Genomic DNA, 105,936 nt, shown 5'->3' with positions numbered 1-105,936 from the left:
TCAAAGCGCTGGCACATTCATGTCCAGCGCCCGTTCCGCCGCCGCTTCCGGCGTTTCCGGTTCGCGCTGCAGGCTTTCGGGCTTCTCCGTGTCGGGATCGCCGGTCATCCACAGCAGAATGTCGTAGTAGGCGCGGATATTGCCGACGTATGTCACCGCTTCATGGCCGCGTGCATACCCGTAGCGGGTCTGGCTGTGATAACGCTTCTGGGTCAGCCAAGGCAGGGCATCGCGCAGGTTGATCCAGCTATCCGGATCACGGTCGCGCTGGCGCAGCAGCTCACGGGCATCGAGTACATGGCCCAGGCCCAGGTTGTAGGCAGCCAGGGCGGTCCAGGTGCGATCCGGCTCCTCGATGCCATCGGCCAGGCGTTCGCGTAGGTCCCGGATGTATCGGGCGCCCCCCTCGATGCTCTGCGCCGGATCCGTGCGGTCGGCCACGCCGAGTTCTTCCGCGGTCTGCTCGGTGAGCATCATCAGCCCTCGCACGCCGGTCGGGCTGACCGCTTCCGGGTCCCAGTGGGATTCCTGATAGCCCACCGCCGCCAGCAGGCGCCAGTCCAGGCCGTTTTCGTCGGCGGCCGTCTCGAACGCGGGCCGCCAGCGGTCGAGCCGCTCCTCGGCAATGCGGGCGAAGGTCTGGCCGCCGACAAAGCCAAGCCGCTTGGCATGGCCGAAGTGTCGGTCCCGCAGTATGGTCATGGCCGCATCGCCGCGCATGCCGGCCAGGAAGGCTATTGCCCGGTTGTAGAGGGCATCGTGTTCCCGGGCGGGAAATACCCAGGCACGCGATGCGGTGAGGGGCAGGGTGAAGGCGGTGCGCAGGCGCGGGTAGTAGCGCTGATTGAGCTGTACCAGCCGGGCGTCGGCGACGGTTGCACGGATGTCCCCCTCGGCCACCCGCGCCAGCAGTTCCTCGGCGTTGGCCGATTCGTCCACCCGGAAGTTCAGCGTCGGATGCGCCTGCCGCAACCAGTTGGTGACCGCATCGTCCCGGGCGACGGTCAGCTTGCCGTCCAGCGAGGCAAGATCGTCGGGCGTCGGATCGTCGGCCTGATAGACCACCGTGGGTTGCAGGTCCAGATAGCCCGGTGTCAGCCGGTAATCCCGATGCAGCGCTGCGGTGGCAGTGAGGCCGACCGCGAAATGGCTGTTGCCCTGGCGCACCGCGCGGGTGAGGGCAGCGCGGGTATCGACGACCTGCATCTCGAGTTCCACCCCGAGTTGATCGGCGAACGCCCGGGCCAGGTCGTATTCGAACCCGGTAGGGCCGGCCGGCCCCAGATAGTAAGTAGTGGCGGAGTTCACGGTCGCGACCCGGAGCATGCCCGTGGCCTGGATTTCCGCCATGGGCGAAACCGGCGGCTGACAGGTCGCCAGCAGCGCCAGTGCCAGCAGTATCGTCACCCAGCGCAGCGAAACCCGATACCGCTGCGCTGGCAGCCGATGGACGGCGGCGTCACTCATGGAATGCATATTGTCGCTTGGGGCCGCGTTCCATTCCCTGTAAACTTCGCCCGTCGGGTGGCTGATGCATCGCACCGACAGCTTTCCGGAGAGGTACCGAAGTGGTCATAACGGCACCGACTCGAAATCGGTTGGGGGCTTACGCCCCACGTGGGTTCGAATCCCACCCTCTCCGCCAGATTCCCCACTGCTCGGCAATCCGGACGCTGGTCGACCGGCATACCGGTTCCGGTGTGGATGCGCGAGTGGTAGCGGCGTGTCCTGACCGCCGAATTCCTGTGATGCCGGCATGGCCGCATCTTAACGCAGCAATCGCCGGGAGACGCTGACCAGCATGGCGGACAAGCAACGCCTTTATCGGGTGACCTTCTTCAATCAGGGCCATATCTACGAGGTCTACGCCAAATCCGTGTCGCAGGGCGGGTTGTACGGTTTCGTGGAGATCGAGCAACTCGTATTCGGCGAACGCAGCGAACTGGTGGTCGACCCGGCCGAGGAAAAGCTCGCCAGCGAATTCGCCGATGTGATCCGCTCCTATATTCCCATGCATGCGGTGGTGCGCATCGACGAGGTACGCAAGCGCGGCGCGGCCAAGGTGACGGACGCCGGCGGCAGTGACGGCAAGGTCATGCCGTTTCCGGTCTACACCGGCCGGAATTGACCGAGGCAATGACGCACGAGCAAGCCCCCGGACCGGCGTGATGCGATTCGCGTTTCTGGGCAGCGGTAGCCGGGGCAACGCGCTGGTGGTGGAATCCGGGGGGACCCGAGTTCTGGTTGACTGCGGCTTTTCCGCCGCGGACATGCAGCGACGCCTGGCCCGGCTGTCGCTGGACCCGGCCTCGCTGGATGCGATCCTGATTACGCACGAGCACGGCGATCATGTACGCGGCCTGGCCCGGTTCGCCGGCCGGCACGGCCTGCCGGTATGGATGACGCCGGGCACTCGGCAGGCCTGCGCGCCGGGTCCGGAGCTTTCCGTGCGCTGCTTTTCACCGCACGAAGCGTTTGCCATCGATGATCTGAGTATCACGCCGTTTCCGGTACCCCACGATGCCCGCGAACCCTGTCAGTTCGTGCTCTCCGATGGCCATCGGCGGCTGGGGGTGCTGTCGGACATCGGCCGGTCGACGCCGCATGTGCAAACCATGGTTGATGCCTGTGATGCGCTGTTGCTGGAATGCAATCACGATCCGGCACTGCTGGCGGCGGGCCCCTATCCGGCCTCGGTGCGGGCGCGGGTATCGGGGGATCAGGGGCACCTGAGCAACGGCCAGGCAGCCGCGCTGCTCGGCACGATAGGCCGCGACCGGCTCCAGCATGTGGTCGCCACGCATATCAGCAGCAACAACAATACGGCGGACCACGCCCGTCAGGCCCTGGCCGACGTGCTTGGCTGCACCCGGGACTGGGTGGCCGCCGCGGATCAGCAAGAGGGATTGTCTTGGCGCAGCATCGTCGCACTCTGATTCTGGCCGGGCAGGCCGCGTTTTCCGCGTTTCGTCTCGAGGCGCAGCGGCATCGGTTGCGGGCAGCCGGAGTGTCGGTGCGCGGGCTGGCCGCGCGCCATCTCTATGTGGCGTCGGTCGATGCCGGCTGGACCGACGATCACACCACCCGTCTGCGAACCCTGTTGCCGGCGGGCCTGGCGGACTGGCCGGCAGAGGCGCCGCCTGGGCCGGTCGTGGTGCCGCGGCTTGGCACGGTGTCGCCGTGGTCGAGCAAGGCGGAGGACATTGCCCGCAATTGCGGTCTGCCGCATCTGCAGCGGCTGGAACGGGGCGTGGCCTGGGCGATCGACGCCGACGATCAGGATATGTCGCGCGAGGCCCTCTGGCGCGAACTGCATGACCCGATGACCGAGAGCGTGCTGACGGACGCCTCGGCACTACCGGACCTGTTCGAGACGCCACCCGCCGGGACGTTGCGGCGCGTGGACCTCGGCGAGGATCCGCTGGCCGCGCTTACGTCGGCCAATCGGGACTGGGGACTGGCCCTGTCGCCGGACGAGATCGATTACCTGGCCCGCGAGTATGCGCGGCTGGATCGCTCGCCTACCGATGCCGAGCTGGTCATGTTTGCCCAGATCAACTCCGAGCACTGCCGCCACAAGATATTCAACGCCGACTGGACCATCGATGGCCAGGCGATGCCGGCGAGCCTGTTCCGGATGATCCAGGCCAGTCACGCTGCCAGTCCGGACGGGGTGTTATCCGCCTACAAGGACAACGCGGCGGTGGTGACCGGCGCGACAGCACTGCGCTTCTTCGCCGGCGCGGATCGCAGCTATCGCGGCGAAACCGAGCCGGTCCACCTGGTCATGAAGGTGGAAACCCACAATCACCCGACCGCCATCGCGCCCGATCCGGGAGCCGCTACCGGCTGCGGCGGCGAGATCCGGGACGAGGCGGCCACTGGCCGTGGCGCCCGTACCAAGGCCGGTCTGTGCGGTTTTTCGGTGTCGAACCTGCGCCTGCCGGGTTACGAACAGCCCTGGGAGATTGATCACGGTCGCCCGCAGCGGGTGGCCAGCGCGCGGCAGATCATGCTGGAGGCTCCGATCGGTGCCGCCCGCTACAACAACGAGTTCGGGCGTCCGAATCTGACCGGCTATTTCCGCACCTTCGAACAGGAGGGGCCGGATGGCCTGCGCGGCTATCACAAGCCAATCATGATGGCCGGCGGCATGGGCAACATCCGTGGTAGCCATGTCGAAAAACAGTCGGTATCCGTGGACGCGCGCCTGATCGTGCTGGGCGGGCCGGCCATGCGCATCGGCCTGGGCGGTGGCGCGGCGTCCTCCATGGCCAGCGGCCGATCCTCCGAGGCGCTGGATTTCGCGTCCGTCCAGCGCGCCAACCCCGAGATGGAGCGGCGCTGTCAGGAAGTCATCGATGGCTGCTGGGCGATGGGTGATAGCAATCCGATTGCCTCAATCCATGATGTCGGCGCCGGTGGCCTGTCGAACGCGCTGCCCGAGATCATCGATGCCGACGGTCGCGGGGCCAGTATCCGGCTGCGGGACATCCACAGCGCGGATGCCAGCCTGTCGCCGATGGAAATCTGGTGCAACGAGGCGCAGGAGCGCTATGTGCTGGCCGTCGCGGCCGATAGCCTGTCCGTATTCGAGGCCCTGTGTCGGCGCGAGCGCTGCCCGATGGCGGTGGTGGGCGAGGCGATCGCCGAGCCCCATCTGCAAGTCCGCGACAACGCGGCCGATGCCCCGGTGGACATGCCCATGCCGGTACTGCTCGGCAAGACGCCGAAAATGCATCGCGAGGGGCGCCGCCCGGCGTCGGTCGCCGGGCGGCCGTTGCCCGAGGGTGTCAATTTGCAGGAGGCGGCCTACCGGGTCCTCCGTCTGCCCACGGTGGCCGACAAGTCCTTCCTGATCACCATCGGCGATCGCAGCATCGGCGGGCAGGTGGCGCGTGAACAGATGGTTGGCCCCTGGCAAGTGCCGGTGGCTGATTGCGCGGTGACCACCACCGGCTTTACCGGCACCAGCGGCGAGGCCATGGCGATGGGCGAGCGCGCGCCGCTGGCGGTGCTGGACGCGCCTGCCTCGGGCCGCATGGCAGTCGCCGAGGCCCTGACCAATCTGGCTACCGCCCGCATCGAGCGTCTGTCCGACGTGCGCCTGTCCGCCAACTGGATGGCCGCCTGCGGTGACGCCGAAGAGGACGCCCGTCTGTTCGATACCGTGCGTGCCGTGGGCGAGCAGCTCTGCCCGGCACTGGGCATCGCCATCCCGGTGGGCAAGGATTCGCTGTCCATGCGTACGATCTGGGAACAGGACGGCCAGTCCCGCGACATGCGGGCCCCGGTGTCGCTGATCGTGTCGGCGTTCGCCCCGGTGCTCGATGCCGGCGCGACCCTGACCCCGCAACTGCGGCCGCTGCCAGACAGCCGGCTGATTCTGCTGGCCCCCAATGGCGAGCAGGCCCGGCTGGGCGGTTCTGCCCTGGCCCAGGTGTACGGGGTCGAGGCGGGGCCGCCGCCGGACGTGGACAACCCGGCCACCCTGCGCGCCCTGTTCGACACAGTGCAGTCGCTCAACGCGGCGGGGCGGATTCTGGCCTATCACGACCGCAGCGACGGCGGCCTCTGGGCCACGCTCTGCGAAATGGCGTTCGCCGGCCGGACCGGCCTGGAGGTGGACCTTGGCCAGCTGGCAGGCGGGCCGCTGGCGGCGCTGTTCAACGAAGAGCCGGGGGCGGTGATCCAGGTGGCGTCGGCGGATGCCGCGCCGATTCTCGGGCAATGCCGCGAGGCCGGTCTCGCGGCCACCGACCTGGGCGTGGTGGCCGTGGATCGGGGTATTCGCATCCACGGGGACGGCGACTGCCTGCTGGATGAGGACCGTATCGACCTGCATCGCGCCTGGTCGGAAACCAGTTATCGCCTCAAGGCGCTGCGCGACGATCCCGACTGCGCCCGCGAAGAATACGATGCCCTGCTGGATGCCGATGACCCGGGCCTGCCCGTGGCGCCGGGTTTCGACCCGGCCGAGGATCCGGCAGCGCCGTATCTGAATCTCACCCGGCCGCGGGTTGCCATCCTGCGGGAGCAGGGTGTGAATGGTCATCTGGAAATGGCCTGGGCGTTCCATGCTGCCGGTTTCGAGGCCGTCGACGTGCACATGAGCGAACTGCTGGCCGGCAGCGCGTCGCTGCGGGACTTCCAGGGGCTGGCGGCCTGCGGCGGGTTTTCCTACGGCGACGTGCTCGGCGCGGGGCGGGGCTGGGCCGGCACCATTCTGAACAACCCGGCCCTGCGCGAGGCGTTCGCGGCCTTCTTTGCCGACGAGCGGCATTTCGCCCTCGGCGTTTGCAACGGTTGCCAGATGCTGTCCCACCTGGCCGACCTGATTCCCGGAACCGACGATTGGCCGCGGTTTCTGGAGAATCGCTCGGCGCAGTTCGAAGCCCGCACAGTGGCAGTGGAAGTGCTGCCCTCACGGTCGGTGTTGCTGGACGGCATGGCCGGTGCCCGCGTGCCCATCGCGGTGGCACACGGGGAAGGCCGGGTGGCTTATGCCGACGACGCGGCCGCGCAGCGGCTGACGGCGGCGGGGCAGCTAAGCCTGCGTTACGTGGATAACGCCGGCGGGCCAGCGGCACGCTATCCCGCTAACCCCAATGGCTCGCCCGGCGGGGCCACCGGTTTCTGCAACGCGGATGGCCGGGTGCTGATTCTGATGCCGCATCCGGAACGGGTGACGCGGGCGGTCACGCAGTCCTGGCGGCCTGCGGCATGGACGGGCGAGCGCGCCCCCTGGGCCCGACTGTTTGCCAATGCCCGCCGCTTCTGCGATTAGCCGAAGCGGCGGCGCTGGCGCCTGCGTCAGATGGCCCGACCACCCGCGCGCGCCTTGAGCAGATTCACGGTATCCAGAAGGATGCGCGCCGCTTCCTGCTGGTAGGCGTCGGGCTCTTCCTCTTCCTCGCTCTCGCCGGTGGGGTTTTCCGGGGTGGCGACGTCATCCTCGCTGTCCTGGAACGCCTGGTAGTCCTCGAACGGCTCTTCGCCGTTGGCGCGCCGTTTGGCGTTGACCAGTTCCAGGCTTCGCTCGCGGAATTCGGCCTGCTGTTCGCGCCGTTCCTCGAGCTGCAGCGATAGTGACTCGCGCTCGCTGCGTTCGCGCAGTAGATCGATGCGCTTGACCTGGTACTGGAAGTCGCTGTCGTCGGTGATGCGCTTCTCGTGCCGATCACGCAGTTCGGGGAGAATCTTCTTGAGCGTGTCCAGTTGCGGGTGCGATACCGAGTCGATCTTGTCCCAGGGCAGGGCGTTGGGCAGGGCCGATTCGCCGATCTCCTCGGTGTTGAACGGCGAGGGGAAGCCGATGTCCGGCTCCACCCCGCGCGCCTGGGTGCTGGCACCGGTCACGCGATAGAACTTGGCCTGGGTCAGCTTGACCCGGCCCTTGGACAGCGGCATCAGGGCCTGCACCGTGCCCTTGCCGAAGGTGCGCTGGCCGAGAATGACGCCGCGGCCGTAGTCCTGAATGGCGCCGGCGAAGATCTCCGAGGCGGAGGCGCTCAGCCGGTTGACCATCACCGCAAGCGGGCCCGGGTAGACCGGATCGCCGTTGGCGCCCAGCACCTGGGTGTTGCCGCTGGCATCGCGGATCTGCACCGAGGGTGACGAGGGCATAAACAGGCCCACCAGCTTGGTGACTTCGCGCAGGGCGCCGCCGCCGTTGCCGCGCAGGTCCAGCACCACGCCGTCGACGTCGGCTTCGCGCAATTCCTTCAGCAGCGCCTCGACATCGTCGGCGGTGCCCTTGTAGAAGGAGGGCAGCGTAATCAGTCCGATCTGCCGGGTTTCGCCATTGTCCTCCAGCGGCACGATACGGCTTTTCGCCGCCTGGTCCTTCAGCTCGATCTCGTCGCGCACCAGCGAGATGGTGCGGGTCTGGGAATTGTCCTTCGGCAGTATCTGCAGCCGGACCGTGCTGCCCTTCTCGCCGCGGATCAGCTGCACCGTGCGGTCCAGGCGCATGCCAACGACGTCCACCAGATCACCCTCCTTCCCCTGGCCGACGGCGATGATGCGGTCGGTGGGGCTGAGCTTGCCACTCTTGGCCGCGGGACCACCGGGAATCAGTCGCACCAGCTCGGTGTAGCCGTTGCGGTCGCGCAGCTGGGCGCCGATGCCCTGCAGCGACAGATTCATGCCGATGTCGAATTCCTCCGACCGGCTGGGAGAGAAGTAATCCGTGTGCGGGTCGTAGCGGTGGGTATAGGCCCCCATGTAGGCGGAAATCACGTCGATCGGCTCGGCCGCCAGCAGTTGTTCCCGCTCGCTTTCGTAGCGGCGGGTCATGCGGTCCTGGATGTCCGCCGGGTCGACGTCGTTGAGATGCAGGTTGATGACCTGGTTTTCGAGATTGTGGCGCCACAGCTCGCGGCGGGCCTCGTCATCCGCCGGCCAGGGGGCGTCTTCGCGTTCGATGGTCACGCTTTCCGCGTCCGTCAGATCGAGATTCTCCACGCCCTTGTCGAGCAGGCCCAGTATCCACTGATTCACCTCCAGTCGGCGCTGCTGGTAGGTGTTGAAGATGTCGAAGGCCGCGCCGAGTTCGCCGTCGCGCAGGTCGTCATCCAGTTGGTCGCCGAATTCCCGCTTGAAGCGTTCGATGTCGCTGGCCAGGAACACGCTGTGGGTACCATCGAGGTCCTCGATGTAGTCGAGGAGCATGTCGCGCGAGAAATCGTCGTCCAGCGCCACCGGGTTGTAGTGCTCGTCCTGCAGCCGCTGGACCACCTGCTTGTCGATCTGCACCTGGGCATCGCCGGGCTGCAGCGGCTGGAACTCGCCGGTGGTGTCCGCCTCCGGGGCGACGCTGCCGGCCTGACAGGCCTGCAGCAGCAGTATTGCGGACGCGAACGGAACGACGAATCTGGACATGTCACACCTTTTATTGGAAACACCCGGACGCATACGCGCGCGACGCCGAAAACTACGCGTCCGGGGAAAATCGTTGCCTGTTACGACAACCGATTGTGCCTTTTTTTCCCGGTGTGGAGTAAATCGGCTGGTTCCGATGCCAGTTCGGATCGGTTGGGACGGGGTTGCCGTGGCGTGATCCGGCCACCGGCGGTGCTAGCCGGCCGGGTCCGGGTCGTCGCGCGCGCCGGCGAGCATCTCGGTAGTGATGATGCTGAGCGCCTCTCGCCAGGCGAATTCGGTGGCGCGGTCGAAGTCCGACCCCATGTGGGTGGCCAGGCTCCATAACAGGGCCTCGCACACAACGGGGTAGTACGTCGTGCGGGCGCCGTAGTCACGGTGCCGGCGGCCCAGTTCCCGCAGCGATGGCCGTATCTGCTCCAGCTGGGACAGGCGGGAGACGGCGATATTGAGCGTGATCAGGAGTTTGCGCTTCTGGCGGCCGAGGTCTGCGGGGAAAAGATCCCGCAGGGCGGGGGCCTGCTCGAACAGGTGGTCGTAGAAGTCGCGGATAACCTGTTCCCGGGCCGGGGCGGCACGATGCCAGCTATCGCGAATGAGTTCGTGCTGCGCGGGGGTCATGCGGGACAGGGTGCGGTCATCATCCTCCGGTATCGGCCTGCCCGGGCGGGTCTGAAGGCGGTTCCCAGCGGTATCGGGCCAGATCGATCCGTCCGCCGATCATGGCAATGCCTTCCTCGGCGAGCCGGCGATGCTGGGCCAGGCCGGCGGTGGAATCGGTGGGCAGCGAGATGCGGCCCTGGGCATTGACGATGCGGTGCCAGGGCACATCCGCCGGGCAATTGTGCAGGGCGTAACCGACCAGGCGGGCCTGCCGTGGCAGACCCGCCAGGGCCGCAATCTGGCCGTAGGTCGCGACGCAGCCGGCCGGCACCCGGCGGACGACCGCGAGCAGCCGCTGTCGGGTGTTGCCGGCCGTCACCGCCAGCTTACTGGGCGGGGTCGCTCACGCCGCCGCCGTAGCGGCGTTCCATCTTCTCGATCAGTGCATCCAGACCCCCGGCCCGGATCTGGGCGTTGAACTGACCGCGGTAGTTGGTCACGAACGACAGATTGCCGATGCTGCCGTCATAGATCTTCCACTGGCAGTCGACCAGGTGCATGTCCATGTCCACCGGAATGCGGTCGCCTTCCTCGGTAATGACCACGGCCTGGAAGGTGATGTCGGTGGCGTCCTCGGGTGCATCCACCGGCTGGAATTCGATCTGCTCGTCGTCGAATCCATACAGCGCATTGCCGTAGGTCTGGATGATCATCTGCTTGAAGGCCTGGGCGAAACGGTCGATCTGCTCGTCCGAGGCATCCTCCGCGTGCTTGCCCAGCACCAGTTCCGACATGCGCTCCAGATCAACCAGCGGCACCAGCTCCCGCTCGATCATCGCGTACAGCGCCTGGGGATTCTTCTTGAACTCGTCGCGACGCTCGGTGAGCTCGTCCAGCAACGTATTCACGGTCTGTTCGCCCAGCTCGGCGGGCGGGGTCGGCTCGCAGGCCTCTTCCTGGGCCATCAGCGGCGTACTGACCAGGGCCAGGGCTGATACCAGCGCCGCCAGTGGACGGATGAAAGTTCGCATGAGATGTCTCCTTGCCCGTAGTAGGTGAATGCAGCTTATGAGCGCGTTACTGAACCGTACCTGAATATGGCGCACCCGCCCGGCGTGCGCGGCACCGGCGGGCTCCTGATTTAGCCCATCGCCGGGGCTGGCGCAAGCCGGTGTTCGTTCGCCGCGGGCCGCGGCAGGCGGAGTCGCCGACAGATCGCGGGCGCCAGATCCGCGGCAACCCGGTCCAGGCTGATCGGGCCGGCCAGGTCGGCGATCCGGGTCATGGCCAGTCCCTGGTAACCGCAGGGATTGATGCGCCCGAATGGCTCGAGATCCAGGTCCACATTCAGCGCCAGGCCGTGATAGCAGCGGCCACGGCGCACCCGCAGCCCCAGCGAGGCGATCTTGGCGTCGCCGGCGGCCGGCACATAGACACCGGGCGCATCCCGCCGGGCCCGGGCCGTGATGCCGTAACCGTCCAGCGTGTCGATCACGGCCAGTTCGAGCGCCTCGACCAGCGACCGGATGCCCATGCCTAGCCGGCGGACATCCGCCAGGACATAGCCCATCAGCTGTCCGGGGCCGTGGTAGGTGACCTGGCCGCCGCGGTCGCTGGGCACGATCGGGATGTTGCCGGACGCCAGCACATGCTCTGGCCGCCCGTTGGTGCCCTGGGTGAATACCGGTTCATGAGCCAGGAACCAGAACTCGTCCGGGGTATCCGGGCCGGCCGCGTCGGTGAATGCCTGCATGTCACGCCAGACGGGTTCGTAGGCCAACGGCGCGTCCAGCATGGTGCGAATGCACGGCGCGGGTGCCGACGGTGACTTGGCTGGCGTTGGGGACAAGGTCATCACCCAAGTTTAACGCAGAGCTTCTGCCTGACACCCGACTGGCCGCCCCGATGTCGGTGGCTTTCTACAATGCCATCAACACCGCGTCGCAGGCGGTGAGATCTTCGTAGATCGCATCCAGCTGGGCACGGTCGCGGGCGAGCACGTCGACGGTGATCGCCACGTAGTTGCCCTTGCGGCTCGGATTGCGGGTCAGGTCGTCCTGGCTGAGCTCGGGCACATGGGGCTTGAGCAGATCGAATATCTGCTGCTCGAAGTGGCCATCGTGCGCGCCGAAGACCTTGATCGGAAACCGGCAGGGAAATTCGAGCAGGGAATCGTCAGTCATGGGTGTCAGCCTGCAGCAGCGCCCGCAGTCTTGTCCACAGCGCGCCGGGTCGGCCGTGACCGACCGGTTCGCCGTCCAGCCGGGTCACCGGGAAAATTTCGCGGGTGGAGCTGGTCAGCCAGATTTCGTCCGCCGCGCGCAATTCGCCGGTCTCGACCCGTCGTTGCGCGACCGGAATGTCATTGGCTGCCGCCAGGGAAAGGACCCGGGCGCGGGTGATGCCCGGCAGAATGGCGGCCTCGAGCGGCGGCGTGGCCAGCGTGCCCCCGCTCACCACGAACACGTTGCTGGAGGCGCCCTCGGTGAGCCGGCCATCGCGCACCAGAATGGCTTCGTTGGCGTCGTTGGCATGGGCGTCGCCGGCCAGCAGCACGTTGGCCAGCAGGGCGGTGGACTTGATATCGCACCGGGCCCAGCGTGTGTCGTCGCGCACCACCGCGGCAATGCCCTGCTCGAGCAGGGATTCCGCAATCGGGGACCGCGTCTGGCAGAACCCCACGACGGTGGCCGGACCGGTGGCGCTGGCAGGCCGGTGGTCCCGCCGCGACGGTGCGCCCCGTGTGACCTGTAGATAGACCGCCATGTCGCCACCGCCGTTGCGCGCGATCAGATCGTTGACCAGGTCACTCCAGCCGTCCGGCGCCAGCGGATCGGCCAGCCCGATGCTGCGCAGGCTCCGGTCCAGTCGATGGATGTGATCGGCCAAGGCATAGGCCCGGCCGGTGTAGACCGGGATGACCTCGTATACCGCGTCCCCGAACAGGAAGCCCCGATCCAGGACCGGGACCTGCGCGTCGGCCAGCGGCAGGAAGCGGCCGTTGAGATACGCCGTATCCATGGTCAGCCGGCTACTCGAATAGTAGCCAGAACTCGTCGATCAGGCTCTGGAAGAAGCCGCCGGCGCCGACGTCGGCGCCGGCATAGAGCGGACGCTTGTGCAGCGGCTCGCCGTTGAAGGTGATGTTGAGCGTGCCCAGTTCCCGGCCCTTTTCCACCGGCGCCACCAGGTTGCGGGTGACCTCGGCGGTAGTGGCCAGCTTGTCGCGACCGCCGCGTGGCGCGGTCACGTAGACCGGACCACCGGCATCCACCGGCAGCAGGTCACGGTCACCCTTCCACACCCGGATTTCGGTGATCGGCTTGTCGGCGTCGAATAGCTTGTAGGTTTCGTAGAAGCGGAAGCCGTAGTTGAGCAGGGCCGAACTGGCCGACTTGCGGGCGTTGTTGCTGCTGGTGCCGGTGACCACCGATATCAGCCGCATGCCCTCGCGCTCGGCCGACGCGGCCAGGCAGTAACCGGCGGATTCGGTGTGCCCGGTCTTGACCCCGTCCACCGAGGGGTCGGTCCACAGCAGCGAGTTGCGGTTGTACTGCTTGATGTCGTTCCAGGTGAATTCCTTCTGCTGGTAGAAACGCTCGTACAGATCCGGAAAGTCGCGAATCATGGCACCGGCCAGGGTGGCGATGTCCCGGGCGCTCATGTAGTGGTTCTCGGCCGGCCAGCCGGTGACGTTCACGAAGTGACTGTTTGTCAGCCCCAGATCGCTGGCGTACTGGTTCATGTAGCCGGCGAAGCTTTCCTCCGACCCCGCCACGTGCTCGGCCAGGGCCAGGGTGGCGTCGTTGCCGGAAATGATGATCATGCCCTGCAGCAGATCCGCCACGGGAATCTGCTTGCCGACTTCGATGAACATCTTGGAGCCGCCCATGCGCCATGCCTGCTCGCTGACGGTGACCTGATCATCCAGCGCCAGATTGCCGCTCTTGATCTCGTCGAACAGGATGTAGGCCGTCATCAGCTTGGTGATGCTGGCCGGTTCTACCGGCTGGTCCGGATTGGCGCTGGCCAGCAACTGGCCGCTGTCGTGGTCCAGCAGTATGTAAGCCTTGGCCGGCACGCTCGGCGGTTCCGGCAGCGACAGCGCCTGGGCAGGTGCCCCCAGCAACCCGAGCAACAGGGTGAGGGCTATGAACAAGGTGCGACGGCGATAGATCATGACGGGGTCGGTCTCTCTGGTTTGCAGCGGTGTGCGGATGCGGCGGCGCTAGGCTAGTCGCGCAGCGTATTGGACTGGATGCCCTGGTCGGCCAGCCGCTGGCGGGCGTCGGCCAGGCCCTGGGCGTCGGGATAGGGGCCGATCCGGACCCGGTAAAGGGGCGGATCGCTGGCGGTCGGGGACACGAATACCCGGTCCAGGCCCATTTCCTCCAGGCGCTTGGCCAGGCCGCGCGCGTTACGGGCGTTGGAGAAGGCGCCGGTCTGCAGGTACAGCGCCGGGTTTGCCGGGTTGTCCGAGCGCGCGGTGCCGGTGGCGATGGTTTCCACCTTGACCTTCGCGGTGCCGTTGTCGAGAAACCCCAGCTGGGCGGCAGCGGCATACGAGAGGTCGATGATGCGGTCGCTGTGGAAGGGTCCCCGGTCGTTGATGCGAACGATGATCTCCTTGCCGTTCTCCAGGTTTGTCACCCGGGCGTAGCTGGGCAGCGGCAGCTCCTTGTGGGCCGCTGTCAACTCGTACATGTCGTATGGTTCACCGCTGGAGGTACTGCGGCCGTGGAACTTGCGGCCGTACCAGGAGGCCGTACCGGTCTCGCGGTATCCCCTGGCCGAGGTCAGGACGCGATAACGCTGACCCATGACGTCGTAGCTGTCGGGATTGCCGAGACGGCTTAGCGGTTCCGCCCTGGGCTCGGGTTGCGGGACCTTGGTGACATCCACCGGTGGCTCGTTCGCCGGCGGGCCGTCGGTGGTAATGGGCGCCTCATCGGAGGCGCTGTCCGGTGCGCCATCGTCGCCGGGCGTGCTGGCGCAACCGGCCAGCCACAGGGCGCCCAGAATCAATACAGGGAAACGCATCGCGGTCATGCCGAAGGTGCCTTGCGGGAACGGGCGGCGGCGATGGCGTCGGCCAGCTGGCACACGGCCATCGCGTAAAGCCGGCTGTGGTTGTAAGTGGTGATCACGAAGAAGTTGTTCAGCCCCACCCAGAATTCGGGACCGTGGTTGCCGGCCAGTTCCACCAGTCCGACCGGGGTGTCGTCGGCTGGCGGGTCCACGGCAACACGCAGGCCGGCCGCGGTCAGGTCCCGGTACTCGTAGCGGGTCTTGCGCTTGCTGCGGGTCAGGCCGGACAGGTCGCCCCCCTCGGTGCGACCGGGCAGGGCGACGCGCCCGTCCCGCTGCCAGCCATGCTCGGCCAGATAGTTGGCCACGCTGGCGATGATATCGGCCGGGCTGTTCCAGAGATCGCGCCGCCCGTCGCCGTCGCCGTCCACCGCGTAGTGGCGGTAGCTGCTGGGAATGAACTGTGGCATGCCCATGGCGCCAGCATAGGAGCCCAGCGCGGTGTCGATGTCGATTTTCTCCTCACGGGCCAGCACCAGAAACTGGCCGAGCTCGCGACGAAAGAAGTCGGCCCGGGGTGGGTAGTCGAATCCGAGCGTGGCCAACGCATCCAGTACCCGGTCGCGGCCGATAAAGCCGCCATAACGGGTTTCCACGCCGATGATGGCCGCGATGATCGGGCCCGGCACCCCGTATTCCTGCTCCACCCGCGACACGATGTCGGCATGGTCGCGCAGGAAGGCGGCGCCGGCATCGATGCGCGGCTGGTCGAGGAATATCTGGCGGTACTCGTGCCAGCGCAGCACCCGCTCCGCGGGTTTGCGCATGGTCTCGATGATGTGCGGCCGGGATTCGGCTTCGGCCAGCCGGGATCGCACCCAGGCCGGGTCCAGCCCGTGTTCGCGTTCCAGTTCGCTCACCAGGTCTCCGGCGCGCGGATGGTCGCGATAGTCGGCCCATGCCGGCGCGATCGCGGCGGTCAGGATGAGGACGGCCAGCAGGCCGGGCACGCGCAACGCCAGAGTCATGAACTGAGCAGTTTCCGATGGGTATTGATGGACATGAGTATGCCGAATCCCATCAGCAGCACCACCATCGAGGTGCCGCCGAAACTCAGCAGTGGCAGGGGCACCCCCACCACCGGCAGCAAGCCGATCACCATGCCCATGTTGACGAATACATAAATGAAGAATGTCAGGCTGATACTGCCCGCCATCAGGCGCTGGAACGTATCCTGGCTGCGTACCGCGATGCGCAGGCCCCGCGCCACCAGGAAGCCGTACAGCGCCAGCAGCGCAATCACGCCGAGCAGGCCGGCTTCCTCCGCGAACACCGCGAAGATGAAATCCGTATCCGACTCCGGCAGGAAGTTCAGGTGCGACTGGCTGCCGTTGAGCCAGCCCTTGCCGAACAGGCCGCCGGAACCGATGGCGATCTTGCTCTGGGTAATATGATAACCCGCCCCGGCCGGGTCGCGCGCCGGACTCAGAAAGGTGAGGACCCGTTCCTGCTGGTACTCATGCATGTTGAACCAGACCAGCGGTGCGGCGGCGGCGGCCATCAGCAGCAGCAGGGCCAGAACCCGCCAGCGCAGCCCCGCCAGGAAAACCACGAAGCCGCCGGCCATCACGATCAGCAGCGCGGTGCCCAGATCCGGCTGGATGGCCACCAGCCCGACCGGCACCGCCACGATCGCCGCCGAGGCGATCACGCCTTCCCAGCCGGTGGGCAGGGCCCGCTCATGCAGAAAGGCGGCAGTTGCCAGCGGCACCGCGATCTTCATGATCTCGGACGGCTGGAAACGCACCACGCCCAGATCCAGCCAGCGTTGCGCGCCCATGGCGGCATCGCCCAGAAGCAGGACCAGCAGCAACAGGATCAGTCCGAGCAGATAGGTCCAGGGCGCCACCGTGCGATACCAGTCCGGCGGGATCTGGGCCACCACGATCATGGCGGCAAAGCCGATGCCGAGCCGGATACTCTGGGAGATAACCACCGACATTTGTTCGCCCGACGCGCTGTAGAGGACGAACAGGCCCAGCCCCCCGCAGGCCATCAGCGCCAGTAGCAATTGCAGGTCCAGTCGCCAGCGGACCAGCCAGTCCGTCAGTGACGGCGGTTGTTCGTGTTCCTCGGCCGCGGTGTTCATCGGGCGGTATCGCTCCGGACCAGTCTGGGGCCCTCCAGCGCGGCATCGATCACCTGCCGGGCGATCGGGCCGGCGGTGCTGCTGCCGCCGCCGCCGTGCTCTGCCACCACTGCCACCGCGATCTCGGGATTGTCAGCCGGGGCATAGGCGACGAACAGGGCGTGGTCGCGGAAGCGATGCTCGATCTCCTCGTATTCGGGCGCTTCCTCGTCCTGCGCCAGTGCCGCTACCTGGGCGGTGCCGGATTTGCCCGCCATGCGATAGCTCAATCCCTGATCGACGTACACGTTGGCCGTGCCCCGACGCGCGTGAATCACCGACTCCATGGCGCTGGACACGACCGACCAGTCATTCTCGTCGGCCAGCCGGATTGGTTCCGCTGCCGGCGGTTCGTAGGTCTCGCGACTGGCGTTGCTGTCACGCCGGCTGGCCATGAGTACATGGGGTTGTTTGGCCTTGCCGCGGGTGGCCAGTTCGGCGGTCATGTGGGCCAGTTGCAGGGGTGTGGCGCTCATGAAACCCTGACCGATCACGGTGTTAAGCGTTTCGCCGGGAAACCAGGGCTGCTGACGGGTGCCGTTCTTCCATTCGCGCGATGGCATCAGGCCCGAATTCTCGCGAGGCAGGTCGATACCGGTTCTCTCGCCCAGGCCGAACAGGGTGGCGTAGCGGTGCATGGCGTCGATGCCCAGGTCCATGCCCAGCTTGTAGAAATACACGTCACTGGAGCGGAAGATGGCCTCCTCCAGGTTCAGCCAGCCGTGACCCTCGCGCTTCCAGTCCCGCCAGCGGCGGTCACTGCCAGGAAGCTGGATATAGCCGGGGCACCAGACCCGCCGGCCGGGATCGATGCTGTTGCGGTCGAGTGCCGCCAGGGCCATCACCGGCTTGATGGTCGAACCTGGTGGGTACTGCCCCTGCAGGCTGCGGTTGAACAGCGGCCGGAACGGATGATCCAGCAGCTTTTGATAATTCTTGCGGCTGATGCCGTCCACGAACAGCCCTGGCTCGAAGCTCGGCTTGCTGACCATGGCGAGTACGCCGCCGGTGTCGGGGTCCAGTGCCACCACCGATCCGGCGTGGTTGCCCAGCGCCTGGTATGCCACCCGCTGAATGTGGGCGTCCACTGTCAGATAGAGGCTCTGGCCCGGCTGCGGCGGGGTGAAGGAGAGCTCCCGTAGCGCGCGGCCCATGGCATTGGTTTCCAGCAGTCGCGAACCCGGCCGCCCGTGGAGCTTGTCCTCGTGGCTGGCTTCCACCCCGGTCCGGCCGATGTGGGTGCTGCCGCGGTAGCGCTTGTCGTCGATGACCCGCTGGTCGGCCTCGGTGATGCCGCCGACATAGCCGATCAGATGCGCGGCCACCTCGCCCATCGGATAGTGGCGGGTCAGGCCGGCGCGGATTTCCAGTCCCGGGAAATCCCGGCGGTTGACCTCGAATCGGGCGACTTCGCGCTGGCTAAGATTCAGGCGAATAGGGATGCCCCGGAAGCGGGGCTGCTTGCGCATGCGCTCGTAGAAACGCTGACGATCGCGCTCGCTGATGGTGACGAATTCGGCGAGCCGGTCCAGGGTGGCCTCGATATCGGCCACCTGTTCGGGAATTATCTCCAGCCGATAGGCCGGCAGGTTATCGGCCAGGACGATGCCGTTACGGTCGTAGATCAGGCCGCGCACGGGGGGCACAACCTGCACCCGGGTGCGATTGTTGTCCGAGCGCAGGGTGTAGTAGCCGTGTTCGACCACCTGCAGATAGGCCAGCCGGGTAATCAGCCCGCCCACCATGACTGCCATGATGACGCCGGCCACGACGGTTCGCCAGAGGAACAGATGGCGTTCCGCGCCGTGGTCCTTGATCGGGGTATCCGACGACATGAATCAGTGCCCGACCCCGGTTGCCGGTAGTCGACAGGTCATCAACTATCGACCTCCACCAGCGCGAAGCGTTCCAGAATCAGCGACCACAACGGCCAGACCACGGCGGTGCTGACCACCGGCAGCCATCGCCACCAGAGGTCCACCTGCCGCCCGTTGATGCCGTCGATCCAGAACAGGGTGAAGGCGTAGGCGATCAGGGCCGGCAGCAGCGCCACACCCTGCTGGATCAGCGGCAGGGTCCAGAGCAGATCGCGCATCTTGAACACGATGAAGGCCGCCAGTGCCAGCGCCAGTGCGTGCTGACCCAGCGGCGTGGTGTAGCCAGCGTCCAGCAACAGGCCGGCGAACCAGGCGGCGAGCACGCCCACGCGATGGGGCTGATGCAGGACCCAGAACAGGATGGTGGCGGGAAACAGGGCCGGCCGTGCGATCGCCGCCCAGGGCGGCAGGGGCAGAAACGTCAGCACCAAGGCCACCACTAGGCTGCCCAGCATGAGCAGCAGACTGGATCGCAGAGTGGCGGTCATTGTTCGTCGGCGTTGGGGTCGGCGTCCGCTTCGTCCTTTGCAGCGGCGTCCGGGGCTGATGTTTCATCCTCGGTGCCACCGCCGGTGGCGGCCGGTTCATCCGCCTCGGCGTCCTCCTGATGGCGCCAGACCAGCAGCACTTCCCGACCCCGGTTGAGCTTGGCGATGGGGTCCGCGGCGATGGTGAGAAACTCGTTGCCGGCTTCGTGGCTGATACGCCGCACCCGGGCCACCGGATAGCCCGGCGGGTAACGGCCGCCCAGGCCCGAGGTAACCAGCAGGTCCCCCTCCTGCACGTCGGCATTGCTGGGCAGGAATGGCAGCAGGAGCGTGTCCGCCTGCCCGGTGCCCTGGGCGATGGTCTGCAGGCCGGTGCGGTTGAACTCCACCGGAATACCGTGGTTGGCATCGGTGATCATGATCGCCGTCGCTCCCATCGGATTGGCCTCCGTGACCTGTCCCATGATGCCGTTGGCGTCCACCAGCGCCTGCCCCTCGAACACGCCGTCGAGCGTGCCCTTGTTGAGTTTGACGTGGTGGCGGTAGGGGTCCGGGCTCAGGGACATGATCTCGGCAATCAGCACTTCCTCGCGCAGCGATTTGGATGAGGCCAGCAGGCCGCGGATGCGCTCGTTCTCGGCCTGCAGCGATGCCAGTTTCTGCAGTCGCCGCTCCATCAGCAGCACCCGACGTTCCAGGGATTCGTTGCGGGCCGCCAGTTGCCCGCGGTCCAGATAGGCCGACACGGTGTCTGCCAGGTCGTAGGGCATCTCGGCCAGCGACTGGACCGGCTGGATCACCGTGGCCAGGCCGGCGCGCACCGGAGACAAATCCTCCCGGCTGTGATCAAGGATCATCAGTACCACCGAGACCACCAGCACCAGGATGATCCGTGCGCTGGGCGGCGGGCCGCGCAGGAACAGCCGATTCTCGTCTTCGTCCAGGCCGCGCACCGGGGTCAGGCCGCCCGTCGGGGGTGGCGCGAGGCATGCCGCATCGATAGCGCCCGCCGCCGGCGCTCATGGTCAGGGCCGTTCACGTTGCAGACCTGACGCAGGAACACCTGAGCAATCACTCCAGCGCGAACATCTGTCCGGTCTTGCGGTCGATCATCTCCAGCAGGATGCCGCCGCCACGGGCCACGCAGGTCAGCGGATCGTCGGCAATGATCACCGGCAGGCCGGTTTCCTCGCTGATCAGCTTGTCGATGTCGGTAAGCAGGGCGCCGCCGCCAGTGAGCACGATGCCGCGCTCGGCCACATCCGAGCCGAGTTCCGGCGGGGTGGCCTCCAGCGCCGTCTTGACCGCGCCGACGATGCCGGATAGCGGTTCCTGCAGCGCGTCGAGCACCTCGTTGGAGTTCAGTGTGAACGAGCGGGGTACACCCGCGGACAGATGCCGGCCGACCACCTCGATCTCCTTGACCTCGTGGCCGGGGAAGGCGGTGCCGATCTGATGCTTGATCGATTCGGCCGTGGCCTCGCCGATCAGCATGTTGTACTGCCGGCGCACGTAATTGACGATGGCTTCGTCGAAGCGGTCGCCGCCCATGCGCACGGATTCCGCGTAAACGATGCCGTTGAGCGAAATCACTGCGACCTCCGAGGTGCCGCCGCCGATATCCAGCACCATGGAACCCCGCGCCTCGCCCACCGGTATGCCGGCGCCGATGGCTGCGGCCACCGGTTCTTCCACCAGATACACCTTGCGCGCTCCGGCGTTGGAGGCCGATTCGCGAATCGCGCGTCGTTCCACCTGGGTAGAACCGTAGGGCACGCACACCAGCACCCGTGTAATCGGGCGCAGCAGCCGCTTCTTGTGGACCTTGCGGATGAAGTGCTGGAGCATCTTCTCCGTGACGGTGAAATCGGCGATCACCCCGTCCTTGAGCGGGCGAATGGTGGTGATATGGCTGGGGGTGCGCCCCAGCATGCGCTTGGCGTCGTGGCCGACGGCCTCGATCCGCTTGCCGCCGCGGGCATCCTGACGGACAGCGACCACCGAAGGTTCATTCAGGACGATGCCCTGGTCGCGGGCGTAGACAAGCGTGTTGGCGGTGCCCAGGTCGATCGAGAGATCGTTGACGAATAGGCCCCGGAAGTTATCGAACATATTGCTGGGAGTCCCTGTTGCCCGAGGGGAGCGCGGCGGCGATCCAATGCAAAAACCGCGGCCCGGTGACGCTGACCGGTGGCGCGGTGAGAATGCCGGCTATGCTAGCCGAGCCTTGAATCACGGGCAAGCAAGGCGAAAGCGGGGCTTTCCGGAATCCGTGCTGATGCCATGCCGCGATTAAGCCGCGACGGTGAATATGCTAATTTGTCGCGCCGCGAGACCGCCGAGCGCCGGCAGTCCGAGCCCTTCAACAACCCTCGGAAACGTCGTGAGCCTGAAACCCGAACAAGTGCGCAAGGTTGCCTTTCTGGCCCGCCTGCGGCTCGATGAGGACCGGGTGCCAGAGTATGCCAACGAACTCTCCGGCATTCTCGGCCTGGTCGACCAGCTCGAACGGGCCGACACGGACGGTGTCGAGCCGATGGCGCATCCGCTGGATCTGGCCGCCCGCCTGCGCGTCGACGCGGTCAGTGAGGGTGATCAGCGTGACGCCTTTCAGGCGATCGCTCCGGCCACCGAGGGTGGCCTTTACCTGGTACCGCGGGTGATCGAATGAGCAGATTGCGCGAACTGGCCGCGCGGCTGGCCGCCCGCGAGGTCTCAGCGGTCGAACTGACACGCGAGGCGTTGGCCCGTATTGAACGGCACGACGGCGACCTGAATGCGCTGGTCACCGTCTGCGCCGACCGTGCCCTGGCGCAGGCCGAAGCCGCCGACGCCACGCTGGCCGCCGGCGCCGGCCCATTGACCGGCATACCGCTGATCCACAAGGATATTTTCTGCACATCCGGGGTGCGTACCAGCTGCGGCTCGCGCATGCTAGACAACTTCGTGCCGCCGTACGACGCCACCGCGGTCGAGCATCTGGACGCTGCCGGGATGATCACGCTGGGTAAGGCCAACATGGACGAGTTCGCCATGGGCTCGTCCAACGAGACCAGCTTTTACGGCCCGGTTCGCAATCCCTGGAACACGGACTACGTGCCCGGCGGTTCCTCGGGCGGGTCGGCCGCGGCGGTGGCCGCAGGGCTGGCCCCGGCCGCCACCGGCACCGATACCGGCGGCTCCATCCGCCAGCCGGCGGCGCTGTGCGGCATCACCGGCTTCAAGCCCACCTACGGCCGCGTCTCCCGCTGGGGCATGATCGCGTTCGCCTCCAGTCTGGATCAGGCGGGCTGCTTCGCCCGTTCGGCCGAGGACTGCGCGCTGCTGCTCCAGGCCATGGCTGGTTTCGACGAACGCGACTCCACCGCCGTCGACCGGCCGGTGCCCGACTATGCCGCCGCCCTGACCGGCGACATCAAGGGCATGAAGGTGGGTGTGCCGTCCGAATACTTCGCCGAGGGCCTGGAAGCCCGCACCCGCGCCGCGGTGGAGGCCGGCATCCAGGAACTGGAAGGGCGCGGGGCGGAGATCGTGGAAATCAGCCTGCCGCACACGGATCAGGCGGTGCCCACGTACTACGTGGTGGCGCCCGCGGAGGCCTCGTCCAACCTGTCGCGCTTCGACGGGGTGCGCTACGGCTACCGCTGCGACGACCCGGCCGATCTGGAAGACCTCTACCTGCGTTCCCGCGGCGAAGGCTTCGGCCGCGAGGTGCAGCGCCGGATCATGGTAGGCACCTACGCGCTGTCCGCCGGCTACTACGACGCTTATTACCTGAAGGCCCAGAAAGTCCGCCGACTGATCGCGGACGATTTCCGCCGCGCCTTCGAGCAGGTGGACGTCATTGCCAGTCCCACCACCCAGGGACCGGCCTTCCGCCTGGGCGAGAAGCTGGACGATCCGGTCACCATGTACCTGAACGACATCTACACCATCCCGGCGAATCTCGCCGGCCTGCCCGGTATTTCCGCGCCTTGCGGGTTCGTGAACGACCTGCCGGTGGGCATGCAGTTGCTGGCGCCCTGGTTCGAGGAAGGCCGTCTGCTCAATGCCGCCCACGCCTACCAGCAGGCCACCGACTGGCACACGCGCCGGCCGGAGGGCTTCGAGGCATGAACTGGGAAGCCGTTATCGGGCTGGAAATCCACATCCAGCTCAGCACGCAGAGCAAGATTTTCTCCGGCGCGTCCACCGCCTACGGTGCCGACCCCAATCGCCAGGCCTGCGCCATCGATCTGGGCATGCCCGGCGTGCTGCCGGTGATCAACCAGGAAGTCATCCGGCGGGCGGTGATGTTCGGCCTGGCGATCAACGCCGAGATCGCCCCGCGCTCGGTGTTCGCGCGCAAGCACTACTTCTACCCCGACCTGCCCAAGGGCTACCAGATCAGCCAGTACGAGCTTCCGATCGTGGCCAACGGCCGCCTTGAGATCGTGGCGGAGGAGGGTGCCGAGCCACGCACCATCGGCATCACCCGCGCCCATCTGGAAGAGGATGCCGGCAAGTCCCTGCACGAGGGCTTCGAGAGCATGACCGGCATCGACCTCAACCGCGCCGGCACCCCGCTGGTCGAGTGTGTGTCCGAGCCGGATATCCGCACGCCCGCCGAGGCCGCCGCCTACGCCCGCAAGATGCACGCCCTGGTGCGCTATCTCGACATCTGCGACGGCAACATGCAGGAAGGCTCGTTCCGGGTGGACGCCAATGTCTCGGTACGGCCGCGAGGCACCGAGGCATTCGGCACCCGCACCGAAACCAAGAACGTCAACTCCTTCCGCAACCTGGAAAAGGCGATTGCCTTCGAGATCGAGCGGCAGATCGAGGTGCTGGAGGATGGCGGCGAGATCGTGCAGGAAACCCGCTTGTTCGATGCGGATCGTGGAGAAACCCGCTCCATGCGCAGCAAGGAAGAGGCCCACGACTACCGCTACTTCCCGGACCCGGACCTGCTGCCGGTCGAGATCGACGACGCCTTCGTTGAAGCCGCCCGCAGCCGTCTGCCCGAACTGCCGGACGCCAAAGCCGCGCGCTTTGCGGCCGACTACGGTCTGTCAGCGGCCGATGCCAGCCAGCTAACCGCCACCCGCGAGCAGGCCAACTACTTCGAGGCCGTGGTGGCCGCGTCCGAAGGCGCCGGCGGCAAACTGGCCGCCAACTGGGTGCTCAGTGAACTCGCTGGCGCGCTGAACCGGGACGGGGTGGATCTGACCGAAGCCCCCTTGAGCGCCGAGGCCCTGGGCGGGCTGATCGCCCGTATCCACGACAACACCATCTCCGGCAAGATCGCCAAGGACGTGTTCGACTCGCTCTGGAAGGGCGAGGGCCACACCGCGGACGAGGTCATCGAGGCGCGGGGTCTCAAGCAGATCACCGACACCGGCGCCATCGAGGCGTTCGTCGACGAGGTTATCGCCAGCAATCCCGATCAGGTCGAGCAGTACAAGGCCGGCAAGACCAAGGTGGTCGGCTTCCTGGTCGGCCAGGTCATGAAGGCCTCCCAGGGCAAGGCCAATCCCAAGGAAGTCAACAAGCTGATGACGGCCAAGCTGAACGAGTCCTGAGGCGCGTCAGGCGGTAGCTGCCTGCGATCTCACATCCGGCCGGGCCAGTGCTTCCAGCGACAGTTATTCATCCGGATCGGCCTGGTTGATCTCGCCGGTGTCGGCCGCAGCGGGCGCCGCATGTCGGCGTACCATAAGTGCCGTGTGACTCTTGCCAACCGGTGCCGCGCTCATCATGCATCTTCAAGCCGTCATGCTGGATCGGCTGCCGCTGGACCGGGGCGATCTGGACTTCGCACCGATCCGGGCGGCGGTCGATCAACTGGTCTGCCACGATGCGACCGCGCCGGGCGAGATCACGGACCGTCTGGCCGGCTTCGACGTGGTGCTGGTCAACAAGGTTCAGCTGGACCGCGAGGCGCTGGCAGCGGCCGACCGGCTCAAGCTGGTCTTGGTGATGGCAACCGGCACCAATAACGTGGATACCGATGCCTGCCGGGATCTGGGCATCAGCGTCTGCAATTGTCGCGGCTACGCCACGCCGGCGGTGGTGCAGCATGTGACCGCGCTGCTGACCGCGTTGGCGACCCGCTGGCATGACTATGACGCCGCGATTCGCCGCGGCGACTGGCAGCGGTCGGGGACCTTCTGTCTGCTGGGTTATCCGATTGCCGAACTGGCGGGTCGGCGGCTTGGCATTGTTGGCCACGGTGAGCTGGGGCGCGGCGTGGCCCGGGTGGCCGAGGCCCTGGGCATGGAGGTGCTGCTGGCCGATCGTCCTTACGCCCGCAAAATCCGGCCCGGGCGATTGTCCTTCGACGCGATGCTGGCACAGGCGGATGCGCTGACGCTGCACTGCCCGCTGACCGATGCCACGCGCCACCTGATCGACGCCGACGCCCTGGCGCGGATGCCCGATCATGCCCTGCTAATCAACACCGCCCGCGGCGGGCTGGTGGATGAGGCGGCGCTGGCGGACGCGCTGCGGGCCGGGGAGATCGGCGGCGCCGGGATCGATGTGTTCTCGCGGGAGCCGCCCCCGGCCGATCATCCCCTGCTGGCCGAGAACATCCCCAATCTGATCATCACCCCACACAGCGCCTGGGGCAGTCTGGAGGCCCGTCGCCGGCTGGTAGGGCAGCTGGCGGAGAATCTGCTGGCTTTCCGGGACGGGGCGCCCATCCGGCTGGTGTGAGCGACCGCCTCCCGGCCGGATACGTTAGGCTCCACGGCGATGGTTTTATCACGTGGATTGGCATGGCAGGTATGAATCGATCGTCCCGTTTAGCCCAGGGGCTCGCGTGGATGGCGCTCGCGGGCGTAATGAGCGGTTGCGCCGCGTTGCGGACCTATCAGGCGGAATCGCCGGGGGTGCGGGTGGCCGACATTCAGGTAGCGAAGTTCTCGTTTACCGAACAGGTACTCGACGTCACCCTGGATGTATCCAATCCCAATGCCTACGCGCTCGCGATTGCCGGTATCGACTACGAGTTGCTGGTGGACGGGCAGGCCCTGGCCGATGGCGCCACCAGTGATGGATTCACGCTGCCGGCCAGTGGGTCGACCCAGGTGCAGATCAGCGTGGCGGGCGACCTGCTGGACGGCATGTCGCGCTATCAGGAATGGCAGAAGCAGGGCCGGAAGGTGGTGGCGTATGTCCTGGCGGGAGGTCTGCGCGTCAGCGGGGTGCCGGTGAGCCTGCCGTTCAGTTACTCGGACAAGATATCGCTGACACCGCCCTGATCGCTGCAATGCGCTAGCATCAGGTCGGTTTCAATACGGGATACGAGCATGCAGAGCAGGATTAGCGCCGCGATTCTCGGCATTTTCGTGGCCGCCGGGCTGGCGCTGGCGGGCTGGTTCGTGGCCGATGCGGCCCGGGCCCTGCGCGCGGCGGACCGCGTGGTGGAGGTCAAGGGCCTGGCCGAACGCGAAGTGGCGGCCGATCTCGCGCTGTGGTCGCTGGCCTACACCACCACCGCCGATGATCTGGAAGGCCTGCATCGGGCCCTGGATGCCGATGCCGAGGCGATTGCGGCGTTTCTGACCGAGCGCGGTTTCGATGCGGATGCCATCACCCGGGGGCCGCCGAACATCACCGACCGGGATGCCTTTTCCAACAACAACGCCGACGACCGCTACCAGGCCCAGGCAGTGACGCTGGTGCGTACCGGCCGAGTGGATGCGGTCAAGGCCGCGCAGCAGGAAACCAATGCGTTGATCGCGGCTGGGGTCACACTCAATCGCAATTACGAGTATCCCACCGAGTACCTGTTTACGCAGCTCAACGAGATCAAGCCGGACATGATCGCGGAGGCCACGAAAAGCGCCCGCGAGGCCGCCGAGCAGTTCGCGGAGGATTCCGGCAGCGAAGTGGGCGGCATTCGCCGGGCCCGCCAGGGCTATTTCTCAATCGAGGACCGTGACCGTCTGTCGCCCCAAGTGAAGCGCGTCCGGGTGGTGACTACGGTGGAGTATTTCCTGACCGATTGATTCGCTTGCACTGACGGCCGGTGCCGCCTACCGTCAGCCGCCGGAACCCACCGAGACGGGGTGACTACCCATGCCGCAGAAACTGCTTTCCTTCGCCACGGGCGGCCGCGGCACCATGGACATCACCGGCGACGTGGCCGCGGTGGTGGCCGACGCCGGGGTTGCCACCGGCCTGTGCCATGTCTTCTGCCGTCACACCAGCGCGTCGCTGATGATCTGCGAGAACGCCGATCCGGACGTCCGGGCCGATCTGGAACGATGGCTGGCCGATGCAGTGCCCGATGGCGATCCGCGCTACGTGCACCAGAGCGAGGGACCGGACGACATGCCGGCGCACATCCGCAGCATTCTGACCGGCATGTCGTTGATGCTGCCGGTCACCGACGGCCGGTTGAACCTGGGCACCTGGCAGGGGGTGTACCTCTACGAGCACCGTGCCGGCCGGCATGACCGGCAGATCGTGGTGACCGTGACGCGCGATCAGGCGGGCTGACATCCGGGCAGGCCGCGTTTCATCCATCGTGCCCGGGCAGCCACTCGGTGCTGCCCCGGATTTCGGTGCGTTCGCCCTCGACATCCACCGGAATAGACCACTCGCCGACCACGCCGGGCTTGCTCCGGTCCGCGGGCGGGTCGCCCTTGTGGAAGGCGCGTGGGTCACGCCAGCCGAATCCGCCCGTTGTTGACGCGACGGCCCATTTCGCGCCGTCGCCGCCGCTGTCTTCATGACCGATGGGCGAGTCGGACGGCGCGGCGATGCGCCAGGTCGGGCTGCGGCGATTCACCAGCACCTTGCCGGGGATATAGCGCACGAAGGGCTCGCCCTCGATTCCCAGGACGGTAAAGCTGGCGTTGCCGCGGTTGGCGATGAATACACCCGGCACCAGGCCCGCCAGCGGGTAGACGCTGACATCCGCCGCGGGCGCCTGGTCCGATGCAAGGCGGGTGCGGTACAGGCCATTGGGCGCGTCGCGGTAGAGGAAATAGCCGGAGATGATGTGTTCTTCGCCGCGAAAACGCACCGGAATGGCCCAGCGCTGGACCAGCACCTCGTCCTCGTATTCGCGCAGCGTCGGCACCGTCATGCCGTCCACCTGCAGGCGTGAATCGAACCAGGCCCAGGCCGGCCCGTTGTCCACCCGCTGCCAGCGCGGTTCGCCGGCAGCGCTGGCGGGTGGTGGTCGGTCCTCGGCATAGCGGCTGCGGTGAAAGGCCGAACTGGCCAGGTTGGCGGTGGTTTCGTGCGGGCCGATGCGCAGGAATGGCTGATCGCCGTGATCGAGAATCTCGAGGGTGTCGCCGGTCAGGTTATGCACGGCGATACGGGGCGAGGCCGTCTGCTGCAGTTGTACCAGCAAACCATCCAGCGCAGGCGGGAGCCGATCCAGCGAAGGGCGGATCTGCCAGACGCGGGCATCCGCATCCGCCGCATGGGTGACCGGGCTGGCCAGCAGGAGGGCGGCTGCGCCCAGGCAGCTAAGGAGTCGGCTTGTAATGTTTCGCGTCATCCGGCTTTAGTGCCGGAAATGACGCATCCCCGTCAATAGCATGGCAATGCCGGCCTCGTCCGCGGCGGCGATCACTTCATCGTCTCGGATGGAACCACCGGGCTGGATGACGGCCTTGATGCCGGCCCTGGCGGCCGCGTCGATGCCGTCGCGAAAGGGAAAGAAGGCGTCGGAAGCCATCACCGCGCCCGGGACTTCCAGCCCCGCTTCCCCGGCCTTGATGCCCGCGATGCGGGCGGAATCCACGCGGCTCATCTGCCCCGCGCCGATGCCCACGGTCTGACCGTTGCGCGCGTAGACGATGGCGTTGGACTTGACGTATTTGGCCACGCGCCAGGCAAACAGCAGGTCGGCGTGCTCCTGCTCGGTGGGTGCGCGGGCGGTGGCGGTCTGCAGGCTGGTTTCGTCCAGCAGCGGGATGTCGTCGTCCTGGACCAGCAGGCCGCCGCTGATCGGCTTGAAGGTGAGCGCCGCCGCCGCGGTGCCGGGCCAGCCCGTTTGCAGCACGCGCACATTCTTCTTGCCGGCCAGGGCCTGGCGGGCGGCCTGATTGACCGCCGGCGCGATGATCACCTCGGCGAACTGGTTGTCGACGATGGCCTGCGCGGCCGGCCCGTCGAGCTCGCCGTTGAAGGCGATGATGCCGCCGAAGGCCGATACCGGGTCGGTGGCGAAGGCGCGCCGGTAGGCGTCCTCCTGGTCGCGCCCGGTGGCCACGCCGCAGGGATTGGCGTGCTTGACGATCACGCAGGCCGGGGCGTCGCCGTCGAACGCACGAATGCAGGCGAGGGCGGCATCGGCATCGGCCAGGTTGTTGTAGGACAGGGCCTTGCCCTGGAGTTGTTCGGCGCCGGCCAGACTACCGGCTGCCGGCCTCGCATCGTGATAGAACGCGGCCGCCTGATGCGGATTCTCGCCGTAGCGCAGGATTGCCTTCCGCTGATACTGACGATTGAAGGTGGCCGGAAAGGGCTCGCGTCCGCCATCGGGCGAGATGCGGCCGAGATAGTCGGCGATGGCGTCATCGTAGCCGGCGGTGTGGGCGAAGGCCTTGCCGGCCAGCGCCACTCGCTGGTCCGTCGGAATACCGCCGTCATGGGCGCGTATGGCGTCGAGCAGGGCGGGGTAGTCGTCCGGGTCCACCGCTACGGTGACGAAGGCGTGGTTCTTGGCGGCCGCGCGTATCAGCGTCGGGCCGCCGATGTCGATGTTCTCGATCGCGTCCGCGAAGGGGCAGTCCGGCCGGGCGATGGTGTCGGCAAACGGATAGAGGTTGACCACCACCAGGTCGATCGGCTCGATGCCGTGTTCGGCCATGACCGCGCCGTCCACGTCCCGGCGGCCGAGAATGCCTCCGTGGATGCGGGGATGCAGGGTCTTGACCCGCCCGTCCATGAGCTCCGGGGCGCCGGTATGCTCGCTGACGTCGGTGACCGGCAGATCGGCCTCGCGCAGCGCCCGGGCGGTGCCGCCGGTGGAAAGCAGGTGGACGTTCTGTTCGACCAGGCCGGTGGCCAGCGCGACCAGGCCACGCTTGTCGGAAACACTCAGTAATGCGCGACGCACGGGCCCGGCATCGGCCATGTTCAAACTCCTTCGGAACCGGTGCGCTGGACTAGCGGTCCAGCGCGTACTGTTTCAGTTTCTTGCGCAGCGTGCCGCGGTTGATCCCCAGTACCTCGGCGGCCCGGGACTGATTGCCGGCGCTGTATTCCAGCACTGACGACAGCAGCGGCTTTTCCACCTGCTCCAGCACCATCCGATACAGGTCGCTGGGCGGCTGGCAGCCATTGAGGGCGCGGAAGTACTCATCCAAGCTGTCGCTGACGTGATGACTCAGCGGGATCGGTTGGTTCGGGCGACGGTCAGTCATCGGCGATTCGGCACACGCGCGTCAGCGGTAAGCGGCCAACCACTATAACCGCAAGCTGGAAACAGGCAAACCCGTGGAACCCGTAACGCATGCCCTAGGACGGGAAGAAGCGGATCGGGTAGTTGCCGCGCCATACCGGCACGCCGTCCTGGGCGCCGAAGTTGATCAGGCGAACACGATTGAGAATCTTGTCTTCGAGCTCCGGATTGTCCAGGTCGCTCGACACGATCGACGCCGACGTCACCTCGCCCGAGGGCTGGATTTCGAGTTCCAGCACCACGGTGCCGCGCATGCCGGGGTTGGTGCGCAGCCCGCGCTGATAGATCGAGAACAGCGAACTCTTGTTGCGATCGAATACCACCTGGATGGATTCCACCGATCGCACCGCCTGGCCGCCGCCACCGCTGCGGCCGCTGCCGCCGCCAACAGCCTGACCGCCGCCCGGCGGTCCCTCGACCCGGGTGGTGCTGCGGCCGGCCAGCTCGGTGCCGCCGCCAAGCTCGCCGGGCGATCCCACCTGGGACTGGATACCGGTACTGCCTTCACCCAGATTGTTGGTGATCAACCGGCGGGTATTGGTGTTGGCCGCCGCGCCGGCGGACAAGTCGCGCTGCGAGCGCACGGACTGCGTCGCCTGATTGTCGCGCACGTCCTGCAATTGGTCGGCAAACGCCATCACGCCCGATTCTCGCGCCCTGGGCTGCGGGCTGGGTTCGGCCACCTCGGGCTCGGGCTGCGGCTGGGGTTCGGGCTCCGGTACCGGTTCGGGTTCCGGCTCTGGTACGGGCTCGGGTTCCGGCGGTGGCTCTTCCTGTTGAACGGGCTCCGGCGGGGGAGGCGGCGGCGGCTCTTCCTGCTGCTCGATTACCAGTTCGGCCAGGCGCGGCGGCAGTTCGTCTTCCTGCTCCTCCTCGGGCAACTCGAACAGCGGCAGCAGCGGCATCAGCAGCGACAGCAGCAGGATCGGTAGCAGGATACCGAACAGGATGCCGGAGAACCGGCGGTCGGCGCGGTCATCCGCGCTCCACGGCAGCTGTGGACCAAGGGCGATCGCACTCATCCCTGCGGTTCCTGTAGGACGGCCAGCGATACCCGGCCGAATTCGGCCGCGGTACCGGTGAGCATGACTTTGCGGATCAGGCGATAGGGCAGTTCCTTGTGTGCCATCACGGTGATCTGGCCGCGGCCGACGGGGGCCTCGCCTTCCTCGGCTTCTTCGGGGTCATCGAGTGCGCTGCGCTGCAGGGCCTCGGCCAGTGCCGGAATGGTGGCCTCGTCCCCGGCCATCGCGCTCTCGTGATCGATGATCTCGCGTCCGTTCACCATGATCCGGTCGCGGGTGAGCATTACCACGATGGTGTCCTCTGCCTGCTTCTCCGCGGTGGATTCGGGCAGGTCCAGATCCTTCGGGCTGGGCAGCGTCTGCACATCGGAGGCATTCACCAGCAGGAAGAACACCAGGATGGTGAAGATATCCATCAGCGACACAAGGTTCATCGTTGGCCGCCGGTTCTGGCGGCTGTGATGGCGCTCCATGCGGCGAGCGCGGCGCGAGGTTCTCATGGCGCATCTCCCAGCGCGATTTCCGGGAACAGTTCGGTCGACACCGACTTGCCGGGGTTATCCGGATCCGGCTGCTTGGCGATGCGCACGGCATCCATCACGTTCACCAGGATGTCGTATTCGGTATCCGGCTCCAGCAGCACGCTGGCCTCGGTGACCTCGGGGTTTTCCGCCTTGATCGCCTGCATGATGTCCGAGAGCCGGTCGTAGTCGAAGCTGTCGTCATCGGTCTGCTCGATGGTAGCCACGCGCCGGCGGCCATCGCCGACGATCAGGGCGGTGTCGCGCACGATCACCTCCAGCCGCAATTTGTCCTCCTGCTCGGTCTGCTCACTGGCGCTGGGCAGATTGAGCTCCAGGATCGCCAGTTTGGTGAACACCGCGGTGATCAGCAGGAACGGCACCAGGATCACCATCAGGTTGAGGAACGCGGTGATATTGAGCTCGCCGACGTCCTTGTCACGCCGGCGGGAGGAAAAGCGGCGACGCATCAAACTGTCTGCCCGTCCTGCTGACGCTGGGCCGGTACCGTGTTGAGGAACTTCACCGAGGCCATTTCCAGGCTATCCACCACGTGGGTGGTCTTGGTAGACAACAGGGCATGAATGAGCAGCAGCGGGATCGCCACCATCAGCCCGAAGGCAGTGGTGTTCATGGCCACCGAGATGCTGGCGGACAGCAGGTCGGCCTTTTCGGCCGGGTCGGCATTGGCCACTGCGGTGAAGGCCTGGATCAGACCGATGATGGTGCCCAGCAGGCCGAGCAGCGTGGCGATGTTGGCAAACGTCGCCAGGTAATGGGTGCGGCGCTCCAGGTTCGGTACCGTCTCCATCAGCGACTCCTCCATGGCCATCTCCACGTCCTCGCGACGGTGGCTGGTGCGCAGGCGCGACAGACCGTAGTTGAGGATGGTGCCGATCTCGGCCTTGGAATCCGCGGTGGCGGACTGGGCGCGGTCGTAATCACCGCTGGCCAGGATCGGGCTCAGGCGATCCCATTCCTTGCGGTTGCGGATTTCGGTGCGGCGAAGATGCCACCAGCGCTCCAGTGCAATCGCCAGACCCAGTCCCAGAATGAACACGATCGGGAACATGAATGGCCCGCCGTTCTGGAAAAAGCTGACGATGGTGTTGTAGGCCTCCATTGAACAATCTCCTTGATTTGTATGCGCCCCGGTCCGGCGCCCGGTGCCGGTGCGGGCCTGTGGGACCGACGCGGGCCCTGATTACTGCCCTTGTGCCTGTTCGTAGTAGTCCAGCCGACGCTGGAATTCGTCGGGATCGATCGGTTCCAGCGGCTCCTCGACCAGGCGGGTGGGCTCGCTGGTCAGGTCGCCCACGCTGCCCTTCTTCCAGGGAACGATGGTCAGGCCCTTGGGCAGTTCCTGGGAACCGAAGATGTTGCTGCCGCCCTCCGGCCCGGCGGCCGGCTGTCCTTCCGGTTGCGCCAGTGCCACGCCGCTGACGGCCAGCATCAGCCCGGCGGCTAGAGTCGTTGCTTGATGTCGGCGATCCATAGCGCCACCTCGTCGTCTGGCTGTTCGGAGAGCGCCTGAAAGCGCTCGTAGTGTGTCAGAGCCTGCTGCGGCCGACGCAGATACACGTCATAGAGAATGCCGAGATTCAGATTCGCGTAACGGTTCTCGGGCTCCGCATTCAGCGCCGCCTTGTAGGCCTGCTCCGCCTTCTGGAACTGGCCATCGCGCCGGTACAGCACGCCCAGGCGGATCAGCGCCTCGGTCAGGCCGGGCTCGAGTTCCACTGCCTTTTCGAAGGCCGCGCGTGCTTCGTCGTCGCGCGACTGCAGCATGCGCGCCGTTCCCAGGTTGGCGTGGGCCTCGGCCAGACCCGGCACCTCGCGGGCCAGCGCGTCGAACACCTCGGCCGCGCGCTCGGCATTACCGGCGCGCAGGGCGCTGGCGCCGCTCTCGAAGCGGGCTGCCTGGTCGCTGGACATCCCGGTCGTTCGGGCCGGCTTGCTGGCGGTACCGTCCTGGTCGGGCCCGGGACCGGGGGCCACGGCACAGCCGGCGGCCAGCATCGCCACCCCGGCGACCAGCGCCAGGTGCTTACTCAACCGTAACAATGCCATCGCTCATGCGCTCCGTCTTGGCGTACCGGGCGGGTAGCAGTTCAGCCAGTTGCGCCAGGCTCTTGCGTACCCATTCGTCGTAAATACCGTTGTCGATGCGCTCGACATTGGCCTCGTGAATGCCGATGGCATCCTCCTCGAAGGGGAAGGCCTGCTCTTCCAGCAGGATTTCATATTGCGCCTTTTCATTGCCGGACAGTTCCGACGGGCGCGGTGATTCCAGCAACGCCTGCCCGAAATCGTAATACAAATCGCCGGTGTGGTACGTGGCAGCGGTGGTTACCTCGGCAATGCCGTAGTCCGCGGCCCGCCCGTAGGCGTCGAGTGCCGCCTGGAGCCGGTCCTTCTTGGCCGGCAGGCTCTGCTCCAGCGGCAGGTCTAGGCGAGTGGAATCGAACGCGGCGCGCTTGTCGCCGGCCAGTTTGAGCGAGGCCCGGGCGGCCAGCGTGCGGGTGCGTTCGGTGGCGGCGCCCGCGTTGGCGGCATGGCTGTCGATCAGGCGCTGGCGCCAGTCGTCCGCCCGCGCCGGGTCGCCCGAGTCCTGGTACAGATCGACCAGTGCATGCTGAGCCTCGATGGTGGTTTCGAAGTCCGGGTCGTGCTCGGTCAGGAGCGCCTCGTAGCCGGCGATGGCAGCACCGGTGGAGCCGGCCTCGGCGCTGAGCTGCGCGGTCTGCATCGCGGCGTCAAGCCGTTGGTCGGGCGCCAGCTGGGCCTGCTGGCTGATGCGGGCGAACTCGTCGGCAGCCGCCAGCTTGTTGCCGTCTTCCAGATGCAGCTCCGCCAGCTTGCGGGTGGCGTCGTCGGCCAGCTCGTTGCCTGGATATTCGCTGCGGAACGATTCCAGCAGGCCGATAGCCGCGCCGGTGTTCTCGGCGCGGATCTGGGCGGCGGCAGCGTCATACAGCGCGGTGGCACGCACATCTTCGGCCACACCGGCGGGCACGAGGTCGCGCAGCCGCAGGAATTCCTCGGCGGCCGCTTCATCCTCACCGGCTTCCACCAGGACTTCGCCCTGCTTGTAGAGCACCGTGGCCAGCTGTTGCTCCCAGTTTTCGCCGTCCTGCGGGGTGGCGTTGTTCAGCAGCCAGCGAAGCGCGGTTTCCGCGTCGGCATAGGCTTCGGTGTCCTGCGCGGCAGCGGCCCGTATGCGCCAGGCATTGGCCAGCTGCGTGTTGGTGGGCGGCGGCTGGTGGTCGATCAACTGCTGCGCCAGTTCGTCGGCGGTGGCCAGTTCCCCGGCGCGATAACGGTCCTCGGCCAGGCGTGCCAGGGCGTTGACGGCGTTTTCCTCGGCCGGGTATTCCGCCGCGAAACGCTGGGTGGATTCCAGTACCTGCGGATCGGTTGCGGCGGCATCGCCAGCGGCTTCACGCCAGGCCAGGATCGCCGCGTAGCCGGCTTCCGCGGCCTTTTCATTGGGGGCCATGTCGTAGGCAACCTGCTCGTACATGGTGGCGGCGTCGGCGAAGCGGTCCGCCTCGTACAGCACTTCCCCGCGCAGGAACGCCAGTTCCGGCGCACGCGGTGTTTCCGGGAAGATGGACAGGTAACGGTCGTACCACTCGGCGGCGGCGTCGTAGTCCACGGTCAGCCCGGTTTCCTGGGCACCCGCGTGCAGGGAGCCGGTGATGCTGTCCAGATATTCCTGCAGTCGATCGCGGACCTCGTCCACCGTGAGCGGGTCCTCGCCGTACCAGGACTGCTTGTCGATGCCGTAGCGCGTCACGTAGGCCTGTTTGGCCTCCAGGGCCGGCTTGTCGAAGCCGCCGGCCTCGAGGGCCTCGATGGACGCTACTTCCAGCGCCTTGGCCTGGGGGTGTTCCGGATTGCGGCGGGCGAAGGCCAGCGCCGTTTCTGACGCGTCGGTGTAGCGTTCCTTTTCCAGGTAGTAGTCCATCAGCCGCTGCGTCAGCAGATATTCGTAGGGCTGGGCCTGTTGCTGATCGACGAAGTCGGCGGGCGTGTATTCCGCGCCCAGCAGCGCGAAGTTGAGCGTCATGTTGCGCAGCGCGTCACGGGCGACTTCGGCGCTGGCCTCGGGAATGTCCGCCACCGCCAGGGTGCCGTCCTCGGCAATACCGCCGGTGCCGACCAGCTGCCGGATCACCTCGAGTTCGTCGGACAGCGCATCCTGGTGGCGCGCCAGCTTGTAGTAGGACCAGCCGCGCTTGTAGAGCGCCTGGATGTAGAAGTTGGCATCCTCGCCGCGCTCGACCAGCCAGGTGTAGTCCTCGGCGGCCACCCGGTAACTGCCGTTGACGAACCGGGTTTCGGCGCGGCGGAAGTAGGCCTCCGGAATCAGCTTGAAATCGGGATAGTTGTCGATCAGCCGGGTCAGGGCGGTGATGCCGGCGGCGGTATCACCGGCCAGGTCGGCGGCGTGCGCCGCGCGGTACAGCAAATCGGCTTCCCGCTCGCGGTAGCTCTGCACCGCGACCAGTCGCTGGTAGATGTTGAGCGCCCGGCGGGCAGGTTCCCGCGGATCGCTCGACTGGCTGGCGATGGCCAGCTCGGTGTCGGCCAGGCGACGCAGAATGGGGTTGCGCTCGCTGGGATCCTGCGTGAGTTTCAGCAGTTCACGATAGTTCTCGCGCATCTCCTCGAGACCGGCTTCACGCGGCTCCGAGGGGGTGATCTCGATCTGGCGTTCCTCCAGGCTCTTGAGGGTGGCGGGTGCTTCGTCCTGGGCCTGGGCCAGTGCGGTGGTCAGGCCTACCACGACCCCCAGGCCGAGACTGTGAAACCAGCGTGTCATGGTGCACCCCCCTCCGAGGCCCCGGCAGCAGCCGTGTCGAATAATGCGGCCCGTCCGCGCCGGATCTGGGCCAGATATGCGTCGAGAAACGCCTTGCGGCGACTCAGGATACGGTGAGTTTGCCCGCGCAGGAAGTCGGCATGCCGGTTCAGCGTCGCGGTCAGCTGTGATCGGGTGGTCTGAATGCGCTCGGCCGCAGCGCGTAGACGGTCGCGGCGTTGTGCCAGGCGGGGCGGCAGGGTATCGGACGTCAGCACTTCACGGAACACGGCCCGCTGAACCGGCTGTTCCAGTTCGGCGACCTGTTGCTGCCAGCGGTCGAGGCGGTCGAAGTTCATGCTGAGATCGTTCATGTCCGTAATGATGGTCTGGACGTCCTGCCGGGCGAGAATGTCCGCCAGCGGCACCGGCAGCGCTGCGGCCTCCACATCCAGTGACTGCAGCAGGCGCACCTCGGGAGCGGTATCGGCCGACCGGCGTGGCTCTGCAACCGCGCCGGACCTGGACAGCCGGTCCAGCAGGTCCCGGGTGGCCTGGCGCCGGGGCAGGAGCCGGTCCAGCGCTTCGGCATAGGCGGTTTCCGCCCGCTGACTGGCCGCCAGCTGCTGGAAGGCGTGGCCGGTCGCCATCAGCGCTTCCTGCACCGCGACGTCATCGGCATTGCGGCCGCCCAGTTCCAGCCATGGCCGTAGCGCCCGGCGGTAGCGTTCTTCCGCGGTTTCGCCGCCGTCTTCCCACTGGAATTCGTCACGGTCGCGGAACATGCGCGGACGGCCGCAGGATTCGCGCGGCATCCGGCGCAGTACCGGCAGAGAGTCGGGTAGCAGGCGAGCGGGGTCCTCGAGGCAGCGGATGCGCCGCAACAGCAGCAGGTCCTGGGGTTCGCCGTCGGGGGCCAGTTCCGACCAGCCGAGGCCGAGCAGGGCCTTGTCCGAGAACGGGCCGTCAAGACGGATACGCTTGAACAGGCCGCGCGCGGTGGCACCCTGGCCGAGTTCCAGAAAGCCGAATGCCAGGACCAGGTTCGCCTTGTCGCGTAGTGCCCGTGCGCTTGCCGTATCCGCATCCATGCGTCCGATTTCGTTGAGTTCGCCGGCACCTTCCTCGTTCCGGCCGGCGCGTACCAGCGCCACGCCGAGATTGTAGCGCGCAACGAGGTCGTCATCGTGGTCATCGATCCAGCGGCGCAGCGTCGCCGCCGCTTCCTCGGATTGGCCGGCCGCCAGCTGGAGTTGTCCGCGCAGCCCGCCAAGCCGGTCGGTGATGTCGTCCGGGATCATGATCACCACCCGGTCCAGGGCGGTCAGGGCCTGCTCGGGCGCGCCGCGTTGCTGCCAGGCCCTGGCAAGCTCGAACCACAGCCGGGTGCGTTCGGTGGCCGGCGGCTGGTCATCCAGCGCCTGTAACGTCTGCTGCGCCTGTTCGAGCAGGCCCGCGGCCAGCAGCGACCGCGCATGCGTCAGGCCCCCGGCCGCGCGAGTGCCCCGATACCGGAGCAGTGCCTCGTGCGGTGTACCCGTCCGCTGAAGATACTGGGCATGGGCGCCATGGAGTTCTTCCGCCGGGGCCGCCCGCAGGGCTTCGGCGGCGCCGACGGGTGCGACGGCGCAGGCCACACACAGGCCAAGGGCCGCGGGACCCGATACGGTCATGGCAGATCGTCGTAGCTGCGTGCGATCAGTCCCGGTCCGCCGTTGTTGCGACCGGCGTTGTCCACGGTGACCTCGGGCGCCAGCCGCAGTTCGAGCAGTCTCGGCCCCTCGGGCTTGTCGACGGTGAAGCGCTGCTCCCGGCGATAGGGCTGACCGTCCCATTGCCCTTCGAAGCGCACCCGAACTCGGTGCGGGCCGGGGTCGATGCCGGCGATGAACAGTTGCTGGGCGCCCTGATCCGAAAGCGCCGATCGTTCCTGGTCGCTGTAGCGATGGCGCGCGACCACCGTGCCGTCCACGCTGAGTTCCACCGCATCGAGCGTGAAATCGGTCATTGCCGGATCCACGGTGAAGAACACGGTCCAGCGGCGCGGGGCGGGATAATTGATGTCCTGTTCGAGATCGGTCAGCTCCGCCTCGAGATCGAGCATTTCCAGCTTGAGGTTCTGGGTGGCTTGATCGAGCGCCCGCAGTTCGCTGTCGGCATCCGGTTCGGCGGCAGTGGCGGCAGCCATCGTCAGGGCCAGGATGACCCCGATGAACGGGCGGACAGGGAGATTCATAAAGGCGCTTTTGCGGGACTCTTCGCTTGAAGTCATCGGCGAACTCGGTCGAAGTCTTGAGCGTCGCCGCGTGAGTCCCGAGTATAGACAACCGTTGCCGAAACTGTCATGGCGTGTCGGGATTGCCCGCCCTGTAGAGTGCGGCCAGCCCCTGCCGGGCGTGTGCAAGATAACGGTTGAGTTGCTCGGTCACGATGTCGCGGCGCTGTTGCTGGTGATGTTCGACCGCCCGCGCGAGCCGCTGTTCCAGCGCCGCATGACGGGCCGCCAGCGCCCGCACCCGTTGCGCCAGGCGCTGCATGCGCGCCTCGGCCGGGGGGGTATTGATTGGTGGCGGGGCGGTCCGGGCGGATGCCAGACCCATGGTCATGAGCCCGCGCGGCAGCACGGAAGGTGCCGGTTCACGGCCGGCATCGGCGCGCCATGCGAGCAGCCCCGCCGCCAGATCCTGCGCCGGCGCCGAGTCGGACAAACGTGACAGTTGTTCCGATAGTCGGCCACCACGCACGCCGAGGTGCCGATGCATGCGCCGCAGATTGTTCGCGATCGCGGCCAGGGCGCGCCGGGTGGTGGTAGGCCCGCCGGTCTTTGCGCCACTCGCCGCGTCGGCCGCCGTGGTTTCCAGCCGACCGATGGCGCCCTGGAAGGCTTGTTCGGCGCCGGCGGCGTCGCCCGCCCGCCACAATGCATGGGGCAGGGCGGCCAGGGCCTCGGCGACCACGGGATCGCCGGGGTCACCGCCGCGGATTGCCGCCTGCCACGCCACCGCCGCGCGCCGGTATTGCGAGGATTCCGTGGCCTGCAGCTCGGCCGAATCCATCAGGCGCTCGTCGTCCTCGAACTGACGACGACGGCAGCTCCGGCGGCTGATCTGGTGCAGGGGTTCGGCGTCGGCCCAGAGCTCCGCATCCTCCGGCGGGCAGACCTGCAGCTGGCGCGCCAGGATCGACTGCGTGAGAGCGCCGGCGCTGATCTCCGACCAGCCGAGCCCGAGCATCGCCTTGCGGCTCAGGGGCCGATCCAGACGCACGCGAAGAAAGGCCTGGCGTGCCTGGCTGCCGCGATCCCGGTCCAGCAGCCAGAATCCCAGCAGGACGTTGGCCTGGTCGGCCAGCAGCTTGCCGGCGGGATCGGGGCCGCTGTAAGTGCCCAGTGCCTGCAGGATGCCGAGGCCCCGTTCCGGTTCGTCGGTCTGCAGCCAGGCCATACCGAGATGGTATCGGGCCAGCCGAGGCAGTGGCTGGATGTCGCGCTGACCCGCCAGCGCCAGGGCGGCCGGGTCGCCGCGCGCGAGGTGCAACTGGGCCCGGGCAAGCAGTCGGGCGCGGGCCAACGCGGCCTCGGGGTCCAGCTGCAGCCGCATGCGGGTGAGGGCGACGATCGCGGCTTCCGGGTCGCCGGTGGCAAGTCTGGCGCGAGCCAACGTCAGGTGCGCGGCGTCCGCGCCGCGAAAGTGTTCCAGAATGGCGCCGGCCGCCATGGTCAGGCCGGCCCCGGCGTAGAGTTGCGCGGCCAGGGGGTCCTCGTCGGACTGTCGGGCCCGCAACCGTGACAGCGCGGAAAGCGGCCGGTCGGTTGCGGCCTGAAAGCGCGCATCGGCCCGGTGCAGCCGCTCGGCCTGCCCGGCCGCCGGCCCTGCCGCGGTGAGGGCAGCCGCGACCAGCAGCACTCTGACTCGGCCCTGCAGCGCCCTCATGGCCGGCGGGTGTTCAGGGGCTCAGCAGCGCGGTCAGCCCGGCCTGCGCCTGTTGCAGGTAGGCGGCCAGCATTCGGTCAGTGGCCTCTCGCTGGGTCTGTCGGGCGGTCGCGGCGGTGTCGGCGAGACGGCGGGTGAGTCCCGACAACTCGGCTTCCTGCCGGTCCAGCGCGCCGGTCAACCGTGCTCGCCGCGCGCCGTTGTCGGTGATCGCCTGGTCGTGGGCGTCGAGCGCGTCCAGTCCGAGCTTGAGTTGCCCCCGTTCCACCGCGCTCGGCGAGCGTGGCGGCAGCGACCAGTCGTCGCCGCGCCGGAGCTCGGCCAGAACCTGACCGAGCCGGTCCAGCGCCTGTTGCCGCCCCGCACCCGGGGTGTCGAGGCGCCCGGCGCGATCCGTCTGTTCATTCAGATCCTGCCGCATGGCCTTCAGACGCTGCTCCTGGCGCTGGAACCGAGCCGCCAGCGGATCGGGAAGCGACGCATTGTCGGCAGTCAGTTCGGCCCGGGCCTGCGTGAGGGTCTCGATTGCCTCGCGGTAGGCGCGTTCCGCACTGTCGGCATCGCCGGATTCGGCCAGAACATGGGGCAGGACCGCGGTCGCCTCGGCGACCACCGGATCGGTGGGGGGTCCCTTCCGCGCGGCGGTCTGCCAGGCCACGAGCGCCCGTTCCCGCTGGGTGCTGTCACCCATGCGCAGGCGAATGAAGTTGACCATGCGCCGACTCTCGTCGTACTTGCGGGTCCGGCATTCCCAGCGCCTGTCCTGGTCGCGGCTGGCGTCGTCCTTCCACAGCTGGGCACTGCCCGGGCGGCAGCTGCGGGCATCGGTACTGGTTTTCACCTGGGGCAGTTCGAGCATGCCCAGTTGCGCCCAGCCGAGGCCGAGCATGCCCCTGGCGGTGAGGGCGGTGTCGGTATCCATGCGCAGGAACACGTCTCTTGCGCTGCTGGGGCGGTCGCGTTCCAGCAGCCAGTAGCCCAGCGCGAGATTGGCTTGATTGGCCAGCAGGCGGCGCTCGGCCTCCTCCCCGCCGTAGCGGCCGAGTTCGTCCAGCATTTCGGCGGCGGCCTCGTCGGCGCCGATGGCCATCCAGGCGGCCGCCAGGTTGTATTGCTCCAGCGGGGCGAGGTCGCGCTCTTCGCGTTGTCGATAGATCACGTCGATGGCATCCCGTGGCCGGTCCGCGCGGAGCATGGCCAGGGCGAGCAGATGCGATTCGTCGGGGGACAGGTCATCAGCGTCCGCGAGCGTGGCGATGACCTGTTCCGGGCGGTCACGGGTGAGTTGCGCCCGGGCCAGCGCGGTCCGGGTTTCCTGTCGTGTGGCCGTGTCGTCGACGTCGGCGAGATGCTCGCCCGCACTGCCGGTCAGGTCGAGTGCCAGTAGGGCGCTTGCGGCCGACGCTGCCGGGGTGGCGACGTCGCGCCAGGCGGCTATCGCCTGCGCCGGTTGCCCGGTGTCGGCGAGCCAGCGGCCGTGATCCCGGCGCAGATCCTCCGCCGGCGATGCAGCGGCAGTGCCGGTCATGGCCAGAATCGAACAGAAAAGCAGCAGTCGCTGTGCCATGGGGCGCGGGTCTCAGTGCCTGACAGCGTCAAGGCGGACCCAGCCATCACGGGCGGCACCGCCCACGAAGTCGAAGTCCGCGGCATAGGCCGCCTGGACGGCGTCGGCCTGCTCGGCGAGCAGGCCGGACAGGCTTAGGCCACCACCGGAATGAACGAGCGACGCCAGTGTTGGCGCCAGTTCGATCAGCGGCGAGGCCAGGATGTTGGCCAGCACCAGATCTGCCGGCTCCGCGGCTTCCACCGGGCCCGTCTTGACCCGTTGCTCGAGCTGATTGGCGCGGGCGTTGTCCCGGGTAGCGACCAGCGACTGCGGGTCGATGTCCACCGCTTGCACGTCGGTGGCGCCGAGCCGGGCGGCGGCCAGGGCCAGCACGCCGGAGCCGCAGCCGTAGTCAAGCACGCGGCGGCCCGCGGGTGGGTGGGCATCCAGCCACTCCAGACACAGCGCGGTGGTGGGGTGGGTACCAGTGCCGAATGCGAGGCCGGGGTCCAGCCGGATCACTACCTGATCCACCGAATCCGGGTCGGCTTCGACCTCGGCGTGGTGCGGACAGACCCACAGCCGCCGGCCGAAACGCATGGGACGGTAATCCTGCATCCAGGCCCGCACCCAGTCGCGGTCTTCGATCAGGGCGGGGCGGCAGTCGATCGACCGCGGCGCCAGGGCGTCACGCAGTGCCGCGGCGAGCTCGGCGGGATCGCGGTCGCCGGGGAACAGGCCGGTGACGGCCGCTTGCGTCCAGGCCGGCGACTGGCCGGGGGCGGTTTCCACCAGCATTTCGTCGCCCGAGCCGCTGACGGTGACGGCGACCGCACCTTCTGCTTCCAGGACCGCCTCCAGCAGGGCCGGGCTGGCCCCGCTGGCCTCGATCTGCAGCCATGCGGGCGCTGACCCGATCACGACCCGCGCAGCAGCTGTTCGAGATAGTGGATGTGCACGCCGCCGTCGATGTGGGCGCGCTCGCCGAGAATGCGCTGATGCAGCGCTATATTGGTGTGGATGCCCTCCACCACCATCTCGGTCAGGGCGTTGCGCATCCGGGCGCTGGCTGCGACACGGTTCTCGCCGTGGGCGATCAGCTTGCCGATCATGGAGTCGTAATGCGGCGGCACCGTGTACCCGCCGTAGGCGTGCGAGTCGACCCGGATGCCGGGGCCGCCGGGGGCGTGATACTTCTCGATCCGCCCCGGGGCCGGCACGAAGGTTTCCGGGTGCTCGGCATTGATCCGGCATTCGATCGCGTGGCCGGTGAAGCGGATGTCCTCCTGAGACCAGCGCAGTTTCTGGCCGTCGGCGATGCGCAGCTGTTCGGCTACCAGATCCACCCCGGTGACCATTTCGGTCACCGGATGCTCCACCTGGATGCGGGTGTTCATCTCGATGAAATGGAATTCGCCGTTCTCGTACAGGAACTCGAAGGTACCCGCCCCGCGATAGCCGATACGCTGGCAGGCTGCCACGCACAGTTCACCGATGCGCTCGCGTTCCTCCGGCGTGATGCCGGGGGCCGGGCTTTCCTCGATCACCTTCTGGTTGCGTCGCTGCACCGAACAGTCACGTTCGCCCAGATGGATGACATTGCCGTGATGGTCAGCCAGCACCTGGATTTCGATATGCCGCGGGGTTTCCAGGTATTTTTCCATGTAGACCAGCGGATTGCCGAAGGCGCTCGCCGCCTCTCGCCGGGCCATGTCGATCGCCCCGGCGAGCGCGGATTGTTCGTAGACCACGTGCATGCCGCGGCCGCCGCCGCCGCCCACGGCCTTCACGATGACCGGGTAGCCGATCTCCTTGGCAATCCGGCGATTCTCGGCGTCGTCATCGGCCAGCGGGCCGCCCGAGCCGGGCACGCAGGGCACGCCGGCGGTCTGCATTTCCTGGATGGCGGAGGTCTTGTCCCCCATCAGCCGGATGGTTTCGGCCGTGGGGCCGATGAAGATGAAGCCCGAGCGCTCGGCCGATTCCGCGAAATCCGCGTTCTCGGACAGGAACCCGTACCCGGGATGGATGCCGGTGGCACCGGTGACCTCGGCGGTGCTCATCAGCGCCGCCATGTTCAGGTAGCTCTGGGCGGCCGGCGCCGGGCCGATGCACACGGCCTCTTCGGCCAGCAGCACATGCTTCTGCTCCCGGTCGGCGGTGGAGTAGGCGGCGACCACGTCGATGCCCAGTTCGCGGCAGGCCCGCAGGATGCGCAGCGCGATTTCGCCGCGGTTGGCAATCAGAACCTTGTCCAGCATGGCGGGCTCAGCCGATCACGAACAGGGGCTGGTCGAACTCCACGGGCTGCCCGTTTTCGACCAGGATGGCGGTGATTTCGCCGCTTGCATCGGCTTCGATCTGGTTGAGCATCTTCATCGCTTCGATGATGCACAGCGTCTGATCGGAGGCCACGCGGTCGCCCACCTCCACGTAGGCGTCGGCGTCCGGCGAGGGGGCTCGATAGAACGTACCCACCATCGGAGCGCGCACGATGTGGCCATCCGGCGTGTCATCGGCCGGGGTGGATTCGGCCGCCGCGGCCTGGCCGGCCGGTTCCGGTGCGGCGGGCGGCGGCGCGGCCGCGGGAGGTGCGCTGGTGGGCATGCTGCCGGCCGGCGGATAACGGCCGATGCGCACGGATTCCTCGCCCTCGCTGATCTCGAGCTCGGCAATGCCCGAGGATTCGACCAGCTCGATGAGCTTCTTGAGCTTGCGTATGTCCACGCTGGTTCCCCTGTTTGTTGTGGTCAGGCGCGGTCGGCGGCGAGCCGCGCCAGTGCCGCCTGCATGGCCAGGTCGTAACCCTGGGCGCCCAGCCCGCTGATCACGCCGACGGCGATATCGGAAAAATAGGAGTGGTGCCGGAATGCTTCCCGCGCCCAGATGTTCGACAGATGAATCTCGATGAAGGGCGTATCCACCGCCAGCAGCGCGTCGCGCAGCGCGACGCTGGTGTGCGTGAACGCCGCCGGGTTGAACAGGATCATGTCCACCCCTTCTTCAGCGCCCTGATGGATACGCTCGATCAGCGCGGCTTCCGCGTTCGATTGCAGGCAGGCGAAGTCGGTGCCGGCCTCGGCCGCCTGCTGCTGCAGGCGCTGCTCGATATCACCCAGCGTCTGCATGCCGTAGAGGCCGGGCTCGCGTTGCCCCAGCCGGTTGAGGTTGGGACCGTTGAGCAGGAGAATCTTGGCCACGCATGCGCCCTGATCGAAGTTGCATTGATTGTGCCGCAATCGATCGGCGATGTACACAGCCAGCCTTTTTAGCGCCAGATCGCGCCCGTTCGAGGCAAGATTGCGCTTGCCGGGCCCTGAATCAGGGCTGTTTCAGCAACGGGGCCAGCATCCGGTCGAGGTCCTCGCGGGTGATTTCGCCGACCGCTCGGGCTTCGATGCGCCCGCGGCGATCCACCACCAGCGTCACCGGCAGGCCCTGACCGGCGCGCAGTTGATCCTGCACCCGCATGACCGCGCTGGTGTCGGCCAGGACCGGGTAGTTGATCTCGTACTCCTGCGCGAAGCGGGCCGCGGTGTCGGCGTCATCCATGGCCAGGCCGATGATCTGCACGTCGTGGTCAGTCAGGTCGCGCTGTGCGGCGATCAGCATGGGCACTTCCTCGCGGCAGGGCTTGCACCAGGTGGCCCAGAAGTTGACCACCCGGATCTTGCCGGCCCAGCTTTCCAGGGTTTTCGGTTCGCCGTCGAGATCCGCGATCGCCACGTCCGGCAGTTCCAGCGGCGGCGTCATCAGTAGCCAGGCGATCAACCCGCCCCCTGCCAGCAGCAGGGCCAGGCCGACCAGCCAACTGGCGGTGCGGCGGCTCACGGCGAGACCGCGTCGCGCAGGCGCCGGACGAAGCCGGCGGTATCGGTTTCGCCAATCAGCCGGTAGTCGCGGCGTTCCTCGCCGTCGGCGCCGATGAACAGGATGGTGGGTGGCCCGACGACCCCGAATTCCCGCATCAGGGCGCGTTGTCCGCTGGTGTAATCGGTCACGTCGAGTTGCAGCGCCGCCACCCCGTCCAGCGCATTGCCGACCTCGGGCTGGTTGAACACGCGGTGTTCCATGTTGACGCATTCCACGCACCAGTCGGCGTAAAAGTCGACCACCGCGGGCTGGCCGTCGTTGGCAGCCTGCGCCATCGCCTGCCGCAGGGCGTCGCTGCTTTGAAGGCGGGTGAATGGACTGGCGTCGGGATTGGCAGCAGAAGCCGTGGACCCGCCGCCGGTGAACGGCGCCAGCGGCCGCAGCGGGTCGCCTGCGCCACCGCTGGCGCCCACGATCAGCACCGCGGCGTAGATCAGCGCCAGCAAGCCGGCGCCCTGGCGCAGGCTGTGGGCGCCGGCGGCGCCACCGAAGGCACCCAGGTGTGCCCCATAGCCGGCAAATAGCCCGGCCCAAAGCACCAGTTCGATCGGGCCCGGCACAATGCGCCCCAGCAGCCAGATGGCCACGCCCAGCAGGATGACGCCGAACAGCGCGTTGATATGCTGCATCCACTGTCCGGCACGCGGCAGCACGCCACCGCCCACCGTGCCGAGCACGATCAGCGGCAGACCCATGCCCAGGCCCAGGCAGAACAGGGCCAGGCCGCCCAGCAGCGCGTCACCGCTGGTGCTGATGTAGAGCAGGGCCCCGGCCAGCGGCGGGGCCAGGCAGGGACCCACGATCAGTGCTGAAACGAAGCCCATGAGACCGGCGCCGGCGAGGCCGCCGCGATCGCGCCCCACCGCGGACAGGCGAGCCTGCAGCCCGGCCGGTAGCTGTAGTTGGTAGAAGCCGAACATGGCCAGCGACAGTGCCAGGAACACCAGCGCGAACGGGGCCACCACCCAGGGCGATTGCAGCGCCGCCTGGAGGTTGAGGCCGCTGAGTGCCGCGATTACGCCGAATACCGTGTACGCGGCCGCCATGGCCAGCACATAGGCCGATGACAGCAGCAATCCCCGCCAGGGCCCGACCGCGCCGGACTGGCCGACGATGATGCCCGACAGGATCGGAATCATCGGCAGCACGCAGGGGGTGAAGGCCAGCAGCAGGCCGAGGCCGAGGAACGTGGCCAGGGTCCACAGCCGCCCGTCGCCGCTCAGGGTATCGGCCAGCCGGTCCTGTTCCGCGCGGAAACCGGTCGATGGCGGGTCCGGGGAGGGCGATGCGGTGCTGCCGTCGGCGAGTGCAATTTCACGGGTTTCCGGCGGGTAGCAGAGGCCGGCGTCGGCGCAGCCCTGGTAGGTGACCGCCACGCGGGCATCGTCGCCGATGTCTCCCTCGATCGGAATTTCCACCGACAGTGAGCGGCGGTAGGTTTCCACTTCGCCGAAGAACTCGTCTTCATGGACCTCGCCGTCCGGAATCTCCGGATCGCCCAGGCGCAGATCGTTATCGCCGACCGGTTCGAAGGCGAGGGCGTGACGGTACAGGTAGTAGTCCTCGGCGATCTGCCAATGCAGGGTCAGCTTGTTCTCGGCGGGCTCGGCATCCAGCACGAAAGCTTCGTCCACCGGGAGGAAGTCGCGATTGCTGTTCTGCAGCAGCCCCGACTGACCGAATGCGAGGGCGCTGATCGTCAGCAGAAGCAGCGCCAGGCCGGCTCTCGATACCTTCATGTGGGTTCCGTGGTCTCCTTGACCCATTGCAGATAGCCGTCCAGTCCGTTCGCGGCTCGGACCGCGAGGATCTCGGGGAGTTCGTCCGGATGCAGTGCCAGCACCCGGGTTTTCAGCGACTCGAAGCGGTCCGCCGTGGTCTTGATCAGCAGCAGAAGTTCTTCGTCCACCTCTACCTGACCCTGCCAGCGGTAAACCGATTGCAGACCGGGTACGACATTGACGCAGGCCGCCAGTTGTTCCTCCACCAGGGTGCGCGAAATCTTGTTGGCTACGGCCGGCGCCGGACAGGTGACGTGGACGATATAAACCGTCGTATCGCGGGTTTCGGTCACGGATGAAACCTGTTGCCGTTGAAAGGGTAGCCGCGGATGGTAGGAAGACCTGGTCCCTTTGTCACTAAAGATATAACCATGACATTGGTTGAAAAGCGCGGCATATGCCCTTAAACCAGCGGTCCGGGCAGCAACATACAACCGATGGAGTAATCCCATGGCACTGCGACTTGGCGACACCGCGCCGGATTTCGAAGCCGATACCACCGAAGGCCGCATCCGTTTTCACGACTGGATCGGGGATTCCTGGGTGGTTTTCTATTCTCACCCCGCCGATTTCACGCCGGTCTGCACCACCGAACTTGGCGAGACGGCGCGCCTGAAGGCCGAGTTCGACAAGCGCAACGCCAAGGCGATCGTGCTGTCGGTGGACTCGGTGGAAGACCATCGCGCCTGGTCGGGTGACATCGAGGAAACCCAGGGCAGCGCGGTGAACTTCCCGATCATCGCCGATCCGGATCGCAAGGTTTCCGAACTCTACGACATGATCCATCCGGGGGCGGGCGACACCTCCACGGTGCGGTCGGTGTTCGTCATCGACCCGAACAAGAAGGTTCGCATGACCATGACCTACCCGAAGAGCGCTGGCCGCAACTTCGCTGAAATCCTGCGGGTGATCGATTCGATCCAGCTGACCGACGGCCACAAGGTGGCTACGCCGGTGAACTGGCAGGCCGGCGAGGACGTGATCATTCTGCCAACGCTGTCAGACGACGAGGCGCGCGAGCACTTTCCCGATGGCTGGAAGGAACTCAAGCCCTACCTGCGCGTGACCCGGCAGCCGGGCTGATCACGGTCGGTCTCGTGCCTGCATGACGGGGCGCCCGAGGCGGGCGCCCCTTTTTTGTGGGCGCTCATGAAGCGGGCATAATAGCCCGCTTTCCCCACGCTACCGGGAGTTTCCAGATGGGCCAGAGTGACGAGCGCAAGCGCCGCAGCAGCGTGATCACGCAGGGGCTGGCGCGCGCGCCCAATCGCGGCATGCTGCGCGCAATGGGCTATTCCGACGCCGACTTCGACAAGCCGATCGTCGGGGTGGCCAACGGCTACTCGACCATCACCCCCTGCAATGTCGGGCTCAATGCGCTGACCGACCGCACCGTCGAGGCGCTGGAAACTGGCGGGGCCAAGGCCCAGACCTTCGGCACCATCACCGTGTCCGACGGCATTTCCATGGGCACGCCGGGCATGAAGTATTCGCTGGTATCGCGCGAGGTGATCGCTGATTCCATCGAGACCGCCTGCCAGGCCGAGAGCATGGATGGCGTGGTGGCCCTGGGCGGCTGCGACAAGAACATGCCGGGCGCCATGATCGCCATGGCCCGCATGAACATCCCCGCCATCTTCGTCTATGGCGGCACCATCAAGCCGGGCAAGCTGGATGGGGAGGACCTCAACCTGGTGTCGATCTTCGAGGCGGTGGGCCAGTTCTCGGCCGGCACCATCGACAACGAGCGGTTGCGGGCGGTGGAATGCAATGCCTGCCCCGGCGCCGGCTCCTGTGGCGGCATGTATACGGCCAACACCATGTCCAGCGCGTTCGAGACCATGGGCATGAGCCTGCCGTATTCCTCCACCATGGCGGCGGAGGACGACGAGAAGGGCGAGAGTGCCGCCGCGTCGGCCCGCGTCCTGGTTCAGGCAATCGAACAGGATATTCGGCCGCGCGACCTGCTCACCCGGAAGGCGTTCGAGAATGCCATCGCGGTCATCATGGCGCTGGGCGGTTCCACCAATGCGGTGCTGCACCTGCTGGCGATCGCCCACGCGGCGGAAGTCGAACTGAGCATCGACGATTTCGAACGCATCCGCGGACGGGTGCCGGTGCTGTGCGATCTCAAGCCCTCGGGCCGCTACCTCACCGTGGACTTGCACGCCGCGGGCGGCGTGCCGCAGGTGATGAAGATGCTGCTCCATGCCGGATTGCTGCACGGAGACTGCCGGACCATCACCGGCGCGACTCTGGCCGAGGTACTGGCCGAGGTACCGAACGAGCCGCCGGCCGGGCAGGGCGTGATCCGGCCGATGAACGACCCGGTCTATGCGGCCGGCCACCTCGCCATTCTGAAGGGCAACCTGGCCGAGGAAGGCGCCGTGGCCAAGATCACCGGCCTGAAGAAGGCCGCGATCACCGGCCCGGCGCGGGTGTTTGATTCCGAGGAAGAGGCGATGGGCGCCATCCTGGAGGATCGCATCCGGGCCGGCGACGTGGTGGTGATTCGCTACGAAGGGCCGAAAGGCGGACCGGGCATGCGGGAAATGCTGTCGCCCACGTCGGCGCTGATCGGCCGCGGGCTGGGCGACAAGGTCGGCCTGATCACGGATGGCCGCTTCTCCGGCGGCACCTACGGCATGGTGGTGGGCCACGTGGCGCCTGAGGCCGCCGTGGGCGGGGGCATTGCGCTGGTCGAGGAGGGCGACACCATCACCATCGACGCCGACCGCCGGCTGCTTCGGCTCGAGGTCGACGATGTCGAGTTCGAGCGCCGTCGCGCGGCCTGGCAGGCACCGGCACCGCGGGTGACCCGTGGCGTGCTGGCCAAGTATGCGCGGCTGGTGTCGACCGCCAGCCGGGGTGCTGTTACCGACTGATTCGCCGTCGGATTTATTGGCTGGTCCGCCAACGAAAAGGCCCGGCCCGCGAAACGCGGACCGGGCCTGATCAACCCACCGGTGATCGACTACTCGTCGATGACGTGCAGTTCCACGCGGCGGTTTTCGGCACGACCGGCCGGGTTGTCACTGCCGTCCGGCTGGGTGTTCGGCGCCACCGGGCGCGTCTCACCGAAGCCGCGAGTCACCATGCGGCTGGCAGCGATGCCGTTGTCCACCAGGTAGGCTTTCACCGAATCGGCCCGGTCCTGAGACAACTCGAGGTTGTACTCGTTGGAACCGATGCTGTCGGTGTGGCCTTCGATGCGAACATCAATGCCGTCCGCTGACGTGAGCGCATTGACCACGTTATCGAGCCGGCTTTCCGCACCAGCGGTGAGCTTCGCCGAGTTGAATTCGAACTTCACGCCCTTCAGCACGATCGGCGCGTCCTTTTCCACCGGGCAGCCGACTGAGTCCACTTCCGTGCCGGCCGGTGTTCCCGGGCACTCATCGTTGGCGTCGATCACGCCGTCGCCGTCGGAATCCTTCGGCTCGGGTTCGGCCTGCGCCACCTTGTCGCCGCATTCTTCGCGCGGCTCTTCCTTGGGCGCGTTCGGCGTATACCAGCATTCACCGTCCGCATTCACCCAGACTTCACCGTCCGGATTGGTCCAGTAGGCGCCATCGCCGCCCGAGTGGTTGTCTGCCAGCGCGCTGGTTGCCGGCAACCCCATCAAGGCCCCCGAGCAGGCAACCGCCGCGAATCCCTTGACCAGTGTCCAATTCCCCATGAGTCCTCCACCATTTTTTTGTGCGAGCAACATGACCTTATCGGCAAACGAAGCCGGAGACAATTGGAGATTTCATGCCTGCCCCGAAACGGGGCAGGCTCTGCCGCATTAGCTCTCAGGAAGCCTTGCGCTCGGCCGCGGTGCCGTCCAGGCGGAAGAATGCGCGTGCGGTCGCGCTGGTGCTGCGGGCCAGCGCCTCGGGCATGGCCCCCCGGGCTTCGGCCAGCCGCGCGAGTACGTGGGGCAGATGCATGGGCTCGTTGCGCCGGGTACGCGGTTTCGGGTGAATGCTGCGGGGCATCAGATAGGGGGCGTCGGTCTCGATCATCAGCCGCTCGGCGGGCACGCTATCGACGATATCCAGCAGATGATGGCCGCGGCGCTCGTCGCAGATCCAGCCGGTAATGCCGATATGACAGTCCAGGTCGAGACATTCGAACAGGGCGCGGCGGTCGGCGGTGAAGCAGTGCACCACGCAATCGCCCAGCGCGTCGCGGTGTTCCCGCAGCACCGAAATGAAGCGGTCGTGAGCGTCCCGCTGGTGCAGAAAAACGGGCAGACCGGTGGCCGCCGCGATCTCGAGCTGCCGGGCAAACACGCGTTCCTGGGTGGCTCGCGGGCACAGGTCACGGAAGAAATCCAGTCCGGTTTCGCCCACCGCCACGATCCGGCCGTCGCGCGCGGCTGCGGTAATCTGCGCATACAGATCGGAGTCGGCCTGATCGGCATGATGCGGGTGCAGCCCGGCGGTGGCATGCAGCCGACCCGGGTAGGCGCGCGCCAGCTCGGCGGCACGGCCATTGCTGGTGGCATCCGAGCCGGTGACCACGATCTGTGACACGCCCGCCTCGCGGGCCCGGTCGAGCACCGCGTCCAGGTCAGCGTCAAAGCTTTCGTGCGCCAGATTGGCGCCGATGTCGATCAGGTCGTCCATGCCGTCGGCATCCCGTCGGTAGTGGAGGGCAGGGGACCGGCAGGTGTGGCGGCGGCCCGCCCGGAATCAGGGGCCCTGGCAGGCCGGCGGGCGGTCCGGGCCGTCGCAGTTGATGTCGTTGGCGGGGGCGCCGGCACCGCCGGGTTCCCGATCGCCTTCGTCGATGGCGCCGTCCACCACCAGAAACAGCAGAACCGCGCCGCTGGCTGCCAGCGCGACGGTGCCGATGTTGTTCTTGAGGTAGTCGACCACGCCGCCGGATTCGTCATCCTGGCGCAGGATCAGCTCGCGCGAGACGATCGGCGCACCGCCCAGCCGGATGTGGTCGAAGCCGTTACCGTCCAGCTGCCATTCCACCAGTGCGGCATCCCGCCCCTGTTGCGCCACCCGCCAGTCGTGGTCTAGGCGCAGCCCGTACTTGAGGCCGGCGGCGTCGGTGTTGGCGGGGCTGTCGAAGCCGAAGCTCAGATACAGCGATGCATTTGTGCCGTAATCGAACTCGGCGGCCGCGCCGCCGGATGCGCCGAGACAGACCGCCCCGATAGCCACAATCCGTTTCCACATGGTGTTCCCCTCCCCCTCGAACCGGTCATGCACCGGTAACTGTTTTATTCACTTGGGTATCGAGGTTAGCGGCGCGCTGAACCTCTGGCAAGACGCATTGTCGGACCGCGATCGGCACCCGGCTGCGGGCCCCGGGGCAGGCGATGGCCCCGGTAGGCCTCGCAGCTTGCGGTGACTTGCTACAATCTCGCGCCTTTTCCGTTTGGCTGTCTGGTGGGCTATGGGGCTTATGTCGTCGCGCGTATCTCTTGCCGTGTTGCTGGTTTTCGTGGTCACCGCCGCCTCGGCGGCGGATCGCTATGTCAGCGACGAACTTTCCATCAATCTGCGGCGCGGGCCGGGCAACGACTACCGCATTACGCAGCTGCTGGACGCCGGCGAACCGGTGACGGTCATCGAGACCGGCGACGGCTGGACCCATGTCCGCACGGAAGGCGGCTCGGACGGCTGGGTGCTGACCCGTTTCCTGTCGAACGAGCCGGCCGCCCGCACCCAGCTTGCGGAGATGCGCGAGCGGGTGGCGGAACTGGAGCAGAGCAATGCCTCGCTGCGGGAGGAGTTGTCGGAGGCACTGGAGGGCTCTTCCGAACTGGGCTCGCTGAAGGAAGAGCTGATCGCCGAGAACAAGTCGCTCAAGCAGGAACTCAGCCAGATCAAGGAAGCGTCCGCCAACGCCATCCGGATCAATCGCGAGAACCAGGAATTCCGCGAGCAGATCCTGTCGATGGAAAGCGAGGTCGAGCGCCTGCGCCACGAGAATCAGGCCCTGCAGAGCCGGCGTGACGGCATGAAGGTGGGTGCCATCATCCTCCTGGCAGGTGTACTGCTCGGGCTGGTGCTGCCGCTGTTCCGGCGGCGTTCCCGCAATAGCTGGGATTCGATCTAGCGCGGCCTTCCCCAACGGCCGCATCCGCGCCGTCAATCGAGATCATCGATGGAACATCAGCTCGGCCATACCCTGGTTCTGATCGTCTTTCTGGGCGTGTTCTCCCAGTGGGCGGCGTGGTGGCTGCGCATGCCCGCCATCGTGCTGTTTCTGGTGTCCGGCGTGCTCGCCGGGCCCGTGCTGGGGCTGGTGGATCCCAGCGCCGACTTCGGGGATATCCTGCGGCCGGTGGTCGGGCTGGCGGTGGCGGTGATCCTGTTTGAGGGCGGGCTGAGCCTGCACTGGCACGAATTCCGCGAAGCCGCGGCCGGGGTGAAACGGCTGATCACCGTGGGCGCGGCCCTGACCTGGACCTTCGCCAGCACGGCGGCCTATTTCATCGGTGGCCTGTCGCTGCCGGTGTCGCTGGTATTCGGGGCGATCCTGATTGTCACCGGGCCCACCGTAATCATTCCCATGCTGCGTCAGGCCGGCCTGAACCGCCGGACGGCGTCGTACCTGAAGTGGGAAGGCATCATCAACGACCCCATCGGCGCGCTGCTGGCGGTGCTGGTATTCCAGTATTTCGTGGTCACCGGCGACACCAGCAACGGCGCCCAGGTGTTCGTCGATCTGGGCTGGGCCCTGCTGGTGTCACTGGTCATGGGCGCCGGCACCGGCTACGCGCTGGGCTGGGCGTTCAACCGCACGCTGGTGCCGGAATACCTCAAGGCACCGGCCACCTTCGCGCTGGTGCTGGTGATTTACACCCTCGCCAACATGGTGTTTGCCGAGGCCGGCCTGCTGGCGGTCACGGTCATGGGCATGGTGATGGGCAACATGCAGATCGCCGGCATGGTCGAACTGCGGCGGTTCAAGGAATACATCACCATCCTGATGGTGGCCGTGGTGTTCGTCGTGCTCACGGCCGATCTCGATCCCCAGGTGCTGTCGCATCTGGACTGGCACGCCGCCGCCCTGGTGCTGGCGGTGATGTTCGTGGTGCGGCCGGCGGCCGTGCTGCTGTCCACCATGTTCTCCGGCATGGATTGGCGCGACCGGGTGCTGCTGGCCTGGATCGCCCCGCGCGGCATCGTGGCAGCGGCGGTGGCCGGTGTGTTCGGGCCGTTCATGGTCGAGGCCGGCTACGACGGGGCCGAGCTGCTGCTGCCGCTGATCTTCGCAGTGGTGTTCTCCACCGTGATCCTGCACGGTTTTACCCTCGGCCGGCTGTCCCGCTGGCTGCGATTGTCCGCCGACCCCCATGGGGTGCTGATCGTCGGCGCCTCGCCCTGGACCACGGAACTGGCCCGGGCGCTGACCAACGAACTGAATGTATCGACCCTGCTGGTGGATTCCAGCTGGCACCGGCTTCGTCAGGCCCGGCTGGCCGGCGTGCGGGTGCTGTACGGGGAAGTGCTGTCGGATCAGATCCAGCAATCCCTGGAGTTGAACGAAATCGCCTGTCTGCTTGCGGCCACCAGCAACGATGCCTACAACGCGCTGGTTTGCAATGCTTTCTCGAAAAACCTGGAGCACGACCGCGTGTTCCAGCTGCCGATGTACGCCGCCGACCAGAGCAACGAGGCCAAGCTGGTGGCCCAGCCGCTGCGGGGCCGGCCGGCGTTTCACGAGAACGCCCAGTACGAGGAGCTGTGGCGCCGGCACTTCCAGAACTGGCAGTTCTTCAAGGCCAAGCTCAGCGACACCTACGGCTACGAGGATTTCCGGCGCGACCTGCCGCCGGAAGCTTTCGTGATCGCGGTGCTCTACCAGGACGGCATCCTGCTGTTCCGGCCGGCGTACCGGAACGGCCACCGCCCGTCGGCGGGCGATACCATCGTCTACTACGCGCCGCGCCGTTCGCAGACCACGCGGCCGGATGACACGGAAGACGCTGACGATGCGGATGCCGGCGATAAGCCCGACGCCTGAATGATGGCCTGGCCCGACCGCAATCAGCGCCGGGAGGTCAGCCTGCCGGGGCCGGCGGGAAATCTGGCCGCGACTGTCGAAACCGCTGCCGAGGCGTCGCAAGGCAGCGCCGTTATCTGCCACCCGCACCCGCTGCATGGCGGCACGCGCCAGAACAAGGTGGTCACCACCCTCGGCCGGGCTGCCCGGGCGGCCGGATTCGATACGCTGCGATTCGATTTTCGCGGTGTGGGCGACAGCGAGGGTGAGCATGACCACGGCGTTGGCGAACAGGACGATTGCCGGGCCGCCATCGCCCATGCCCGGGAGGCATCCGGCGGGTTGCCGATCGTACTGATGGGATTTTCCTTTGGCGCGGCTACGGCGTTGCGGGTTGCGGGCGCCGACGGTGCCAAGGCGCTGGTCACGGTCGGGCTGCCGGCCGGCTATTTCGAGGACAAACTGCCGACGCCGGATTGCCCCTGGCTGGCGGTGCACGGCAGTGCGGACGAGATCGCCGATCCGGAAGCGGCACGCGCGGCGCTGACCGGGTTGATGACACCGCCGCAGATGCACTGGATGCCCGAGGCCGGCCACTTCTTTCACGGCCGTCTGGGCGAGCTTAAACAGGTGGTCAGCGACTTCCTGCTGGCGGAGCCGGTGTGAGTGCCCTGCGGTGGCTGGTCCCGACCCTGCTCTGGCTGGTAGTTGGGCCGGCGATGGCAGACCGGGTCGATCTCGGCCGCTTCTCTCGCGGCGAGACCGATGGCTGGCAGACCCGCGGCTTCGACGATATCCCCGCCAGCGACTACGAACTGGTGGAAAAGGACGGGCGCCGGGTGTTGCGCGGGCAATGCGATGATAGCGCCTCCGTATTCGGCACCGAACAGCGCATCGACCTCGAGCGCACGCCGTATCTGCACTGGTCCTGGCAGATCGATGACGTGTACGCCGATCTGGATGAGCGCACCCGGGCCGGGGATGATTTCCCCGCCCGAGTGTACGCGGTAATCGACGGTGGCTGGCGCATCTGGCGCACCCGCGCCATCAACTACGTCTGGGCCAGCCGGGAACCGGTCGGGGCCGCCTGGCCCAACCCGTTCAAGGAACAGGCCATGATGGTCGTGGTCGAAAGCGGGACCGGCGGCTGGCAGCACGAAGTACGCGATGTCCGGGCCGATTTTCGCGAACACTTCGATCGCGATACCGACCACATCGACGGCATTGCCCTGATGGTGGACTGCGACAACCACGGCGGCCGCGGTCGCGCCTGGTTCGGCGACATTTACCTCAGCGACAGCCCGACAAGGACACACTAGACGTGAATCTGCTGGAACAACTCAAGGCCACGCTGGCCGATCCCGCCACCCGGGATACCGACCCCGAGCACACACGCGAGCTGGCCGCGGCAGTATTGCTGCTGGAAATGGAACACGCCGATCACGACCATGATCCCCGTGAACAGGACGAGATCCGGCGGCTGCTGCGCGAGACCTTTCATCTGACCGACGACGAAGTCGCCGATCTGCTGCAAGCGGCGCGGCCGGCGCAGCAGGAAGCGATCTCCCTGCACCGGTTCATCCAGGTGCTCAACGATGGCATGGACCTGGCCGACAAGCGCCGGGTGCTGGAAATGCTCTGGCGCGTGGCCTATGCCGACGCCCATCTGGACGCGCACGAGGAGCATCTGCTGCGGCATCTGGCCGAGTTGCTGCATCTGCCGCACCGGGAATTCATTCAGGCCAAGCTGGCAGTCCAGGGCGACGCCACCTGACAGCCGTCGGGTCCGGGCGTGTGGCCCGCCTGACTACCGCCGCAGCCGGTAAAGCGCGATTTCACCCAGCAGGTTGGGCAGCAGGCGCATGCCCCAAGTGCTGCGGTGGGCGTGATTGACCATGTGACGCCGCGTAATGTTGATGCCGAGCATGCGGCACAGCCGCTCGAAATCCCGAACCGTGCACAGGTGGATATTGGGGGTGTCGTACCACTCGTCCGGCATTGCCCGGGATATCGGCATCACCCCGCGCAGGGCGATCGACAGGCGCGGTTTCCAGTGGCCGAAGTTGGGGAAGGTCACCACGCTTTCACGCCCGATGCGCAGCATTTCCGCCAGCAGCAGATCGGGGCGCCGCACTTCCTGCAGGGCCGCGGTCATCAGTACCACATCGAAGCTGTCGTCCTCGAACTGGGACAGGCCGTCGTCCAGGTCCAGCTGCAGGACGTTGACGCCCGCCGCCACCGAGGCGATGACGTTATCCGGATTGATCTCCAGCCCGTAACCGGTCACGCCCTGGGTGGCCATCAGCCGTGCCAGCAGGGTGCCGTCGCCGCAGCCGAGATCGAGCACCCGCGCGCCCGGCTCGATCCAGCGGCTGATGATGTCCAGGTCGGCGCGCAGCTCGCCGGTTTCCGATACGGCTGGGTCCGTACTCATACGCCGGCCTCCTCGGCCACCCGGTCGAGGTACCCGTTCAGGGTACGAACGTAGTGGGGCATGGTCAGCAGGAAGTCATCGTGGCCGACATCGGACGTGATCTCGGCGTAACTGACGTGCTTGCCGGCATCAACCAGGGCATCCACGATCTCCCGCGACCGGGCCGGTGAAAAACGCCAGTCCGAGGTGAAGGAAATCACCAGGAAGCGGGCCAGCGCCGGGGCGAAGGCCTGGGCCAGCTTGCCGTCGGCCCGGGCGGCCGGGTCGAAGTAGTCCAGGGCCTTGGTCATCAGCAAATAGGTGTTGGCGTCGAATCGGTCCACGAACGACTGACCCTGATAGCGCAGATAGGACTCCACCTGGAACTCGACATCGAATCCGTAGTTGATCCGGCCGCCGCGCAGATCGCGGCCGAACTTGGCGCGCATGGCCTCGTCGGAAAGATAGGTGATGTGGCCGAGCATCCGGGCCAGCATCAGACCACGTCGCGGCACCACGCCGTGCTCGTAGTAGCGGCCGCCGTGGAACTCCGGATCGGTGACGATAGCCTGTCGGGCGATCTCGTTGAAGGCGATGTTCTGCGCCGATAGTCGCGGCGCCGCGGCGATCACCAGCGCGTGGCGCAGCGCGTCGGGGTAGTCGATCGACCACTGCATCACCTGCATGGCACCGAGGCTGCCGCCGGCCACTGCGGCCCAGCAATCGATGCCCAGGTGTTGTTGCAGCAGGCGTTGCGAGCGCACCCAGTCGGCCACCGTTACCACCGGGAAATCGGGGCCGTAGGGCCGGCCGGTGGCGGGGTTGTGGTCGCCCGGGCCGGTCGATCCCTGGTAACCGCCCAGATTGGCCGGGCAGACCACGAAGAAGCGGTCGGTATCGAAGGGCTTGCCGGGGCCGATGCACTTGTCCCACCAGCCGGGCTTGTCATCGTCCGGGCCGTGGTAGCCGGCGGCATGGTGATTGCCGGATAGCGCATGGCACACGAGGATGGCGTTGCTGCGAGCCGCGTTGAGTTCGCCGTAGGTTTCGTAGACCAGCTCGTAGGGGCCGAAGCTCTTGCCGCAGTCCAGGGGCAGGGGCTCCGCCACCTGCAGGGACTGCGGCGTGACAATGCCGACCGAATTGGAGGACCGGGCGCGTGCCATTCGGTGGGTTACCGGAACAGACCCGGCAGCGGCAGCAGCCGGCTGATCACCTGCAGCCCGATGATTACCACCAGCGGCGAGATGTCGAGCCCGCCGATCGGCGGCACGTACTGGCGCACCGGTCGCAGCAGCGGCTCGTTCACGCTCCACAGCACCGCCGTGGCCGGGGTGTGGTGCCCCGGCGTCAGCCAGCTGGCCAGGGCCTGGATCAGGATGGTGAAGGTGAACAGGTTGCACACCATGACCAGGGTCTTGAGCAGCGCCCACCAGGCGATTGCGACCGGCTGCGCGGCGATTGCCTCCGGATACAGCCAGATATCCACCTGGATGTTGATGGCGCACAGCAGCACCGCCAGGGCCAGCGCCGCCAGGTCGATGTTGCGCCAGCGGGGAATCACCCGAGCCAGCACGCCGACCGGGGGATTGGTGACCTGCCATACGAACTGCGAGATCGGATTGTGGAAATCGGCGCGCGCGATCTGCAGCAGCATCCGCAGCAGCAGCACGATGATGTACAGCGCGAACAGCGTGTCCACCAGGAACATCAGGGCATTGTTGGCATTGCCGGTGGCCATGGGGCTCCCTTGGGCTATTGGTCGGCGATTTGCGCGGCCAGCTCGCGCGAGCGGCCGGCGGCGGCCCGCATGGCCTCCGCCACGAGCAGATCGAAACCGCCTTCGTCGAGAATGGTCAGCGCCCGCTCGGTGGTGCCGCCGGGCGAGGTGACGTTGGTTCGCAGGGTGGTGGGTGAATCGCCGGACTCCACGGCCATGCGGGCGGCACCCAGGGCGGTCTGTCGCACCAGCCGGGCAGCGGTTTCCCGATCCAGGCCGAGTTCCTCGGCGGCCGCCTGCATCGCCTCCATGAAGGCGAAGAAGTAGGCCGGACCGCTGCCGGAGGTGGCGGTGACCGCGTCGAGATCGTCCTCGCGGTCCACCCATAGCGTTTCCCCGGCACCGGCCAGTACGGTTTCGGCGGCCTCGCGCTGGTTGGCATTAACGTGTTCACCGGCGAACAGGGCGGTGACGCCGGCCCCGATCAGCGCCGGGGTGTTGGGCATGCTGCGAACCAGGGGCAGATCGGCGTCCAGCCACCGGGCGAGTGCCGCCAGCGGTACCCCGGCGGCAATGGAAATCACCAGCGGCCGCACCTGTCCGGCCAGCGGCGCCAACTCGCCGACCACGGTGGCCATGATCTGCGGCTTGACCGCCAGTACCCAGATGCTGGCCTGCGGCAACAATTCCGCCGGCGCCGCCGCGGTCCGGACACCGAAACGTTCGGTCAGCGCCGCGCGCTTGTCCGCATCCGGTTCGATCACCGCCACGTCAGCGCCGGGGTGACCGCTGGCCAATAGCCCGCCGATCAGGCTTGTTGCCATGTTTCCACCGCCGATGAACGCGATTGTATCGGGCATACCAGATCGTGAATCAGGACCAGCGCGGCATGATACTGGATGGCCTGCCAGCCTGCCCACACTGCCCGCCGGGCCTGCCTGTTACGATAGCGTTTGCGCCCAATGACGCCCTGACATGGTAACCGACCTGACCGCTGATTCCGTCCGTCCCGAAGCCCAGGCCGTGGACGTGGGTGACGCCGAGTATCTGCGGCGCATCGCCGCGGCCCGGGTGTATGACGTGGCCATCGAGACGCCGCTTGAGCGTGCCGTTCAGTTGTCCGATCGGCTGGGCAACAACGTCCTGCTCAAGCGCGAGGACCTGCAGCCGGTCCACTCCTTCAAGCTGCGCGGGGCCTATAACAAGATTGCGGGCCTGAGCGACGAGCAGCGCGCCCGCGGCGTGATCTGTGCGTCGGCCGGCAACCACGCCCAGGGGGTGGCGTTGTCCGGACAGAAGCTGGGCATCCGCGCGGTGATCGTCATGCCGCGGACCACGCCGTCGATCAAGGTCGCAGCGGTGCGCTCGTTCGGCGGGGAGATCATCCTCCACGGCGACAGCTTCGACGAGGCCGCGGCGCATGCCAATGAACTGGCCGTTCGCGACTCGCTGACCTACGTGCATCCCTACGATGATCCCGAGGTCATCGCCGGCCAGGGCACCATCGGCATGGAGATCCTGCAACAGCATCCGGATGACCTCCACGCCATTTTCTGCTGCGTGGGCGGCGGCGGCCTGATCGCCGGTGTCAGCGCCTACGTGAAAAGCGTGCGGCCGGATATCCGGGTGATCGGGGTGGAACCCGATGACGCCCCCAGCATGACCCGCGCGCTGGAAGCCGGCGAGCGCATCACCCTGGATCACGTGGGGCTGTTCGCCGACGGCGCGGCAGTGCGCTGCGCCGGGGAAGAGCCCTTTCGCGTGGCCCAGCGCTGTGTCGATGCCATGATCACCGTGTCCGCCGACGAGATCTCGGCCGCGGTGCGCGATATTTTCGAGGATACCCGCGCCCTGGCCGAACCGGCCGGCGGCCTGGCCCTGGCCGGCCTGAAGAAATACGTGGCCGAGACCGGGGTCAGCGGTCAGTCGCTGGCAGCGGTCCTGAGTGGTGCCAACGTCAACTTCGATCGCCTGCGCTACATCGCCGAACGGGCCGAACTGGGCGAGCATCGCGAGGCGTTGCTGGCCGTCACCATCCCCGAGCGCCCCGGCGCGTTTCGCGCCTTCTGCCAGGCGCTCGGGGTGCGCGGTATCACCGAATTCAACTACCGCTACTCGGGGCCGGGCGAGGCGCACATCTTCGCCGGCGTCAAGCTCACCGACGGTCCGGCCGAACGCGACCGGATCATCCAGCTACTGGAAGCCGAGGGTTACGCGGTAACCGACCTCAGTGCCAACGAAATGGCCAAGCTGCATGTGCGCTACATGGTTGGCGGGCGGACGTCCGGCGTGGCGGATGAAATGCTGTTCCGGTTCGAGTTTCCGGAACGTCCGGGGGCGCTGCTGAACTTCCTCGACAACGTCGGGGATCGCTGGAACATCTCCCTGTTTCATTACCGCAACCACGGTCACGCCTACGGCCAGGTGCTGGCCGCCATGCAGGTGCCATCGGGCGAGCGCGACGCCTGTCGCGCATCCCTGGACAAACTGGGCTACGAGTACGAGGAAGAGAGCGACAACCCGGCCTACGGCTTTTTCCTGGCCGGCGACTGATCCGGCGCGCGGGCGCCTATTCCAGCGACAGGATGTAGCGCCAGTGCGCCTCGTCCACCGGCATCACCGATAACCGATTGCCGCGGCGGATCAGCGCGAACCCGTCCAGCGCTTCCGGGTGTTCCTTGAGCTCCTTGAGGCTTATCGTGCGTTTCAGGGCTCGCTCGAACCCCACGTCCACGTGGTACCAGCGCGGCTTGTCGGGATCGGACTTCGGGTCGTAGTGGCTGTCGTCCGGGTCGAACGCGGTGGGGTCGGGGTAGGCCTCGCGGGCGATGGTGGCGATGCCGACAATCCCCGGTTCGGCGCAGTTGGAATGGTAAAAGAAGACCTTGTCGCCCTTTTTCATGTCGTCGCGCATGAAGTTGCGGGCCTGGTAGTTGCGTACACCGTCCCAGGGCTCGGTCTGGTCGGGCCGGTTGCGCAGATCCTCGAGACTGAATTCCTCGGGCTCGGACTTCATCAACCAGTAGCGCATGGCTAGAGACTCCTCGGCGAATTCGGCGCCCGATTCTACCGCGGCCGGATCACCCCGGATTCGGTGACGATGGCGTCGAGCGGCACGTCCCACTCGGCGGCGGCCAGCGCGTCCACCCGCTGCACATCGAAGGCCAGGCCGATCAGCCGCGGCTTGCGCCAGTGGCGGTGCCGCAGAAAGGCGAAGCTGCGGTCATAGAAGCCGCCGCCCATGCCCAGCCGGTTGCCGGCCGGGTCGAAGCCGACCAGCGGGGTGATCACCACATCCATGGCCTGCGCCGGGTAGTCGGTACCCACGGGTTCCGGAATACCGAAGTGGTTGGCGCGCCACATCGGCGCATGCCACGGGCGGAAAACCAGCATCTGATTGCGGACAACCGGGGCAAAGTACCGGCGGCCGGGGTCGGCAAGCGGTGCGGGGTCGATCTCGGCGCCCACGCCACGGTAGATTGCGATGGATCGGGCGCGGGTGAACTCGGGCAGGCGGCACAGCCGTGCCAGGGCGCGATCGGTGGCCCGCTGTCGCTGGCGTGGTTCGAGCCGCCGTCGGGCGGCCTGCAACGACCGCCGCAGGCGCTGACGCGCGTCGGGATCGTGGCTGTCTGGAAAAGTCGGCATCTCCCGCCTGTGCCGTCGGTGGCCTGTGACCTTGAGACAAACGCTCAAGTGGGGCCAACCACGTCGCCTTAGGCTTTCCGCTGCGAGGCGGACCTGCTCACCAGCGATGCTTCATGACCCCGGGTTTAATACTTAGGCTCAAGGGGTACCCGGCAACCGTCGAACACGGCAGGAGAGCCGAACGACATGCTACTCGCCGCTACCGGTTGTCATCAAGCGCGGATTCGATGCGCAGCTGCAACTGGGAGAGCCGGTCGCTGGCTTCGTCGTCGACGGGGGCGCGCTTGCGGCGCTGTTCCATGTCGAGCAGATCCCGCGCCATGTTGAGTGCGGTCATTACCGCGATGCGCTCCATCCCCAGGGTCTTGCCCTTTTTCTGGACGGTGGTCATCCGGCGGGAGAGATATTCGGCGGACGCCAGCAGCGCTTCACGCTCGCCCTCGGGACAGGCGACCTGGTAGTCGCGCCCGAGGATGCGCACGGTGAGCTGGGTCTGATCGCGGGAGGCGGATGTCATGAGTCGGACACCTCGGCCTCGGCTTCGGCCTCCAGCGCCTTGAGCCGCTCGGCCAGGGACCGCAGGCGCTGGCTGGTCTGCTCGCGCAGCGCCTGGTGACGGTTCTCGAGCTCACGATGACGGGCCTGGAGTTTCTCGTAGGCCGCCAGCAGCTCGGTGAGCCGATCCTCGAATTGATAGATGTCGAACGCCGCCATGACCGCAGGACTGTAAACGATGCGCCGAGTATAGACCGGAGCCGCCCCGGCGAGGCAAATGCCGACCCGGCCGGGGCCGGGTCGGCGGTCGGGCATTGACGACCTAGCGTACGAGCAGGAACAGCGCCCCGTTGCCCCGGCGCACGTGCAACAGCAGCTGCTGGGCGTCGCTGTTGACGAGTTCGCGGAAGGCCTCGAGGGAGTCCACCGGCCGGCGGTTGACCGAGGTGATGATATCGCCCGGGCGCAGGCCGGAAGAGGCAGCCGGGCTGCCACGTGCGATGTCGAGCACCGCCACGCCTTCGATCTCGCCGGCCAGGTCGTGATCCTCCGGAATGGCGCCGATCTTCGCGCCTTCCAGGGCAGGGAAGCCGCTGTCTTCGCTACCGGCGCTGGCCTGGCTGTCGTCGGCCTTGCTCAGGGTGGCGGTGACGTTGCGGGTCTCGCCGTCGCGCAACAGCTTGATGCGCACCTTTTCGCCGGGTGACCGCAGCCCGATGGCATTGGCCAGTTCCGAGAAGTCCTTGATGTCATTGCCGTTGATGCCGGTGATCACGTCGCGTTCCTTGATGCCGGCCTGGTCCGCGGGGGAGTCTTCCACCACCTGGGCAATCAGCACGCCCTGGGTCTCGTCAAGCCCCATGGCGTCGGCCAGCTCATTGGTGAGGTTCTGCCCCACCACGCCCAGCTGGCCGCGACGGACCTCGCCGAATTCCATGATCTGCTTGACGACGGTGCTGGCAATGTTGGTGGGAATGGCAAAGCCGATGCCGATGTTGCCGCCGGAGCGGGACAGGATCGCGGTATTGATGCCGACCAGCTCGCCTTCGAGGTTGACCAGGGCCCCGCCCGAGTTGCCGGGGTTGATCGAGGCGTCGGTCTGGATGAAGTCCTCGTAGCGGTTGCCCAACCCGTGGCGGCCCAGGGCGCTGACGATGCCCGAGGTCACGGTCTGGCGCAGGCCGAAGGGGTTGCCGATGGCCACCACGAAATCGCCGACCCGGAGGTTATCGGAGTCGGCCACCGTGATTTCGGTGAGATCGTCGGCATCCACGCGCAAAACGGCGATGTCGGAATCCGGGTCGGTACCGACTACTTCGGCCGTCAGTTCGCGGTCATCCTGAAGCCGCACGGTCACTTCGTCGGCTTCCTGAATCACGTGATTGTTGGTCAGGACGATGCCCTCGTCCGCATCGACAATCACGCCCGAGCCCACACCGCGCGGCTGCTGCGGCTGCTGTTCATCCGGGATGCCGAAAAAGCGCCGGAAGAACGGGTCGTTGAACATCGGATGATCCGGCGTCTGGCGTGCCTTGCCGGTGACCTGGATACCGACCACGGCGGGCATTACCTCTTCCAGCATCGGCGCGAGCGTGGGCGGATCACCGCTCAGGCCCGCGGGCAATTCGGCATGGGCGGCGGGTACGAAGGCAAGGCCGGTGGCGGCAAACCCCGCCAGCAACAGCGAACGGATCGTCATGGATGAATCCTTGAAGCTTGTGGAATGAAACCCGTCGGGCGGGCGTCAGTTACCCGGTCTGACCATGAACGCCGCGGGTTAGTTTCAGCGCAGCCGCGGGTTCAGCGTGTAGGTGCCGGTGACCGAGGCGGTGGCCAGCACGTGATCTTCCAGCACGGCCAGTAACTCCGGGCCGGTGAAATCGCCCTCGACCGGACAACGCGGCAGGTCGGTGGCGATCAGCCGAAACTCGTAGCGGTGCGGAATGCTGTCGTTCCAGGGCGGGGCCGGGCCGTCATAGCCGTAGTAATGGCCGCCCAGGTCGGGATCGCCGGCAAACCAGTCGGTGTAGGTGTTCAGGCCCTGGCGGGCACCGGCCGGGCCGGCGGGCTGGCGCTTGCCACCCGGTGTGACCTCACTCGCACACGCGCCGGCATCGATACCGCCGGTATCGGCCGGCAGATCGACCATCACCCAGTGGAAGAAGTCCACCCGCGGCAGGTCCGACGGCACTTCGCGGTCTTCCTGATTGACGTCATCGGGCTTGCTGGGCGCGTCGGGGTCGATGCACAGCAGCACCAGCGACTGCGTGCCGTCCGGCACGCCCGACCAGGCCAGATCGGGATTGTGGTTGTCGGAAAACCGGAAATGGTTATCCGCGTCCGGCTGCGCAAAGGCGTAGTGATCGGGGATCGGCTGGCCGTCGGCGAACGCGGTGGTGGTCAGTTGCATCACGCTTTCCTCGTGGGCGAAACCTGATCGGACACTGGGGTCGGATGCTCCGGCACGCAAGCCACTGGTTAGAACCGCGACAGCACGCGCTGCAGGGTGGATTCCACCCCGCTGGAAAGCCGCTCGCGCAGGCTCTGGCGGGTCTTCCAGCGCACTTCGTAGATGGCCCGTTCGTCCTTCGCCGCGGTCAGTAGCAGGTCATCGCTGGTGCCCACGGCGTCGATCAGGCCGAGATCCAGTGCCTGGGTGCCATGCCAGTGTTCGCCGGTGGCCACGCGGTCGACGTCCAGATCGGCCCGGTTGTCCGACACGAACTGCTTGAACAGGCCATGGGTGGATTCGAGTTCCTCGCGGAACTTCGCCCGGCCGGCATCGCTGTTCTCGCCGAACATGGTGAGCGTGCGCTTGTGCTCGCCGGCGGTGTGCATTTCGATGTCGACGTTCTTTTCCTTGAGCAGCCGGTTGAAGTTGGGCATCTGGCCCACCACGCCAATCGAGCCGATGATGGCGAAGGGTGCGGCGACGATGCGGTCGGCCACGCAGGCCATCAGATAGCCGCCGCTGGCAGCCAGCTTGTCGACCGCGGCGGTGAAGCGAATGCCCCGGTCGCGCAGCCGGCGTAGCTGGGAGGCAGCCAGGCCGTAGCTGTGTACCAGCCCGCCGGCCGATTCCAGCCGCAGCAGGACTTCATCCTCGGCTTCAGCCACCTGCAGCACGGCGGTGATTTCCTCACGCAGGTTGGTCACCGCCGAGGCGCGGATATCGCCGTCGAAATCGATCACGAACAGCCGGCCCTTGTTGTCCGGCTTGCCCAGCTTGGCCGCCTTGGCCTTCTGCTTGGCCTCGGCCTTCTGGCGCTTGTCGCGGGCCTTGCGGGCCGGCTTGTCGAGCAACTCGTCCTGCAGCGTGTCGACCATGCGGTCGAAGCGCTGATTGACGTTGTGGATTTCCAGGCCGTCGCCGCTGATCTGGCGCGACTGCTGCACGGCACCGGCGATCCAGGCCACCAGCAGGCCGATCACCGCGACCACGGTCACGGCCTTGGCCAGGAACAGGCCGTACTCGGCGGCCAGCGAAATGAGAGTTTCCATGATGCTCCGGGCGGGGAAAACGCGAAAGTGTAACGGCTTGCACCCGACCCTGTGCGGCCGGGCATTCGAAATCGGGCGTACTCAGCGATTGTCGGCGAAATACTGCCGGCTGACCCGGAACACCACCGGGCCCAGCAGGATCAGGGCAATCAGGTTGGGCACCGCCATCAGCGCGTTCATCACGTCGGCCACCAGCCAGACCATGCCGAGATTGGCCACCGCGCCCACGAATACCGCCACCACCCACAGCAGCCGGTAGGGCATGACCACGCGCGGGCCGAACAGAAACTCCGCGCAACGCTCGCCATAGTAGGACCAGGCCAGCAGGGTGGAGAACGCGAAGATCACCAGGCCGAAACTCACCAGCCAGCCGCCCGGGCCGGGCAGGCCCTGGGTAAAGGCGGTGGCGGACAGTTGCGCGCCGGTCTCGCCGCTCTGCCAGGCGCCGGTGACCACGATCACCAGCGCGGTCATGGTGCAGACGATTAGAGTGTCGATGAAGGTGCCCAGCATCGCCACCACGCCCTGGCGCACCGGATCGCGGGTGCGGGCGGCGGCGTGGGCGATCGGGGCGCTGCCCAGGCCGGCCTCGTTGGAGAAGATGCCCCGGGCCACGCCGAACTGAATCGCCATCAGCACTCCGGCGCCGGCGAATCCGCCCGCGGCCGCGGTACCGGTAAAGGCATCCGTGACGATCGTGCCCAGCGCGCCGGGGATGGCCGGGGCGTTGACCAGCAGGATCACCGCGGCGCCGGCCACGTAGACGATGGCCATGAACGGCACCAGTTTTTCCGCCACCCGCGCCAGACGCTGGACGCCGCCGATGATCACCACGAACACCGCCGCCGCCATCACGATACCGGTCAGCCAGGTGGGCACGGACAGCGACTCGTGAAACACCTGCGCCACCGAGTTCGACTGCACCGTATTGCCGATGCCGAACGCGGCGATCATGGCAAAGAAGGCAAAGGCCCCGCCCAGCCAGGCCCAGCGCGGGCCCAGTCCGTTGCGGATGTAGTACATCGGCCCGCCCACGTGGGCGCCGGTGGCGTTGACCTCGCGGTACTTCACGGCGAGCACCGCCTCGGCGTATTTGGTGGCCATGCCAACCAGCGCGGTCACCCACATCCAGAACACCGCGCCGGGACCGCCCAGGAAAATGGCAGTGGCCACGCCGGCGATGTTGCCGGTGCCGACCGTGGCCGACAGCGCCGTGGCCAGGGCCTGGAACGGCGTGATGTCGCCCGCGTCCTCGGCGGCGGCGCGCCGGCCCGATAGCGCCAGACGAATGCCGAACCCCAGCTTGCGCCAGGGCAGCAGACGCAAGCCCAGGGTCAGATAGACACCGGTGCCCAGCAGCAGGGCCAGCATCACCGGCCCCCACAGCCAGCCACTCAGGGTTTCCAGAACGGTCGTGATCATGGCGCTACCCCAGTAACGTGTTGATCAGGATGAAACCGATGCCCACCGGCGCCACCACCCGCAGAATCCACAGCCAGACCCGCGCCAGCGGTAAGGGCGCGCGGCCGTCGTCGGTGGCGGCGGACACCGCCGCCGGCCCCATTACCCAGCCCACGAACAGGGCGATGAACAGGCCGCCCAGCGGCAGCAGCAGATCGGTCAGGCGCGTCATCCAGTCCAGGAAGGAGACGTCGGCGAACACCAGACCCTCGACGGCGCCCTGGGACAGCGCACTCGGTACCCCGGCGAGAAAGCAGGCGATGGCGGCGGCGAACGTGGCCAACCGACGGCTGAGCGACCATTCATCCACCAGATAGGTGACCACCACCTCGAGCAGCGATACCGACGAGGTCAGCGCGGCCACCGTGAGCAGGGTGAAAAACATTACGCCGAACAGGGTGCCGGCCGGCATGCTGGCGAAAACGGCGGGAAGGGTCACGAACGCCAGTCCGGCGCCTTCTCCGGGGTCGAGGCGGAAGGCGAAGACCGCCGGCAGAATCATCAGGCCGGCCAGCAGTGCCACCGTGGTGTCCAGCGCCACGATGCTCAATGCCGAACTGGGCAGCGCCTGCTGGCGGGACATATAGGAGCCGTAGGTGATCAGCGCTCCCATGCCCAGCGACAGCGAAAAGAACGCCTGGCCGATGGCCGCGCCCCAGGCGTCGGCATCCAGCCGGCTGAAGTCCGGGGTCAGATAGAAGCGCACGCCTTCCATCGCGCCGGGGAGGGTGACGGACCGGACCACCAGCACGATCAGCAGCAGGAACAGCAGCGGCATCAGCAGCTTGGCGGCACGCTCGATGCCGCGACCGATGCCGCCGACCACCACCAGCGCGGTCAGCACCATGAAGGCTGCCGCGTACACCACCGGCCGCACGCCTTCGCCGATGAAACCGGTGAACGCATCGCCTAGCGCCTGGGGATCGGTCGTGGCCAGGGCCCCGGACGCCATGTAGCCCACGTAGGCCATGGTCCAGCCGGCCACCACGCTGTAGAAAGACAGGATCACGAAACCGGTGAACACGCCCAGCATGCCCACCAGGGGCCAGGCTCCGCCCGCCAGTTTCCGGAAGGCGCCGATGGGGTCGCGCTGGGCGGTCCGGCCGATCACCAGTTCCGCCATCACCAGGCTGACCCCGAACAGGAACACCAGCCCCAGGTACACCAGCAGGAAGGCGCCCCCGCCGTTGTCGCCGGTGACATAGGGGAATTTCCAGATGTTGCCCAGCCCCACGGCGGAGCCGGCGGCGGCCATCACGAAGCCCGCGCGCGAGCCCCAGTGCTCCCTGGTCATGCGGTTATCCCCCAGTGGTTGACGGGTGAGTCAGCGTACGTTCCGAGTGTAGCCGAACCCATTGCGCCGCTTCAGTGGCTAGCGCAGGGCGCCGGCGCGAAGACGAGCCAGATAGTCCCGATACGCGGCAATCGCCCGCGGGGCCAGTAGCAGGGTCAGGGGCAGATTGATGCACAGCATGAGAGCCACACCGAATACGCCCACGGCATCCAGTTCCCGAGCGCCGTCCACCCAGCCGGCACAGGCCAGCCAGACCATCGCGCAGAAACCCAGGCGATAGGGCGCCACCCAGTTGTCGCCCGCCAGATAGACCACCCCCTGTTCGCCGTAATAGCTCCAGGTGATCATGGTGGACACGGCAAACAGCCAGATCGCCAGGGTGATCAACCACTGGCCGAGGCCCGGCACGGCGGTGTCGAAGGCGCGGGCGGTGAGCGTGGCGCCGGTGTAGTCCCGGTACAGACCGGCATCCACCAGCTCGGGTGACGAGTCGGCGGTGACCGATTGCCAGTCGATCACTGGTCGGTCGTCATTGGCGCGAACCTCGCCGAACACTCGCTGGCGTTCGCCCGCATCCGCATTGACGATGACGAATACCCGGTCGCCGGTGTTTAGCGTCTGCTGGTCATCCATCGGTGCCGCCGAGTCGGCCAGCGTCCAGGCGCCGCTCCCGGTTGATTCCCAGCCCGGTGCCGGATCGAGCTGCAGGCTCGCATCGCGCTGCCAGATACCGGTCGACAGGATCACCAGCGCCGTGATGGTGCAGACCACGAGCGTGTCCACGAGCGGTTCCAGCCCGGCGACGATGCCCTCGCTGACCGGTTCCGATGTTTTCACCGCAGCGTGGGCGATGGGGGCCGTGCCCAGACCAGCCTCGCTGGAGAACAGGGCTCGCTTGAGCCCCCAGATGAAGGCCATGGCCATGCCGCCACCCAGGAACGCGCCGGTGCCCTCGGTGTGGGAGAAAGCACCGCGGAAGATGGATGCCAGCACGCCGGGCAGGGTGTCTGCCTGCAGGGCGAGCACGACCAGACCGGCGGTCACATAAAGCACGGCCATGCCAGGCACCAGCCAGCCGGCCACCGCCCCGATGCGCTTGACCCCGCCCAGCGTGACCAGTCCCACCACCACCGCCAGAATGCCGCCGGTGACCAGCGGCGGCACGCCGAAATAGCTGCGGGTGGTATCTGCCACGCTCCAGGACTGGAACACTGCATTGGCGGCCAGGGCATTGGTGATCAGCGCCACGCAGAACAGCCCGCCGATCCAGGCGCCGGGCCGGGTCAGGCGGGCCGACAGGGTGGGCAGCCCGCGTCTGGCCACCCACATGGCACCGCCGTGCGGGTTGTCCGGATCGTCGGTATTCCGATAGAGCATGGTCAGCGTGACCTCGACCATCTTGATCGCCATGCCCGCCAGGCCCACCACCCACATCCAGAAGATCGCCCCGGGCCCGCCGAACTCCAGCGCCAGCGCCACGCCGGCGATGTTGCCCAGCCCCACCGTGGCGGACAGGGCAGCCGACACCGCCTGGAAATGGCTGATGGCGCCGCTGCCCTTGCCGGTGTCGTAACGCCCGGTGATCAGTGCTACCCCGTGCGTCAGTGCCTTGAGCTGGCCGGCACGCGTCCACAATGTGAACAGCGCGCCGACGGCCAGCAGGGCAATCAGCACCGGGGCGGAGAACACCGCCGCGTTGACGCCGTTGACCAGAGCCAGCAGCCAGTCGAACAAGTCCCGCATGAATCCAGCGTAAAGGATGCCCGGCGCGCGGACTACGGTAGCTGTCATCTTCGCGCGGCGATCCCGGCGTCAGGTTTTCCGCCAGGACACGATTGCTGGCACACGACCGACGCCAGCGCCGTTGCCGGCAAACTTTTTTCGCCGTACCCCTTGAAACCTGTTGGCCAGGCTCCATCCTTAGCACTCGCCACGAGGGAGTGCTAACAATCCCTTGCGGCGCCGGCATCGTCCGCGGGCGGGTGCCGGACCAAGGGAATTCCAGACAATTCAGTCAATCGACAACGAGGAGAAGGGTGGTATGAAAATCCGTCCTCTGCAGGATCGCGTCGTGATCAAGCGGCTTGAAGAAGAACAGACCACGTCCGGGGGCATCGTGATTCCGGATTCGGCCGCCGAAAAGCCTCAGCGGGGCACGATCACCGCGGTCGGCAACGGCAAGGTGCTCGACAACGGGGAAACCCGCGCGCCGGAAGTCAAGGTGGGTGACACCGTGCTGTTCGGCAAGTTCTCCGGCACGGAGATCAAGCTCGACGGCGAAGACGTCCTGGTGATGCGCGAAGACGATCTACTGGCGGTGCTGGGCTAGAACGCCCCCACCGCTTTTTTACTGGGCAATCGCTTTAACCAACGAATTCAAAGAGGAAGCTAGAAATGGCTGCCAAGGAAATCAAATTCGGGGAAGACTCGCGCCAGCGACTGATGCGCGGCGTCAACACCCTGGCCAACGCCGTCAAGGTCACGCTGGGTCCGAAGGGCCGCAATGTGGTCATTGACAAGAGCTTCGGCTCCCCCACCGTCACCAAGGACGGTGTCTCCGTGGCCAAGGAGATCGAGCTTGAAGACAAGTTCGAGAACATGGGCGTGCAGATGGTCAAGGAAGTCGCTTCCAAGACCTCGGACGTGGCCGGCGACGGCACCACCACCGCTACCGTGCTGGCCCAGGCCATCGTCCGTGAGGGCATCAAGGCCGTATCCGCGGGTATGAATCCGATGGAGCTAAAGCGCGGCATCGACGCCGCCGTGAAGGCCGCAACCGACGAGCTGGCCAAGCTCTCCAAGCCCTGTAGCGATGAGAAGGCCATCGCGCAGGTCGGCTCGATCTCCGCCAACTCCGACGAGGCGGTCGGCAAGATCATCGCCGACGCCATGAACAAGGTCGGCAAGGAAGGCGTGATCACGGTCGAGGAAGGCTCCGGTCTTGAGAACGAGCTGGACGTCGTGGAAGGCATGCAGTTCGACCGCGGCTACCTGTCGCCGTACTTCATCAACGACCAGCAGACCATGCAGGCGGAGCTCGAGAATCCGTACATCCTGCTGTTCGACAAGAAGATCTCCAACATTCGCGACATGCTGCCGCTGCTGGAAAGCGTGGCCAAGCAGAACCGTCCGCTGATGATCATCGCCGAAGACGTGGAAGGCGAGGCGCTGGCCACCCTGGTGGTCAATAACATGCGTGGCATCGTCAAGGTTGCCGCCGCCAAGGCGCCCGGCTTCGGTGATCGTCGCAAGGCGATGCTGGAAGACATGGCCGTGCTCACCGGCGGTCGCGTGATTTCCGAGGACCTCGGCATGAGCCTGGAAAAGGCCACGCTGGAAGACCTCGGCGAAGCGTCCAAGGTGCAGGTTGGCAAGGAAGACACCACCGTCATCAGCGGCGCCGGCACCAACAAGGCCATCGAAGCCCGTATCAAGCAGATCCGCGCGCAGATCGAGGAATCCTCCTCGGACTACGACAAGGAGAAGCTGCAGGAACGCGTGGCCAAGCTGGCCGGCGGCGTGGCCGTGATCAAGGTCGGTGCTGCCACCGAAGTCGAGATGAAGGAAAAGAAGGCGCGTGTCGAGGACGCCCTGCATGCCACCCGTGCCGCGGTGGAAGAAGGCATCGTCCCCGGCGGCGGCGTGGCCCTGCTTCGCTGCACCAAGGCGCTGGAGAAGCTCGAAGGCACCAACACCGAGCAGAACGCGGGCATCCGCATCCTGCGTCGGGCGGTCCAGGAGCCCCTGCGTCAGATCGTCTACAACAGTGGCGCCGAGCCGTCCGTGGTGGTCAACGAAGTGCTCTCCAAGAAGGGCAACTACGGCTACAACGCGGCCACCGGTGAATACGGTGACATGGTCGAAATGGGCATTCTCGACCCGACCAAGGTCAGCCGCACCGCGCTGCAGAACGCGGCCTCCATCGCCGCGCTGATGCTCACCACCGAGGCCTGCATTGCCGACGTCCCCGATGACGACGACAAGGGCGGCATGCCCGGCGGCATGGGCGACATGGGTGGCATGGGCGGCATGATGTAGTAGCCGTCAGCGCACAAATCGCGCAGACTAATAAGCCCTGCCGGCATACGGCGGGGCTTTTTTTTAACGGCTCTCGGCTACGGTTGTTGTGACTGGACCGAAAATTCGTGCTCCGAGTCGGCAATTGAATCCTTCTTAAGTAAAAGTGATCACACTCTCCTGACGATTGATGCCACTTTGAGCGTGGGATTATCGGGTCAAAAACCGATATCTTGGACGTCTCGCGAACGCCGTACCAGAGGGCAGGACATGAAAAGAAAACTCAGTTTTCTTGCGAATAAATTTGGAAAAAAGAAAAAAGCTCGGCGTGATCTGAGTCGTTTGAAGAGCGATACGGCTTCATTCTTCAGTTATATTTTGCAAAAAAATTGCCCCTCCGCAGTGAGTCACTCTCAGATCAGTCAGGATATAGTTGCTCTGATTTCGAGTAACTTCAAGCGCGGTGGCTATTTCGTTGAATTTGGCGCTACCAACGGTATTGATCTGAGTAATACGTACATGCTCGAGCAATGTTTCGGCTGGCATGGGATCCTGGCCGAGCCGGGCGTAATTTGGCACGAAGACTTGGTCAGAAACCGATCGGCGCACATTGATTTCTCATGTGTTTGGCGCGCCACGGGCGAAATTCTGGACTTTGACTTGGTAGAAGAGGCTGAACTCTCAACTCTGAAGGAATTGTCGAGCTCCGATAGTCATGGCTATCAGAGAACTAAATCGGTTCCGGAGAAAGTCAGTTCTATTTCTCTCGAAGATCTCTTGAGGAAATATGATGCACCGAGGCACATTGATTATCTTTCGGTCGATACCGAGGGTAGCGAGCTGGAAATTCTGAGAAACTTCAATTTCAACAATTATGATATTAGTTTTATTAGCTGCGAGCACAACTACACCAAAAATCGTGAAGCTATAAGCGAACTCCTAAAAGGCTACGGATTTTCTAGAAGATTCGAGGAATTGTCGAAGTGGGATGATTGGTACTTTAGAGACTAATCTCATTGCGGAAAGAGATTTTTTAGTTGATCCCGAAATCGTTTTGACCCTATGAGCGCAAAGGGTCATTTAGTCGGTATTTTTGGCGTTGTCGTTTGATCGATAAAGAAAAGTGTCAAAAGAAAAAACACCACTTGTAAGTATTGTCGTTCCGAGCCTGAATCAGGGACGTTTTATCGAGCACACGTTACGCTCAATTGTCGAACAGAGTTATAACCGTTGGGAGTTGATTGTCATCGACGGCGGCAGTACTGATGGCACATTGGATGTCATCGAGCGCTACCAGCATCATATTCATTACTGGGTATCTGAGCCGGACAAGGGGCAGGCCGACGCCATTCAGAAGGGGCTGGATGTCGCCAATGGTCAAATATTCAACTGGATCAATTCAGATGACTGTCTGGCGCCTGGCGCATTGGAAGTGATTGCCGGCGCGCTGGGTGATAACGATTTGTTGGCCGGCACAACAGTTAATTTCTCTGCCACGTCTAGATTTCGCACCATTAGTCGTAACATAGACGCGTGGAGCTTGATTGCGGATGGCTTGGGCAGTAAGTGCAGTTGGCACCAGCCCGCGCTATGGGTCCGGACCGACAAACTGCGATCGATTGGCGGCATCGACACCACGATGGACTACCGGTTTGATCTCGATCTCTACGTGCGCTATCTCGTGAGGTATCCGAGGGTAGTTTATACGTCTGATGTACTTGCTTATTTCCGTATTCATCCGGATTCGAAGACGAGCACGTCTCAGACGTCCTTCCGTCGGGAACACTACCAGGTGATCGAGAAGCTGAGGAATAACAGTCTTTCGTCTGTCGGGACTCTCCAGGTGGAGCGGCTGCTTCGAAGCATGAGGTGGAAGGATCGACTCGTGGATATCATGCTTGGGGCGAAAGGCCGGAGATTGCGGGCAGTTCGTCTGATCTTGTCTGAGGCGCTGTCAGAGCCTTGGCGAATTACCAACCGTTACACTCGCCGCTATCTTCGGCGATTGCTTTTTCGGCGAAATCTCAAGCACTAGGCTGGATTTCGGTGAATGCGTGTCAGCGCTTCGTACCGTCTACCGCTTGCTCCGTACGCATACCCATCTGTATGTGAAAGTCGGGAGTTTCGCTTCTGGATGATTTGGATTTTTTAGTGCCATCGCTCGGCGGAATGGATCATTCCTCGCGTTCTCGCCGTATTTGAGGGTGCCAAGGCCTCTCCTTCGATGTTCGGCCCAAAGCACCGTTTTGCCAATCTCTGGTTATTGTGCACCGCTGCCTTCAGCGTCAGGACTAATGCCGGAAGAAGAGCAGGTTCGTGCCTGCTGCGCTTGTGGCCAGGTCCGGTGAAGCGCCAGTATCCCCAGATACAGTAGCCAGATGTAATAGGTAAAAAGCTCCCGGAACTCCCCAATACTTGTGGTTAGATAGTTGGGTTTTGGCGGGGCTGTTTCTTCAAGATAATGAGCGGTATCGGATACCACAATTGCGGCAATTAGAGCCAGAGTGAACATGCGGCTCGGTCGAAGAAACTCGATCCAGACATTGCGGCTGCGCGTTCCGGCCCACGCGAAAATAACGAACCACAGTGCCATCACGATATCGCCGCCTATCTTGAAGACATCCAGATAACGGTCATTGTCGATATTGTGCAGGCTGAATTTGGGCTGTTGTGATATGTCCCAGCCGCTCAAGAGCCACCAGTAATGGGTGCCATAGTCGATTTCTTCCAGCAGCATGAATATGCTGCCAGCCAGAATTAATGCAAAGAATTTGCGTTCCATCGGGAACGAACTGTTGAGCATTCGCCACCCGATAATCCCGATGATGGCTGCCAACAATACGTTCTGCAGGTTTTCCAACAGGCCGAGTTCCCGATTGAACTGCGGGGCCAATAGCGACATCAGCCAGTCCACGTTCGAAAAATACATGGCTACGAGACAAGCCATGACCAAAGTGGGTGCGATCCAGTACAGAAGGTGGCTTCGCCAGTTCATGTAGCGGGGTCCTTAGTTCAATGGTTACGCGCATGGTATTGCAGCCGCCCCTTTAGCGCACGTTGCACGGCCGTTGTCCGCGCCCGGTTGCTTATTGTCCGAGGGCGAGCCGGCTAGGCTGTGAGAATCGCGCTGACCTTTTCAAGGACATCATCGACGGGAATCATCCGTGCCGCCTGATCATGCCTGACCTGGGTGCCCCACCGCATGTCCTGCGAGGCTTTGCCGAGAAATCGGCGGGCCGCCTCATCGTGGTAATCCACCGCCCATTGCAGGCTGCCATACGGACCGGTGCGGCTGCTCGGACTGAAGACATGCAGGGCGATGACCGGCAGGCCGCTGGTGTTCGCGAAGTGGGCGGGGCCGGAATCCGGTGTAACGAGCAAAGTGGCGTTTTCCAGAACCGCCAGCAGTCCCTTAATGGATGTGCACCCGATTAGATTCAGTGCCGATCCCTGCATCATGCCGGTAATGGCCTTGCCCAGTTGTTGATCGTTGTCGGCTGGCCCGCCGATAAGCGCGACGCGCAAGCCGTGGCGCGCAATGGCGTAATCGGCCACCTCGGCGTAACGTTCCGGCGGCCAGTTGCGTCCCGGGTCGCTGGCGCTCGGGTTGATAAGCATGGTCGGTGGGCCGGGCGGCAATAACTGTCTAGCTTCTTCCCGGGCCGCGCTCGGGATCGGTACCGACCAGTCCATGTGTCGGTTGGTGATTCCGAGCGTTTCCAGTTGAGCGAAATAGCCCTCGATCATATGTGGTCCGCTGGCAGGTCCGCTCAGCGCATCGACAAACCAGGCGTGGCCGTCGCGTGCGCGTAGCGCCTCGCAACCCAGGCGAAGATCCGCATTGATGTGCCGGCTGACCAGGTTGGCGCGCAGCGATGGATGGGCATGGAGCAGGACGTCGAATCGCCGCCCGCCGAGCTGGCGGTTCAGTTTGGCGTTGCGCGACGGATCCCGCTTGTCATAGACGATGAACTCGATATCCGGCAAGTCGCCGAGCAGGGCGAACTCGGCCTTGCCGATCACCCAGGTAATGCGGGTATCGGGCCACTCGCGTTGCATGGTGTGGATGGCCGGTACCAGGTTGTAGCAGTCGCCCAGAGCGGACAGGCGCAGCAGACAGAGAGTCGCCGGCGGCGCATCCAGCGGCAGCTTGCGGCGACGCAGACCGATCCCGTGGCCGAGGCTGCGGCCGATGACGGTAGCCATGTTCATGCGCAGTTTCGGACGGAGTCGCGGGGCAGGAATTGCATTCAGCAAGGATACCCGCCGTGGCTTGATTGACGTACCCCCGCCGATCGAATTGCGGCAGCCGGGATAGCCGGCGGCCCGGGGCACCGGTATTCTCCGCGGCTGACGGGCGGCGCGTGATGCTGTCCGACTCCGGCTGGATTCTTCGAGGTCGACTACCCGTGAAAGCGCCGCGACACGCCTATCCCTACGAGGCCCCGCCCGGCTCCGCGGCGGTCGCCGGCGTATTGCCATTGGCCTGTGCCGTGATCACCCATGATGAGGCCGATAACATCGGCCGTTGCCTGGCTAGCGTGGCCGGACTGGTGTGCGAGATCGTGGTCGTGGACTCCGGCTCCACCGATGCGACCTGCGAGATTGCACGGGAGTACGGCGCGCGTGTCATTCACCGAGACTGGGCCGGGTTTGCGGCGCAGAAGCAGTTCGCAATGGATCAGTGCAGCCAGCCCTGGCTGCTGTCCCTGGATGCCGACGAGGCCCTGGAGCCGGCTGCCCGGGCGGCAATAGAGACCGTGTTTGCTGGAGGAGGCGAGCCGACACACGCGGGCTACGAGATCAATCGCCTGACCTGGTATCTCGGCGACTGGGTGCGCCACACCTGGTATCCCGAATGGCGCCTGCGGCTGGTTCGTCGCGACCGGGCGGCATGGCGGGAATACAACGGACACGATCTGCTGACGGTGCATGGTGAGACTGGCCGACTGAGTGGTCATCTGCTGCATTACACCTATCGAGATCTGGAACATCACATGCAGCAATCGATCGGCTATGCCCGTATGTCGGGACGGCAACTTGCCGAGAGCGATCGGCGCATCCCGGTATCGAAGCTGGTCTTCTCGCCGCTGGGACGTTTCATCCGGTTGTATCTTCTCAAGCAGGGCTGGCGCGACGGCTGGCGCGGGTTGCTGCTGGCGTTCAGTTCGGTGATGTCGGCGTTTCTCAAGTACGCCTTTGCGCTGGAGGCGAGGCAGGCGCGCAATAGGGCGAAGAACTCGCCGGGCGATGACTCGTGAGACGCCGCCGGTTGCAGCGGCGAACGGTGGCGACGACCGTCATCCTGACCAGCTATAACCAGCGCGAGGTATTGCCACTGGTGCTACAGGCGCTGGCGCGCCAGAGCGTACCCCTGGACGAACTGATTCTGGCCGACGATGGTTCCCGGGACGACTCGCCAGCGGTTGTTCAGGCCCAGGCCAGGGAACATGGCCTGCCGCTGACGGCGGTGCTGACCCAGGAAGATCTGGGATTTCGCAAGGCCACCATTCTCAACGCCGCCATCCGGGCCAGCCGCGGGCAGCAGATCGTGTTTCTGGATGGTGATGTGCTGCCGGCCGGTGACTGGCTGGATGCGCACCGGTCGCGGTTTCGCACCCGCGCGTACCTCGTGGGTAGCTATGCCAGGCTGAGTTTGCAGGAAAGCCGGTCTTTCCACGTCGATAACGTTGCCTCGCGGCTGGATGAACTCTGTCGGCATCAAGGGCACGATCGCTGGTTCCGACGGCATGATCTGAAGGCCCGCTGGTATGCCCTGACGCGGAAATTCAATCGGCCCCTCCTGCACGGCGGCAACTTTTCCGTCGACCGCGGTGTGCTGTTCGGTGTGAACGGCTTTGACGAGCAGTTCAACGGTTTCGGCGGCGAGGATTCGGATCTGCGCTGTCGCATGAATCTCTATGGCGCCCGCCCGGTCAGCGCCATTCACGCGGCCAAGGCCTTCCACCTGGAACCCGAGCCCGCGACTGGAGAACGCCCCAGTGCCATTGCCGACCGGCGGCCTTACAGTGAAAGCCCCTATCAGGCACTGAAGGCAACGCGGGTCTGGGCGGAGCAGGGCCTGAGCTGGAAATCACCGCCAAACGGCGAGCTTGCTTCAGAGGGCCAAGCGTGACGGGTGAGCCGATCAGTCGTTTCGGCTAAGCAGGAACGCCCCTAGCCGACGCCCTACCGCGGCGTAGTCAATCGACGCCATGTCGAACGGATCGGCGCCAGCCGGCGGGATGAAGGCGAAGCGATGGTCCTTCGGGGCCAGCGTCTGCCAGCGTCGCGGCCCGGCGGTGGGCAGGCTGGGATAGAAAGTGGCGGTCGGCCGGGCCAGGGCGCCGGCCAGATGGGCGGGGCCGGTCGAGCCGCTGACAAACAGGTCCGCATGGCGCAGATTGGCCGCGAAATCGACCAGGCCGCCCTGCGAGTGGTAGACCAGCGGCGACAGGTCGGCCATGGCCGTCGCCAGATGATTGGCCAGTGGCAATTCATCGGGCCCGGCCGTGATCACGAAGCGGCAGCCGCCGATAGCCAGCTCGCTGGCGACGCGGGCGTAGTCGGCAGGCGTCGGCGCCGGGGCGGAGCCGCCGCTGCCCGGATGGATGAACACCCAGGGCGCCTCGGCATCCAGTCCGTGTTCGGCCGCGAACGCGGTGCGGCTGTCGGCAGCCGAGTCGCGGAACTGCAAAAACGGCGCGCGCGGGACCGATCCCGGCTCGCCACCGGTCTGCCGGATCAGGTCATGGGACAGATCCAGGTTGTAGGCCCATTCCGGCTTGACCGACGCCGACCGGCGCTGGACCACGCGATGGTTGTAGAACACCTGCGCCAGCTTGCTTGACGGCCCCAGCCGCAAAGGAATGCGTTGCCGCCACAGGGCGAAGGCGTTCGGAAAGTCGGAAAAATAGCTGATCACCGCCGCCGGGCGCGCCCGGCCGGCCCAGCTGTCGCGGTCGAAACGGCCACGGCCGTCGACCACCGGCAGCGCCCACACGTCGTCGACCAGCGGACAGGCCGATACGATGGGCGCGGTGTAACGCGATACCGCCGCGATAACCTGTCGATCGGGCCAGTGTTGCTTGATCGCGGCAAACGCGGGCAGGGTCAGCAGCACATCGCCGAGCCGGTCGGGACGCAGGAGTAGAATCGCCCCCTCGGGCAGTCGGTCAACGGTAGCGGGCACGGGAGATCACGGGTTGGGGATGCGGATTCTGGAAGTCTGTTTTGCCGATGGCAGCGGTGGCCTGGAATTGTATGCCGCGCATACCAGCGTGGCGCTGCAGTCGCGCGGTCACGAGGTGCTGACACTGGCCACCGAGGATACGTTATTCGCCCGTCGCTGCTCGCAGCCGGGCTGGCTGGCCGGTCGCGGCAGCTGGTCGCGCTGGCGGCTGTTGCGTCGCGCGCTGCGGGAATTCCGCCCGGACGTCCTGCATCTGCATCATCGCGCCGATTTCGCCCTGTGCTCACTGGCCTGCCGCCTGGCCGGGCGGGCGCGGCCGGCGCTGGTCTACCATCGGCACATGGAGTTGCCCGCCTCGCCCAAAAAGGACTGGTATCACCGCCAGCTCTATGCCCGGGTCGACCTGCTCATCGCCGTGACCGAGCGCATCCGGCGAACCGCGGTCGAGATGCTGCCGCTGGCGTCCGAGCGCATCGTGGCGCTGCACGCCGGGGCGCCCGGGCTCGATGGCCCGCCGCCGCCCGTGGATCGCGGCGGCTGCTGTCTGCGGGCCGGCTCGTTCTCGCGCATCGAACGGCGCAAGGGTCAGGACACCCTGATCCGCGCACTGGGCCGGCTCAAGCGGGAGGGCTACTCGGTGCAGTTGGCGCTGGCCGGCCAGGTCCATGACCCGGAGTACTACCAGTCCCTGCAATCTCTGGCCGAGACTGAGGGAGTCGCCGATCAGATCGAGTATCTCGGGTTTCTGGACCATCCCCAGACGGAAATGGCGCGCTGTGACGTCAACCTGCATGCCGCCGAGATCGAGACCTTCGGGCTGGTGATCATCGAGTCCATGCGGGTCGGGGTGCCGGTGATCGCGGCGGAATCCGGCGGCGTGACGGAAATCCTGCAAGACGGTGACAACGGTCTGCTTTACGCCCCCGGCGACGATGCCGCGCTGGCGGCACATCTGCGACGCCTCGTCGATGCGCCGGCCGAGCGCGAACGGCTGGCCCGCCGGGCCGGCGATGACGCCGCCGATCGCTTCTCGACAGAGGCGCACTACGACCGTCTGGAAGCCCATTTCGCCGCGCTTCTATCCGCGGCCCCCGCGACCGGAGACGCAGCATGAGCGCCGATCAGCCCGCCGCGCCCGCGGGCGTGTCCTCGGCCACCGTCGACCGGGTGGCAACCGCCAGCGAGTTCGCCTGCCGATGGATGCTGGCCCGGCCGGAGCGTTTCGCGGAACTGGTGACGGCCGAGGCGCTGACGACGCCAATGGAACGGGCCGAATTGGATACGGCCGCCGGATCCCTTGGCGAGGCGGCGGATTGGCTGGCGGCCTGCCGGCAGCTACGTAACGAATGGCTATTCCGCATTGCCTGGCGGGACCTGACCGATCAGGCGGACCTGGACGAAACGCTGACGTCGTTGTCCGATCTGGCCGACGTCTGTCTCGAGGCGGCGCTGACCCGGGCGGAAACCGAACTGGCCGAGCGGCATGGCCGCCTGCTCGACGACCAGAGCCGGCCGCAACGGCTGATCGTGCTCGGCATGGGCAAGCTCGGCGGCCGCGAACTCAACTTTTCCTCCGACATCGACCTGATCTTTGCCCATCGCGGCGCGGGCGAGACCGATGGTGATCGGCCGCTGGACACCGCCGAGTACTTCAAGCGGGTCGCCCGCCGGTTGGTCCAGCTACTGGCCGAGCAGACTGCCGATGGCTTCGTGTACCGCGTCGATACCCGGCTGCGACCGTTCGGCGACAGCGGGGCCCTGGTGGCCAGCCTGCCGGCGCTGGAGCAGTACTACCAGACCCACGGGCGCGAATGGGAGCGCTACGCCTGGATCAAGGCGCGCCCGGTGGCCGGTGACATGGCGGGCGGCAAGCAGGTGATCGACATGCTGCGGCCGTTCGTCTACCGGCGGTATCTCGATTACAGCGCGTTCGAATCGATCCGCGACATGAAGGCCCTGATCAAGCGTCAGGTCGCCCAGCGGGGCATGGAAGACAACATCAAGCTGGGCAGCGGCGGCATCCGCGAAATCGAGTTTATTGCCCAGGCCTTCCAGCTGATCCGTGGCGGTCACGAGCCGGCGCTGCAGGATGCCCGCCTGCTTCCTACCCTGGCGCGGTTGGGCGAGCAGGGCCACATCCCCGCACGCGTGGCCCGGGATATGTCGGAGGCCTACCGTTTTCTGCGCCGCCTGGAGAATCGTCTGCAGGCATGGGCCGATCAGCAGACTCATGATCTGCCGAGCGACGATGACCGGCGTCAGCGCCTGGCCGTGTCGATGGGGTTCGACGACTGGGCGGCGCTTTCGCAGGCGGTGACGGACTGGCGGCGGCGGGTGCACGACGCATTCGAGCAGGTGTTCGTGTCGCCCCAGACGGAAGAATCCGGCGACGATGCCGACGACGACATCCTGGCCCTGTGGGAGGGCGACATGGACGCCGGCGCTGCCGCCGAACTGCTGGCGACTTACGGCATCGATGACGCCGAGCCGGTACTGGCGGCAGTGACGCGCCTGCGCGACGACAGTCTCTACCGCGCCCTGGCTGATCGTGGTCAGCGCTGGATGACGCGGCTGCTGCCGCTGCTGTTCGGGGCGGCGGCGGCTACCCCGGAGCCGTCACTGGCCATGCAGCGGTCGCTGCAGGTAATGGAGGCGGTCACCGGCCGCACCACCTACGTGGCGCTGCTGGTCGAACACCCCACGGCGCTGTCGCATCTGGTGCGTTTGTGCGCGGCAAGCCCCTGGATAGCCGAACAGATCAAGGCCCAGCCGGTGCTGCTCGATAGCCTGCTGGACCCGCGTGTGCTCTACCGGCCGCCGCGCAAGGAAGAACTCTCCGCCGCGCTGGCCGAGGAACTGGCGCCCGTGCCCGAGGCCGATCTGGAAAACCGCATGGACCTGCTGCGGCGATTCCGCCAGCGGGCCCTGTTGCGGGTGGCCGCGGCCGATGTCAGCGACGCCATGCCGCTGATGATCGTCAGCGATCATCTCACCGAACTGGCCGAGGTGATTCTGGCCGCAGCGCTGGATATGGCCTGGTCGCAGATGATTGCACGCTACGGCCGGCCGGTAATCGTCGGCGGTGATCGCGATGGAGAGCTGGCGCGTTTCGCGGTGATCGGCTACGGCAAGCTGGGCGGCATCGAACTCGGGTACGGCTCCGATCTTGATCTGGTATTCGTCCACGACAGTCCCGGGGAGCAGGAAACCGACGGCGACCGGCGCAACCTGACCCATCAGGCCTTCTTCCTGCGGCTGGCCCAGCGGTTGATTCACGTGCTCAACACCCAGACCGGCGCCGGGCGGGCCTACGAGGTGGACATGCGTCTGCGCCCCAGCGGCCAGTCCGGTCTGCTGGTCGGGCATATCGATGCCTTTGCCGCCTACCAGCACGAGCAGGCGTGGACCTGGGAGCATCAGGCGCTGGTGCGGTCGCGCCCCGTGGCTGGCGACGAATCGCTGGGTGAGGCCTTTCGGGCGGTGCGGGCCGAGGTTCTCGGCGCCCCGCGCGATCTCGACAAGCTGCGTCGGGAGGTCGCCGGCATGCGCCGCAAGATGCGCGAGAATCTTACCCGGCGCGAGCCCGGCAAGCTCGACCTCAAGCAGATGCCGGGCGGGCTAGTGGATATCGAGTTTCTCGCCCAGTTCGCGGTGCTGCGCCATGCCTGCGATTGCCCGCCATTGCTGCGCTTTTCCGACACCATCCGGATTCTGGAAACGCTGGAATCCGCGCAGTTGCTGGATTACGACACCACCAAGCAGCTTACCGACGCCTACCGTGCCTACCGGATGCGCGTGCACGCCGGGGCGCTGCAGCAGTCACGGGCGATGATCGGGGAGACGGCGCTGCAGGGCGAGCGCGATGCCGTGCGTGCCGCCTGGCAGGCCTGGATCGGCGAGGCCGAGGATCAGCCGGAATCCGGTCCCGACGTCGCGCCCAAATCCAGCCCGTAGGCGTCACGCAGCCTGGCTTCGAACCGCGCCCAGTACAGCCGGATGCGGTTGCGGGCCATGAAAGCCAAGTGGTTGCGGATGGGGATGTAGTCGCGATTGCCGATGTCGTCGATCATCAGCAGGTCCCCCCCGCCGTCCGCGCGCCGGCGGAACACCAGATTGCGCGGCGCGATTTCCTGCGAGATAACCCGGTTGTCGATCAGGAAGCGGCGTAGTTCGTCCAGCGCGGATCGGAGGTCGGCGTTACTGACGGCGTCGTCGGTATCAGGGTTCAGGTAATGCTCCAGCGTCCGCGACACCGACCCGTCGTGGTCTCGAATCAACTCGAACACGTAGCCACGGCCCAGGTTGGTGTCGATCTCCCCGAGCAAACGGGACAGCAGACGCCAGTCCGCGCCGTTCCGTTCCAGCACGCGGTAGGCAGTCTGTTCGCGCTTCCGGTCCTTGGGATCGGGCCGGTGATAGACCTTGATGCAGGCGCTGGGATCCCGCGGGTGAACGTAGCAGGCCCGATGATGGCCGCGGGCCACCAGCAGATCGGGCGTCAGCGTGACCGGGTCGGCGCTCGGGCCTGCCCTTGTCGAGGTCCGGTTGTCGCCCGTGCTCTGATCCATGCGGCGATTATCCCACAGCGCCGGCACGGACGGCCGGGCCGGGGACAGCGTTGGCGCCGAGCGGTACAATTCGCGGCTATCGGTTCTTTCGCGGCCCGGTAATTGCGGTCGCGCTCACCAACGGGTTTCGAACATGCTAGTAGTCACCGGCGGCGCCGGCTTCATCGGCAGCAATCTGGTGGCCGGCCTGAATGAGCGTGGTCGTGGCGACATCGCGGTAGTGGATGACCTGCGCGACGGCCGCAAATCCCTGAATCTGGCCGATCTCGACTTTGCGGATTACTTCGAATTCGACGATTTCGAGGCCCGGCTGCTGGCCGGCGAGGACCTTGGTATCGAGGCGATATTCCACCAGGGCGCCTGCTCCGACACCACCGAGTGGGATGGCCGTTACGTGATGGCCAACAACTACCGCTATTCGGTCAATCTGCTGGACTACTGCCAGGCGCGGGGCATTCCGTTCATCTACGCCTCCTCGGCCTCGGTCTACGGCGCCGGCCCGACATTCACGGAAGACCGCGCCCACGAACGCCCCCTGAACATGTACGCGTTTTCCAAGTTCGCCTTCGATCAGCACGTACGCAGCCGGCAGGGGGCGTTCAAGAGCCAGGTGGCCGGCCTGCGCTACTTCAACGTCTACGGCCCCCGCGAGCAGCACAAGGGCAAGATGGCCAGTGTCGCCTGGCACTTCAACAACCAGATTGCCGCCGACGGCGAATGCCGCCTGTTCGCCGGGTCGGATGGTTACGGCGACGGCGAGCAGCGGCGTGATTTCGTCTACGTCGGGGACTGCGTGGCGGTGAATCTCTGGCTATGGGACTCCGGCACGGCCGGCATTTACAACTGCGGCACCGGCCGTTGCCAGCCCTTCAACGACGTGGCCGATGCGGTGATCGCCTGGCGGGGTGCGGGTGAGAAGCGCTACATCCCCTTTCCGGACGAACTCAAGGGCCGTTACCAGAGCTTCACCGAAGCCGACCTGACCGCCCTGCGTGCGGCTGGTTATCCGCATGAATTCGCCACAGTGGAGCAGGGGGTGCCGCGGTATCTGGACTGGTTGGCGGCGCGGGAGACCTGAAATGACCGCGGATGGTTTGGCTACGCTGATGCCACACCCGGAATACGTCCGCGGTGATCCGGAGGCCCTGGTGCATCTCGATTGGTATATCGAGTGGCGGGGCTGTCCTGAACTGTCCCCCAGGGGCTGAGCGGGAAATATATGCCGTCAGCGCGCCGGATTCTGGTGGTGGGCCCCTCGTGGGTCGGCGACATGGTGATGGCCCAGAGTCTGCTGAAGACGCTGCACGAGCATGATCCGGCCGTCGTGATCGACGTGCTGGCCCCCGGCTGGAGCCTGCCGATCATCGAGCGCATGCCCGAGGCGCACCAGGGCTTCGATCTGCCCACCGGCCACGGCGAGCTGGGCTGGGGTAAGCGCCGGCGCGTGGCCGAGCGGCTGAAAACGATCGGCTATGACCAGGCCATCGTGCTGCCGCGGACGCTCAAATCCGCGCTGGTGCCGTGGTTTGCGGGCATCCCGCGGCGCACCGGATATCTGGGTGAATCCCGTTTCGGGTTGATTAACGACCGACGGCCCTTTAACGCCGAGCGCCTGCCCCAGACGGTGCAGCGCTATGTGGCGCTGGGTCTGCCGCCGGACGCCGCCCAGCCGCCGCCCGTGTCCCATCCGACCCTGACCGTGGACCGCGAACGTCAGGCGATTCTGATCGATGAACTGGGTCTGAATCGCGACGAGCGCTTCGTGGCCTTCATGCCCGGCGCGGAATACGGACCCGCCAAGCAGTGGCCGGTGGCGCATTACGCCGCGCTGGCCCGGGCGCTGGGGCGGCGCGGGCAGCGGGTGCTGATCTTCGGTTCGCCCAAGGATGCCGAGGTGGGCAGCGCCATCGTTGGCGCGGCCGGTGATGCGGCGGTCAATCTGTGTGGTCGGACGCAGCTTGCCGACGTCATCGACCTGCTGGCCCTTTGCGATACCGCCGTGACCAACGATTCCGGGCTGATGCACGTGGCCGCCGCGGTGGGCACGCCGCTGGTCGCCATTTACGGCTCATCCACGCCCGGGTTCACGCCGCCATTATCCGATGCCGCCCGGATTCTGCACCTGGGCCTGGCCTGCAGCCCCTGTTTCGAGCGGCGCTGCCCGCTGGGCCATACCCAGTGCCTGACACGTATCGGCGTGGCGGATGTGCTGGCCTGCCTGCCCGCCTGACAGACCCCGTCGGCTGGCACCGATCCCAACCTCGCGCGTTAATGCTGGCCGGTAGCTAGCCGCCTGTGGTGAAATAGCGGACTTTTGGCGCCGGGCGGCGGCGCAATACGGGACGGAGAACGGCATGGCGACGATGGCGGACCGCGACGGTCTGATCTGGCTGGATGGTGAAATGGTGCCCTGGCGCGAGGCCAAGGTGCACGTGCTCACCCATACGCTGCATTACGGCATGGGCGTTTTCGAGGGTGTTCGCGCTTATGCCACCGATCGCGGCCCGGCCATCTTCCGGCTGGAAGATCACACCGGGCGGCTGTTCCGTTCCGCCAAGATCCTGAACATGCCGATGCCGTTCGACGCGGACACGCTCAACGCCGCCCAGAAACAGGTGGTGCGGGAAAACAGTCTGGACTCGGCCTACATCCGTCCCATGTGCTTCTACGGGTCGGAAGGCATGGGCCTGCATGCGGACGGCCTGAAGGCGCATGTGATGGTGGCGGCCTGGACCTGGGGCAGTTACCTGGGCGAGGACAACATGGTCAACGGCATCCGCGTGAAGACTTCGTCCTTCACCCGGCATCATGTCAACTCGGCCATGTGCAAGGCCAAGGCCAACGGCCACTATTTCAACTCGATGCTGGCGGTCAACGAAGTCTCGGCCGACGGCTACGACGAAGCCCTGCTGCTCGACGCCGACGGCTACGTAGCCGAAGGCAGCGGCGAGAACGTGTTCATCGTGAGCAACGGGGAACTGATCACCCCCGATCTGCGCTCGGCGCTGGACGGTATCACCCGCCGCACGATCATGACCTACGCCCACGAAATGGGCATTCCGATCCGCGAAAAGCGCATGACGCGGGATGAAATCTACGTGGCCGACGAAGCCTTCTTCACCGGCACCGCGGCCGAGGTCATGCCCATTCGCGAGCTGGACAACCGGTCGATCGGCAACGGCAGGCGTGGGCCGATGACCGAGCAGCTGCAGAGCCGCTATTTCGATCAGGTGATGGGCCGGCGTGACGATCACGCCGAGTGGCTGGCCTTCGTCTGAGCTAGCCGGGCGGATCTTTTGGCGCGTCGCGATAGGGGTCAACCCCCTCACGCTTGTAGCGCTGGTGAAGCCAGAAATACTGCGCCGGCGCTTCGCGTACCGCCGCTTCGATCATGTCGTTCAGCCGTTGGGCATCGGCCTCGTCGTCGCCGCTGGGGAAGCCCTCCAGCGGCGGCTGCACCAGCAGGCGATAGCCGCGGTTATCAGCTCGCCGCAGGGTAAAGAAGGGCACCACCACGGCGTTGCCCCGGGCCACGAGGCGTCCGGTGGCCAGACTGGTACGGGCTGGCTGGCCGAAAAACGTCAGATCCGCGCTGAACTGATTGCTGGCTTTCTGATCGGCCGCGTACCAGACCGCATCGCCGCGCTTGAGCGCCCGTAGCAGCCCACGCACGTCGCTGTCCGGAATGCTGGCCCCGCCGATATGATGCTCCCGGCGCTTGCGCATCACCGTGTCCACCACGGCGTTGTGCGGCGGCCGGTACATGGCGGTGGTGCGAATCCCGAGCCGTTTCAAATACAGCTGCGCCATGCGCACGCCCAGTTCCAGCGAGGTGAAGTGGGCGGACAGCAGCAGCATGCCCTGACCGCGCGCGGCGGCTGCCTCCAGGTGCTGCAGGCCTTCCATATCGGTCAGCCGTTCGATCTTGCCCGCCGGTGCCCACCAGCAGATCAGCGTTTCCATCGCGCCCATGCCCACGGAACGGAAATGGTCGCGCAGCATTCGCCGGCGGGTATCGGCATCCAGTTCCGGAAAACTCATCGCCAGGTTGGTGGCCGCCACGTGCCGGCGGTAGGGCACGATCCACCAGGCCAGATCGCCCAGCCGCCGGCCCAGCCACATCTGCAGCCGGTAGGGCAGCCAGCCCAGCAGGCAGCCCAGCCCCATGCCGAACCAGGTCGGCCAGTGGCGGAGGGCGAACAGTGATCCTTGATGTTTCATCGAGTTGCCTGCCAACAGCGGGCGCGTCGCGGTGCGAGCGATTACAATGCGCCTCGACCGGACGGATTCGTGACAGCGTCCGTCCGGCAGCATATCCGGGCGGCTATGATGCGGGATTCGCCGCCACGCGCAACCCTCAACCACGCGACAGGCATGCAGATAATTCCCAGTTTCGAGCCGGCCCGGGTGCTGGTGATCGGCGACATCATGCTCGACCGCTACTGGCACGGCGATACCGGTCGGATCTCGCCGGAGGCGCCGGTGCCGGTGGTGCGCATCGCGCGCGAGGAAGCCCGCCTGGGCGGGGCCGCCAACGTCGCATTGAACCTGGCCGCGGTGGGCGCGCAGGTGAACCTGATCGGCGTGGTGGGCGACGACGAACCCGGGCAGCGTGTCGAACGAATGCTGGTGGACGCCGGCGTGCAGACCAGTCTGGTGGTCAGCGGCGCCTGTCCCACCATCGCCAAGCTGCGGGTGGTCAGCCGCAATCAGCAGCTCATCCGGCTGGATTTCGAGGAAAGCTTCGCGGAGCAGGCGGCCGCCGACATCGACGAACTGGGCACGCGCTACGAGCAGGCGCTGGCCGACTGGGACGTGGTGATCTGTTCCGACTATGGCAAGGGCACGCTGGCCCGGGTGGGTGAACTGATTGCCGCGGCGCGCGCGGCCGGCAAGCCGGTGCTGGTCGACCCCAAGGGCACCGACTGGGCCCGCTATCGTCAGGCCACGCTGATTACGCCGAATCTGGCCGAGCTGTCCGCGGTGACCGGCGAGCCATCGTCCGACGAGGACCTGGCTGCCCGCGCGGCCGCGCTGCGCGAATCGCTGGCGCTGGAGGCGTTGCTGGTCACCCGTAGCGAGCGGGGCATGACGCTGTTCCACGGGGACGGCGATACCCATCTGCCGGCCCTGGCTCGCGAGGTGTTCGATGTCACCGGCGCGGGGGATACCGTGATCGCGCTGCTCGGTGCGGGTCTGGGGGCCGGTCTGGCCCTGCCCGATGCCGCCAATCTGGCCAATCTGGGAGCCGGGGTCGTGGTGGGCAAGCTGGGCACGGCCACGGTCAGCCGGGCCGAACTGCGCCGGGCCGCCCGCACGCGACACGCGGACGAGGACACTGGCGTACTCGACGCGGGGCAGCTGCAGCAGCGGGTGGAGGAAGCCCGCGCCCACGGCGAACGGGTGGTGATGACCAACGGCTGTTTCGATCTGCTGCACCCGGGGCACGTGCGCTACCTGGAGGCCGCCCGCGAACTGGGTGACTGGCTGGTGGTGGCGGTGAACGACGACGCTTCTGTACAGCGCCTCAAGGGCGAGGGCCGCCCGATCAACACCCTGGCCGATCGCATGGAAGTGCTGCGCGGTCTGGGTGCGGTGGACTGGGTGACTTCGTTTTCCGAGGACACCCCGGCGGCATTGATCGAGCGCGTACTGCCGGATGTGCTGGTCAAGGGGGGCGATTACCGCCCCGAGGACATCGCCGGCGCCGATGCCGTGCTGGCCGCCGGCGGGGAAGTGCGTGTGCTGGAATTCGTCGAGGGCCATTCCACCTCCGGCATCGTCGAGCGCGTGGCCCGGGGCGGATGACGGCGGGCGCCCGGACATGATCTGGCGCCACGTCTACAGTCTGCTGCTGATTCTGCTGCTGCCGCTGGTGCTGGCCGGCTTCGCCTGGCGCGGCCTGCGCGAGCCCGGGTATCGGCGCGGCTGGGGTCAGCGGCTGGGGTTCGGCCGTCCGGCGGCCACCGGTGCCATCTGGGTGCATGCGGCGTCGGTCGGCGAAGTCCAGGTGGCCGCCGGCCTGGTGCGGGGCCTGGCCGAGCGGCATCCCGAGCTGCCGCGTCTGGTCACCACCTTCACCCCCTCCGGCCGCGCCCGGGCCCGGCAGGTGCTGGGCGATATTGCCGAGGTGCGGTTCCTGCCTTTCGACCTGCCCGGCGCCATGCGGCGGTTTGTGGTACGCCACCGGCCGCGGCTGGCAATCGTGGTGGAAACCGAACTCTGGCCCAACATGCTGGCCGTCTGCCGCGCGAACGGCGTGCCGGTGATGCTGGCCAATGCCCGTCTGGGTGACCGCTCGGTCCGGCGTTACCGGCGATGGCCGCTACGCGCTCTGATGGCGGAAACGGTCACTGCGATCGATCGCGTGGCGGCAGCCAGCGAGACCGACGCCGACCGATTTGCAGAACTGGGCATACCGGTGGACCGCATCCATACCACCGGCAATCTGAAATTCGATCTGCCCCTGCCGGACGACGTTCTCGCCCGGGGGCAGGCCCTGCGCGAACGCTGGCAGGCCGAGGCCCGGCCGGTCTGGGTGGCGGCGAGCACCCATGCCGGCGAGGAAGCGCTCGTGCTGGAAGCGCACGCGATCCTGCGGCAGTCTCTGCCGGATTCACTGCTGATTCTGGTGCCGCGCCATGCGCCGCGCTTCGAGGCCGTGGCCGAGCTGGTGCAGGAGCGGAGCCTGGGCTATGCCCGCCACAGCCGCGGCGAGGCGGTGCACCCGGATACCGCGGTGGTGCTGGGCGATACGCTGGGCGAGCTACCGCATTTCTACGCGGCGGCTGACCTGGCATTCGTCGGCGGCAGTCTGGTGCCCGGCATCGGCGGGCATAATCTGCTGGAGCCGGCGGCGTTGCGCCTGCCGATGATGACCGGGCCGCACCTGGGTGGCTGGCAGATGGTGGCCGAGTGGCTGATCGAGGCCGGTGCGCTTTGTCCGGTGACGGACGCGGCGTCGCTGGCCGCCGCCGCGGCCGAGGCGCTGGCAGATCCGGCCGGCCGCCGGCAGGCAGGTCTGGCAGCCGAGCGGGTCGTCGAGGACCATCGGGGCGCGCTGGCGCGAACGCTGCGCGAGGTGCCCGACTTGCTGACTGGCAACAGGGTAAACCCGCCCTAACGGGTGGCAGGCAGGCGCCGGCCGCCGCCTATGCTGGCGGACGGTGCCACGAGCTGTTTCATGGAACTGGAGAGTTGTTGATGTCGGATTACCACGCCCCCTTGCGGGACATGCTGTTCGTGATGACCCATCTGGCCGATGCGGCCTCGCTGGCCGAACTGCCCGGCTACGAGGAGGCCACGCCGGACCTGCTGAGTTCGGTGCTGGACGAGGCCGGCCGCTTCGGCAGCGAGCGCCTGGCGCCGCTCAACCAGACCGGTGACCGCGATGGCGCCCGCTGGACGCCCGAGGGCGTGCTGTCGTCGCCCGGCTTCGCGGATGCCTACGCCGATTTCGTGGCCGGCGGCTGGAACGGGCTGACCGCCACCCCGGATTCCGGCGGCATGGGGCTGCCCACGCTGATGGGCAGCGCTACGCACGAAATCTGGAATGCCGCCAACATGGCCTTCGCGCTGTGCCCGCTGCTCAGTGCCAGCGCGATCAAGCTGCTGGAGAATCACGGCGACGAAGCGCTCACCGCCGCCTATCTGGAGAAGATGGTCAGCGGCGAATGGACCGGCACCATGGACCTGACCGAACCGCAGTCCGGCTCCGACCTGGCCACCATCCGCACCCGCGCGGAACCGGCCGGCGACGGCAGCTATCGGCTATTCGGCCAGAAGATCTACATCACCTGGGGCGAGCACGACATGGCCGCCAACACCATTCATCTGGTGCTGGCGCGGCTGCCGGATGCACCCACCGGGGTGAAGGGCATTTCCCTGTTCCTGGTGCCGCGGTATCTGCTGGACGACAACGGCGAACCGGGCACCACCAACGATATGCGCGCGGCCTCCATCGAGCACAAGCTGGGTATTCACGGCAGCCCCACCTGCACCATGGTCTATGGCGAGGCCGATGGCGCCGTGGGCTATCTGGTCGGTCCGGAAAACCAGGGTCTGCGCTGCATGTTCACGATGATGAACGCGGCCCGCCACAAGATGGGCGTTCAGGCGCTGGGCCTGTCCGATCGCGCCTACCAGCGGGCCCGGGCCTACGCGTTCGACCGCGTGCAGGGCCGGCCGGCGGACCCGGACGCCCCGGCCAGCGCGCCCATTGCCCACCATGCCGATGTGCGCCGCATGCTGCTGCTGATGAAAAGCCAGATCGACGCCATGCGGGCCCTCTGCTACGTGACCGCCGCGGACATGGACCGGGCCGGCCGCGCGCCGGAGACCGAGGACCGCCGCCGCCATCAGGCGCGCGTGGATCTGTTGATACCCGTGGTCAAGGCCTGGTGCACGGAAGCGGCCATCGAGATCACCTCGCTGGGCGTGCAGGTGCACGGCGGCATGGGTTATGTCGAGGAAACCGGCGCCGCCCAGTACTACCGCGACGCCCGCATCATCCCGATCTACGAAGGCACCAACGGCATCCAGGCGATCGACCTGGTCGGCCGAAAGCTCCTGCGCGACCAGGGCGAGGCGATGCGGGCGCTGCTTGCCGACATGAGCGCCACTCGCGACGAGCTGGCGGCGCATGCCGAACTGGGCACGATTCGCACGGCGCTGTCGGAGGGCATCGACGCACTTGGCACCGCCACCGAGTCATTGCTGGAAGCCGGCAAGCTGTCCGGGGAACAGGCCACCGCCAACGCCTTCGATTATCTGATGCTGGTGGGCACCGTCACCGGTGGCTGGCTGCTGGCCCGGCAGGCAATGGTGGCCAGCGATGCCCTTGATAAGGCCGGCGACGATCGGCCGTTCTACGAACAGAAAGTGGCAACCGCCACCTTCTATGCCGCCCAGATCATGCCGCGGCTGCACGCCCATGCCCGGGTCGTGGCCAACGGCTTCGAACCGGTACTGTCGGTGTCGCCGGCGATGCTGGCGGCGGGCTGAGTCACGGGCGGCAACACAATAATCAACGGAGGAGAGATCGCGATGAGACAGGACATCGAATTCAACACGGAAGACGGCGTCACCCTGCGGGGCTGGTGGTATCCGGGTAACGGCGACGGCGCCACGGTGGTGATGGCCCACGGCTTTTCCGCCACCAAGGAAATGTATCTCGACGGCTTCGCCGAAGTATTCGCCGAGGCCGGCCTCAACGTGCTGGTATACGACAACCGCTGTCTGGGTGAATCCGGCGGCGAACCGCGCGGCGAGATCGACCCCTGGATGCAGGTCCGGGACTATCGCGACGCCATTACCTGGGTCAGCCAGCGCGACGACGTCAACGCCGAACGCATCGGCATCTGGGGCTCCAGCTATAGCGGCGGCCACGTGCTGATGGTGGCGGCCATGGACCGGCGGGTGAAATGCGTGGTGTCACAGGTGCCGCTGGTGCACGGCGGCATCAACGCCTCGCGGCTGGTGCGCGCGGACCTGTTGCGCGAACTGCGCCGCAACTGCGATGCCGACCGCGTGGCCCGCTACAACGGCGAAGCTCCGGCGATGGTGCCGGTGGTGGCCGAGAAGGAAGGCGACCCCTGCGTGCTGCCGACCGCCGATTCCACCGAGTTCTTCCTGCAGATTCCGCCGGAGCGCACCAAGCACTGGCGCAACGAATGCACTATGCGGTCGGTGGACCTGTTTGCGTCGTACGAGCCGGGATTCTACGCCCCGCTGATCAGCCCGACGCCGGTGATGGTCGCCGCGGCGGTTGGCGACGTGCTCACCCCGTTCGACGTGACCGCGTCGGTGTTCGAAAAGATGCTGCAGCCCAAGAAGTTCGTGACGCTGCCGGGCGGCCATTTCGACGCCTACGTTGACGAGGCCTTCGCCATCTCCGCGCCGCAGCAACGCGACTGGTTCCGGGCGCATCTGGCGGCCTGATCGGCCAATCGGGAGAGTGAAATGGTGGGCGGTGCAAGGTTCGAACTTGCGACCCCTGCCGTGTGAAGGCAGTGCTCTACCGCTGAGCTAACCGCCCGATCGGGCGCGCAATATACGATGCGCTCGGATGAGCGTCAACGCGCGGGCGCATACCTGCGGCCGCGGTTGGCGTATTGCGTGCAAACCTGACGGGACATTGCCCATGCTCTTGCAAGAACGCGTGACCGTGCCGAGGTCGGTTGCCGACTGCTTTCGGTATCTGGTGGATTTTTCCACCTGCGAACAGTGGGATCCGGGAGTCGAGCGTGCGCGCAAGGTGACACCCGGGGCGGCCGGGGTGGGCACGCGCTTCGATCTGACGCTGGCGTTTGCCGGGCGGTCGGTGCCGATGACGTATGAATTGTCCGAGATCGTGACCGATCGCCGGCTGGTGCTGAGCGGCCGGGGTGACGGATTTCGCGTCACCGACACGATCGAACTGGCGGCTCATGGCGGCGGGACCGTTATCGATTACCGCTCGGCGATTCACTTTCTCGGCCCCGGTCGCCATATCGCGCGTTGGCTGCGTCCCTGGTTCAACCGCTTGGGTCGCCGGGCTGTGGCGGGCCTCGAGACCGCCCTGTCGCCGGGGCCCGAGCCGTCCGATCACCCGGTGGGCGTGCTCGCGCACCGGACGCTGCTTCCCGCCATGGTGCAGTTCACGCGGCGCGGTTATCGGGCGATGCCGGACAAGGGATTGAGCGATTTCATGGACGGCCGGGTGGTGGTTGTGACCGGCGCGACCGGCGGCCTTGGGTTGGCCGCGGCGCAGGCGCTGGCCCGGCTGGGTGCCAGCGTGACCATCACCGGCCGGGATGCCGAACGGCTGGCGGCAGCCCGCCGGACGATTGCGGACTTTTCCGGCACCGAGGCGGACACGATCCGGACGTATCAGGCGGACATGCTGTCGCTGACCCAGGTGCGCGACCTGGCCGAGTGCTTGCGGCGTGATCTGCCGTCAATCGATGTATTGATCAACAACGCCGGGGCGCTGTTCGCCGAGCGGGTGCTCACCGAGGACGGTATCGAGCGCAGCATGGCGATCAATCTGGTATCACCGTTCGTGCTTACCGACGCGCTGGCGCCGGCGCTCGGGCAGACCGGGGCACGGGTAGTGAATGTGGCCAGCGGCGGGATGTACACCCAGGCACTGGCGCTGGATGACATGAATTTCGATCATGGCGAGTTCGATGGCGCGAAGGCGTACGCCCGCGCCAAGCGGGGCCTGGTGGCGCTGACCGAGCACTGGGCGCAGTCCCCCGAGTTTGACGGGGTGAATATTCACGCCATGCATCCCGGCTGGGCGGCGACGCCGGGGGTGGCGAAGTCGCTGCCGGCGTTCAACCGTCGGCTTCAGGGGCGCCTGCGCGACGCCCGCATGGGCGCCGACACCATGGTCTGGCTGGCCAGCAGTCCGCGGGTGGCAGGGCGCTCTGGCGAGTTCTGGTTCGACCGTCAGCCTCGTCCCAAAGCGATTCTGCCCGGCACCGCCGTGACGCAGCCGCAACGCGATCAACTGCTGGCCTGGCTAGAGCGGGCGGCAGCATGAGCGACGACAAGCGCGATCAGCGCAGCCGCCGGCGCAAGCTGTTCGGCGCCGGGCTACGCACGCTGGGGCGGGGCGCCCGGCGGGTGCTGCCGGGCTATGACCGGGCCCAGTACTGGACCCAGAGCGGGCTGGACTGGTTTGACACCCTGGGCAATCTCAAGGGGGCGGCGATGAAGCTGGGACAGGTGGCCGCCCAGTATCAGGACCTGCTGCCGCCGGAGTTGACCGAGCAGCTGGCCCGCCTGCAGCGCGATGCCCAGCCACGCCCGTTCGAGCAGATGCGTACGGTGCTGGATGCCGCCTGGGGGCCGGATCAATGGGCACAGGTGGATTCGATCGATGAGACCGCGATGGCGGCGGCCTCCATCGGGCAGGTGCATCGCGCGCGATTGGCGGACGGCCGCGCGGCGGTGGTCAAGATCCGCTATCCGGAAGTGGCCGGCTCGGTGGATGCCGACGTGGCCAATCTGGGCCGTCTGCTGCGCTGGTCGCGGCTGCTGCCGATCGACGCCTCGCGCCTGGACGAGGTGCTGGCCGAGGTCCGGGATCGCCTGGCGGAGGAAACCGATTACCGCATCGAACGCGACAACCTGGTGGCGATGCGTGCGCTGGATCTGCCGGGCTTTGTTCTGCCGGCCCCCGTGGACGCGCTCAGCGGCGAGTCGGTACTGGTCATGGAAGAGGTCGTGGCGGAGCGGCTGGACGGTCTACGCGAGGCCGATCAGGCCGCGCGCGACCGGGTGGGTGAGGCGCTGGTGGCCAACCTGGCGCGTCAGGTCTTTACCCACGGGCTGCTGCATGCCGACCCGCACCCCGGCAACTACGGACTGACGGCGGATGGCCGGGTGGCCGTGTACGACTTCGGCTGCGTCAAGCGGGTGGCGCCGGCCGAGGCAGAAGGCATGCGGCGGGTGCTGGCGGCGAGCCTGGCACACGACTGGGCCGGCGTGCATGCCGGGCTGGCGGATCTAGGCATCGTCAACCCCGCGGCGTTTGCTGATGAGTCCGACGTGTTTGCTGACATCTACCAGCGGCATCATCATGCCGCGATCGATGCGGTCAAGGCCGAACCGTTCTACGACTTCACCGAGGGCAGCGTGATCACGCGTCTGCGCGCCGAGGTCCGGGCCGATCTACGGCACTGGCGGCGTTTCCGGCCGGCGCCGGAGCTGGTGTTCGTGATGCGCACACTCAGCGGCATGTACTGGCTGCTGCGTGGCATCGAGGCTCGGGTGCCGCTCTACGACATGCTGGAAGCGGTGGCCGACGGGCGTGAGGACGAGATCTAGCGGCTGAACGCTCGCCGCCACACTCCGTCGCCCCACTGGTAGATCGCCAGGGCGGTAACGATCAGCGCCGCCCCGAGGAGGGCGTGCCGGGTGAGCGGTTCGCCGGCCACCAGCCAGCCGATGGTCAGCGCGGTGGGCGGGGTCATCAGCGGGATCAGGGCCACGGTAGCGACCGGCAACCGTGCCAGCAGGTGGAAATACAGCATGAAGCCCAGCACCGAGCCGAACACGCTCAGATAGGCGATGGCGCCCAGCGTGCGCGGGGCTGCCTCGCTCGGCAGCTGTCCATCAGTGACGGCCCACACCAGGGTGAATCCGATGGCGGTAATCCATAGCGCGCCGCCGACCTGGGACAGCGGATGCATCACCACACTGTGGCGTTTCACCAGCACGCTGCTCAGCGCATAGAAGGTGGTGGCGACGACGAGCGCGGCAATGGCCGGTGCGGCGTCGGCGTTGATCGCCATCTCGCCGCGGTAGAGGATGGCGAGGCCGGCCATCGCGGCAAGCAGTGCGCCGACCCGCAACGGGGTCAGCGTGCGCTCACCCAGCATCAGGGCACCGAACAGGCCCGCAAACAGTGGCGCCACGCCGAAGACCACCGCGATCAGCCCCGAGGGCAGGAACTGCGCCGCCCAGTAGAGCAGCCCCATGGCGCCGAAAAAGCCCAGCGCGCCCGAGGCATACATCCGGCAGGCGGCGGCAGAGTAGTCGCGGGTCAGGCCAAAGGCACGGATCAGGAGCGAGGCCAGCAGGGCGCCGGCCACCATGCGCAGCGCCACGCCTTCGAGAAAGGTCACGCCGCCGCCACTGCTCCATTTCACCGCCAGCGGCGTGGTGGACCACACCAGCACGACGATGGCAAAGGCGGCAGGCACGGGCATGGCAACTCGCTGGTCGGCGCGGACTGAACGGCTCGGCGCAAGGCCGATCCGCGGGTGCGCGATGATAGACTACGCGGCGGCCGGCCACCCGCCGGCATGACTGGTTCAAGCGAGCGATTTCATGCAATTCATTGATCTCCAGGCCCAGTACCGCCGGATTCAGGCGGACGTGGATGCGCGCATGCGCGCCGTGCTCGAGCACGGTCAGTACGTCATGGGGCCGGAGATCGAGGCCCTGGAAGCGCGCCTGGCCGACTACGTGGGCGTGCCGCACTGCGTGGCGATGTCCAGCGGTACCGACGCGCTGCTGGTGGCCATGATGGCGCTGGATATCGGGCCGGGCGATGAAGTGATCACCACGCCGTTCACGTTCATTGCCACCGGGGAAATGATCGCCCTGCTGGGGGCGAAGCCAGTGTTCGTGGATATCGACCCGGTCACCTACAACCTCGATCCGGGGCTGGTGGAAGCCGCGATCACGCCGCGAACCCGGGCGATCGTGCCGGTGAGTCTCTATGGCCAGTGCGCCGACATGGAGGCGTTCACCCGCATTGGCGAGAAACACGGGCTGCCGGTAATCGAGGACGGCGCCCAGAGCTTCGGCGCCACCCGCCATGGCCGGCGTTCCTGCGGCTTGTCGAGCCTCTCGGCCACGTCGTTCTTCCCGGCCAAACCCCTGGGCTGCTATGGCGACGGCGGGGCGGCGTTCACCACTGACCCCGATCTCGACCGGCGCATGCGGGAATTGCGCAATCACGGGCAGGACCGCCGTTATCACCATCCGCGTCTGGGTATCAACGGCCGGCTGGATACGCTACAGGCGGCGGTGCTGCTGGCGAAGATGGAAATCTTCGAGGATGAAGTGCAGGTTCGGGGGCAGCTCGGGGCCCGCTACTCGGCGGCACTGGCCGGTCTGGTGCAGACGCCGCATCTTGCCGAGGGCAACACCAGCGTCTACGCGCAGTACACGGTCCAGGTCGATCAGCGTGACGCGGTGCAGGCGCGATTGAAGGACGCCAGTGTGCCCACCGCCGTGCATTATCCGGTCCCCCTCAACCAGCAGCCGGCGCTGTACACGGATGATCCGGTGCCGGTGGCCGATGCCGCGGCCGAGCGGGTGATGAGCCTGCCCATGCATCCCTATCTGACCGAAGCGGAGCAGGATGAAGTCGTGGCGGCCCTGAAAGCCGCGCTGACCTAGAGATTCGTCAATTAGTGGTTGTGGCCGAGCGCCATGCCCCCTATAATTTGCGGCCGCTGACGAGACCCGGGGCCATAGCTCAGTTGGGAGAGCGCAACACTGGCAGTGTTGAGGTCGGGGGTTCGAATCCCCCTGGCTCCACCAGTCTCCGGCAGCGATAACGACTCGATACGTCCCCATCGTCTAGAGGCCTAGGACACCGCCCTTTCACGGCGGTAACAGGGGTTCGAATCCCCTTGGGGACGCCAATCGAAGCGATTCCGGCGATTTTCCGCCGCAGCGCCTCCCGAAGTCGGACGCGTCGCGCGACCAAGTTGCGGCAAATCGCCGTCGTCATATCCACGCAACATGTTCTGACTAGCATCCGCTCAAATTCACGCGGATGCCGTAGCCCTCGGCTGCCCGAAATCTCTTCCGGGTTGCTTGTTGGCGAAGGCTTCGCCCTTGAACGGGTGGCCTCTGTTGCGCATCACGATCTTCGGAACCGGATATGTCGGTCTGGTGACCGGCGCCTGTCTTGCGGAAACGGGCAATCACGTTGTTTGCGTCGACATTGACGCAGACCGGGTCGCACAACTGTCGCGCGGCGACGTCCCGATCTATGAACCCGGCCTCGACGCCTTGGTGACGGGTAACGTGAACGCCGGACGTCTGACCTTCACCACCGATGCGGAAGCGGCCGTGGCTCACGGCAGGCTCCAGTTCATTGCGGTCGGCACCCCCTCGGACGAGAGTGGCGCCGCCGACCTTCAGTACGTACGCCAGGTCGCGGACACGATCGGTCGCTACATGACCGAATACAGATTGGTCATCACCAAGTCCACGGTGCCGGTGGGCACGGCCGATGAAGTGCGCGCCACGATTCGCGCCGCGCTCGACGCGCGTGACGTGTCGCCGGAATTCGATGTGGCCTCGAACCCAGAATTCCTGAAAGAGGGGGCCGCGATCGAGGATTTCATGAAGCCTGACCGGGTGGTGATCGGGGTGGACAACGAGCGCGCCGCGGACCACTTGCGCGCGCTGTACGCGCCCTATAACCGCAGCCGTGACCGCTGCATGGTCATGGATATCCGCTCGGCCGAGCTGACCAAGTACGCCGCCAACATCATGCTGGCCGCCAAGGTCAGCATGATGAACGAGCTGGCTCAGATATCCGATCGGGTGGGCGCCGATATCGAGCGGGTACGGACGGCCATCGGGGCGGATCACCGGATTGGTTATCACTTTATTTATCCGGGCTGCGGATTTGGTGGCTCCTGTTTCCCCAAGGACGTGCGGGCGTTGGGCAGCACATCCAAACAGCACGGTTACGAGCCAGCGCTGCTGGACGCGATCGAGGGTGTCAATATGCGCCAGAAGCGGGTGCTATTCGAGCGGCTGCAGGCGCATTTCGGTGATCTCGCGGGCCGGACCATCGGCGTCTGGGGGCTGGCGTTCAAGCCCAATACAGACGACATGCGGGAGGCCCCGAGCCGAACATTGATGGAAGCGCTCTGGGAGGCCGGCGCGTCGGTACGGGCATTCGATCCGGAAGCCACGGGCGAGGCACGGCGAATCTACGGCGACAGAGCGGATCTGGCCCTGTGCGACAGCGCGCTGGATGCCGCCCGGGATGTCGATGCCCTGGTGGTGGTCACCGAATGGCATATCTTCCGCAGCCCGGATTTCGACGAGCTCAAGACACTTATGGCCCAGCCGGTTATCGTGGATGGGCGCAATATCTACGAGCCGGACTATCTGCGGCGCGAGGGATTTACCTATTACGGCATCGGCCGCGCCGCGGGAAATCCGGCGCCAGTGTGATCCGAGGGCTTGCTTTTCCCGCCACTGGCCTTAATTTGGGCGGGTGACGCGGGAACCCCCGCCCCTGGGTGATAGCAACATGCCGATTTACGAATACGTTTGCGAGTCCTGCGGCGCCGAAATCGAGCGTCTGCAGCGGATGGCGGATGACCCGCTGAAAGATTGCCCTGACTGCGACAAGCCGTCGCTCAAGCGCAAGATCTCGGCCGCCGGGTTCCGGCTTGCCGGCAGCGGCTGGTACGAGACCGACTTCAAGAAGGATGGCAAGCGCAATCTTGCCGGCGCCGAGAACAAGGCCGATAGCGGCAAGTCCGACAGCGGGGGCGACAGCAAGTCCTCGTCTGCCGGCAAGTCCGACAGCACGGCCAAAAGCGACAAGAAAGACAAGAAGACCAGCACCGGCACCGGCACCGGCACCGGCACCGGCTGATGTTGCGCCGGTGGCTGATCGCCGGCCTGCTGGTCTGGCTGCCGCTGGTTGCCACCCTCGTTGTTCTGCAGTTGCTGGTCGGCTTTCTCGACCGGTCACTGCTGCTGGTGCCGCCGGCCTGGCGGCCGGAGGCGCTGCTCGGTTTCGCGATACCGGGATTGGGCATTCTGCTCAGTCTGGTTCTGGTGCTGGCCACCGGGGCGCTTGCGGCCAATCTGTTCGGCCGGCGTCTGGTGAGCTGGGCCGAGTCGCTGCTGGGTCGCGTGCCGCTGGTACGAACCGTTTACTCGGGGGTCAAGCGGCTGGCGGAAACCGTGCTGGGCGATCACGGGTCGTCCTTCCGGCAGGTGCTGATGGTGGAATACCCGCGGCGCGGGATGTGGACCCTGGCGTTTCAGACCGGCAGCCCGGTCGGCGAGGTGCAGGCGAAAACCTCCCAGGAAGTGCTCACCGTGTTCATTCCGACCGCGCCAAACCCCACTTCGGGTTATGTGGTGCTGGTGCCCCGCGAGGACATCATCGAGCTGGACATGTCGGTGGAGGATGGTTTGCGGATGGTGATTTCCCTGGGCGTGGTCACGCCCGAATCCGCCGCTGATGCTGCACCCCCCGGCGGTCCTACGAGCATCGCGCCGTAACGGTCGCGGTGGGCATCCCGGCCCGCTTCATTTAGTATTGCGCGCCTTTGACACTGGCGCGGAGCCCGACACCCCATGCGTTCCCATTACTGCGGCGAAGTCGACGGAAACCTGATCGACGGCGAGGTCACCGTTTGCGGCTGGGTGCACCGACGTCGGGACCACGGCGGCGTGATCTTCATCGATCTGCGCGATCGTGAAGGCCTGCTGCAGCTGGTTTTCGACCCGGACCGGGCGGATCTGTTCGCCGAAGCCGAGCGCCTGCGTCCCGAATTCTGCATTCGCGCCACCGGCCGGGTGCGCCGTCGGCCCGACGGCACCATCAACCCGAAGCTGGCCACCGGCCAGATCGAGGTGCTGGGCACCGACCTGACCGTGCTCAATGCCTCTGAAACGCCGCCGATCCAGCTGGACGATGCCGACGGCGTGGGCGACGAGGCGAGATTGCGTTACCGCTACATCGAACTGCGCAAGCCCCGCATGCAGCGCCATATGCAGATGCGGGCCCAGACCACGCGGGTGCTGCGCCGCTATCTGGACGAGCGCGGTTTCCTGGATCTTGAAACGCCCATCTTGACCAAGGCCACGCCCGAAGGCGCGCGTGACTACCTGGTCCCCAGTCGCACCCACCCGGGCCAGTTCTTCGCGCTGCCGCAGTCGCCGCAACTGTTCAAGCAGCTCCTGATGATGGGCGGCATGGACCGCTATTACCAGATCGCCCGCTGCTTCCGCGACGAGGACCTGCGCGCCGACCGCCAGCCCGAATTCACCCAGGTGGATATCGAGATGTCGTTCGTCGACGAGGCCGACATCATCGACCTCAACGAAGGCATGATCCGCGAGCTGTTCCGGTCGGTGTTGGACGAGGAACTGCCCGAGCCGTTCCCGCGCATGGCCTACGCCGAGGCCATCCGCCGTTTCGGGTCGGACAAACCGGACCTGCGCATCGACCTGGAACTGGTGGACATCGCCGACCTGGTGGCGGATGCCGAATTTAAGGTGTTCTCCGGCCCGGCCAACGATGCCGGTGGCCGCGTGGCAGTGCTGCGGGTGCCGGGCGGTGGCGCGTTGACCCGCAAGCAGATCGACGACTACACCGACTTCGTCGGCCGTTACGGCGCCCGGGGGCTGGCCTACGTCAAGGTCAACGACGCGGCGGCCGGCCGGGATGGCCTGGCCTCGCCGATTCTCAAGTTCCTGTCCGACGAGGCCGTGGCCGGCATCATGAGCCGCACCGACGCCGCCGACGGCGACCTGCTGTTCTTCGGGGCCGACAAGGCCGGCGTGGTCAACGACGCGCTCGGGGCGCTACGGGTACGCCTGGGGCATGACCTGGATCGCGTGGCGGCCGGCTGGAAGCCGTTGTGGGTGGTCGACTGGCCGATGTTCGAGTGGGACGACCGCGAAAAGCGCTGGGCGGCCCTGCATCACCCGTTCACCGCCCCGGTGGGCGACGACGCGGCCACCATGGCCGAGGCCCCCGGCGAGGCGATGTCACGGGCCTACGACCTGGTCCTCAACGGTACCGAAGTCGGCGGCGGTTCCATTCGTATCCACAACCCCGAGGTGCAGAGCCGGGTATTCGAGGTGCTGGGTATCAGCGCCGAAGAGGCAGAGGAGAAATTCGGCTTTCTGCTCGAGGCGCTGAAATACGGCGCCCCCCCGCACGGCGGCATCGCCTTCGGCCTGGATCGGCTGGTGATGCTGATGGCCGGGGCCGATTCCATCCGCGAAGTGATCGCCTTCCCCAAGACCCAGACCGCCACCGATCTGCTTACCGGCGCCCCCGGCGATGCCGATGCGCGGCAGTTACGCGAGCTGGGGATTCGCCTGCGTCAGACGGGCGGCGACGGTACCTCTTAGCGCGGACTGCCGCCGGCACCGGCTCGGTCGGCCATGACTGTAAAGGCGCCCCGTTTCGGCGGGGCGCC

At 66.4% G+C, this 105,936-nt stretch carries 100 protein-coding genes, 4 tRNA genes and 1 other RNA gene; 43 read left to right on the top strand and 62 right to left on the bottom strand.

The features are described 5' to 3' along the window. Positions 1 to 1,467 (bottom strand): membrane-bound lytic murein transglycosylase MltF, encoded by a 1,467-nt coding sequence (gene mltF, locus RM531_RS11600; RefSeq protein WP_311659442.1) that lies wholly within the window; start codon positions 1,465 to 1,467, stop codon positions 1 to 3. 87 nt (positions 1,468 to 1,554) lie between these two features. Here mltF and RM531_RS11595 point away from each other — a divergent pair. From RM531_RS11595 to purL, 4 genes are all read left to right on the top strand, one after another. Further along, a tRNA-Ser gene (locus tag RM531_RS11595) sits at positions 1,555 to 1,645 on the top strand. 156 nt (positions 1,646 to 1,801) lie between these two features. Beyond that, complete coding sequence (locus RM531_RS11590; protein ID WP_311652770.1) at positions 1,802 to 2,128, top strand: DUF1820 family protein; 327 nt, start codon at positions 1,802 to 1,804, stop codon at positions 2,126 to 2,128. A 40-nt stretch (positions 2,129 to 2,168) separates the two neighbouring features. Then, positions 2,169 to 2,936 (top strand): MBL fold metallo-hydrolase, encoded by a 768-nt coding sequence (locus tag RM531_RS11585; RefSeq protein ID WP_311659440.1) that lies wholly within the window; start codon positions 2,169 to 2,171, stop codon positions 2,934 to 2,936. Next, positions 2,912 to 6,787 carry a phosphoribosylformylglycinamidine synthase gene (gene purL / locus RM531_RS11580; RefSeq protein WP_311659439.1) on the top strand — a complete coding sequence of 1,292 codons (3,876 nt, stop codon included), beginning with the start codon at positions 2,912 to 2,914 and terminating at the stop codon, positions 6,785 to 6,787. Before RM531_RS11585 ends, purL begins: the two co-directional genes overlap by 25 nt. A 26-nt stretch (positions 6,788 to 6,813) precedes the next feature. Here the strand turns inward: purL and RM531_RS11575 are convergent, their stop codons facing one another. The 15 genes from RM531_RS11575 to RM531_RS11505 all read right to left on the bottom strand — a co-directional run bounded on the left by RM531_RS11575 (position 6,814) and on the right by RM531_RS11505 (position 21,179). After that, positions 6,814 to 8,883 carry a carboxy terminal-processing peptidase gene (locus RM531_RS11575; RefSeq protein WP_311659437.1) on the bottom strand — a complete coding sequence of 690 codons (2,070 nt, stop codon included), beginning with the start codon at positions 8,881 to 8,883 and terminating at the stop codon, positions 6,814 to 6,816. Positions 8,884 to 9,078: 195 nt separating this feature from the next. Beyond that, positions 9,079 to 9,504, bottom strand: a complete 426-nt coding sequence (locus RM531_RS11570; protein WP_311659436.1) for a globin domain-containing protein — start codon at positions 9,502 to 9,504, stop codon at positions 9,079 to 9,081. 19 nt (positions 9,505 to 9,523) lie between these two features. Further along, on the bottom strand, positions 9,524 to 9,865 hold the full coding sequence (locus RM531_RS11565; protein ID WP_311659434.1) for an MGMT family protein: 342 nt from the start codon (positions 9,863 to 9,865) through the stop codon (positions 9,524 to 9,526). A 7-nt stretch (positions 9,866 to 9,872) separates the two neighbouring features. Beyond that, positions 9,873 to 10,517 carry an MlaC/ttg2D family ABC transporter substrate-binding protein gene (locus RM531_RS11560; protein WP_311659432.1) on the bottom strand — a complete coding sequence of 215 codons (645 nt, stop codon included), beginning with the start codon at positions 10,515 to 10,517 and terminating at the stop codon, positions 9,873 to 9,875. Positions 10,518 to 10,627: 110 nt separating this feature from the next. Continuing rightward, entirely contained in the window at positions 10,628 to 11,281 is a 654-nt protein-coding gene (gene lipB, locus RM531_RS11555; protein ID WP_311659430.1) for a lipoyl(octanoyl) transferase LipB, read from the bottom strand. 124 nt (positions 11,282 to 11,405) lie between these two features. After that, positions 11,406 to 11,669 (bottom strand): YbeD family protein, encoded by a 264-nt coding sequence (locus RM531_RS11550; protein ID WP_311659428.1) that lies wholly within the window; start codon positions 11,667 to 11,669, stop codon positions 11,406 to 11,408. Continuing rightward, positions 11,662 to 12,507 carry a D-amino acid aminotransferase gene (locus RM531_RS11545; RefSeq protein WP_311659426.1) on the bottom strand — a complete coding sequence of 282 codons (846 nt, stop codon included), beginning with the start codon at positions 12,505 to 12,507 and terminating at the stop codon, positions 11,662 to 11,664. The genes RM531_RS11550 and RM531_RS11545 overlap by 8 nt, the downstream gene beginning before the upstream one ends. Before the next feature lie 10 nt (positions 12,508 to 12,517). Continuing rightward, positions 12,518 to 13,666, bottom strand: a complete 1,149-nt coding sequence (locus RM531_RS11540) for a D-alanyl-D-alanine carboxypeptidase family protein (protein WP_311659425.1) — start codon at positions 13,664 to 13,666, stop codon at positions 12,518 to 12,520. 53 nt (positions 13,667 to 13,719) lie between these two features. Next, positions 13,720 to 14,535, bottom strand: coding sequence for a septal ring lytic transglycosylase RlpA family protein (locus RM531_RS11535; protein ID WP_311659423.1), 816 nt, complete (start codon positions 14,533 to 14,535; stop codon positions 13,720 to 13,722). After that, complete coding sequence (gene mltB, locus RM531_RS11530; RefSeq protein ID WP_311659421.1) at positions 14,532 to 15,542, bottom strand: lytic murein transglycosylase B; 1,011 nt, start codon at positions 15,540 to 15,542, stop codon at positions 14,532 to 14,534. The genes RM531_RS11535 and mltB overlap by 4 nt, the downstream gene beginning before the upstream one ends. Further along, positions 15,539 to 16,663, bottom strand: coding sequence for a rod shape-determining protein RodA (rodA, locus tag RM531_RS11525; RefSeq protein ID WP_311659420.1), 1,125 nt, complete (start codon positions 16,661 to 16,663; stop codon positions 15,539 to 15,541). The genes mltB and rodA overlap by 4 nt, the downstream gene beginning before the upstream one ends. Continuing rightward, positions 16,660 to 18,537, bottom strand: coding sequence for a penicillin-binding protein 2 (mrdA, locus tag RM531_RS11520; RefSeq protein ID WP_311659419.1), 1,878 nt, complete (start codon positions 18,535 to 18,537; stop codon positions 16,660 to 16,662). The genes rodA and mrdA overlap by 4 nt, the downstream gene beginning before the upstream one ends. Before the next feature lie 41 nt (positions 18,538 to 18,578). Then, positions 18,579 to 19,067, bottom strand: a complete 489-nt coding sequence (gene mreD, locus RM531_RS11515) for a rod shape-determining protein MreD (RefSeq protein ID WP_311659417.1) — start codon at positions 19,065 to 19,067, stop codon at positions 18,579 to 18,581. Next, a complete protein-coding gene (gene mreC, locus RM531_RS11510; RefSeq protein WP_311659415.1) occupies positions 19,064 to 20,020 on the bottom strand; it encodes a rod shape-determining protein MreC in 957 nt (318 codons plus the stop codon). The genes mreD and mreC overlap by 4 nt, the downstream gene beginning before the upstream one ends. Before the next feature lie 118 nt (positions 20,021 to 20,138). Next, positions 20,139 to 21,179, bottom strand: coding sequence for a rod shape-determining protein (locus RM531_RS11505; protein WP_311652788.1), 1,041 nt, complete (start codon positions 21,177 to 21,179; stop codon positions 20,139 to 20,141). Positions 21,180 to 21,450: 271 nt separating this feature from the next. Here RM531_RS11505 and gatC point away from each other — a divergent pair, with 271 nt between their 5' ends. The 7 genes from gatC to RM531_RS11470 all read left to right on the top strand — a co-directional run bounded on the left by gatC (position 21,451) and on the right by RM531_RS11470 (position 27,554). Then, positions 21,451 to 21,738 carry an Asp-tRNA(Asn)/Glu-tRNA(Gln) amidotransferase subunit GatC gene (gatC, locus tag RM531_RS11500; protein ID WP_311659414.1) on the top strand — a complete coding sequence of 96 codons (288 nt, stop codon included), beginning with the start codon at positions 21,451 to 21,453 and terminating at the stop codon, positions 21,736 to 21,738. Continuing rightward, positions 21,735 to 23,183 carry an Asp-tRNA(Asn)/Glu-tRNA(Gln) amidotransferase subunit GatA gene (gene gatA, locus RM531_RS11495; protein ID WP_311659413.1) on the top strand — a complete coding sequence of 483 codons (1,449 nt, stop codon included), beginning with the start codon at positions 21,735 to 21,737 and terminating at the stop codon, positions 23,181 to 23,183. The genes gatC and gatA overlap by 4 nt, the downstream gene beginning before the upstream one ends. Further along, positions 23,180 to 24,628 (top strand): Asp-tRNA(Asn)/Glu-tRNA(Gln) amidotransferase subunit GatB, encoded by a 1,449-nt coding sequence (gatB, locus tag RM531_RS11490; RefSeq protein ID WP_311659412.1) that lies wholly within the window; start codon positions 23,180 to 23,182, stop codon positions 24,626 to 24,628. Before gatA ends, gatB begins: the two co-directional genes overlap by 4 nt. Positions 24,629 to 24,803: 175 nt before the next feature. Further along, positions 24,804 to 25,763, top strand: coding sequence for a 2-hydroxyacid dehydrogenase (locus tag RM531_RS11485; RefSeq protein ID WP_311659411.1), 960 nt, complete (start codon positions 24,804 to 24,806; stop codon positions 25,761 to 25,763). 110 nt (positions 25,764 to 25,873) lie between these two features. After that, positions 25,874 to 26,311, top strand: coding sequence for an LEA/WHy family protein (locus RM531_RS11480; protein ID WP_311659410.1), 438 nt, complete (start codon positions 25,874 to 25,876; stop codon positions 26,309 to 26,311). A gap of 48 nt (positions 26,312 to 26,359) precedes the next feature. Beyond that, on the top strand, positions 26,360 to 27,061 hold the full coding sequence (locus RM531_RS11475; RefSeq protein WP_311659409.1) for an SIMPL domain-containing protein: 702 nt from the start codon (positions 26,360 to 26,362) through the stop codon (positions 27,059 to 27,061). Between the two features lie 70 nt (positions 27,062 to 27,131). Beyond that, positions 27,132 to 27,554, top strand: a complete 423-nt coding sequence (locus RM531_RS11470) for a secondary thiamine-phosphate synthase enzyme YjbQ (protein WP_311659408.1) — start codon at positions 27,132 to 27,134, stop codon at positions 27,552 to 27,554. A 19-nt stretch (positions 27,555 to 27,573) separates the two neighbouring features. Here RM531_RS11470 and RM531_RS11465 read toward each other — a convergent pair whose 3' ends face one another. From RM531_RS11465 to cutA, 21 genes are all read right to left on the bottom strand, one after another. After that, positions 27,574 to 28,569, bottom strand: coding sequence for a hypothetical protein (locus tag RM531_RS11465; RefSeq protein ID WP_311659407.1), 996 nt, complete (start codon positions 28,567 to 28,569; stop codon positions 27,574 to 27,576). A gap of 6 nt (positions 28,570 to 28,575) precedes the next feature. Then, positions 28,576 to 30,153, bottom strand: a complete 1,578-nt coding sequence (purH, locus tag RM531_RS11460; RefSeq protein ID WP_311659406.1) for a bifunctional phosphoribosylaminoimidazolecarboxamide formyltransferase/IMP cyclohydrolase — start codon at positions 30,151 to 30,153, stop codon at positions 28,576 to 28,578. A gap of 31 nt (positions 30,154 to 30,184) precedes the next feature. After that, the gene (fis, locus tag RM531_RS11455; protein ID WP_311659405.1) at positions 30,185 to 30,442 is read right to left on the bottom strand and encodes a DNA-binding transcriptional regulator Fis; all 258 of its coding nucleotides are present in this window, start codon (positions 30,440 to 30,442) and stop codon (positions 30,185 to 30,187) included. A 94-nt stretch (positions 30,443 to 30,536) separates the two neighbouring features. Then, positions 30,537 to 31,502: an AgmX/PglI C-terminal domain-containing protein gene (locus tag RM531_RS11450; protein WP_311659404.1), complete on the bottom strand. Its 966-nt coding sequence runs from the start codon at positions 31,500 to 31,502 to the stop codon at positions 30,537 to 30,539. Next, positions 31,499 to 32,005, bottom strand: coding sequence for an ExbD/TolR family protein (locus RM531_RS11445; RefSeq protein WP_311659403.1), 507 nt, complete (start codon positions 32,003 to 32,005; stop codon positions 31,499 to 31,501). The genes RM531_RS11450 and RM531_RS11445 overlap by 4 nt, the downstream gene beginning before the upstream one ends. After that, on the bottom strand, positions 32,002 to 32,496 hold the full coding sequence (locus RM531_RS11440) for an ExbD/TolR family protein (protein ID WP_311659402.1): 495 nt from the start codon (positions 32,494 to 32,496) through the stop codon (positions 32,002 to 32,004). Before RM531_RS11440 ends, RM531_RS11445 begins: the two co-directional genes overlap by 4 nt. Then, positions 32,496 to 33,149: a MotA/TolQ/ExbB proton channel family protein gene (locus tag RM531_RS11435; RefSeq protein ID WP_311659401.1), complete on the bottom strand. Its 654-nt coding sequence runs from the start codon at positions 33,147 to 33,149 to the stop codon at positions 32,496 to 32,498. Before RM531_RS11435 ends, RM531_RS11440 begins: the two co-directional genes overlap by 1 nt. Positions 33,150 to 33,230: 81 nt before the next feature. Continuing rightward, the gene (locus tag RM531_RS11430) at positions 33,231 to 33,521 is read right to left on the bottom strand and encodes a hypothetical protein (RefSeq protein ID WP_311659400.1); all 291 of its coding nucleotides are present in this window, start codon (positions 33,519 to 33,521) and stop codon (positions 33,231 to 33,233) included. After that, positions 33,491 to 34,081, bottom strand: a complete 591-nt coding sequence (locus RM531_RS11425) for a tetratricopeptide repeat protein (RefSeq protein ID WP_311659399.1) — start codon at positions 34,079 to 34,081, stop codon at positions 33,491 to 33,493. Before RM531_RS11425 ends, RM531_RS11430 begins: the two co-directional genes overlap by 31 nt. Beyond that, positions 34,074 to 36,854, bottom strand: coding sequence for a tetratricopeptide repeat protein (locus RM531_RS11420; RefSeq protein WP_311659398.1), 2,781 nt, complete (start codon positions 36,852 to 36,854; stop codon positions 34,074 to 34,076). The genes RM531_RS11425 and RM531_RS11420 overlap by 8 nt, the downstream gene beginning before the upstream one ends. After that, a complete protein-coding gene (locus RM531_RS11415; protein ID WP_311659397.1) occupies positions 36,851 to 38,506 on the bottom strand; it encodes a tetratricopeptide repeat protein in 1,656 nt (551 codons plus the stop codon). Before RM531_RS11415 ends, RM531_RS11420 begins: the two co-directional genes overlap by 4 nt. Next, positions 38,503 to 39,069 carry a hypothetical protein gene (locus tag RM531_RS11410; RefSeq protein WP_311659395.1) on the bottom strand — a complete coding sequence of 189 codons (567 nt, stop codon included), beginning with the start codon at positions 39,067 to 39,069 and terminating at the stop codon, positions 38,503 to 38,505. The genes RM531_RS11415 and RM531_RS11410 overlap by 4 nt, the downstream gene beginning before the upstream one ends. 106 nt (positions 39,070 to 39,175) lie before the next feature. After that, the gene (locus RM531_RS11405; protein WP_311659394.1) at positions 39,176 to 40,738 is read right to left on the bottom strand and encodes a hypothetical protein; all 1,563 of its coding nucleotides are present in this window, start codon (positions 40,736 to 40,738) and stop codon (positions 39,176 to 39,178) included. Positions 40,739 to 40,778: 40 nt separating this feature from the next. Then, the gene (locus RM531_RS11400) at positions 40,779 to 42,332 is read right to left on the bottom strand and encodes a hypothetical protein (protein WP_311659393.1); all 1,554 of its coding nucleotides are present in this window, start codon (positions 42,330 to 42,332) and stop codon (positions 40,779 to 40,781) included. Between the two features lie 12 nt (positions 42,333 to 42,344). Next, a complete protein-coding gene (gene prmA / locus RM531_RS11395) occupies positions 42,345 to 43,235 on the bottom strand; it encodes a 50S ribosomal protein L11 methyltransferase (protein ID WP_311659392.1) in 891 nt (296 codons plus the stop codon). Continuing rightward, positions 43,232 to 44,575: an acetyl-CoA carboxylase biotin carboxylase subunit gene (accC, locus tag RM531_RS11390; protein WP_311659391.1), complete on the bottom strand. Its 1,344-nt coding sequence runs from the start codon at positions 44,573 to 44,575 to the stop codon at positions 43,232 to 43,234. Before accC ends, prmA begins: the two co-directional genes overlap by 4 nt. Before the next feature lie 7 nt (positions 44,576 to 44,582). Further along, positions 44,583 to 45,041: an acetyl-CoA carboxylase biotin carboxyl carrier protein gene (gene accB / locus RM531_RS11385; protein ID WP_311659390.1), complete on the bottom strand. Its 459-nt coding sequence runs from the start codon at positions 45,039 to 45,041 to the stop codon at positions 44,583 to 44,585. Between the two features lie 23 nt (positions 45,042 to 45,064). Further along, positions 45,065 to 45,514: a type II 3-dehydroquinate dehydratase gene (gene aroQ, locus RM531_RS11380; protein WP_311659389.1), complete on the bottom strand. Its 450-nt coding sequence runs from the start codon at positions 45,512 to 45,514 to the stop codon at positions 45,065 to 45,067. Between the two features lie 121 nt (positions 45,515 to 45,635). Next, on the bottom strand, positions 45,636 to 46,145 hold the full coding sequence (locus tag RM531_RS11375) for a TlpA family protein disulfide reductase (RefSeq protein ID WP_311659388.1): 510 nt from the start codon (positions 46,143 to 46,145) through the stop codon (positions 45,636 to 45,638). After that, positions 46,142 to 47,926 carry a protein-disulfide reductase DsbD gene (gene dsbD / locus RM531_RS11370; RefSeq protein ID WP_311659386.1) on the bottom strand — a complete coding sequence of 595 codons (1,785 nt, stop codon included), beginning with the start codon at positions 47,924 to 47,926 and terminating at the stop codon, positions 46,142 to 46,144. Before dsbD ends, RM531_RS11375 begins: the two co-directional genes overlap by 4 nt. Next, entirely contained in the window at positions 47,923 to 48,261 is a 339-nt protein-coding gene (gene cutA / locus RM531_RS11365; RefSeq protein WP_311659381.1) for a divalent-cation tolerance protein CutA, read from the bottom strand. Before cutA ends, dsbD begins: the two co-directional genes overlap by 4 nt. A 157-nt stretch (positions 48,262 to 48,418) precedes the next feature. On the opposite strand from cutA, the gene RM531_RS11360 reads away from it, so the two are divergent. Both RM531_RS11360 and ilvD read left to right on the top strand, forming a co-directional pair. Further along, a complete protein-coding gene (locus tag RM531_RS11360; protein WP_311659380.1) occupies positions 48,419 to 49,051 on the top strand; it encodes a peroxiredoxin in 633 nt (210 codons plus the stop codon). Positions 49,052 to 49,167: 116 nt separating this feature from the next. Beyond that, entirely contained in the window at positions 49,168 to 50,853 is a 1,686-nt protein-coding gene (gene ilvD, locus RM531_RS11355) for a dihydroxy-acid dehydratase (protein ID WP_311659379.1), read from the top strand. Positions 50,854 to 50,942: 89 nt separating this feature from the next. On the opposite strand, the gene RM531_RS11350 is transcribed toward ilvD, so the two are convergent. From RM531_RS11350 to RM531_RS11340, 3 genes are all read right to left on the bottom strand, one after another. Then, positions 50,943 to 51,647 carry an OmpA family protein gene (locus RM531_RS11350; protein WP_311659378.1) on the bottom strand — a complete coding sequence of 235 codons (705 nt, stop codon included), beginning with the start codon at positions 51,645 to 51,647 and terminating at the stop codon, positions 50,943 to 50,945. Positions 51,648 to 51,762: 115 nt separating this feature from the next. Then, the gene (locus RM531_RS11345) at positions 51,763 to 52,581 is read right to left on the bottom strand and encodes a TatD family hydrolase (RefSeq protein ID WP_311659377.1); all 819 of its coding nucleotides are present in this window, start codon (positions 52,579 to 52,581) and stop codon (positions 51,763 to 51,765) included. Positions 52,582 to 52,647: 66 nt separating this feature from the next. Continuing rightward, entirely contained in the window at positions 52,648 to 53,145 is a 498-nt protein-coding gene (locus RM531_RS11340; RefSeq protein ID WP_311659376.1) for a hypothetical protein, read from the bottom strand. A 229-nt stretch (positions 53,146 to 53,374) separates the two neighbouring features. On the opposite strand from RM531_RS11340, the gene RM531_RS11335 reads away from it, so the two are divergent. From RM531_RS11335 to RM531_RS11315, 5 genes are read left to right on the top strand one after another with little or no spacing between them, the layout of a single operon-like run. Beyond that, positions 53,375 to 54,031, top strand: a complete 657-nt coding sequence (locus RM531_RS11335; RefSeq protein ID WP_311659375.1) for a TIGR04211 family SH3 domain-containing protein — start codon at positions 53,375 to 53,377, stop codon at positions 54,029 to 54,031. A gap of 48 nt (positions 54,032 to 54,079) precedes the next feature. Further along, complete coding sequence (locus RM531_RS11330; protein WP_311659374.1) at positions 54,080 to 55,945, top strand: cation:proton antiporter; 1,866 nt, start codon at positions 54,080 to 54,082, stop codon at positions 55,943 to 55,945. Continuing rightward, the gene (locus tag RM531_RS11325; protein ID WP_311659373.1) at positions 55,946 to 56,590 is read left to right on the top strand and encodes an alpha/beta hydrolase; all 645 of its coding nucleotides are present in this window, start codon (positions 55,946 to 55,948) and stop codon (positions 56,588 to 56,590) included. Further along, complete coding sequence (locus tag RM531_RS11320; RefSeq protein ID WP_311659372.1) at positions 56,587 to 57,243, top strand: DUF3047 domain-containing protein; 657 nt, start codon at positions 56,587 to 56,589, stop codon at positions 57,241 to 57,243. The genes RM531_RS11325 and RM531_RS11320 overlap by 4 nt, the downstream gene beginning before the upstream one ends. A 2-nt stretch (positions 57,244 to 57,245) precedes the next feature. Next, complete coding sequence (locus RM531_RS11315) at positions 57,246 to 57,698, top strand: tellurite resistance TerB family protein (RefSeq protein ID WP_311659371.1); 453 nt, start codon at positions 57,246 to 57,248, stop codon at positions 57,696 to 57,698. A gap of 33 nt (positions 57,699 to 57,731) precedes the next feature. On the opposite strand, the gene metW is transcribed toward RM531_RS11315, so the two are convergent. From metW to proC, 4 genes are read right to left on the bottom strand one after another with little or no spacing between them, the layout of a single operon-like run. Beyond that, entirely contained in the window at positions 57,732 to 58,358 is a 627-nt protein-coding gene (gene metW / locus RM531_RS11310; protein WP_349255436.1) for a methionine biosynthesis protein MetW, read from the bottom strand. Continuing rightward, positions 58,355 to 59,503, bottom strand: coding sequence for a homoserine O-succinyltransferase MetX (gene metX, locus RM531_RS11305; RefSeq protein WP_311659370.1), 1,149 nt, complete (start codon positions 59,501 to 59,503; stop codon positions 58,355 to 58,357). Before metX ends, metW begins: the two co-directional genes overlap by 4 nt. 8 nt (positions 59,504 to 59,511) lie before the next feature. Next, the gene (locus RM531_RS11300; RefSeq protein ID WP_432280512.1) at positions 59,512 to 60,048 is read right to left on the bottom strand and encodes a YggT family protein; all 537 of its coding nucleotides are present in this window, start codon (positions 60,046 to 60,048) and stop codon (positions 59,512 to 59,514) included. A gap of 44 nt (positions 60,049 to 60,092) precedes the next feature. Beyond that, positions 60,093 to 60,917: a pyrroline-5-carboxylate reductase gene (gene proC, locus RM531_RS11295; RefSeq protein WP_311659368.1), complete on the bottom strand. Its 825-nt coding sequence runs from the start codon at positions 60,915 to 60,917 to the stop codon at positions 60,093 to 60,095. A gap of 115 nt (positions 60,918 to 61,032) precedes the next feature. Between proC and ilvA the strand changes: the two genes are divergently transcribed. After that, a complete protein-coding gene (ilvA, locus tag RM531_RS11290) occupies positions 61,033 to 62,610 on the top strand; it encodes a threonine ammonia-lyase, biosynthetic (protein WP_311659366.1) in 1,578 nt (525 codons plus the stop codon). 16 nt (positions 62,611 to 62,626) lie between these two features. On the opposite strand, the gene RM531_RS11285 is transcribed toward ilvA, so the two are convergent. The 11 genes from RM531_RS11285 to RM531_RS11235 all read right to left on the bottom strand — a co-directional run bounded on the left by RM531_RS11285 (position 62,627) and on the right by RM531_RS11235 (position 72,247). Further along, entirely contained in the window at positions 62,627 to 63,088 is a 462-nt protein-coding gene (locus RM531_RS11285) for an EVE domain-containing protein (protein ID WP_311659364.1), read from the bottom strand. Between the two features lie 35 nt (positions 63,089 to 63,123). Continuing rightward, positions 63,124 to 63,705 carry a 5-formyltetrahydrofolate cyclo-ligase gene (locus RM531_RS11280; protein WP_311659362.1) on the bottom strand — a complete coding sequence of 194 codons (582 nt, stop codon included), beginning with the start codon at positions 63,703 to 63,705 and terminating at the stop codon, positions 63,124 to 63,126. Further along, positions 63,702 to 63,883: non-coding RNA, 6S RNA (gene ssrS, locus RM531_RS11275), on the bottom strand. Before ssrS ends, RM531_RS11280 begins: the two co-directional genes overlap by 4 nt. 21 nt (positions 63,884 to 63,904) lie before the next feature. Further along, entirely contained in the window at positions 63,905 to 64,222 is a 318-nt protein-coding gene (locus tag RM531_RS11270) for a cell division protein ZapA (protein WP_311659361.1), read from the bottom strand. Further along, positions 64,219 to 64,419 (bottom strand): hypothetical protein, encoded by a 201-nt coding sequence (locus tag RM531_RS11265; RefSeq protein WP_311659360.1) that lies wholly within the window; start codon positions 64,417 to 64,419, stop codon positions 64,219 to 64,221. The genes RM531_RS11270 and RM531_RS11265 overlap by 4 nt, the downstream gene beginning before the upstream one ends. Positions 64,420 to 64,522: 103 nt before the next feature. After that, entirely contained in the window at positions 64,523 to 65,899 is a 1,377-nt protein-coding gene (locus tag RM531_RS11260) for a DegQ family serine endoprotease (RefSeq protein WP_311659359.1), read from the bottom strand. A gap of 84 nt (positions 65,900 to 65,983) precedes the next feature. Then, entirely contained in the window at positions 65,984 to 66,610 is a 627-nt protein-coding gene (locus RM531_RS11255; protein ID WP_311659358.1) for a YbhB/YbcL family Raf kinase inhibitor-like protein, read from the bottom strand. Positions 66,611 to 66,678: 68 nt separating this feature from the next. Continuing rightward, entirely contained in the window at positions 66,679 to 67,701 is a 1,023-nt protein-coding gene (sohB, locus tag RM531_RS11250; protein ID WP_311659357.1) for a protease SohB, read from the bottom strand. A gap of 81 nt (positions 67,702 to 67,782) precedes the next feature. Then, the gene (locus RM531_RS11245; protein WP_311659355.1) at positions 67,783 to 69,123 is read right to left on the bottom strand and encodes an alanine/glycine:cation symporter family protein; all 1,341 of its coding nucleotides are present in this window, start codon (positions 69,121 to 69,123) and stop codon (positions 67,783 to 67,785) included. A 4-nt stretch (positions 69,124 to 69,127) separates the two neighbouring features. Then, positions 69,128 to 70,456: a sodium-dependent transporter gene (locus RM531_RS11240; protein ID WP_311659353.1), complete on the bottom strand. Its 1,329-nt coding sequence runs from the start codon at positions 70,454 to 70,456 to the stop codon at positions 69,128 to 69,130. A 78-nt stretch (positions 70,457 to 70,534) separates the two neighbouring features. Continuing rightward, the gene (locus RM531_RS11235; RefSeq protein ID WP_311659352.1) at positions 70,535 to 72,247 is read right to left on the bottom strand and encodes an alanine/glycine:cation symporter family protein; all 1,713 of its coding nucleotides are present in this window, start codon (positions 72,245 to 72,247) and stop codon (positions 70,535 to 70,537) included. A gap of 250 nt (positions 72,248 to 72,497) precedes the next feature. On the opposite strand from RM531_RS11235, the gene groES reads away from it, so the two are divergent. From groES to RM531_RS11215, 4 genes are all read left to right on the top strand, one after another. Continuing rightward, positions 72,498 to 72,785 carry a co-chaperone GroES gene (gene groES, locus RM531_RS11230; protein WP_311652852.1) on the top strand — a complete coding sequence of 96 codons (288 nt, stop codon included), beginning with the start codon at positions 72,498 to 72,500 and terminating at the stop codon, positions 72,783 to 72,785. Positions 72,786 to 72,850: 65 nt separating this feature from the next. Continuing rightward, positions 72,851 to 74,494: a chaperonin GroEL gene (groL, locus tag RM531_RS11225; protein ID WP_311659351.1), complete on the top strand. Its 1,644-nt coding sequence runs from the start codon at positions 72,851 to 72,853 to the stop codon at positions 74,492 to 74,494. A 249-nt stretch (positions 74,495 to 74,743) separates the two neighbouring features. Next, positions 74,744 to 75,484 (top strand): FkbM family methyltransferase, encoded by a 741-nt coding sequence (locus tag RM531_RS11220; RefSeq protein WP_311659350.1) that lies wholly within the window; start codon positions 74,744 to 74,746, stop codon positions 75,482 to 75,484. 112 nt (positions 75,485 to 75,596) lie between these two features. Continuing rightward, positions 75,597 to 76,508, top strand: a complete 912-nt coding sequence (locus tag RM531_RS11215; protein ID WP_311659349.1) for a glycosyltransferase family 2 protein — start codon at positions 75,597 to 75,599, stop codon at positions 76,506 to 76,508. A 225-nt stretch (positions 76,509 to 76,733) separates the two neighbouring features. Here the strand turns inward: RM531_RS11215 and RM531_RS11210 are convergent, their stop codons facing one another. Then, positions 76,734 to 77,468 carry a hypothetical protein gene (locus RM531_RS11210; protein WP_311659348.1) on the bottom strand — a complete coding sequence of 245 codons (735 nt, stop codon included), beginning with the start codon at positions 77,466 to 77,468 and terminating at the stop codon, positions 76,734 to 76,736. Between the two features lie 113 nt (positions 77,469 to 77,581). Further along, on the bottom strand, positions 77,582 to 78,685 hold the full coding sequence (locus RM531_RS11205; RefSeq protein ID WP_311659347.1) for a glycosyltransferase family 9 protein: 1,104 nt from the start codon (positions 78,683 to 78,685) through the stop codon (positions 77,582 to 77,584). Positions 78,686 to 78,882: 197 nt separating this feature from the next. Between RM531_RS11205 and RM531_RS11200 the strand changes: the two genes are divergently transcribed. Next, a complete protein-coding gene (locus tag RM531_RS11200) occupies positions 78,883 to 79,734 on the top strand; it encodes a glycosyltransferase family 2 protein (RefSeq protein WP_311659346.1) in 852 nt (283 codons plus the stop codon). 26 nt (positions 79,735 to 79,760) lie between these two features. After that, positions 79,761 to 80,609 (top strand): glycosyltransferase, encoded by an 849-nt coding sequence (locus tag RM531_RS11195; RefSeq protein ID WP_311659345.1) that lies wholly within the window; start codon positions 79,761 to 79,763, stop codon positions 80,607 to 80,609. Positions 80,610 to 80,621: 12 nt separating this feature from the next. On the opposite strand, the gene RM531_RS11190 is transcribed toward RM531_RS11195, so the two are convergent. Continuing rightward, entirely contained in the window at positions 80,622 to 81,665 is a 1,044-nt protein-coding gene (locus RM531_RS11190; RefSeq protein ID WP_311659344.1) for a glycosyltransferase family 9 protein, read from the bottom strand. Between the two features lie 19 nt (positions 81,666 to 81,684). On the opposite strand from RM531_RS11190, the gene RM531_RS11185 reads away from it, so the two are divergent. Beyond that, positions 81,685 to 82,779: a glycosyltransferase family 4 protein gene (locus tag RM531_RS11185; RefSeq protein WP_311659343.1), complete on the top strand. Its 1,095-nt coding sequence runs from the start codon at positions 81,685 to 81,687 to the stop codon at positions 82,777 to 82,779. Further along, positions 82,776 to 85,619: a bifunctional [glutamate--ammonia ligase]-adenylyl-L-tyrosine phosphorylase/[glutamate--ammonia-ligase] adenylyltransferase gene (glnE, locus tag RM531_RS11180; RefSeq protein WP_311659342.1), complete on the top strand. Its 2,844-nt coding sequence runs from the start codon at positions 82,776 to 82,778 to the stop codon at positions 85,617 to 85,619. Before RM531_RS11185 ends, glnE begins: the two co-directional genes overlap by 4 nt. On the opposite strand, the gene RM531_RS11175 is transcribed toward glnE, so the two are convergent. Next, positions 85,574 to 86,233, bottom strand: coding sequence for a YrbL family protein (locus RM531_RS11175; protein WP_311659341.1), 660 nt, complete (start codon positions 86,231 to 86,233; stop codon positions 85,574 to 85,576). The genes glnE and RM531_RS11175 overlap by 46 nt on opposite strands. A 133-nt stretch (positions 86,234 to 86,366) precedes the next feature. Between RM531_RS11175 and rfaD the strand changes: the two genes are divergently transcribed. The 3 genes from rfaD to RM531_RS11160 all read left to right on the top strand — a co-directional run bounded on the left by rfaD (position 86,367) and on the right by RM531_RS11160 (position 89,511). Beyond that, positions 86,367 to 87,311 carry an ADP-glyceromanno-heptose 6-epimerase gene (gene rfaD / locus RM531_RS11170; protein WP_311659340.1) on the top strand — a complete coding sequence of 315 codons (945 nt, stop codon included), beginning with the start codon at positions 86,367 to 86,369 and terminating at the stop codon, positions 87,309 to 87,311. Positions 87,312 to 87,452: 141 nt separating this feature from the next. Next, entirely contained in the window at positions 87,453 to 88,463 is a 1,011-nt protein-coding gene (gene waaF, locus RM531_RS11165; RefSeq protein WP_311659339.1) for a lipopolysaccharide heptosyltransferase II, read from the top strand. Between the two features lie 124 nt (positions 88,464 to 88,587). Next, on the top strand, positions 88,588 to 89,511 hold the full coding sequence (locus RM531_RS11160) for a branched-chain amino acid transaminase (RefSeq protein WP_311659338.1): 924 nt from the start codon (positions 88,588 to 88,590) through the stop codon (positions 89,509 to 89,511). A gap of 1 nt (position 89,512) precedes the next feature. On the opposite strand, the gene RM531_RS11155 is transcribed toward RM531_RS11160, so the two are convergent. Further along, complete coding sequence (locus RM531_RS11155; RefSeq protein WP_311659337.1) at positions 89,513 to 90,454, bottom strand: lysophospholipid acyltransferase family protein; 942 nt, start codon at positions 90,452 to 90,454, stop codon at positions 89,513 to 89,515. Positions 90,455 to 90,607: 153 nt separating this feature from the next. Here RM531_RS11155 and hldE point away from each other — a divergent pair, with 153 nt between their 5' ends. From hldE to RM531_RS11135, 4 genes are all read left to right on the top strand, one after another. Then, positions 90,608 to 92,041 (top strand): bifunctional D-glycero-beta-D-manno-heptose-7-phosphate kinase/D-glycero-beta-D-manno-heptose 1-phosphate adenylyltransferase HldE, encoded by a 1,434-nt coding sequence (gene hldE, locus RM531_RS11150; RefSeq protein WP_311659336.1) that lies wholly within the window; start codon positions 90,608 to 90,610, stop codon positions 92,039 to 92,041. Positions 92,042 to 92,057: 16 nt separating this feature from the next. Then, on the top strand, positions 92,058 to 93,356 hold the full coding sequence (gene waaA, locus RM531_RS11145) for a lipid IV(A) 3-deoxy-D-manno-octulosonic acid transferase (protein WP_311659335.1): 1,299 nt from the start codon (positions 92,058 to 92,060) through the stop codon (positions 93,354 to 93,356). A gap of 80 nt (positions 93,357 to 93,436) precedes the next feature. Continuing rightward, positions 93,437 to 95,236, top strand: a complete 1,800-nt coding sequence (locus RM531_RS11140; protein WP_311659334.1) for an acyl-CoA dehydrogenase — start codon at positions 93,437 to 93,439, stop codon at positions 95,234 to 95,236. A gap of 42 nt (positions 95,237 to 95,278) precedes the next feature. Then, a complete protein-coding gene (locus RM531_RS11135; protein ID WP_311659333.1) occupies positions 95,279 to 96,172 on the top strand; it encodes an alpha/beta hydrolase in 894 nt (297 codons plus the stop codon). Between the two features lie 22 nt (positions 96,173 to 96,194). Here the strand turns inward: RM531_RS11135 and RM531_RS11130 are convergent. Then, positions 96,195 to 96,269: transfer RNA gene (locus RM531_RS11130), tRNA-Val, on the bottom strand. A 105-nt stretch (positions 96,270 to 96,374) separates the two neighbouring features. Between RM531_RS11130 and RM531_RS11125 the strand changes: the two genes are divergently transcribed. Then, positions 96,375 to 97,760, top strand: coding sequence for an SDR family NAD(P)-dependent oxidoreductase (locus tag RM531_RS11125; RefSeq protein ID WP_311659331.1), 1,386 nt, complete (start codon positions 96,375 to 96,377; stop codon positions 97,758 to 97,760). Beyond that, positions 97,757 to 99,049, top strand: a complete 1,293-nt coding sequence (locus RM531_RS11120; protein ID WP_311659329.1) for an ABC1 kinase family protein — start codon at positions 97,757 to 97,759, stop codon at positions 99,047 to 99,049. The genes RM531_RS11125 and RM531_RS11120 overlap by 4 nt, the downstream gene beginning before the upstream one ends. On the opposite strand, the gene RM531_RS11115 is transcribed toward RM531_RS11120, so the two are convergent. After that, positions 99,046 to 99,933 carry a DMT family transporter gene (locus RM531_RS11115; protein WP_311659327.1) on the bottom strand — a complete coding sequence of 296 codons (888 nt, stop codon included), beginning with the start codon at positions 99,931 to 99,933 and terminating at the stop codon, positions 99,046 to 99,048. The genes RM531_RS11120 and RM531_RS11115 overlap by 4 nt on opposite strands. A 121-nt stretch (positions 99,934 to 100,054) precedes the next feature. Here RM531_RS11115 and RM531_RS11110 point away from each other — a divergent pair, with 121 nt between their 5' ends. From RM531_RS11110 to aspS, 7 genes are all read left to right on the top strand, one after another. After that, positions 100,055 to 101,134: a DegT/DnrJ/EryC1/StrS family aminotransferase gene (locus tag RM531_RS11110; RefSeq protein ID WP_311659326.1), complete on the top strand. Its 1,080-nt coding sequence runs from the start codon at positions 100,055 to 100,057 to the stop codon at positions 101,132 to 101,134. Between the two features lie 68 nt (positions 101,135 to 101,202). Further along, positions 101,203 to 101,278 (top strand) — tRNA-Ala (locus RM531_RS11105). A 28-nt stretch (positions 101,279 to 101,306) separates the two neighbouring features. Continuing rightward, positions 101,307 to 101,382: transfer RNA gene (locus RM531_RS11100), tRNA-Glu, on the top strand. A gap of 214 nt (positions 101,383 to 101,596) precedes the next feature. Continuing rightward, positions 101,597 to 102,937: a UDP-glucose dehydrogenase family protein gene (locus RM531_RS11095; RefSeq protein ID WP_349255437.1), complete on the top strand. Its 1,341-nt coding sequence runs from the start codon at positions 101,597 to 101,599 to the stop codon at positions 102,935 to 102,937. A 79-nt stretch (positions 102,938 to 103,016) separates the two neighbouring features. Further along, entirely contained in the window at positions 103,017 to 103,367 is a 351-nt protein-coding gene (locus RM531_RS11090; RefSeq protein WP_311659322.1) for an FmdB family zinc ribbon protein, read from the top strand. Continuing rightward, positions 103,367 to 104,005 carry a DUF502 domain-containing protein gene (locus tag RM531_RS11085; protein WP_311659321.1) on the top strand — a complete coding sequence of 213 codons (639 nt, stop codon included), beginning with the start codon at positions 103,367 to 103,369 and terminating at the stop codon, positions 104,003 to 104,005. Before RM531_RS11090 ends, RM531_RS11085 begins: the two co-directional genes overlap by 1 nt. 75 nt (positions 104,006 to 104,080) lie before the next feature. Then, complete coding sequence (gene aspS / locus RM531_RS11080) at positions 104,081 to 105,868, top strand: aspartate--tRNA ligase (RefSeq protein ID WP_311659319.1); 1,788 nt, start codon at positions 104,081 to 104,083, stop codon at positions 105,866 to 105,868. The last annotated feature ends 68 nt before the right edge of the window (positions 105,869 to 105,936 follow it).

The organism is Spectribacter acetivorans (assembly GCF_031846305.1).
Taxonomy (GTDB): Bacteria; Pseudomonadota; Gammaproteobacteria; order Nevskiales; family Salinisphaeraceae; genus Spectribacter; species Spectribacter acetivorans.
This window is presented reverse-complemented; position numbering and strand designations above follow the sequence as displayed.

Coding starts and splice junctions, on each gene's coding strand:
- RM531_RS11540 (WP_311659425.1), bottom strand. CDS start 13,666: ATGATCTATCGCCGTCGCACCTTGTTCATAGCCCTCACCCTGTTGCTC.
- RM531_RS11175 (WP_311659341.1), bottom strand. CDS start 86,233: ATGGATCAGAGCACGGGCGACAACCGGACCTCGACAAGGGCAGGCCCG.
- RM531_RS11140 (WP_311659334.1), top strand. CDS start 93,437: ATGTCGGATTACCACGCCCCCTTGCGGGACATGCTGTTCGTGATGACC.
- lipB (WP_311659430.1), bottom strand. CDS start 11,281: ATGCTGGACGCGCCGTTGGCCTACGAACCCGTCTGGCGTGACATGCAG.
- mltF (WP_311659442.1), bottom strand. CDS start 1,467: ATGAGTGACGCCGCCGTCCATCGGCTGCCAGCGCAGCGGTATCGGGTT.
- rfaD (WP_311659340.1), top strand. CDS start 86,367: ATGCTAGTAGTCACCGGCGGCGCCGGCTTCATCGGCAGCAATCTGGTG.
- RM531_RS11135 (WP_311659333.1), top strand. CDS start 95,279: ATGAGACAGGACATCGAATTCAACACGGAAGACGGCGTCACCCTGCGG.
- RM531_RS11220 (WP_311659350.1), top strand. CDS start 74,744: ATGAAAAGAAAACTCAGTTTTCTTGCGAATAAATTTGGAAAAAAGAAA.
- groL (WP_311659351.1), top strand. CDS start 72,851: ATGGCTGCCAAGGAAATCAAATTCGGGGAAGACTCGCGCCAGCGACTG.
- RM531_RS11335 (WP_311659375.1), top strand. CDS start 53,375: ATGTCGTCGCGCGTATCTCTTGCCGTGTTGCTGGTTTTCGTGGTCACC.
- RM531_RS11570 (WP_311659436.1), bottom strand. CDS start 9,504: ATGACCCCCGCGCAGCACGAACTCATTCGCGATAGCTGGCATCGTGCC.
- RM531_RS11560 (WP_311659432.1), bottom strand. CDS start 10,517: ATGCGAACTTTCATCCGTCCACTGGCGGCGCTGGTATCAGCCCTGGCC.
- hldE (WP_311659336.1), top strand. CDS start 90,608: ATGCAGATAATTCCCAGTTTCGAGCCGGCCCGGGTGCTGGTGATCGGC.
- waaF (WP_311659339.1), top strand. CDS start 87,453: ATGCCGTCAGCGCGCCGGATTCTGGTGGTGGGCCCCTCGTGGGTCGGC.
- RM531_RS11210 (WP_311659348.1), bottom strand. CDS start 77,468: ATGAACTGGCGAAGCCACCTTCTGTACTGGATCGCACCCACTTTGGTC.
- mltB (WP_311659421.1), bottom strand. CDS start 15,542: ATGACTCTGGCGTTGCGCGTGCCCGGCCTGCTGGCCGTCCTCATCCTG.
- RM531_RS11400 (WP_311659393.1), bottom strand. CDS start 42,332: ATGGCACAGCGACTGCTGCTTTTCTGTTCGATTCTGGCCATGACCGGC.
- accC (WP_311659391.1), bottom strand. CDS start 44,575: ATGCTGGACAAGGTTCTGATTGCCAACCGCGGCGAAATCGCGCTGCGC.
- RM531_RS11110 (WP_311659326.1), top strand. CDS start 100,055: ATGCAATTCATTGATCTCCAGGCCCAGTACCGCCGGATTCAGGCGGAC.
- mrdA (WP_311659419.1), bottom strand. CDS start 18,537: ATGTCGTCGGATACCCCGATCAAGGACCACGGCGCGGAACGCCATCTG.
- RM531_RS11090 (WP_311659322.1), top strand. CDS start 103,017: ATGCCGATTTACGAATACGTTTGCGAGTCCTGCGGCGCCGAAATCGAG.
- RM531_RS11245 (WP_311659355.1), bottom strand. CDS start 69,123: ATGATCACGACCGTTCTGGAAACCCTGAGTGGCTGGCTGTGGGGGCCG.
- gatA (WP_311659413.1), top strand. CDS start 21,735: ATGAGCAGATTGCGCGAACTGGCCGCGCGGCTGGCCGCCCGCGAGGTC.
- RM531_RS11450 (WP_311659404.1), bottom strand. CDS start 31,502: ATGAGTGCGATCGCCCTTGGTCCACAGCTGCCGTGGAGCGCGGATGAC.
- groES (WP_311652852.1), top strand. CDS start 72,498: ATGAAAATCCGTCCTCTGCAGGATCGCGTCGTGATCAAGCGGCTTGAA.
- RM531_RS11575 (WP_311659437.1), bottom strand. CDS start 8,883: ATGTCCAGATTCGTCGTTCCGTTCGCGTCCGCAATACTGCTGCTGCAG.
- RM531_RS11480 (WP_311659410.1), top strand. CDS start 25,874: ATGGCGCTCGCGGGCGTAATGAGCGGTTGCGCCGCGTTGCGGACCTAT.
- aspS (WP_311659319.1), top strand. CDS start 104,081: ATGCGTTCCCATTACTGCGGCGAAGTCGACGGAAACCTGATCGACGGC.
- mreD (WP_311659417.1), bottom strand. CDS start 19,067: ATGACCGCCACTCTGCGATCCAGTCTGCTGCTCATGCTGGGCAGCCTA.
- RM531_RS11345 (WP_311659377.1), bottom strand. CDS start 52,581: ATGGACGACCTGATCGACATCGGCGCCAATCTGGCGCACGAAAGCTTT.
- metX (WP_311659370.1), bottom strand. CDS start 59,503: ATGGCACGCGCCCGGTCCTCCAATTCGGTCGGCATTGTCACGCCGCAG.
- RM531_RS11485 (WP_311659411.1), top strand. CDS start 24,804: ATGCATCTTCAAGCCGTCATGCTGGATCGGCTGCCGCTGGACCGGGGC.
- RM531_RS11255 (WP_311659358.1), bottom strand. CDS start 66,610: ATGCAACTGACCACCACCGCGTTCGCCGACGGCCAGCCGATCCCCGAT.
- RM531_RS11350 (WP_311659378.1), bottom strand. CDS start 51,647: ATGGGGAATTGGACACTGGTCAAGGGATTCGCGGCGGTTGCCTGCTCG.
- purH (WP_311659406.1), bottom strand. CDS start 30,153: ATGGCCGATGCCGGGCCCGTGCGTCGCGCATTACTGAGTGTTTCCGAC.
- RM531_RS11430 (WP_311659400.1), bottom strand. CDS start 33,521: ATGGATCGCCGACATCAAGCAACGACTCTAGCCGCCGGGCTGATGCTG.
- RM531_RS11590 (WP_311652770.1), top strand. CDS start 1,802: ATGGCGGACAAGCAACGCCTTTATCGGGTGACCTTCTTCAATCAGGGC.
- RM531_RS11470 (WP_311659408.1), top strand. CDS start 27,132: ATGCCGCAGAAACTGCTTTCCTTCGCCACGGGCGGCCGCGGCACCATG.
- waaA (WP_311659335.1), top strand. CDS start 92,058: ATGATCTGGCGCCACGTCTACAGTCTGCTGCTGATTCTGCTGCTGCCG.
- RM531_RS11475 (WP_311659409.1), top strand. CDS start 26,360: ATGCAGAGCAGGATTAGCGCCGCGATTCTCGGCATTTTCGTGGCCGCC.
- proC (WP_311659368.1), bottom strand. CDS start 60,917: ATGCCCGATACAATCGCGTTCATCGGCGGTGGAAACATGGCAACAAGC.
- fis (WP_311659405.1), bottom strand. CDS start 30,442: ATGACTGACCGTCGCCCGAACCAACCGATCCCGCTGAGTCATCACGTC.
- RM531_RS11185 (WP_311659343.1), top strand. CDS start 81,685: ATGCGGATTCTGGAAGTCTGTTTTGCCGATGGCAGCGGTGGCCTGGAA.
- RM531_RS11420 (WP_311659398.1), bottom strand. CDS start 36,854: ATGACACGCTGGTTTCACAGTCTCGGCCTGGGGGTCGTGGTAGGCCTG.
- RM531_RS11325 (WP_311659373.1), top strand. CDS start 55,946: ATGATGGCCTGGCCCGACCGCAATCAGCGCCGGGAGGTCAGCCTGCCG.
- sohB (WP_311659357.1), bottom strand. CDS start 67,701: ATGGAAACTCTCATTTCGCTGGCCGCCGAGTACGGCCTGTTCCTGGCC.
- RM531_RS11340 (WP_311659376.1), bottom strand. CDS start 53,145: ATGTGGAAACGGATTGTGGCTATCGGGGCGGTCTGTCTCGGCGCATCC.
- RM531_RS11240 (WP_311659353.1), bottom strand. CDS start 70,456: ATGACCAGGGAGCACTGGGGCTCGCGCGCGGGCTTCGTGATGGCCGCC.
- RM531_RS11205 (WP_311659347.1), bottom strand. CDS start 78,685: ATGAACATGGCTACCGTCATCGGCCGCAGCCTCGGCCACGGGATCGGT.
- RM531_RS11535 (WP_311659423.1), bottom strand. CDS start 14,535: ATGACCGCGATGCGTTTCCCTGTATTGATTCTGGGCGCCCTGTGGCTG.
- RM531_RS11120 (WP_311659329.1), top strand. CDS start 97,757: ATGAGCGACGACAAGCGCGATCAGCGCAGCCGCCGGCGCAAGCTGTTC.
- RM531_RS11465 (WP_311659407.1), bottom strand. CDS start 28,569: ATGACGCGAAACATTACAAGCCGACTCCTTAGCTGCCTGGGCGCAGCC.
- RM531_RS11285 (WP_311659364.1), bottom strand. CDS start 63,088: ATGCGCTACTGGTTGATGAAGTCCGAGCCCGAGGAATTCAGTCTCGAG.
- RM531_RS11235 (WP_311659352.1), bottom strand. CDS start 72,247: ATGACAGCTACCGTAGTCCGCGCGCCGGGCATCCTTTACGCTGGATTC.
- RM531_RS11125 (WP_311659331.1), top strand. CDS start 96,375: ATGCTCTTGCAAGAACGCGTGACCGTGCCGAGGTCGGTTGCCGACTGC.
- RM531_RS11415 (WP_311659397.1), bottom strand. CDS start 38,506: ATGACCGTATCGGGTCCCGCGGCCCTTGGCCTGTGTGTGGCCTGCGCC.
- RM531_RS11435 (WP_311659401.1), bottom strand. CDS start 33,149: ATGGAGGCCTACAACACCATCGTCAGCTTTTTCCAGAACGGCGGGCCA.
- RM531_RS11280 (WP_311659362.1), bottom strand. CDS start 63,705: ATGCCGACTTTTCCAGACAGCCACGATCCCGACGCGCGTCAGCGCCTG.
- gatB (WP_311659412.1), top strand. CDS start 23,180: ATGAACTGGGAAGCCGTTATCGGGCTGGAAATCCACATCCAGCTCAGC.
- dsbD (WP_311659386.1), bottom strand. CDS start 47,926: ATGAAGGTATCGAGAGCCGGCCTGGCGCTGCTTCTGCTGACGATCAGC.
- RM531_RS11115 (WP_311659327.1), bottom strand. CDS start 99,933: ATGCCCGTGCCTGCCGCCTTTGCCATCGTCGTGCTGGTGTGGTCCACC.
- RM531_RS11550 (WP_311659428.1), bottom strand. CDS start 11,669: ATGACTGACGATTCCCTGCTCGAATTTCCCTGCCGGTTTCCGATCAAG.
- RM531_RS11585 (WP_311659440.1), top strand. CDS start 2,169: ATGCGATTCGCGTTTCTGGGCAGCGGTAGCCGGGGCAACGCGCTGGTG.
- ilvA (WP_311659366.1), top strand. CDS start 61,033: ATGGTAACCGACCTGACCGCTGATTCCGTCCGTCCCGAAGCCCAGGCC.
- RM531_RS11270 (WP_311659361.1), bottom strand. CDS start 64,222: ATGACATCCGCCTCCCGCGATCAGACCCAGCTCACCGTGCGCATCCTC.
- RM531_RS11160 (WP_311659338.1), top strand. CDS start 88,588: ATGGCGACGATGGCGGACCGCGACGGTCTGATCTGGCTGGATGGTGAA.
- glnE (WP_311659342.1), top strand. CDS start 82,776: ATGAGCGCCGATCAGCCCGCCGCGCCCGCGGGCGTGTCCTCGGCCACC.
- RM531_RS11085 (WP_311659321.1), top strand. CDS start 103,367: ATGTTGCGCCGGTGGCTGATCGCCGGCCTGCTGGTCTGGCTGCCGCTG.
- RM531_RS11260 (WP_311659359.1), bottom strand. CDS start 65,899: ATGACGATCCGTTCGCTGTTGCTGGCGGGGTTTGCCGCCACCGGCCTT.
- rodA (WP_311659420.1), bottom strand. CDS start 16,663: ATGAACACCGCGGCCGAGGAACACGAACAACCGCCGTCACTGACGGAC.
- RM531_RS11545 (WP_311659426.1), bottom strand. CDS start 12,507: ATGGATACGGCGTATCTCAACGGCCGCTTCCTGCCGCTGGCCGACGCG.
- ilvD (WP_311659379.1), top strand. CDS start 49,168: ATGGGCCAGAGTGACGAGCGCAAGCGCCGCAGCAGCGTGATCACGCAG.
- metW (WP_349255436.1), bottom strand. CDS start 58,358: ATGAGTACGGACCCAGCCGTATCGGAAACCGGCGAGCTGCGCGCCGAC.
- RM531_RS11440 (WP_311659402.1), bottom strand. CDS start 32,496: ATGCGTCGCCGCTTTTCCTCCCGCCGGCGTGACAAGGACGTCGGCGAG.
- RM531_RS11265 (WP_311659360.1), bottom strand. CDS start 64,419: ATGGCGGCGTTCGACATCTATCAATTCGAGGATCGGCTCACCGAGCTG.
- RM531_RS11360 (WP_311659380.1), top strand. CDS start 48,419: ATGGCACTGCGACTTGGCGACACCGCGCCGGATTTCGAAGCCGATACC.
- RM531_RS11300 (WP_432280512.1), bottom strand. CDS start 60,048: ATGTTCCTGGTGGACACGCTGTTCGCGCTGTACATCATCGTGCTGCTG.
- RM531_RS11410 (WP_311659395.1), bottom strand. CDS start 39,069: ATGAATCTCCCTGTCCGCCCGTTCATCGGGGTCATCCTGGCCCTGACG.
- RM531_RS11330 (WP_311659374.1), top strand. CDS start 54,080: ATGGAACATCAGCTCGGCCATACCCTGGTTCTGATCGTCTTTCTGGGC.
- RM531_RS11505 (WP_311652788.1), bottom strand. CDS start 21,179: ATGTTCGATAACTTCCGGGGCCTATTCGTCAACGATCTCTCGATCGAC.
- RM531_RS11155 (WP_311659337.1), bottom strand. CDS start 90,454: ATGAAACATCAAGGATCACTGTTCGCCCTCCGCCACTGGCCGACCTGG.
- RM531_RS11445 (WP_311659403.1), bottom strand. CDS start 32,005: ATGAGAACCTCGCGCCGCGCTCGCCGCATGGAGCGCCATCACAGCCGC.